The organism is Chitinophaga sp. XS-30, from assembly GCF_008086345.1.
Lineage (GTDB): Bacteria > Bacteroidota > Bacteroidia > Chitinophagales > Chitinophagaceae > Chitinophaga.
Window position 1 is genome coordinate 1,845,490 of the sequence record NZ_CP043006.1, and the last position, 115,343, is coordinate 1,960,832.

Sequence of the window (115,343 nt, forward strand, 5' to 3'; positions counted from 1 at the left end):
AGGATTGCCTTTCGGTATGCTGCAGCTGACGCCGCAAACGCGTACTACGGAAAAGAAATGCCAGGCGCCCTACTACTATAAAGATGCCACCACTACCGGTTACCGCCTCACGCACTGGCTTAGCGGCTCCTGCACGCAGGACTACGGCAGCGCTACCATCATGCCGCTTGCCGGCACACTGAAAACATCGGGTTATGCTACGCCGTATGATCACAAACAGGAGATCAGCGCTCCGCATTATTATAAGAACGAACTGGATGGCGTGATGGGGGAAATGACCGCCACACTGCGCTGTGGTATGCTGCAGTTCACCATGCTGCGGGATGACAGCCTCTACATACTGGTGACGCCCAACAGCGATAAACACAAAGGGTTCATACAGGTAGATCCCGAAAAAAGAGAGATCACAGGTTACAATCCCGCGTACCGCATTTATCAGGGCAGCGGCCGGCCCGCCGGCTTCAGCGGCTGGTTCGTGATACAGTACGATCTGCCTGCGGAAAAGGCCGGAACATATAGCGGAAGCAAGGTCTCCGCGGCATTAAGCAGAAAGGAGCAACCGGATTGTGGCGCGTACATCGGCCTTTATCTGAAGAAAGGCGCGCAATTGCGCCTGCGTATCGGCACTTCTTTTACCAGCCTGGAAGGTGCGCGGCGGAACCTGGCGGCAGAAATGGAGGGCAAACCCTTCGCAGCCATCCGCAAACAGGCGGAGCGTGTATGGAACAAGGCATTGGGACAAATACAGGTAACATCGGACAACGAAAAGGATAAACGTATTTTCTATACCGCGCTTTATCATTCCATGCAGCACCCGCGCCTGATGAATGATGCAGACGGCCGCTATCCGCGCTTTGCGGGTGATTACCAGGAAGAGCAGCTGAAGCAGGGCAATTATTATGACGACTTCTCCATGTGGGACACCTACCGCGCACAGCTCCCCTTGTTCAGCATCCTTCGTCCGGACCTGATCAGCGACTGCGTCAATTCCATGGTACTGAAAGGCGAGCAGGGCGGATGGCTGCCCATTTTCCCCTGCTGGAATAATTATACCGCTGCCATGATCGGAGATCATGTGACCGCATTCATCGCATCAGCATACAACAAGGGTATCCGCGGATATGATATCGCTAAAGCCTACACGCTGATGCGGCGGAACGCGTTTGATAATGCAGGGGAGAAGGATTATAAGGATGGAAAAGGCCGGAGGGCGCTGGATACCTATCTGCAATACGGGTATATTCCGCTGGAAGACGGTGTGCCGGAAGCTTTTCACAAGAATGAACAGGTATCCCGCACGCTTGAATATGCGTATGACGACTATGCGCTGTCTACCGTTGCCAAAGCATTGGGCCGGAGTGAAGATCACGCCCTGCTGGCCAAACGGGCATTGAACTACAAGTTCATTTTTGACGGAAAGGTGGGATTGATGAACGGAAGGTATGCAGATGGGCGTTTTTACAAAGACTTTCATCCGGATAAAAAGCTGTCGTTCATCACGGAAGGCACGCCCCGGCAATATACCTTTTATGTGCCGCACGACATCAGCGGACTGGGGGCGTTAATGCCGCTGGAAGCGCAGCTGGATAGTCTTTTTACGAAAAATGAGTACTGGCATGGCAATGAACCGGGGCATCATATTCCTTTTCTTTACAACTATACCGCGTCTCCCTGGAAAACACAGGAGAAAGTAGCGGCGATACTGAAAGAAGAGTACAGTGATGATATTGGCGGTTTGAGCGGGAATGATGATGCCGGGCAGATGAGCGCCTGGTATGTATTTGCCGCAACCGGACTTTACCCGGTTGATCCCGTGGGCGGGCAATACCTGCTGACCACACCGGTTTTCAGATCGGTGGCGATACAATTGCCCGGTGGCAAACGCCTGGCGGTACAGGTAAAGCCTGGCGGAAAATACATCCGTTCAGTCTTGCTTAACGGGAAACCATATACGAAAAATTATATCACGCATGATATGCTGCTGAAAGGCGGGGAAATGGTGATGGAAACATCGCCTCATCCTGCTGTTTCATGGGGAACGGGTAGTGGGGATCAACCCTGAGGGCAACCGCTCCCGGGCCGTTTTTCAGATAGCAGCGTCCTGCTGCACAGAGTAGTATTTCAGTTCGATGAGATTATTAGGCATGCTTTTCCGGTTCCATTTGTGATGGATAGCCAGCGCCGCGCCCATTGCGGTGGCCTGTGCCATAGAGGCGGCATACACTTCGATATCAGGGAACAGCATAGCCAGCATGTTCATGTAGATCGCATTTTTCCCGAATCCTCCATCCACAAAGATCCTCTTCACGGTCACACCTTTCAGCACCAGGCCGGTAGCATGCTGCTGCTTTACGGCAAGGTCATACACGAGTTGATGGTAAGCAGCGGTATCGGAGGTAAAACCGGTCAGGTCACGGTCCGCGAAATTCCCGGCTGGCAGAAGAGGTATGGAGGCATCGTAATCCATGCTGCGGTAGCGCATGGCCGGCTGACGGAAAAATTCCGATATCCTTTTGACCTGCTGTTCATGCTCGTAACCGGCGAACAGGCGCGATGCCTTGACCGGTTTGCCCTGGAAGGTCATGTAGCAAAGGCAGTCCTGCTCCAGCTCCGCTGCCGTCAATGGTGTATCGTTAAACGGATTGAGGCTGATGCTCCAGGTGCCGGTGGACAGCAGCACAAACGGTTCATGAAAATTTACGAGATAGGGGATCAGCGCCGCAGAGCTGTCGTGCAGCCCGGTGCCAACGTGGTAGTTGTTCCCGGGAAACGCAGCCGGCAGCACATCAGTAGAGGCCATCACAGGCGCCAGTTTGGCGGACAGCCCTTCCTGCTCTACCCAGTCGTGATACCGGTTATTACGGAAGTCCCACAGATTGGTGTGGCAGCCGATGCTCGTGATGTCTGAGCAGGGCACGCCGGTGAGCAGATTAACTCATGTATTGCGGCAGGTGCAAAGCATACCGCATGGATGCGAAAACATCGGGGCGTTCGTGCTTCAGGCGATAGAGTTGCATGCCGGAGTTGAGGCTTTCCAGCACCGGAGATGCCGTTTGCAGGGAAAACTGCGCTTCCCCGCCATATTTTTTGTAGAACTGCTGCTTCAGCGGCGCAGGATAGGGCTTGAGATAGTTGTACAGCGGCGTGAGCGGATGCCCTTGTTCATTGATATATACCAGGCTGGCGCCGTAAGTGGAAAAGTTGATCGCTTTTACCTCGATGTCTTTCCGTTTGAAGACTTCCAGCAGGGAATCGAAGACGGAAAGCCGCAGGCTTTCCAGGTTCTCGCATGGATCGCCGTCTTCATCCCGTTGTTTCGGTGAACCGGGCGGTCCTTTCAAACACGATCCGGTACTGTTCATCGAATAAAAACAGCTTTTTGTTGGTCTTGCCAACATCAAATATCACAATGACGGGTGTTTTGCTCATTTCTGCATATTACGGACCTGCGGCGGCGGACAGTCTTGCTCTCCACCGCTGCTGGCCCTCCTTTTCTTCCTACAATCCGGTAGCCACCGTTTTTGATCCTCTTTCTTTGATGAGTTTTTCTCTTACTTTCTCTGCGCGGTAAACGCCGAGCGGGCTTAATGCGCCGCCGGAGCGCAGTCTTGATTCCGCCACCAGCGCCCGCACATCCGTGCGGAAGGCCTGTTGCAGCACTTCCTGCGCTGTTACCACATCGTTGTTCTGCTGCGCTTCCACCAGTTTTTTGCGGTCTGTCAGCAGGGCCTGTGCGTAGGTGATCATGATCGCTTCTACAGATTGCAGCAGGTCTTCCAGCGGGTCTTTTACGTTGTGGGAAGCATCTATCATCCAGCCCAGGTCGGTGGCATGGTTCATACCGCGGCTGTCCATCCCCTCCACCAGTTCGTTAAAGATCAGGAAAAGCTGATAAGGCTTGATGCTGCCAACCGTGAGGTCGTCATCACCGTATTTGGAATCATTGAAATGGAAGCCGCCGAGTTTCCCTTCCATCAGCAGCAGCGCCACGATCTGTTCTATGTTGGCATTCGGGAGATGATGCCCGAGGTCTACCAGTGTATAAGCTTTAGGACCGAGTTTGCCGGCATACAGGAGGGATTGCCCCCAATCGCCTACGGTAGTGGAATAGAAATTGGGCTCAAAGGCCTTGTATTCCACGAACATCTTCCAGTTATCCGGTAGAGCAGCGTATATCTCCTGCAGGCCATTCAGCGTATGCTGGAACGCTTTGCGGAAATTCAGCTGCCCGGGAAAGCAGGAGCCGTCTGACAGCCATACGGTCAGCGACTCGGAACCGAGCTCGATGCCATGCCGGATCACTTCAATATTATGGTCGATCGCCTGCTGGCGAACGCCTTTATCCACATGCTGGAGGGAGCCGAATTTATAGCTCAGCGCCTGGCCGGGCTGGTCCTGGAAGGTATTGGAATTCATGGCATCGAAGCGCAGGCCGTGCTGCGCCGCCAGTGCCTTGATATTGGACGGATTGGAAGGGATGTCCCAGGGGATGTGGAGCGATATTGCACCGCTGGACTGGTTCAGGCGGTGCAGCAAACCGATGTCTTCGATCTTTTCTTCCAGGTTGCGCGGTTCGCCGCCTGCGGGGAAACGTCCGAAACGTGTGCCTCCTGTGCCGAGCGCCCAGCTGGGGATCGCCACCTGAAAGGCCGCGAGCTTTTCCAGGATGCCATCCACCCCGTCCACTTCTCCTGAAATATAGGAAAATGCCCGCTGATGCGCTGCCATCCGGGTCTGGTTATGTTCTTCTATCCGGTATTTTTCCAGTTGCATAACGTGTTTTTTACTGCATATAAAATACTTCTTTTAATGGAAACGTCACAGGAGAATTATCCGGGTGACAGTCCATAAGGCCGCTCATATATTCCCACCAACGCTGCATCACCGGTTGTTTGGGCAGTTCGTCCAAAGCAGCCGGGTCATCTATCGAAAGGGAAGCGAAAAGCGACAACGTTTCTTCATCCAGGAAGATCACATAGTCCCGGATGCCGGCAGACTTAAGCAGGGCTTCCAGTTCCGGCCACAATTCATCGTGACGCTTTTTGTATTCCGCTTCAAATCCTTTCTTCAGTTTCATTTTGAATCCAACACGTTGCATGGGATGAGCTTTTATCTTACAAATGCCATGGCTACGCCGCCGTCCACATTCAGCACATTGCCGGTAGCCTTGTTGAGCAGCCCGCTTACAAAAGCAAAACAAGCGTTGGCAATATCTTCCGGCAGAATGATCTCGTTCAGCAACGTTCGTTTGGCATAGAATGCCGGCAGCTCTTCCACTTTTACGCCGTATGCTTTGGCCCTTCCTTCCGCCCATGCGCCTGCCCAGATCTTGCTGTCGGATATCACGGCATCGGGGTTCACCACGTTAACGCGTATATGATCTTTCCCCAGTTCCGCGGCGTTCAGCCTGCTGAGGTGCAACTGTGCTGCCTTGGCGGAACCGTAGCCGGCGTTATTGGGACCGGATACCAGTGCATTCTTGCTGACGATGTTCAATACATCACCGCCGGTGCCCTGCTTGCGCATGATATTCACACCAGCCTGTGTGGTCAGGAACTGCCCTTTTACCAGTACATCATACAGCAGGTCCCAGTCCTGTTCGGAATGTTCTTCCAGCGGTTTTGAAATGGAGAGGCCCGCGCAGTTCACGATGATATCCACGCCGCCAAAGGCCAGTGTTGCCGTATTGAAGGTTTTGCTGATGGTGTCCGCTGCGGTTACATCCAGCACATCCGCCGCAAACACATCTTTACCGAATTGTTTGGTAAAATCAGCGATGGCGGTTTCCAGCCTTTGCTCGTCGTTGTCATTGATGACCACCACAGCGCCTTCCTGTGCGAATTTCTGTGCGATAGCTTTGCCGATGCCTCCCGCGCTGCCGGTTACCAGCGCAATGCGGCCGGACAGTGCCTTGGGTTTGGGCATGCGTTGCAGCTTTGCTTCTTCCAGCAGCCAGTATTCGATATCAAAAGCTTCCTGCCGCGGCAGGGAAGTGTAGGAAGAGATCGCTTCCGCGCCCTTCATCACATTGATGGCATTGATATAGAATTCGGCTGCCACACGCGCCGTTTGTTTATCTTTTGCGAAGGTGAACATGCCCACACCGGGGTAGAGGATCACCACCGGGTTCGCATCGCGGATAGCCGGGCTGTTCGCATGTTTGCAGGTGTTGTAATACGCTGTGTACATCTGGCGGTAAGCCTCGAACAGCGGCGCGATCTTTTCCTTCACGGCGGCTACGTTACCGAGGTCTTCCGTGGGAGCGAGGTTCAGCACAAGCGGACTGATCTTGGTCCGAAGAAAGTGGTCGGGGCAACTGGTGCCCAGCGGCGCCAGCCTGTCCAGATCATTGGAATTGATAAATTCCAGTACCCTGTCATCATCCGTAAAATGCCCGATCATGCGGGTGTTGGAGGAGCAATATCCTCTCAGCACCGGTGCCAGTGCTGCCGCCTGGGATAACCGTTGCTCCTTTGGCAGGGCTGCGAGGCGTTCCCCGCCGAATGCTTTTTTGCCTTTGGTGTGCTCTTCCAGGTATTCCGCGCAGCGTTCGATCACTTCCAGGGTGTTGATATAGCTTTCATATGCCGTGTCACCCCAGGTGAAAAGGCCATGGGAGCCGAGCATGATGCCGCGGATGCCGGGGTTCTCATCCAGGCATTGCTTCAGTTGCAGGCCCAGGTCAAAGCCCGGCCGTTGCCAGTCCACCCACCCGATGCTACCGGAGAACAGCTCCTGTGTGATCTTTTTCCCGTCTTTCGCCGCTGCGATGGCAATCGCCGCATCAGGATGCAGGTGATCGATATGCGCAAAGGGCAGAAAACCATGCAGTGGCGTATCTATGGAAGGAGCCTTGGAATGAAGGTCATAAATACAGTGATTGAACAGCTCTACCATTTCATCTTCAAACTCGATGCCGCGGTAGATGTTCTTCAGGCTGCGGAGCCTGTCCACATACAACGCCGCCAGCCCGCTGCGTTTCAGCGTGCCGAGATCGCCGCCGGAGCCTTTTACCCACATCACTTCCGTGCTTTTTCCCGTCAACGGGTCGATAGCCTGTGCCTTGCAGGAAGTATTCCCGCCGCCATAATTCGTCAGGCGAAGGTCCGCCCCGAGAAGATTGGAGCGGTAGATCAGCAGGGCTACTTCATCACCCGCCATTTCAGCAGCTTTCGCATCATCCCACAGGTAACTGACGTGCCTGAACCGGGTCATTGTGCTGTTATTTTTCGACATAAACTTTGTTTTATATAGCGCGTATTATAATGAGTTACCGTATCCCACCAGTACTACAGACAAAATGATCGTGGCAATACCGATGAGGAAAGTGGCAAAAGTTTTCCGGCTGACGCCTTTCCATTCCTTCAGTGTCAGCCCCCACATGCTGGAAATAAGGATGATGAAGGCCATGTGCAATATCCAGGAGCTGGCGCCGTTGCCAAGCTTGCTTTCTCCCATGCCGTAGAAAAAGAACTGCAGGAACCAGGTAGTGCCGGCCAGTGCGGAGAAAAAGTAATTGCTGGCCAGCGGCGTCTTGCGGTTCGTATAGTCCCCGAAGCTTTTGTTCTTCGCGTTGAGTACCATGCACCAGATGAAATTCGTCGTCAGCCCGCCGAGCATGATGATCACAAAGATCACGTTGTTTTTGAACAGGGGATTGGCGTCGTTGGCTACTGCCGCTTGCCCCATCGGTTCGCCGGCGGAGATGGCAAAGCTCATGCAGGCGCTGAGGATACCTGAAACGATGGCTACCGTCAGCCCCTTTTTCAGGTCGAATTCCTTGATACTTTCTTTCTGCTTCTCTTTTGACAGCTCTTTTTCCTTGAACATGCCCGCTTTTCCGCTGATGGCGATGCCCACGAGGCAGACGATCACGCCCAGCAATACGAACACACCGCTGCCGGTCCGCAGCATGGCGGAAAAATTATCGGTGCTGTCCGTAAAGAACTCTTTATACAGCGGTGGGATCAGCGCTCCGAAGGCGGAGCAGAAACCCAGCGCCACGGCCATTCCGAGAGACATGCCGAGATACCGCATGGACAGGCCGAAGGTCAATCCCCCGATACCCCAGAGCACCCCCAGGAAATAGGTCCAGAATAAAGTCATGAAAGGCGTGCCGGCGATGATGTCCATAAACCCGGGCACCGTCAGCCAGGCCGCAATGAACGGAACAAACAGCCAGGAGAATATCCCGCCTGTGATCCAATAACTCTCCCAGTTCCAGCCTTTTACTTTTTTATAGGGAATGTAAAAACTACCGGAGGCGAAACCGCCAATAAAATGAAACAGAATACCGAGAATAACTTGCATTGTGGAATATTAATGGCTAATAAGCGCAATTTTTTTAAAATTAATGGAAAGCGGTACGACAACTGTCATGCACTGTCATGCCTGTTGTTACGCTTGTAATGATTAATTTTAGTATCTTGTCCGGCGAGAGACTGATACCCATGAAGCAACATCCTATCTTCAAATATCTGTTTATTGACGACTTCTCCGCCACGCCGAAATACTATCAGCTGGCCAATTCCATTATCAAGGCCATTGCGGATGGCAAGGTAGGGGAAGATGATGTGCTGCCATCGATCAATGAGGTGAGTTATGTGTTCGAGATATCCCGGGATACGGCTGAAAAGGCCTACAAATACCTGAAAGGCCTGGGTATCCTCGGGTCCGTTCCGGGAAAAGGGTACTTTGTAAAGAACACCCATCTTGGCCGTCAATATAAGATACTGCTGCTTTTCAATAAACTGAGCGAGCACAAGAAGATCATCTACGATTCTTTCGCCGCCCGGCTTGGGGAGCCGGGAAGCATTGACTTTTATATCTATAACAGTGATTTTGCCCTTTTTAAACGGCTGCTTTCCCAGAAGCTGGACGACTACACGCATGTGGTGATCCTGCCGCATTTCAGGGAACGCTGGGATAATGTGGATGAAGTGATCAACAGTATCCCGAAAGAAAAACTGATCCTGCTGGACAAAAAGCTGAAAGGCGTAACCGGCGAATACGGGGCCGTGTACGAGAACTTTCAGAAAGATATCTATGAAGCACTGGAGCAGGCAAAGGACAAATTGCAGAAGTATCAAAATATCAAGATCATCTTCCCGGAACATTCGTACTATCCTGACGAGATCCGCCAGGGATTTGAGCAATTCTGCCAGAACTATGCTTTTAACGGTCTTGTGGTAGGCAATATAGAATTGGACGATATAAAAAAAGGCGATGTATTCATCAATATCCGGGAGAACGATCTGGTCGTGCTGATCGAGAAGATCATTTCCCTGGGGCTGGTGATCGGGGAGGATGTAGGCATTATTACGTACAATGAAACACCCCTGAAAAAACTGATACTGAACGGGCTCACCACCATTTCCACAGATTTCAGGACCATGGGCGAAGTGGCTGCCCGCCTGATCCTCGAAAATTCCCGGGAGCAGATCGAAGTTCCTTTTAATATCATTATGCGTCAATCCCTCTGATCTTCATGAGAAAAATCTTTCCCTTATTGCTGGCTTTCAATTTATTAGTGTCAATTTCACACGCACAAAAATTTCTCTTCAGCAAAGAGAAAGTCCCTTCGGGTGTTGTGCGCGTTACCCCTGATTCGCGCTATAATGACAAAGCCGGGTATGGTTTTGAAGCCGGTGTTGCATTAAAGGAGACCGATGGTGGTATTGGTGCGGACGGTCCTTTTTTCTTTTCGGTAAAACTGGCGGAAGGCAATTATAATATCCGGGCGGAAGTGGCTGCTGCTGCGGTAAGGGTGGAATGCCGGCGGATGATGGTGCAGGATACGGTAACCGGCCGGGTTGCATTTACCGTACACGTCAGGGATACCATGATACGCGATGCTTCCGGCAAGGTGATCGGGACGGTGCGGATAAAACCCCGGGAGAAAAATTACCGTCATTGGGACAATTTACTCACCATTGAGTTCAACGGCCGTTCACCCGCCATCCGTTCCCTCGGGATAACACCCGCAAGGGAGGCCGTCACCGTTTTTCTGGCCGGCAATTCCACAGTGGTGGACCAGGACAGGGAGCCATGGGCCGCCTGGGGGCAGATGATACCCGCGTTCTTTATACCCGGTAAAGTAGCTGTAGCCAACTATGCGGAAAGCGGGGAAGCGCTTTCTTCCTTTATCCGTGCCCGGCGGCTGGAAAAGATCATCAGCCTGATGCAACCGGGGGATTACCTGTTCATTGAATTCGGGCATAATGACCAGAAGCAGAAGGGATCAGGGGTCGGGCCGTTTACTTCCTACAAGCGGGACCTGCTGCACTTTATCCTGGAAACCCGCAAAAAGGGCGGCATCCCGGTACTGGTCACCTCCATGCACCGCCGCAGCTTCGATACATCAGGCCGCATCATCAACACACTCGGCGATTACCCGGAAGCAGTGCGGCAGGTTGCCAGGGAACAGGATGTTGCGCTCATAGACCTGAATGCCATGAGCAGAACATTATACGAAGCCTGGGGCGAAACGGCTTCCCTGAAAGCATTTGTGCATTATCCCGCCAATACTTTCCCCGGGCAGGCGCAGGCGCTGCAGGATAACACGCACTTCAGCACATACGGCGCCTGGCAGATCGCAAAATGCATCATCAAAGGTATCCGGGATAGCGGCTCCGGGCTGGCAGGTTTCCTGCGGGATGATATACAACCCTTCGACCCCGCGCATCCGGATGATATAACAACCTGGTACTGGCCCTTAAGCCCGTTAAAGCCCGCCAGAAAGCCGGATGGGAACTGAATTTAAGTGTCAATACGACAAATTCCTTATGGGCAGGACGGTTCAGGACGGTTAATCAATTTGAAAGGAATATTTTTATTCGGTGATTGAAGATATCTGTCGGCATAAAGGCAGAGAACGAAGGGAGCAGGTTATGCTCCGGCTCAACCAGAATTTATTCAACAGTGAACAATGACAGTCTCCGCACCTGATTGTGCGGCTAATTTCCAACGTTAGATCATTTCGGAAAGGCCATCCCTTGCCGGATTTAAAACTGATTACCATGAATACTCAAAAACTGATTCCAGGACATTCGCCAGCCGTATTCCTCACCCGGAAAACACATTCCCGGCCTTAGCGTTATTATTCGTTCAACAAACATTTACGATCCACGATGAAAAATTTGTCTAACAGATTAATAGTGCTGTCATGCCTGTTGGTGGCTGCCCTTGGCTGCAAAAAAAAGGCCTGGGACGAGTACTATGGTCGCCCTGATACCCTGGAACCACCTATCTACCAGGTATTGGAAAGCAAAGGGAATTTCCGTCACATATTGGCCGCTATCGACAAGGCCGGATATGGCAAAACCCTCGGTGCTGCCGGTTACTGGACCTTCTTTGCTCCTCATGATTCTGCCTTTGATGTGTATTTCAAAGCGAACAGCATGTCCGGTATTGAAGATCTGGACAGCAATGCCTGCCGGAAGATCGTTACCTACTGCCTCGTGTACAACGCCTTTAAACGCGAGCGCCTGGGCGATTACCAGAGCTCGCTGGGATGGGTGCCAAACGTTGCCTTTAAACGACGCACCGCCAGTTATACCGGTGTGTACGACGGGCAGAACACCAGCGGCGAAAGTATAAAGGTCATCAATAGCAACCGCAACAATAATGGTGCGGTGTTCTATGTGGAAGCGGACAACAATAATAAATACCTGCCCTACTTCGTAGACAACTTCGTATCCGCAAAAGGCCTGTCCGCGGCAGATTACAACTATTTCTATCCCGCAACGCCCTATACCGGGTTCAACGTGGCGGATGCCGTTGTTACCGAACAGGACGTTCCCGCGGAAAATGGCGTGATCCATGTGATCAATAAAGTGATCACCACTCTGCCCGGGCTGGATGAATATATTTCTTCCAACCCGCAATACAGCGAGTTCAAAAAACTCTTCGATAAATTTCTGCTCCAGTACGCACTCAATCCCGCGGTTTCACAGCGATACCAGCAGACCAACGGCAGCAACGCACCGGTATATACAAAGATATTCAACGCCAGCCTCGCCTTTTCACCCAACAACGAGAATTTCCTTAAGCAGCAGGACAATGATGGGCAGCAGAATACCTACAGCATGTTCGTACCAACGAATGACGCGCTGCTGAACTATGTGAACCAGGTACTGCTGGAGCATTACAGCAGCCTGGAAGAAATGCCCATCAATATCATTTATGATTTTGTGAATGCCCATCTCTGGCAAACGGCGGTATGGCCCAGCAAATTCGCTACTACGATCAACTTTCTGGGAGAGGAAGCCCGGTTCGATCCCGCCGCCGATGTGGTGGACAAAAAGATACTCAGCAACGGCATCTTTTACGGCACCAGCAAGGTACAGGCTGCCAATGTGTTCAGCAGCGTATATGGCCGCGCTTACCTGGACCCGAAATACTCCATGATGACGAGCCTGCTGAACCAGGAGCTGAAATTCCAGATATCCAATATCCGGCTGAAGTATTCCATTTTCCTGATCAGCAATGATGTGCTGAATGACGCGGGATACTTTTCTGATCCGCTTGTAGACAATAACCCTGCCTTTCAATGGCGGTACACGCCACCAGGTGGCGGTGCGCAATTGACGGGGTCTTCTGCGCTGGTACGTCTCATGCGTGTGCTGAACCTGCATGTGATCCCGGACCTGGATGTGCAAAGTCTTTCCGGCTCCGGTGTGGTGAAGACCTATGGCGGCGAGTTTGTACGGTATGAGAATAACCAGGTATTTTCTTCCGGGAATCTGGAAGAAGGCAATTTCATCGCCCGGACGGATTCCAAAACCGCACTGAATGGAACAGCGCATTACCTCGATGGTGTGCTGACGTTTACAGAAACGGCTATCGGCAGACATATTGAAAAGCTGGGGGCACCTGCCACATCCCCGTTCAACTATTTCTGGGAATACCTGCGACGCTCCACGATCTATACGGCATCTACCGGGGACATTCTCAATGTGGCGGCGGGCTCTTTCTATACTTTCTTTATCCCGGACAATGACGCCATCCTGGCCGCTGTGAATGACGGCCTGTTGCCAGGGACCGGCACAGCTCCCAATAAAGTGCCGGACTTCAATCCTGCCGGCCTGGCTGAAAAAGCACTGGTGGAGAAGTTCATCAACTTTCACATTCTGAATAAAAAATCTGTTGCTACAGACGGGCAGGAGAGCGGTTCCTTCGAAACGCTTCTCCGGGATAACAACGGCGAGCCAACCAGCCTGTTTGTGAGTAACGCCGCACCCAATTCGATGCAGATAACGGATATGCATGCACGGGTTGTGGATGTAGTGCAATCCAGCAGCAATTACCTGAGTAACCGTTGCGTGATCCACCTGATCAGCGACTATTTAAAATATGTAGAATAACCTTTCTATGCGCAATTTTACGAAAACAGTAGTAAGCTTGTTGGTGGTCATAGCATGCTGTGCGATCCCGGCAATGGCCCAGGTGCCTGCCGAAACCACCATTGTAAAAGGGAAGGTGACGGATAAACGGACAAAGGAACCGCTCATCGGCGTTTCGGTGATGGAAATGGACGCGGACGGGCGTATCATCAAAGGCACTGCCACGGACATTGAAGGCAACTTCGTACTGAAAGTAACCAATATGAAGAACCGTATTGGCGCCTCTTTCATCGGCTACCGCACTTTTTCACTGCCGCTCAATGGCCGCACCACCGTGAACTTTTCGCTGGAATACGGCTCCACGGACCTGGAGGAGTTTACCGTAACGTCAAAAGCTACCGTGAATAACGGTATGATGAACATCAAAGAACGCAACTCCACTCTCGCCATCTCGAAGATCAATGCGAAAGAACTGGAAGAAATGCAATCCGCCAGTATCGATCAGGCTTTACAGGGCCGGTTGAGCGGGGTGGATATCACCGCATCCAGCGGAGATCCCGGCGCTGCCATGAGCATCCGCATCCGCGGCATATCTTCTATCAGCAGCACCGGAAACCCTTTGATCGTAGTGGACGGGATGCCCTTTCAGACGGAAATCCCCGGTGATTTCAACTTCGGTTCCGCGGATGAGCAGGGCTATGCACAGTTGCTGAACATATCGCCTGCCGATATCAAAGAGATATCCGTACTGAAAGATGCGGCAGCTACCGCTATATGGGGCTCCCGCGCGGCCAACGGCGTACTGGTGATCACCACAAAAAGAGGCGCAATGGGCAAACCTTCGCTCACCTACTCTTTTAAAGGCTCCGCTTCCGTATTGCCCGATCCCATCCCGATGCTGAACGGTGACCAGTATTCCACACTGATTCCCGAGGCATTTATTAACCGGAACGGCTCTACGCTAAATTCGCAGAACGTCCGGGAGTTCAACTACGATCCCAACGACCCCTACTGGTACTACAATTACAGTAATAATACCAACTGGATAGAGGAAATTTCCAGAACGGGCATTCTGCAGGACCATAATATCAGCATGAACGGCGGCGGTGAAAAGGCGCGTTACTTTGCTTCCGTGGGGTATTTCGATCAGTCCGGCACAACCATCGGTACCGGTCTCAAACGCATGAACACCCGCATCAACCTGGATTACCTCATTTCGGACAAGATCAAGATATTCACCAGCATAGCCTACACGCATACGGATCAGGACCGCAGTTATCTCAGTGCAAAGGACGGCGCTATCCGTGGAGTGGCATACATCAAAATGCCGAACATGAGCGTATTTGAATACGATGAACAAGGCAATGTATCTCCCACTTATTTCTCTCCGGCGCAGAACGTACAGGGCGCCTACAGCCGCATTTACAATCCCGTGGCCATGGCCAAGGAGGCGAAGTACAGCGTGCTGGGAGAAAGGATCGTTCCGCGTTTCCAGATGGAGTACAATATCATCCCTGAGAAACTGAGGATCGTGGGAGATGTGCAGTTCGATATCAACAATACCAAGAACAAAAGCTTCCTGCCCCAGATCGCTACCGGCCGGCCCAATACCGAAACGGTCGTGAACAGGGCGTATGACGGGGATATAGATCTGTTTGGCGTGACTACAAAGCTGAGCATCGACTACAATCCCCGTTTCAAAAATACCGATCATAACCTGATCACTTTCTTCACGGTGATGACGGATGATTACAAATCCGTGAACCAGGAGATCATGACCTCCAATACGGCTTCCTCACTGCTGCAGGACCCCTCCATTCCCTCGCGTACCCAGAACCAGGAGCTGCGCGCCGTATCCGGCATTTCGCAGACCAGGAGCATCGGCGCGGCATTGACGGGACAGTATGAGTATAAGGACAAATACTTTATAAGCGGCACCATTCGCGGCGACGGCAACTCCCGCTTCGGCCCCAACTACAAGTACGGCCTGTTCCCTTCCGTTGGCGCCCGCTGGAGAGTGTCCGGGGAGAAGTTCATGAGCGGTGTCAAAAAGCTGGATGATCTCAGCTTCCGCGCCAGCTACGGTCTCAGCGGCGAAGCACCCCGCTATGACTACACCTTTTACAACCGCTATAACACCTTTACTTGGGGCTACCAGGGAGAAAGCGGTGTGTACCCCGCTACGATGGAACTGAAAAACCTTCGCTGGCAGACGATCCATGGCGGCAACATAGGCGCCAATCTCTCCTGGATGGATGGCCGTTTCCGCCTCGATGCGGAAGTGTACCGCAACCGCACAAAGGACCTTTTCTTTGACGGCCTGCAGATCGCTTCCCATACCGGCTACAGCAATGTGAACATGAATGTGGGCGTACTGGATAATCAGGGCTGGGAGCTTGCCATCTTTACCACGCCCGTCAAAACAAAGAACTGGAGCATCGGCTTCGACTTCAATATCTCCCGCAATGAGAACATCATCCGCGAAATATCTGAATTCTATCCGAACAGTAAAGGGGATGTCACCGCGCTCGGCCAATACATGAGCCTGCTGCAGGTAGACAATCCCTTCGGTTCCTTTTACGGCTACAAATACAAAGGCGTGTACAAGAATCAGGAAGCCACCGTGGCCAAAGGTCCGGATGGCAAACCGATCATCGGACCGAACGGGCAGACGGTGTATATGCGTTTCAACTATCCCAACGTGGATTACATCTTCCAGCCGGGAGACGCCATTTATGAGGATATCAATAACGACGGCAACATCAATTATATGGACGTGGTGTACCTCGGTAACAGCAATCCGCTGTTCTCCGGGGGCTTCGGGCCGAACTTCACCTGGAAGAATAAGATCCGCGTGACCACATTCTTCAACTTCCGTTACGGTTACGAAGTGGTGAACGGCACAAAGATGAACACCACCAATATGCACGGATTCGATAACCAGAGCACCGCCGTGCTGCGCCGCTGGAGAAAAGAAGGCGATGAAACGGATATACCGCGCGCGATCATCGCTGGAGGGTATAACTGGCTCGGCAGCGATCGCTATGTGGAAGATGCCTCATTCCTCCGCTTCCGGCAAGTGACCGTGCGTTATACGTTTGACAACAAACAACTGGAAAGATTCAAAATGCGTTCGCTGAGCGTGTTCGCCACGGCGGAAAATCTTTTCACCCTGACGAAGTACACCGGTCAGGACCCCGAAGTAGGAGCGCTCGGCGCTGATCCCTTCCGCATCGCGTACGACTATTCCATGACGCCGCCGTCCAAAATATTCACTATCGGCTTGCAGGCAGGTTTTTAATTGTCTAAATGAAATTTTACATGAAGCAACTGATCACATATACAGCTTTGTTCGCAGTCATCATCAGCACCGCTGCCTGCAACAAATGGCTTGACCTGAAGCCGCAGGACGGTATCGTGCGGGACGAGTTCTGGCAGACGAAGGAACAGGTGGACGCGGCCGTTACCGGCATCTACGCATCCCTGCTGGGAAGTCCTGATAACAGCATTTCCCTCGCAGAATACTTCTTTATCTGGGGAGAGGCCCGTACAGATATGGTCAGCCCGGGATTCCGCGCCACCTCGGATGAATACGACCTGGTGAATGTCAACATCCTCCCCACCAACGTTTTCGCCAACTGGCGCGTAGTGTACCAATCCATCAACTATTGCAATACCGTTATCGATCTAGCTCCCGCTGTACGGGAGCTGGACAACACTTTCACGGAGGAACACCTGAACAGGGCAGTGGGAGAGGCGCTGGCGATCCGCAGCCTGCTCTACTTCTATCTCGTCAGAACATTCGAAGAGGTGCCGCTGAAACTCAATGCCACAACCAGTGATGAAGACCTGGAGCCGGTAGCCAAATCGCCCGCTGCGGTGATCCTGGACCAGATCGTTGCAGATCTGAAAAAGGCAGAACCTTTTCTGCCACTGACCTATAACAACAGCGCCAAAGACAAAGGCCGCGCCACCCGCTATACGGTTAACGCCATCCTGGCGGATGTATATCTCTGGATGGAGAAATACACCGAGGCCGCCGCGGAATGCGACAAGATCATCAGCTCCAACCGTTTTGGGCTTATCGGCGGGGACCTGTCCCTTTTCAATGAGATCTATTTCAAAGGCAATTCCAGCGAAAGCATTTTTGAACTGCAGTTCGATGCGCAAAAGCTGAACCCCTTTTATTTCATGCATCACACCTCCACCCGCAGATGGAGCGCCGCCGCTCATCTTATGGAAGAAGTATTCGGTGTGGATGTGATCAACCCCGAACCGGTTGTGGACAAAAGAGGGGAAGGCAATTCGCTCCGCGCTTCCGATCTCACCATATGGAAATACATCGGGGCAAATGATGCGGGCACCAGTTTCCGCGCCGCTGAACAGTCGTTTGCGCACTGGATATTTTACCGCTATGCTGATGTGCTGCTGATGAAGGCTGAAGCCATCAACCAGCTGGATCAGCCGCTGGAAGCGTCCCGCCTGGTAAAGACGGTCAGGGAGCGCGCCAATGCGCTGGACTTCTCCATTCCCATGGATTCCACCAGCGTACAGGGCATGGAAGAATTCATTCTCCTGGAAAGACAACGCGAGTTTGCCTTTGAAGGGAAACGCTGGTACGATGTGCTGCGCAATGCCAAAAGGAATAACTATCAGCAACTCATCTATCTCCTGAATATGGTAGGCGTCAGCATTCCGAAGGAAAGGCAGCAGGCAGCGTTCAACAAGCTCCGCGACAAGAACAGTCACTATATGCCGGTATACCAGTATGAGTTGCAGACCAACAAACTATTGGTGCAGAATCCTTTTTATAAATAACTCAATTGCACGTTATGACCAGGAAAGATCTTATATATCCCGTTACGCTGGCCCTTTTGCTGACCAGTGCCCTTATTACGGCGTGTAAGAAGAATGAAATAAAGATGACGACTACGGAGGATGTGAATATCGTGGGTTACCTGGACAAATACCCCGATTCATTTTCCATGTTCCGGCAGATACTTGACCTCACGGAGACCAGCGCATTCCTCAACGCGTATGGTGCCTACACCTGCTTTGCACCCACCAACAGCGGCGTGCAGGCGTGGATGGCGAAAAATAATATCGCATCACTGGAAGCCGCGGATGTTGATCTGCTGAAAAACATGGTACAGTTCCATGTGCTTACAGATACCATCACCACTGCGGCATTCAAGGACGGGAAGCTGCCTGTGCCCACCATGTTCGGACAATACCTGGTGACCGGCGTGAATTTCGAAGGCGGTGTTTCCAGTTATATCGTCAACCGCCAGGCAGAGATCACACAATCCAATATCAGGGTAGGTAACGGCATGATCCATCAGCTGAATGGTGTACTGGTACCTTCCTCTCTCACCATCGCCAAACAACTGGAAGCAAGACCGGAATATTCCATCTTCGTGCAGGCGCTGAAAACGACCGGATTTTATGAAGTGCTGAATACCGTGGATGCGGATACCAGCAAGCGCTGGATGACAGTGGTGGCCGAAAGCAACAGCGCTTTGGCAGACAGCGGGTTCAGCTCGTATGCCGACCTGGAAGCCCGGTACTCTACCCTTGGCGACCCTTCCAACGTAAATGACAGCCTGCACATGTATATCGCCTATCACATCATGAGTGGCGTGAAGTTCCTCGGAGATATTATTTCCTCGCCATCCCACGAAACCTTCCAGCCGCAGGAAGTGATCAGCATACAACTGGTTAACCAGAACGTGATCGTGAATGAGAATGAGTTCAACGGCATCATAGAAAAAGGCGTAGTGCTGAATCGTGTATCCAGCGACAATGCGGCCACCAATGGCGTCTGGCATAATGCGGAGGCCCATTACAGCGTGAAATACCGCCCGCCGACAGCGGTGTACTGGAATGTGTCCTCCTTTGAAGAAGTGATGAAGCTTCCGGCAGTCTATCAGAAATCCAGCCTCACCTGGAGACGCCAGACAGAAGCCGACAAGCTGTTCAAGGATATTGACTGGGGATGGGGTTCCAATGCCGGCACCAATATTTTCACCTACAGCTACAGCACCACATCCAGTATCACCCGTTATGCAGTGAATAACGATTGTAACCAGCTGCCCATGGGCCTTCCCGCCCGTCCGGTATGGTGGGAAATGACCACTCCCCCCATTGTAAAAGGGAGATACAAGATATGGATGTGTTATGCCCGCAGCAAGCAATCCAGCAGCTCCAACATGCTCTGCCAGGTGACCGTGAACGGAGAGCTGATGCCGCGGACGTTCAATTTCACCGACCTGCGTCCCAAAGGCAGCGATGCAGAACTGGAAGCGATCGGATGGAAGCAGTACACCGAACCCAGGCCATACCCTTCGGATTCCAACTATGCAGCCAAACTGGTAGGGATATATGAATTCAAGACCACACAAAGGCAGAAGATCCGCATCATTCCGATCAGCGGTACGCAGAACAACAACTTCCTGGACATGATCCATATCATCCCTGTGGATGAAGATCAGATACTCCCGAGGTTCAGCATAGACGGATCAAAAGTTTATAACTAACAACAGGCACAATTATGACACGTATATTTTTGATTATAACGCTGGCGATGATGTGCGGATGTAAAAAGTGGGACGACCATAATGCCGTCACCAGCGAAGACCTGAAGCATAACCTGTTCGCCTTGATCAGCCAGGATGCCTCATTAAGCCGGTTCGCTGAACTGCTGGAACAATCGGATTACGACGAAGTGATCGCTTCCTCCAAAACATTCACGGTATTCGCTCCGGATAACGATGCACTCGCTGCGCTGGACCCGGCGATCGTTAACGACCCCGAAAAGCTGAAGCTGTTTGTCGGCAATCACATCGCCAGCCAGTCCTGGTTCACAGTCGCTGCAGACACCATGCTGAATATTGAAATGCTGAACGGGAAGTATCACCGGATGCTCGGCAAAGCGGTAGCCGATGCTGTTATCACCACGGCAGACCGTTATGCAAAGAACGGTGTAGTGCAGGTGATAGACAGGATGCTGCCGGCACTGGACAATACCTGGGAAGCCATTGAGAACAATACAGCGTTGCCTGCAAAGCAAAGGGCATACATGCTGTCGCTGTTCCGGAATGTATTTGATGTGACCAATGCTGAGCAGATAGGTGTGAATCCCACCACCGGGGAACCCATTTACAAACCCGGCACAGACTCCATCCGCACGAACCTCTTCTGGCGGAATGTGCACGACCTCCGCGATGAATCAAAGCGCTTTACGCTCTTCATGCTGGAAGATGCCGCATGGGATACGGAGGTCACCAAGTTCAGCCCCTACTTTGTCACCGGTACTGCGGACAGTACAACCGATCTCTCCGCCTGGGAAGTGGTGAAAGACTTTGCAACAGACAGCGCCTACACCCTGCAAACCCTGCCGGATGTGATCACTTCCCCGTCCGGCGTACCCGTACCGGTGGAAAAAACGCAGATCAAACAAACCATACAAACCAGCAATGGCGTGATCTACATTATGGGCAGGATAGATATAACGCCGGAACAGAAGCTTCGCCCCTTTCATATCGAAGCGGAAGAATACCGTTTGCAAAGTGTGGACAAGCGCAGCGTCACCTATTTCAGGGACCGGTTCAATTCACTGACACAGCTTGGCTTCAGGGATGTGCTGGTATTCAATCATGCGGTGGCGCGGTTTAACCTGAACTATCAGCTGCGCAATGTGTACAGCATGAAATATAAAGTGTACTGGGTAGCTGTGAATGATTTCCAGGCCAACAATTTTACGCAGAAACTGGGCATCGGGGACCCCTTATCCACTTTGCTGGACTATGTAACGGTAACGCCTGAGCATTATGAAGAGGTACTCGTCGGGGAGTTCACCCTGGATGCTTTCCATCCCGTGCTGGACCTTTATTTAACCGCCGCGAATACTACCAATGCGGCCAACAGCGCATTGGTATGCGATTACATCAGGCTGGAACCCTCATTCAATTAGATATGTATCATACTACAAAATATTTTCGGATGAAAATTTTACTTGTTTCTGTGTTTGTTTTAACAGCCGGAATGGTAGCGGCACAAACTACGACCGTTAGTGAAGACACGACGCTGGGAAAGAGTGCATCCGGGAAGGGAGTTACTGTTTCAGGGAAGGTAACAGATGCCGCTACCAGGAAAGCTGCTGTGAACGTAAGGGTAGGCGTGGAGAATTTCTCTGCCGCCATCACGGACGCAGACGGGAACTTTGTGCTTAATGTCCCTTCCTATCACGCCACTGTCTTCATCAGCGGAGAAGGCTATGACACAAGGCTGGTGGCGCTGCAGGGCAGGAAAACCCTCGAAGTGTCCCTGCTGGATGCTTCTCATGAGTCTTTTGCTGAACCGGTGACCATGCCGTTCGGCATGCAAAGCAAAAGGAACATTGCGGCTTCCGTGGGGCAATACCATGTGAACGGCTGGCAACAAAGCACAGCAATGCCGGATGCTATTTTGCAGGGCAGGGTAGCGGGACTGAACGCCATTCGCCGTTCCGGTGTGCAGGGCGCCGGTGCAAATCTTTTCCTGCGCGGCTACAATTCCCTGTATGGTACCAACAAACCGCTGATCGTTGTGGACAATATGATCTTTGATGCGAACGACTATGGCCAGAGCATCATTGCCAACAATTACACCAATCCGCTTTCCCTCATAGATGTCAGGGATATCGACAATATCACCGTGCTGCGCGATGCCGCCTCCATTTACGGCGCAAAAGGCGCGAACGGGGCAATCATCATCACTACCTCCCGCGCACAGGACCAGGCGACGAAGATTGACTTCGGTGCATATGCCGGTTTTAACGCCGCACCCAAAAGGCTGCCGGTGATGAATGCCGCGGATTACCGCACCTACCTGAGCGATATGCTGGCCAGCAAAGGCCTCAGCAGCACAGAGATCGCGGCTTTGCCGTACATGAATGACGATCCCTCCGCCCCGGCTTATCACAGCTACCATTATGATACCGACTGGCAAGGCAGGGTGATGGATAACAGCATGAGCAATAACTACTACCTGAAAGTAACAGGAGGGGATAATATCGCTACTTACGGACTGAGTATGGGATATATGAAAAACGAAGGCATCATGCGCGGAACAGACCTCAGCCGTTACAGCACCCGCTTTAACGCCGTGTTCAATTTCACCCGCAAATTCACCGGCTTCGCCAACCTCTCCTTCACCTACAACGAACAGAACCTGAAAGACCAGGGCATTGCGGACAAAACCGCTCCCCTGTACCTCTCGCTTGTAAAATCTCCGTTCATGCATGACCGTGAGGTGAATAGCGAAGGTGTGGAAAGTCCTAACCTGGCCGGAGTGGATTCCCTTGGTATCAGCAATCCCACCGCAGTGATCGATAAAATGCAGGCCTACAACAAATACTACCGCTTTTACGGCACCTTCGGTTTCAAATATGATATTTCCGAACACTGGAATGCCGCCACCACTATCGGTATCGTGTACGACAAGGTGCGGGAGAACATATTCGTGCCCGGCGCGGGTCTCGCAAAAGACACATTACCGCAGGCCATCGCAGAGAACCGCCTCGGTACCCAGGTGAAAAGACTGTATTCCATTTATAACGATACCCGGCTGGAATTTGCAAAGACCTATAACAACCGTCATAACATCGCCGTTCGTGCCGGGTTGCGTTACCAGAAGAACGATGCGGAACAGGACTATGCGCTCGGCTTCAACTCCGCCACCGATGAGCTGGTCAGCGTACAGAACGGTCTCGCTGCCTTGCGGATGACAGGCGGCGGCATTGGCAAGTGGAACTGGCTGAACACCTATCTGAATACCGAATACGGTCTCATGGACAAATATTTCCTGTCCTTCAACATGGCGGTAGATGGCTCCTCGCGCTTCGGGAAACAGGCGGAAGATGGTATTAAGATCAACGGGAGCAAATTTCCTGTCATGCCCTCACTTGCGGCCGCATGGCTGATCTCGGGAGAGGACTTCATGGCCGGTTCGGGTATGGACCTGCTGAAGCTCCGCGCTTCTTACAGCATCACGGCTAATGATGATATCGGCAATTACACCAGCAGGCAGACCTACGGCTCGCAGAATCTGCTGGGTATGCAGGGACTGGTCCGCAACGGCATCGCCAACCCCGCCCTGCAATGGGAAACCAGCCGGAAACTCAATGGCGGGTTGGACCTGGCTTTCCTGAATGAACGCATCAGCATCGGGCTGGACGTATATTCCTCAAATACAGCAAATATGCTGGTGTATGAGGAGCTGCCCGCTGCCTCGGGTTTCAAAACCATGCTGACCAACGAAGGCAGCATGCAGAATACCGGGTGGGAAGCTACCGTTAACGCGCGCATCGTGAATGCGCCGAAAGTGAAATGGGATTTCGGGTTCAATATCAGCAGCTATAAGAACAAGATACTGTCCATTCCCGGTGGCCGGTTTACTACGGAGTATGCCGGCGCCACAATTCTCACCACCAACGGTCAGCCTGCCAATCAGTTTTACGGGTATGCCACCAACGGCGTTTATGCTTCCGATGCGGAAGCTGCTGCGGATGGCCTCGTAAAGAAGAATACAGACGGATCATTCAGCGCTTTCAAGGGCGGGGATGTACGTTTTCTGGATATCAATGAGGATGGAGAGATCAATGCCGACGACCGCAGGGTGATCGGCAACCCGAATCCGGACTGGATAGGCGGGATCACCAACCGCCTTATCTGGAACCGCTTTGAGTTGAATGCGCTGATCACCTTCAGCCAGGGCAATGATGTGTACAATTACCAGCGCTACCGCCTGGAATCCGCAAGCGGGGTGGAAAACCAGCTGGAAAGCGTGAATAACCGGTGGCGTGCGGACGGACAGCTGACCAATACGCCGAAAGCAGTCTGGGGCGACCCCATGGGCAACAGCCGTTTCAGCGACCGCTGGATAGAGGATGGCGCTTATCTGCGCCTGCGCACCATCTCTCTGCAGTATTACATCCCCATCAAAAATGCAGTGCTGAAGAACGCCACCATTTACGCTACCGGTTATAACCTGATCACCCTTACGAAATACAAAGGCTATGATCCGGAGTTCAGTGCGGCAGGCAGCGTATTTGCGCAAGGCATCGATACCGGTCTTGATCCGCTGTTCAAAAACCTGGCATTGGGCGTGAGAATAGGCCTGTAAATACATTTAATTCAATCAGAAATCGATACGAATATGAAGAAGCTATGCATACTATTGGCGGCCGTGGCATTGACAGGATCTTCGTGCAAAAAGATGTTCGACGTAAAACCGGAGGATGAACTGGACGTTAGCGACATGTACCGCAACGTGTATGATGCCGATGCCGCAGTGATCGGCATATATGGCCAGTTCATGGGCCTTGCCGAACGTTATGTGCTGTTGAACGAGCTGCGGGGCGACATGCTGGAGTACACGGACAATGCGGATGAATACCTGCGCCAGCTGAGCACGCACAACGTAACGCCGGACAATCCCTGGGCCAGCCCGCGCCCATTCTATGAAGTGATCCTCAACTGCAATGATGTGCTGAAGCATTTTACCATCATGCACCAGGAAAATAAGCTGCAGGATGCGGAATATATGCAGCGCTATGCCGATGTCGCCAGTCTGCGTTCTTTCCTCTACCTGCAACTGGGCATCCACTACGGAGAAGTGCCTTATGTCACCTCCCCGCTGGAAACGGTAGACGATCTCAGGGACGAAAAGAATTTTCCGCGCCTGCCTTTCAATGTGCTGCTGGACAGTTTGATCAGTTTTACCGAAGCGCTCGCATTCAAAGAGGAATACCCTGCCGGCACTACGCTGAATATTACCGTAGACGGCTATCCCACCAACAAATGGTTCATCAATAAACGCTGTTTGCTCGGCGATCTGCACCTCTGGAAAGGAAATTACACACAGGCGGCTTCCTGGTACCGGGAGGTGATGGAAACCGGCACCACCGGTACGGTCAATGGCTCCTATTTTTCCATGTACAAAGTGGGATGGGACAGTAACGGGGATATCGACCATTACATCAGCTATTCCCGCGCCGGCGACGCCAGTTCCCTCGTATGGAACACGCAATGGCGGATCATGTTCGAGCAGGCCATGAATACGGAAGGCTTCCGCAGGGAATGGGTATGGGCCATGCCATTTGACCACAAGTTCGGTCCCGTTAACCCCTTCGTGAAATTGTTCTCACCCGTAGGCGGCGAGTACCTGGTAAAACCTTCGCAATCGGCTATCGATAACTGGAACAGCCAGGAGCAACGCCCCCGCACCAGCGCGCCCCTGATACCCGGCCAGCCTTATGATGCGCGCGGCTTGCTCACCTGGACGGAGCTGGGCGGCCAGCCCGTAGTAATGAAGTATCTTTATAATTATATCAACTACGCCACCGGTATGCCTGCGAATATCCTGCAGCGTGACGGCAAGTGGTTCCTCTTCCGGCAAACACATCTCCACATGCGTTTTGCCGAAGCTGCCAACCGCACCGGGCGTCACCGTCTGGCATGGGGACTGTTCAACTCCGGTTTCGCCGGCGCCTTCCCCGCGCCCACCAGTAATGTAACAGATTATCAAAATACCCTGTATGAGCCGTATCCCTTCAATTTCGACGCCCGTAACAGCGGCAGTACCGGCATACCGTATTATCGTTCCGACTGGTACCGGAATATCGGCATCAGGGCAAGGGCTAACCTGGTGAATTATGAAGTGAGCGCTGCAGACAGTCTGTTGCAGATAGAAAATGGGCTGATCAATGAGACCGCGCTGGAAAATGGGTACGAAGGCACCCGCTGGCCGGACCTGCTGCGTATTGCCCTGCGGCGGGACGATCCGGCTTTTCTGGCGGACAAGATCTATGACAAGCTGCTGAAGGATGGCATACCGGGCGCCGCAGATGCCAGAGCGAAACTGATGAGCAGGAGCAACTGGTATCTGCCGTTCGATCTCTGATCTGTTTTCTTGCGATTCACCTCACGGTGACAGTTAGTACAAAAAAAGTTTAACTGTCACCGTGACGTTTATTAATTTGTACACATGCTGAAACGAAACCATCTTGTTTTATTGATGTTGCTGGTGTTGAGCACGGCATCCGCCCAGGTCAAATGGCCGGCTGTTACCCAGACCGCAAAGCCCTGGACCCGCTGGTGGTGGGAAGGTAGCGCAGTTAACAGGCAGGGCCTGACCGCTGCCATGGAGGCCTATGCGAAGGCCGGGCTCGGCGGCCTCGAGATCACACCGATCTATGGCGTAAAGGGATATGAACAACAATTTATTCCTTATCTCACACCTTCCTGGATGGACATGCTGCAGCATACGCTGCAGGAAGGCAAACGCCTGGGCCTGGGCATTGACATGGCTACCGGCACAGGATGGCCTTTCGGTGGCCCCTGGATAACCGAAGCGGAAGCCAGCAAATACCTGGCCCACAAAGTTTATACCCTGAAAGCAGGAGAACAGTTGGGAGGACCGGTGCAATACATGCAGGAACCCATCCTGCGGTCCGCCAACCCCCAATCCCGCATACAGATCGCTCAATTAAAAGAACCGGTGACCGCAAACGCTGATCTGCAATTGCTGGCGCTGGACCAGGTGCGTTTCGCCAAACCGCTGCCGCTGGTATGCCTCATGGCATATGACGATCAAGGGAAGGCCACGGATATTACAAACAAAGTGGGCGGCGATGGAAAACTGAGCTGGTCTTCTTCCAGGCCGCATACACTTTATGCACTCTTCCAGGGATGGCATGGCAAGATGGTGGAACGTGCCGCCCCTGGCGGTGAAGGGCTGGCCATCGATCACTTTTCACTGCCGGCTATCGAACATTATCTTGGTTATTTTGACAGATCCTTTACCGGGTACGATCTCTCCGGCCTGCGCAGTTTTTTCAACGATTCCTATGAAGTGGATGATGCGCGTGGCGAAGCGAACTGGACGCCGGGCTTCTTTGATGCTTTTCTGAAGAAACGGGGATACGATCTGCGGGAACAGTTGCCTGCATTGCTGGCAAAAGATCCGCGTGTATTGTACGATTACCGCATGGCTATTTCAGCACTGCTGCTGGAGAAATTTACAAAGCCCTGGCATGCCTGGGCAGCGGCCAAAGGCAAGCTGATCCGCAACCAGAGCCACGGCTCCCCGTCCAATATCCTTGATCTTTATGATGCCATCGATATCCCGGAAACGGAAGGCACGGACATCCTGCGTTTCAAGTTCGCCACATCCGCCGCCAATGTATCCGGCAAGCCGCTGGCCTCCGCCGAGGCGGCCACCTGGCTGAATGAGCATTTTCTGTCATCGCTGGGTGATGTGAAGATGGCGATGGACAAATATTTTGTGGGCGGCGTCAATCATATTTTTTATCACGGCACCAACTATTCCCCGCAAAATGAGCCGTGGCCGGGCTGGCTTTTTTATGCCGCTGTACATTTCACGCCGGCCAATCCTTTCTGGAAAGACTTCGGCGCACTGAATAGTTACGTAGCCCGCTGCCAGTCATTCCTGCAACAAAGCAAAAGCGATAACGACATACTGCTGTACTTCCCGTTCCACGACAGGAACAGCCAGCCGGGAAGGGCCATGCTGCATCATTTCGATGGAATGGAAGGCTTTGACGGAACGTATTTCAAGCAGGCAGGTGAAGAGCTGCTGGAAGAAGGATATACCTTCGATCTGATCTCCGATCTGCAGCTGCAGAAAACAGTTGCGGAAAAAGGGAAGGTACGTACATCCGGAGGCGCCACTTACCAGGCCGTTTTACTGGCCGATGTGAAATATCTCCCCCTGGAAACCCTTGAAAAGCTGCGTGACCTGGCCCAATCGGGCGTGACGATACTGATGTTCGAAAACATGCCGCAGGATGTACCGGGCTTTTACAGGCTGGAAGAACGCCGTGCGGCATTCAGAAAAGCCATGAAAGAACTGGCGGCCTGTAAAACGGTGCATCTGAACAATCACCTTTCTGAACTGATGCACGCCGGAAAGATCAGGCAGGAACATATTCCCGGGCTGATGTTCACCCGCAAAGCTTATGATAAAGGACATTATTATTTTCTCAGCAATCCCGGTCAAAGCCGGTTCCGCGACTATGTCACCCTGTCTTCCAAAGCCCGTGCAGCCCTTGTTTTTGACCCCATGCTGGAAAGCGCCGGTGTTGCCATCACCCAAAATGCACCCAACGGTACTTTGCAGGTGTATGTAGACCTGGAGCCGGGTGAAAGCTGCATCCTGCAAACCTCCGCCACGCCACTGAAAGGAGCGCTTTTTCCGTACACAACGCCCGCCGGTCCCGCTACGGTGCTTGATAGTGAATGGGAAGTGAAGTTCGTGGAAGGCGGTCCTTCATTACCGTCATCCACAAAGGTGAAGCAGTTGAGCTCATGGACGAAATGGCCGCTGGAAGGAACGGCGCAGTTCTCGGGAACGGCAATATATACGACGACTTTCAATAAACCCGCGACAACGGCAGATGCTTACGAACTCGATCTTGGTCAGGTGAACGAAAGCGCTTCCATTATCCTTAATGGTAAAAAAATGGCTACGCTGATCGGGCCCGTATTCAAGCTGAACATTCCCTCCACGGAACTGAAAGCAGTAAATACTTTGCAGGTGACGGTCACCAATAGTATGGCTAACCGGATCGCGGATATGGATAAAAAGGGATTGCCCTGGAAGAAATTCTATAACACCAATATGCCCGCCCGGCTGGCGGAGAACCGCGGTGCTGACGGCCTCTTTACGGCGGCAGGATGGCAGCCCCGGACCTCGGGACTGACAGGGCCGGTGACGCTTACGCCGGTGAAAGCGCTCAGCGCAGGCGCAATGAGAACGAGGCGCTAGTATATGACCGCGACAAGCCGGTTTTCATCCAGCTTAAAACAGCGAAATGAGACAACGTTTATTGACAGGATTATTGATATTACTCATCTCCGCCGCGCAGGGGCAGCACACGCTTGTGCAATACCTCTCCGGCGTGGATAACAACACCCGTGTGGAATGGGATTTCTTTTGCACCGGCGGCCGCAACAGCGGCTACTGGACGAAGATCAAAGTGCCCTCCTGCTGGGAGCAGCAGGGATTTGGCGAGTACAATTACGGCCGCGACTATAAAACTTACGGTAAGAATTTCCGCTTCGCGGACGAGCAGGGCATGTACCGGCATACGTTCAACGTACCGGCTTCCTGGAAAGGGAAAACGGTGAACATCGTATTTGAAGGATCGATGACGGACACTGAAGTGAAGATCAATGGAAAGCCCGCAGGGGCTGTGCATCAGGGGGCTTTTTACCGCTTCCGGTATGATATTACGGACAAGCTGAAGTTCGGCGCCACCAATCTGCTGGAAGTTACTGTCAGCAAAATGTCCGCCGATGCTTCCGTGAATAATGCGGAGAGGCTGGCGGACTACTGGGTGTTTGGCGGCATCTTCCGCCCGGTGTACCTGGAAGTGCTGCCACAGCAACATATTGTGCAGACGGAGATCGATGCCCGTGCGGATGGTAACTTCCGCATGAAAGTGCATACGAACGGCAGCGGCAAAGTCACGGCCCTGATCAGGGATGCCAAAGGAGAACAGGTAGCACAGGCCGGCGGTGTTGTAAAAGACGCCATGGCATTCATCGATACAAAAGTGCCAAATGCTTTGCAATGGACTGCGGAAACACCGAACTTGTACCAGGTAACCCTCATCCTGAACCAGGGGCATCAGGTAACAGAAAAGTTCGGCTTCCGCACCATTGAGATCCGCCACCGCGACGGCATCTACCTGAACGGGGTAAAGATCAAAATGAAAGGGGTGAACCGCCACTGTTTCTGGCCGGAGAGCGGCAGGACCCTGAATGATGAGATACAGCTGAAAGACGTGCAGCTCATCAAGGAAATGAATATGAATGCCGTCCGCTGCGCACACTACCCGCCGGATAAACGTTTCCTGGAACTGTGCGACAGCCTGGGGCTTTATGTGCTGGATGAACTGGCCGGATGGCAAACCGCTTACAGCACCAAAGCAGGAAAGCCGCTGGTAAAGGAAATGGTGCAGCGCGATGTGAACCATCCCTCCGTTATCTTCTGGAGCAATGGCAATGAAGGCGGGCACAACAAGGAACTGGATGATGACTACGGAAAATACGACCTGAGCAACCGCCCGGTCATTCATGCGCATCACCGCCCCGGAAACCAGTTCAACGGCATTGACTGCAATCACTACGAAGATTATTACAGCACACAGAAAATATTGGCGGATACGAATATTTACATGGTCACGGAGTTCCTGCACAGCCAGGATGACGGCGGTGGCGGGGCTGCCCTGCATGACTTCTGGGAGCTGCACTGGAACGCGGAAAGGGGAGCGGGCGGTTTTCTATGGGCCTTTATGGATGAAGGGGCCGTACGCACGGATCTGAACAATATCATCGATGTGAACGGGCTGAATGGTCCGGATGGCGTACTTGGCCCGCACCGGGAGAAAGAAGGCAGCTATTATGCGATCCGCGAAATATTTTCCCCGGTAAAGCTCAGCTTTCCGGCCGCGTTTACTGGAACAGTGGAGGTGGAGAACCGTTTTCATTTCACCAACCTGCAGCAATGCAGGTTGCAGTGGGGGCTGGTGAATTTCCGCAAACCTGGAGATGCTGTAGCAGGATATGACGTGATAAAAAAAGGCAGTGCCCAACCGGCGGATATCGCGCCGTTGGGGAAGGGCACAATTTCACTGGGACTGCCCGGCGACTGGCGGCAGTATGATGCTATTGTGCTGGCAGCTTATGATCCTTTTCAAAAGGAAATATACCGCTGGGTACACCGGCTCCGGCCCAATACCGGTTTGCTGAATGGCGTCCTTACGCTCAACGGCGCTTCAGGCTCCGCACAGGAATCAGATTCCCTTATCACCCTATCGGGCAGGCAGGTGACCGTGCAGCTGCATAAAAGGACCGGCATGATCACGAGTGTGAAACATGCCGCCGGCGATGCGCCCTCCTTCGGCAACGGCCCTTTGCTGGTCAGCGGAGCTGCTACTGTAAAGGCGGTAACAGTATCGGACGGTGAAGCGGAATTCATCTACGAAGGAAACATGAAATATGTGCGCTGGAAGATGGACAGCAGCGGCTGGCTGCGCATGGAATACGAATATGCTCTTGATGGAACATATCCCTTTGCCGGTATCACTTTCACTTACCCGGAGCACTTCGTGCTGGGTGCAAAATGGCTGGGCAAAGGCCCGTCGAGAGTATGGAAGAACCGTATGCAGGGCGTTACGGATAACGTCTGGATGAATGCGTATAACAATGCCTCCGCCGGCAGCGCACCCTGGACCTTTCCTGAATTCAAGGGATATTACGCCGACATCGCATGGATGGAAATGAATACTGTGCAGGGCAAGTTCTGCATTGCGTCGCCGGATACCGGCCTCTACGTTCGCCTGTTTGATTTTTACGGCTTGAATGATGCGCGGCCCAATCCTGCGCTACCCCCGGGAACATTGTCTTTCCTGGACGCTATTCCGCCCATCGGTACAAAGCTCGCATTCAACATCAACAACAATACCCGCTCCCTCGGGCCCGCCAGCGAACCGAATGAGATGCACGGCAGCAGAAAACGCACCCTGTATTTCTATTTCGGCCTGCCCAAACCCGGGAACGGAAAGAAAGAACAATATAACCGACCGGCAGTAAATGATCTGTTATGAGAACCTTGTGGCTGATACTATTTTTTAACCCATTGTACGCACAGCAGCGTATCGACCGCGAAGCGCTCGTGCAAAGGCATGCTGTGCATGTACAGCAGTTTGACCCGCTGTCTTCCCTCTCTGTTGGTAACGGCAATTTCGCCTTTACGGTAGATGCGACCGGCATGCAGAGTTTCCCGGATGCGTATGCTGCGGGCGTTCCCCTCGGCACCCAATCCGTCTGGGGCTGGCACAGCTTCCCCAATACGGAAGGGTTGCGGTTTGAGGAATCCATAAAGGAATATGCACTGGAAGGCAGAAAGATACCTTATTCCGTACAGCTGAAAAACAAGGCCGTTGATTACTTCCGGGCAAATCCGCACCGTTTGCAGCTCGGGAACATCGGCATGGAAATAATAAAGAAAGATGGTACGCCTGCCACGCCAAAGGATATACGAAATATTCATCAGCAGCTGGATATGTGGAGCGGCGCTATCACCAGTGAATTTACGGTGGAAGACGTACCGGTAAAGGTCATCACCGTCTGCCATTCACGGCAGGATGCGGTGGCGTTCAGGATCAGCTCCCCGCTTTTGCAGGAGCAACGGCTGATGCTGCGTATTCGCATTCCCTATCCCGGCGGCGCCTGGAAGGATGTGGGCAATCACTGGAATACCGGGCAGCCGCAGTCCACTACCTTCTCTGAAGACGGATACCTGGAATGCTCGCTGGATACCACCCGGTATTACATCGGCCTCCGCTGGTCATCCATCACCGGTATGCGGGAAGCTGCACCCCATTATTTTCTCATCACACCCGCAAAAGCGGATGATTTTGAATTGACAGCCGGATTTTCGCTGAACAAGCCTGCTGTACCGGCTTTCCATGAAACGTTGCAGGAAAGCGCGCAGGCCTGGAAAACATTCTGGCAGAGCGGCGGCGCCGTTGATCTTTCCGGCAGCACCGATCCCCGTGCGCATGAACTGGAAAGGAGGGTGATCCTTTCACAATATCTGACCCGCATCCAATGCGCAGCCGGTTATCCGCCACAGGAAACGGGGCTGACCTATAACAGCTGGTTCGGGAAACCGCACCTGGAAATGCACTGGTGGCATGCCGTGCATTTTGCATTATGGGGACGACCGGAGCTGATGGAAAAAAGCCTGGACTGGTATTTTACCGTAGCGAAAAAAGCGCGGCGCCTCGCTATAAGACAGGGCTTCGGGGGCATCCGCTGGCAAAAGATGACGGACAACAACGGCGATGAATCCCCGTCTTCCGTAGCGGCCTTTCTCATCTGGCAGCAACCTCATTTCATTTATATGGTGGAGCTGTTGTACCGCCATCATCAGGATGAAGCCGTGCTGAACAAGTATAAAGACCTCCTGTTTGCTACGGCGGACTTCATGGCATCATTCCCCACTTACGATGCGCGCACCGGACGGTATAACCTCGGCAAAGGACTGATCCCAGCGCAGGAATGCTTCGATGCGGTGACAACTTTCAATCCCACGTACGAGCTGGCTTACTGGCACTGGGCGCTCAATACCGCGCAGTTATGGCGGGAAAGACTGCAATTGCCGCGGGAAAGGAAATGGGATGAAATACTGGCTAAACTGGCGCCGCTGCCGCAGCAGAACGGGGTGTACCTCGCTACTGAAAGCACACCGGATTGTTATACGAATGAACGTTATCTCGCCGATCATCCCGCAGTGCTGGGCGCTTACAGCACCCTGCCCGCAGCGAATGGCCTGGATACAACAGTAATGAAAAATACCCTGGAACTGGTATGGCAAAAATGGAAATGGGACCATACCTGGGGATGGGACTTCCCGCTCGTAGCCATGACCGCCGCAAGGCTGCACATGCCCGAAAAGGCCCTGGATGCCTTGCTGATGCCTGTACGCACGAATACCTATCTCATCAACGGACATAACTACCAGGATGAACGGCTGACGGTCTACCTGCCCGGCAATGGCGGCCTGCTCAGCGCTGTGGCGATGATGTGTGCCGGTGTGGATGCCGGCCCCCGGGTGAATATCGGTTTCCCGGCAGACGGAAGCTGGAACGTGAAATGGGAAGGTTTGCACAAGATGTTCTGACATGATGAAACGATGGACCATAAGCATTGTAATGATCTGCCTGGCTGGAACTGCTGCGGCGCAGGATCAGCTATGGCACAATAAACAACGTCATGCGCACTATTTCCCGCAGGGAACGGACTTCGTTTGCGAGAACGGCAAGCTGCGTTTCAACCGCGCCCTTTATGGCGGCAACACGGCCTTCCGGGTGGAAGCAGGCGATCTTCCCGAGTTTGCCATGTACCTGCCGGGCATGGGCGGCAATCTGAAATTCGGACTGGTGTCCGGTGGCCGCGGCAAATGGCTGATCAATGCGGAACATATCAGGGCGGTGTACAGTCCGGGTAAAATGCATTATGAAATAAAAGATCCGCTGCTGGGAAAAGGGGTAATGCGGATAGAAGTACTGGCATTGTATGAAGCGGAAGGAATGATCGTAAAAACAACATTCCGGGACGCACCGCCGCAGGCGGAACTGGTGTGGGTGTACGGTGGTGTGAGCGGAAAGAAATTTTCCCGTAATGGTGACATCGGCGCTGATCCGGAATCATCCTTCTACCTGCATGCCTCCGCCTGTAAGGACAATGCCTGGGATATAAATGGCAATGCGTTTACGGTAACTTACGGCGGAGGGAAAAAAATATCCGGCATTTTCCCCGATGTAAAAACAGGGGATGCCTCTATGTTGCAAACCCCCGCGGATGTTTATGCATCAACCGTCGCAGCGGCGCCTGTGGTCACCGGAAAGATGGCCGCTACTGCAACAGACCGTTACTTTCTGCTACTCCATATGTCAGACTATACGAAGCAGCGTTTTACAGATATATTCAGCGATCCGGGTAAAACCGCGAAGGTGATACCGGAGATCTTCCGGCAGGCAGACCTGGACAGGGCGCGGCTGGCGAACAGGATCAGGCTGCAAACGCCCGATCCTTATCTCAATACGCTCGGCGGTGCATTGAGCATGGCCGCAGATGCCATATGGGAAGATCCTACCTTCCTGCATGGTGCCGTAGCCTGGCGGATGCGGCTGAATGCCTGGCGCGGCGCCTATGTGGCGGACCCGCTGGGCTGGCATGACCGGGCACGGACGCACTTTTCCAGTTACGCCCGGTCGCAGGTAACGGCACCTCCTGTCACCGGCGTGGTGATGGATACCGCACGCAACCTCGCCCGTCACGAGGAAAAGATAGGCACCTTTCTTTTCAGCGATGGCTACATCTGCCGGAATCCCGATGGCGATATCCGCGCGCATCATTACGACATGAACCTCGTATTTGTCGATCAACTGCTCCGGCACTTTAACTGGACGGGCGATACGGCCTATGTGCGCGAAATGTGGCCGCTCATCAAAAGGCATCTCGCCTGGGAGAAAAGGAATTTCGACAGTGATAACGATGGCCTCTATGACGCTTATGCCGCCATCTGGGCCAGTGATGCCCTGCAGTACAGCGGAGGCGGTGTTACCCACACATCGGCCTACAATTATTTCGCTAATAAAACTGCTGCTTCGCTGGCCGCGCTGATCGGAGAAGATGCACATCCATACCGGGAGGAAGCAGACAGGATATATGCCGCTATGCAACAGCACCTCTGGCTGCCGCAGTACGGATGGTTCGCGGAGTATAAAGATAAAATGGGCCGTCAGCTCGTGCATTCCTCACCCGGTGTATGGACGATCTATCATGCGATAGATTCCCGTGTGCCTGACGATTTCCAGGCCTGGCAGTCGCTGCAATACATTTCCAGCCATATCCCGCGTTTGCCGGTGCAGGCAAAAGGTTTTCCGAAAAAGGGGCTCTATCTGCACAGCACGTCCAACTGGCAACCCTATACCTGGTCCGTCAACAATGTAGCGCTGGCGGAGAACCTGCATACGGCGCTGGCCTACTGGCAGGGGAACCGCGCCGGAGATGCTTTTCAGCTCTGGCGCAGCGCCTTGCTGGAAAGTTTTTACCTCAGCGCCAGTCCGGGCGGATTTCAGCAGCTTTCTTTTTACGATGCAGTCCGTGGAGAATTGTACCGCGATTTTGCAGACCCGATCGGCATGGCGGGAAGAACCTTGGTGGAAGGGCTTTTTGGCATACAGCCGGATGCTTTGCATGATACGTTGCTCATCCGCCCCGGTTTCCCTTTGGAATGGGATCATGCCAGGCTGGAAGTGCCGGATATTACTTTCGGGTTCTCCGGGAAAGGGAATACAGACCGGTATGAGATAAAACAGTCTTTTCGAAAAAAGCTCCGGCTCAAACTGATACTCCCCGCAAAGCGGGATGAAGTGGAGATGATTACGATCAACGGCAAGCCGGTAAAATATACTGCCTTGCATGCCGTTGACGTACCGGCATTACAGCTGACCGCACCAGCTGCAGCTGTGTACCACATTGAGATACGGTGGAAAGGGAAACCGTTCGATAAATTGCAGCAGGCAATATCCGGCCAATTGCTGGAGGCCGTTATGCCGGGCGCACAAATGCTGAAGGTCTTTGATCCGCAGCAAGCACTCGGGAATGCGCGGATAGCAGGCTCGCGTACAAGCGCCAGCTCCGGCCGACGCCCGGCAGGAATAAATGGTAGCTCCGCTAACGGTACCGCCGGTGCAAAACTCACCGCTACACTCACTCCCGGCGCAGGCAGCAAAACCGTATTCCTGCAAATGAAACAGGGCGCTTTCTCCTGGTGGCAGCCACTTTCTTTTGAGATAGCAGCAGCCCCTCAACAACGTGTTCCTTCCACCGGCGGCCACTATGAAAAAGTCCGGCTGGACCGTTATTTCAACGACAAGGTGACGAATATATTCAAACAGGCATATCTTTCCCCCCGTCCCGTCATGCCCACACTGCAACTGCCGGTGCAGGGGATCGGCAACTGGTGTTATCCGTTCACCATGGCAACGGTTGATGATGCCGGGCTGAGGAAGGCCGCCGGGGCACAGAACAGCATCACTTCCACGGATGGCGTGCCTTTCAGCACACCCTCGGATACCCTGAAAAAGAACATCGTCTTTACCTCCCTTTGGGATAACTACCCGGAATCGGCCACCATAGCACTGAACGGAACGGCGGAACATCTTTACCTGCTGATGGCAGGCACCACCAATCCCATGCAAAGCAGAATGACCAACGGGTTCGTGATCGTGTCCTACACAGACGGCGAATGCGATTCCCTCCGGCTCAACAATCCGCAGAACTGGTGGCCCATAGAACAGGATTATTATACCGATGGATACGCCTTCACCACAGACGCCCCGCACCCGGAGCGCCTGTACCTGAAAACAGGGCGCTTCGCAAAGGGACTGGAGGAATATACTCCTATCAAAGGGTTTTCCCTCCGCGGCATCGATGGCGGCGCCGCAACGCGGCTGGACATGCCGTTGCGTTCCGGTAAAACATTACAGTCACTCACCGTACAGGCATATACAAACGATGTTGTCATCGGGCTGATGGCAGCAACATTATTAAGAAAATGATGAGAAAGATCCTTTTACTGCTGCTGCTTTGCAACGCAGCGCTTGCACAACAGACAGATTCCGTTCATATGTTCGCCTATTTCCGGCAGAACGGAGAAGATGGTTTGCACCTGGCCTATAGCCGGGATGGTTATACCTGGAGCGCCCTCAAAGGCGACAGTTCCTTCCTGAAACCCACCGCGGGGAAAGACAAGCTGATGCGCGATCCCTGCATTATCCGCGGCGCGGACGGCAAATTCCATATGGTCTGGACCGTCAGCTGGAATGAACAAAGCATCGGGTATGCTTCGTCTGAAGACCTCGTGCACTGGAGCCCGCAAAAGGACATTCCCGTGATGGCGCATGAACCGGGCGCCCGTAACTGCTGGGCGCCGGAAGTGACCTACGACCCGGCAAAAAAGGAATACATGATCTACTGGGCCACCACCATTCCCGGCAGATTTAAAGAAGGCGATACCGCGGGAGATGACAAGTACAACCATCGCATGTACTACGTTACCACAAAAGATTTTTCAACTTTCAGCAAAACGCGGCTGCTGTACGATCACAAGTTTAATGTGATAGATGCCAGCATTCAACGGAACGGAAAGCAATACGTGATGTTCCTGAAAGATGAGACCAAAACCCCGCCGCAGAAGAATATCCGCATCGCCACGGCCGGAAAGCTCACCGGCCCGTACACGAAGCCCTCCGTGCCCATCACCGGGAACTACTGGGCGGAAGGGCCTACAGCCCTGAAAATAAAGGATACATGGATCGTGTATTTCGATAAATATACCCAACACAAATATGGTGCTGTTACATCTGCCGATCTGGAAAACTGGACGGATGTATCCGACCGTCTCGTGATGCCGGACGGCATCCGGCATGGTACGGCATTCACCATTTCCGCTGCGGAATTTAACCGCCTGGCGGGATTGACGGGCTATACTGCCGCGCCGGACCTTAGCTGGACAAAGCGGGTAGGCGCGAAATCATTTCCTGCTGCGCAAAAAATATTTACGGCGAACGACTACGGCGCCGTCAGTGATACCACCACCATGAACACCGCTTTCATCCAGAAGGCAATAGATGATTGTGCCGCCAAAGGCGGCGGGATCGTTACGCTGAAACCCGGCACCTACGTTACCGGTTCCCTGTTCATCAAAAGCAATGTGAATTTTCGTATAGATGACGGCGTTACATTGCTCGGTTCACAGGATTTCAAAGACTACCCCGAGATAGACACCCGCATCGCCGGTATAGAAATGAAATGGCCCGCGGCTATGATCAATATGCTGAACGTGAAGAATGCAGCCCTCACGGGAACGGGTACGATCAACGGCAGAGGCCGTTTCTGCTGGGATAAATACTGGAAGATGCGCAAGGAGGATTATGAGCCGCGCGGTCTCCGCTGGATCGTGGACTATGATGCCAAGCGTGTGCGTACCGTACTGGTGCAGCATTCCGAAGATATCACGCTCAAAGGCATCACCATCAAAAACGCCGGCTTCTGGACGGTGCAGTTGTTGTATTCCACCCGCATTACCGCAGATGGCCTGGTGATCCGCAACAACGAAGACGGCAAAGGTCCAAGTACCGATGGTATAGACGTGGATTCCTCCACCTGGGTGCTGATAGAGAACTGCGATATAGATTGCAACGACGATGATTTTTGCCTGAAAGCGGGCCGGGACTGGGATGGATTGCGGGTGAACAGGCCAACGGAATACGTGGTGATCCGCAAATGCATCGCCCGCAGGGGTGGCGGCCTGCTGACCCTTGGCAGCGAGACCTCCGGCGGCATCCGCCACGTACTGGCCGGAAGACCTCATCGGAAAAGGCACGGGCAACGGCTTCCACATCAAATCAGCCATCACCCGAGGCGGTATCGTGGAAGACATTCACTTCCGCAATATCACGCTGGACAGTGTGGGCAATGCCTTCCACTTTACCATGAACTGGAACCCTTCCTACAGCTATTCCCGTTTGCCGGATAACATCCACCCGGATTCCATTCCGTCGCATTGGAAAACCATGCTGCAAAAGGTGGAACCGGCGGAGAAGGGCATCCCGCATTTCCGGAACATCTATATTTCCAACATCAGGGCAACCGGAGTGAAACGTGTCATCAGCGCGAAAGGGATGCCGGAATCACCGCTGGAGAACTTCCATTTTACAGATGTGCATATTGAGGGAAATACAAAAGGAGAGATTGAGTTTGACAAAGACTGGCAGTTCATCCGCTCTTCTTTTACCGCCAAATAATGATCACCCCATGAAAAAACAGATCACGATGTTATGCTGTTGCCTGTTCCTCTGCGGGACCGGTATGGGGCAAAGGCAAATGGAGTACCTGGACCGTGGGGTCGTGGCCATTGCCCGGCCCGGCGGCGGCAATTTCGTCAGCTGGCGATGGCTGGTAACAGATGCGGATAACACCGCTTTCAATATCTACCGTTCCGGCAGGAAGCTGAATAAAAAACCAATCACAAAAGTGACCTGGTGGGAAGATGCGGAAGCTGATACAGCAAAGCATTATCGCTATGAAGTGAAGGCTGTCGTAAACCGTAAAGAACGCGGCAGCGGCAGTTATGAAAAACCTGCGGGTGGCCAGCCCTATTTTTCCATTCCGCTGCAGACTCCCGCCGGGTATGCGCCCAACGATGCTTCCGTAGCAGACCTGGATGGTGACGGCACATACGAGATCGTGTTGCATCAGGCCGGCAGAGGCAAGGATAATTCACAGGCCGGTATGACGGACCCGCCGGTTTTTCAGGCGTATAAACTGGATGGGACCTTGTTATGGACGATCAACCTTGGCAGGAACATCCGCGAAGGCGCGCATTATACACAGTTCATGGTGTATGATCTGGATGGGGATGGCCGGGCGGAAGTGGCCATGAAAACAGCGGATGGCACTATCGATGGTAAGGGGAAAGTGATCGGCGATGCAACAAAGGACTGGCGGAATGAACGGGGATTCATCCTGTCCGGCCTCGAATACCTGACGGTGTTCGACGGTCTCACCGGCGCCGAGCTGGCAACTACGGATTACATCCCTCCCCGTCACCCTTCAACATTAACACCCTCGGTTGCCGACATGAGAGCGCTCTGGGGAGATGGCAACGGAAACCGTATGGACCGTTTCCTCGCCTGCGTAGCGTACCTGGATGGCAAAACGCCCAGTCTGGTTATGGCACGGGGGTATTACACCCGCACTGTGCTCAGTGCCTGGAACTGGCGGGAAGGCAAACTCACCCATAGCTGGACCTTCGACAGTGATGAACCCGGCGGAAGCAACCGCGCTTACCGCGGGCAGGGCAATCATAACCTTACCGTGGCTGATGTGGACGGGGACGGGAAAGACGAGATCGTGTACGGCGCCATGACCATAGACGATAACGGCAAAGGGCTGTATTCCACCGGACTGGGGCATGGCGACGCGCTGCATGTGTCGGACCTGGACCCTGAACGCCCGGGTCTGGAAGTGTTTGACATTCAGGAACGCTTCGATGATGCCGGCGCCAGCTTCCGCGATGCGGCAACAGGCGAAGTGATCTGGAAAAAAGCATCCATCAGGGCCGGAGATGACGGGGAAGGGCCGGGCCGCGGCCTGGCGCTGGATGTAGACCCGCGCTATCCCGGCTACGAATGCTGGGTGGCTGGCGCCGGTATCACCGGTATGTTCGACGCAAAGGGCAACAAAATATCCGACCGCACACCCGCCTGCAATATGGGCATCTTCTGGGATGGCGATGTTTTACGCGAAATACTCAACGGCACCCGCATCGATAAATGGGATTATGAAAATAGCAGATCGGTTCCCCTGTTCAACGCGAGGGACTACGATTGTGTACATAACAACGGCACAAAAGCCAATCCGGTATTGTCTGCCGACATACTGGGGGACTGGCGGGAGGAGGTGATCTACCGCACGCGCGACAACAACGAACTGCGGATATTCTCCACCACCATTCCCACAGAAAGAAAATTCTACACCCTGATGCAGGACCCGCAATACCGCCTTAGCATCGTATGGCAGAATGTGGCCTATAATCAGCCGCCGCATACCGGCTTCCATATGGGCGAAGGCATGAAACAACCACCGAAACCCGATATCCATATCATAAAAAAATGAACACATGAGACAATTGCTATTGCTGCTGCTCCTGGCAACCGGCACATCCTTTATCACACCCAAACCAACGCTCTACATCATTGGCGATTCTACTGTGAGAAACGGCGATGGCAGCGGAAAGAACGGGCAATGGGGATGGGGTAGCCTGATACATCAGTATTTTGATACCACAAAGATCAATATCAGCAATCAGGCCATCGGCGGCAGAAGCAGCCGCACATTTATTACGGAAGGCCGCTGGGAAAGGATACTGAATGATCTTCGTGCAGGCGACTACGTGATCATGCAGTTCGGGCATAATGACAGTGGCCCGCTGGACGATACCGCCCGTGCGCGCGGCAGTATCCGCGGCACCGGGGAAGAAAGCCGGGAGATCTACAACCCCATCCGGAAACGGCAGGAAGTGGTACACACCTACGGCTGGTACATGCGGAAGTATATTGCCGATGCAAAGGCCAAAGGCGCCATCCCCATCGTTTGCTCCCCCATTCCCCGGGACCGCTGGCAGAACGGCCGGGTCAGCCGGGCGGACAACAATTACGGAAAATGGGCGAAAGAGGCGGCCGCAGCCGGTGGCGCATATTTCATCGATCTCAACCACCTGGTGGCCGACCGTTACGAAATACTGGGCGCAGAGAAAGTAAAGACACTATTCCACGGAGATCATACCCATACCGGCAAAGCGGGTGCGGAACTGAATGCGAAGATATTGTCCGGGGCACTGAAACAGCCAATGGGCCAGTACCTTCTGCCGCCGCCGCGCCTCATAAAAAAGAAAGCAACACTCGCCGCGATGCGGCTCGCCAACAAATACTTCATGCAGCAATGGCCCGACCCGGGAAAGCCCACCTTCGTCAAAAAAGAACGCCCGAGCAATCTGTGGACAAGGGCGGTGTATTACGAAGGGCTGATGGCGCTTTACAGCATCGATAAAAAGAAAACCTGGTACAAATACGCTGTACAATGGGGCGAAAGCCACAAATGGGGCCTCTGGGGTGGTACCCAGGTGCGGAACGCGGATAACCAGTGCTGCGGACAGACCTATATCGATCTGTACCTGATCGACAGGAAAGAAGAGCGCATCCGCGATATCAAAGCCTGTATGGATAATATGACGGCTTCACAAAAGATCGATGACTGGTGGTGGATAGATGCGCTGCAGATGGCAATGCCGGTGTTCGTGAAACTGGGAGTGCTGTACAACGATACCAGCTATTTTTCCCGCATGTACGACATGTATGCTTATACGAAATACCGGCATGGGGACAATGGTCTCTATAATCCCGTGGACCACCTTTGGTGGCGGGACAAGGATTTTGATCCTCCCTATACCGAACCGAACGGGGAAGACTGCTACTGGAGCCGCGGTAACGGCTGGGTAGTGGCGGCGCTTGTGCGGACGCTGGCTGAGCTTCCGCCTTCGGACCCGCATTATGCGGAATATCTGCAGGATTACAAAGACCTGCTGGAAGCCCTGCTGCCGCTGCAACGCGCAGACGGGTTCTGGAATGCCAGCCTGCACGACCCCGGGAACTACGGCGGAAAGGAACTGACCGGCACCTCGCTGTTCGTGTACGGCATGGCCTGGGGCATCAACAACAATATTATCGACCGGGAAACCTACCTGCCCGTGGTGATCAAAGCCTGGAACGCCCTGGTGAAAGACTGTGTGCATCCTGACGGGAAACTCGGCTGGGTGCAAAGCACCGGCAAAGAACCGAAGGACGGGCAACCGGTGACTTACGACAAGATCCCGGATTTTGAGGATTACGGGCTGGGTTGCTTCCTGCTCGGGGGCAGCGAGGTCTACAAGTTGAAATAGCCGTTAAATAATGCCATAAAGAGGGGACTTAAAAGTAAAATTTAGCCCCTGAAAATCGCGTAAACGAAAATTATCTCCATCAGGAACACGAATAAAAAGAGGCATATCGATCTTTGTGGTGCCCCCCAAAAGTGTCTAACTTTTTTTGGGCATTTCATCTTTCGGGCCTCTTTTTTGTTGGCCCCATGCAACCGGGAATTCGGCCCTGCCGGTTAAGATCCGCCTCCCGGTTTACATAGATTTAACGGGAAGGTAACTTTCTGTTTACATTAAGTTTAATCACCGGTTGTACTTTGGGCTTTCAAATTTTACATAATTCGCTGTAACAATATCTCATGCTCAACAAAGGCCTGGTGTTTACCGGGCCTTTTTATTTGACCCCCGCGGCCACTCTCCGGTAAATGGCTGGTATTCATTCAACTATTCAGTACTTTTGCAGCACAACTGTTATCCAAAACAACGCTTATGGTTAAACGTTTCCTGGTTTTCCTGAGACATATTTTCAATCTGGACGAGGACCGTGCAGAAGAACAGGAGATCACCGAGAATGTGCACAAGGGAGTTGAGTTCCGGGGCACCAACCTTTGGGTATTGATCTTTGCGGTGTTCATTGCCTCCATCGGGCTGAATATGAACTCTACCGCTGTAGTGATCGGCGCGATGCTGATCTCGCCGCTGATGGGGCCGATCATCGGCGTAGGTTTTGGCGTGGGAACGCTGGACTTCGATCTCATTAAACGGGCATTGAAGAACCTGGCCATCGCTGTGGTGATATCCCTGATCACCAGTACCTTTTATTTCAGCCTTTCCCCGCTGGCAGATGCACAGTCTGAATTGCTGGCCAGAACATCCCCTACAATCTGGGATGTGCTGATAGCTTTGTTTGGCGGCCTTGCCGGGATCGTTGGCGCCACACGCACGGAAAAAAGCAACGTAGTGCCGGGTGTAGCTATCGCTACCGCCCTCATGCCGCCATTGTGCACAGCAGGCTACGGCCTCGCCAGCGGCCAATGGGTGTACTTCCTCGGCGCCTTCTACCTGTTTTTCATCAACAGCGTCTTTATCTGTTTCGCTACCTTCATTATCGTCCGCTTCCTGAAGATACCCGCCAAGCAGTGGGTGGACCAGAAGAGGGCGACCAAAGTAAGGCGATATGTGTGGATGGTGGCAGTGTTTACTGCCATCCCCAGCATATGGTTGGGATACCGTATTGTTCAGCGCAGCATTTTTACCAATAATGCCGTAAAATTCATTCAGGAAGAAGTAGTATTCGATAATACGCAGGTGATCTCCCGGCATGTAGATGCCAATGAAAAGAAGATCGAGGTACTGCTGCTGGGCGAACCTGTTGACAGTGTTTTGCTGATGGCTGTCAAGCGGAAACTGCCGGCCTACGGCCTGGCCCAGGCTACTCTGAATATCCGCCAGGGACTGAACGATCCCAGCAAAACGGACCTCACCGCCTTCCGTTCATCCATCCTGGAAGACCTTTACCGGAATAATACCCTGCTGCTGGAGAATAAAGACAAACAGATCGCCTTTCTGCAACAGGAGCTGATAAAATCCAGAAGCGCACAGTTCCCGCTGCAGGACCTGTCCCGCGAGGTACAGTCATTCCAGCCCGCTGTTACCGAGTTCGGTTTGGCTAAAATGGGGATGGTGAACGTTGCCGCAAAGAAACAGGACACCGTGGTCATGGCCGTGCTGAAAACCAAACGCAATCTATCCCGTGAGGACCAGGAGCGGCTGAAGAATTGGGTCAAGGCCAGAACGAACTTCAAGGAAGTGCGCCTGATCATCGAACGTTAAGCGCGGGAAACGCGCATTTCCCGGCTTGTTCATCGATATCCGGCGCTTCACCGGCGGGCCTCGGCGCTTAGAAGTGATCGCTCTCAGAAGTGTCCGTCAATATCTTGCGTTCCACCAGTGATTTGTGATACACGGAATGTTTCACATATTTCCGGGTGATGAAATAGGAAATAGCGGTAACTATCATCAGCGGAATGAACAGTTTATATCCTCCCGTGATCTCCGCCAGCAGGAAGATCGCGGTAAGCGGCGCATGCATCACGCCGGCCAGTACGCCTGCCATCGCCGTAATAATGAAGTTGGGCGTATTGAGCTGGAAAGCGCCGGAAAGGTTCACCAGGTAAGAGAACAGGAAACCCGCCAGGCCGCCGGTGATCATGGAAGGCGCAAAGATACCGCCATTCCCCCCGGCGCTGATAGTGAGGCAGGAGCAGACCACCTTGAAAACAAGGAGCAGCACCGTCATCAGGATAATAGCCCAGGCATGCTGGCTGTAGGATTGCAGCAGGGAATGCGCGGTGATGGAAGCATAATCCCCCTGCAGAAGGCTGGTCACCGTGGAATATCCTTCGCCGTATAGCCCCGGCAAAAAGAAGATCAGGATACAAAGCGGAAGGCCCGCGATCAGCCAACTCTTCCAGTTCATCTGCCGTTTTTCGAAATAGCCTTCGATAAAATCCACGGACCGGGTGATGTACACGGAAACCAGTCCGCATAACACCCCCAGCAAAATATAGAATGGGATGGCCTGCATGTTCCAGCTTTCACTGGCAATGAAGAAGAACTTGCCAGGGTACATGATCTGCGAAATAACCGTGGCCGTAGCGGTGGAGATCAGCAGCGGAATAAAAAAAGGTATCGAAAAATCAAGCAGGAAAATTTCCAGTACAAAGATGATCCCGGCAAAAGGGCTGTTGAATACAGCGGCGATACCGCTTGCTGTGCCGCAGGCCAGCAGGAGGATAACGTCCTTGGGCGCAAGCCGCAGGTCATGCCCCGTAGCGGAGCCGATGGCAGCGCCGGTGGCCACAATAGGCGCCTCCAGTCCCACACTGCCGCCAAATGCCACGGTGATGGCGCTGGTCAGGATATGCCCGTAAGTATGCCGTTTTTCTATCCGGCCTTTATTGGTAATTATGTTGTGAATGATAAATCCTACGCCCCGGCTGAGCCTGTTCCCGAAAAAACGGGTAAGCAGCAGAAAGGAAATGCCTGTTCCGAGCAGGGGCAGCATGGCGGAAAGCCAGTTGCTGTTCATCCAGTCATTCATGTTCTCCGCCCGGTGTTCGAAGAATTGTACCGTGAGTTTGAGTAAAACGGCTGCCAGCGCGGCAATTACGCCTACGATAAAACTGAGCAGGATAAGGAAGTTGCGGTGTGAGGTGTATTTTGACCGGTATCTTCCCATCTTCACCAGCAGTCTGTTGATCTTGTTTCCCAATAGGTCCATCCTGCGAAAATAAGCAATATGTCCTTAGCTGTTCTGCTCAAGATAGTCGCGCTTGTATTCCAGCGGCCGTTTGCCGGTGATGCTCTTGAACTGGTGATTGAAATGGGAAATGTTATTATATCCGCATTCATAGCCGATCTCCGCCACATTTTTTTCGTCTTCCACCAATAATTTGCAGGCATAACCGATGCGGACTTCCATCAGAAATTCCACATAGGTTTTTTTTGTTTTGCTTTTGAAGAACCGGCAGAAGGAAGGCCGTGTCATATTCAGCAGGGAAGCTACGGTGTCCAGCGATATCCGTTCATGGTAATGTTTCATGGTATATTCGAAAATGGTGCGCACACGTTCTTCATCGCTGCTGCCGGGAGATTGTATGAAACCTTTGGAAGAGAGCGGAACGCAGTCCCTGCTCTCTGATACATCCTGCAGCAGTTGCAGCAGATGCACGAGTTTTTGGCCGGGGCTGTCCGTCAGCATCGTCTCGATCAGTTTAGCCGCCTGCTCCTTGATGCTCCCGGTCAGTTGCAGCCCCGTACCGGCCTTGTTGAGCAGGGAACGGATGGCTTTGGTTTCGGGCAGCTGCAGGAAATGATCGCCCAGTATCTCCGGCAGAAACTTCACGCAAATAGTTTCTCCATGATGGATATGATCCGCTTCGTGCCGGAAGCAATGGGGCAGGTTGGCGCCCGTCAGCACCACATCCCCGCTCTGGAAATGCCCGATATGATCGCCTACGAGCCAGGTGCCCGCGCTGCGGCGGATGTACAGGAACTCGATCTCTGCATGGTAATGCCAGGTGTTGAGCATGTCGTCCCCAGCGTCCTTCCTTACTACAAAGGAATATTCAGGTGAATGTGTAACTTGTCGAAGTACCGGTTTCATAACGTAAAAAGCTGATGTTAATATAATGCAATTCTTTGGATGGAAAGCGCTGAATTTTGCTGTTGCATGATGATAGGTTTGTAGGGCTGCATTGTTTTTCAAGGCAGGCCGCCTGAGATCGTCCAAAGCGGTCATTGTATTATTTTGACAATTTTCCCAATGAAGACACTGATCTGTACATCCCCCGGTCACATGGCATACCGGGAAGCTGCGCCCCCTGAGCCTGAAGCCGGCAGGGCCATTCTCCGTATCCGCCGCACCGGCATCTGCGGGACGGATGTACATGCCTATGCCGGCAACCAGCCTTATTTCGAATACCCCCGCATACTGGGCCATGAGCTGGCGGCGGACCTGGTGGAAACCGGCGGGGCGGAAGGTTTTATGCCCGGCGAACGGGTAACGTTCATTCCCTATTTTCACTGTGGTGAATGCCATGCCTGCCTGCAGGGCAAAACCAATTGCTGCGTGCGGATGAAGGTCTGTGGCGTGCATGTGGATGGCGGAATGGTGGAATATTTGTCCGTGCCGGCGGCATCGCTGGTAAAAGGAGAAGCGCTGAGTTACGATGAGCTGGCGCTGGTGGAGCCTCTCGCCATTGGCGCGCATGGCATCCGCCGGGCGGCCGTTCGCCCCGGGGAAAGCGTGCTGATCACCGGTGCAGGCCCCATCGGGGTGGGCCTGGCGGAATTTGCGAAGATCGCCGGTGGCGTGGTTACTGTAACCGATGTCAATGCAGAACGGTTGGCGTTCTGCGGGCAGCATACCGGTGTGCGAACGCTCATGCCGGACCAACTGGGGAGTGCTGCTTTCGATGTGGTGATCGATGCCAGCGGCAATCTCGCTGCGATCAATAACGCCCTGCAATACCTGGCGCATGGGGGCCGTTATGTGCTGGTTGGCCTGCAGAAAGCGGATATCAGCATCAGCCACCCGGAACTGCATAAAAGGGAGGGGGCTGTGATGAGCAGCAGGAACGCCACACGGGAGGATTTCGAGCAGGTGACCAATGCCATCCGCTCAAAAAAAATAAACCCGGCGGCATGGATCACGCACCGGGTGTCTTTTGATGAATTAGCTTCCCTGATGGCGGATTTTCCCCGCCAGGCCATCAAGGTGATGACCAGTTATTGATAGGTGGTGAACACCACTTTGTCCACTACAACTCCCAGTTTCTTTACACCGGAGTTGTCCGCTTTGAATTTGGTATCGCCGGTAAATTTATCGTAGAGATCGGGATCGCCGCTGTTGATCGCTTTGAAGAGGATGTTCACCCCTTTCTTGTCCAGCGCCCCGCCTTCCCAGCTGTCCACGATCCCGCCATTGGTCCATTCAAAACCATTAACGCGGAAGGAGCGGGTATTGATCTTCACTACTTTTTCTATGGGGTCACCGGGTTTGATACCGAAGGGTGATTTCCATTTGCTGTTTTCCATGCCGAAGGTGATGGTTTTGGTGGAATCCTTGCGGAAGACCACTTCCATTTCATTATTCGTGTCCGGATACACCACCCAGGCCTTGCCGGCATCATTGCCATCCAGATCGGAAACGCCGCGTAATACGACGTTTTCCTTTCCGTACAGATTGACCAGGTCGTCCGGCCTTTGCAGGGCGAATACGGCCCGTACGTCCCAGTTCCGGGTATCTTCGGGCTCAGCGGCGGTCGCTGTGCCTGTTGCTCCCGCGGCAGCGGGAACGGCCGTTGCTGTATTGACGGTGGTCACATTCCCCGGCTGTGCTGCGGGAGGGGCTACCATTACGGAAGTGACCTTGGGTATCGCACCGATGCGGTACAATTCTGCCTTTTCTTCCTGCAGTTCCTTCGCTTCGCCTTTGAACTTGTTCACCACATAGGTAGCAATGGGATATACGTTGCCGGAAGAGATGTTCATGGCCCTGAGATTGGCGATCAGCGTTTGCCGGTTGCCATCGCTGTACTGATACAGGAATTTAAGGGCGGCATCCATGGCGGCCGGGTCTTTTTTCAGCTCCATCATCGTTTTGTCCACTTCCAGCCCGCCGGACCCTGTGCGGCTCATCTGCTCCGTTACGAACACCAGCGCAGGATCGTTGCGCAACTGGAACTGATGGGCCATCCGTTCGGAAATATTCTCAATGGCTGACTCGGAAAGCTTCTGCGCCTGCGCGGCAAAAGGAACGATCAGCATCAGCAAAACAAACAGCCTTTTCATATATGTCAGTTTCATGGTCGTTAAATTTCGGGAGAATACCCCTTACAACGAAGATACGGAGCAAATATTATGCTAGAACAGCCGTAGAAAGCCCCATTTATTTCCCGTTTGCGCAACTCATTTTCCCGATCCGATCAGGCAAACCTGGCAGTGCGGCATAACTTTGCGCCACAAACATTAAAATATGATCAGATCAATGCTCCTCATGGCAGTGATGGTACTGGCTGTTTCCCAGGCTTTCGCCCATGCCCTCTGGATAGAAACAAGCCCCTCGGGCAAAAAAGGACAAGCCCAGGAGGTGAGGATATTCTTCGGTGAGTATGCGGACAAGGATATTTCTCCGCTGGACAAATGGTTTTCCGATACCAAAGCATATACCCTGACACTCATCACGCCCGGTAAAAAGACGGTAAAGCTCAGTTCCGTACCGGGTAGCGATCACTATAAAGCATTTTTCACGCCCACGGAAGATGGCGTGTACACTGTAGTGTTGCAGCACACCGTTAAAGACGTGTACCATGGCAGCCGCCTGGATTATCACTCCAGCGCTGTAGTACAGGTCGGGACAAGTTCCGGCGGTGATGCTGCGACAACCAACCCTAACCGCATCAGCGTGTACACCAAAGCGAAGGACAGCTACCGGGCCAACGAAAGCATTGCCCTGCAGGTATTGCTGAACCAGGCGGCTGCCGGTTCAAAGGAGGTGGAAGTTTTCGCGCCTAACGGCTGGGGTAAAACCTTGTGGACCGACAGCACCGGCTCCGCCAGCTTCACGCCGATCTGGCCCGGTCGCTATATGGTGGAAGTGGCCGATACAGATAATAAAACAACCGGTGACCATCATGGCAAGCCCTTTCAGAAAGTATGGCGCTGCGCGACCTATTGTATTGAAGTTTCCGAGTAAAGCTATAGTCAAAACAATCAAACCGTCCCTGCTGGTGTTTACCGGCAGGGATTTTTGTTGTGGAAATGCTGGTATGCGTGGCCGGGGTTTCTGTCAGTTCTGTTTCCACCCCTGCGGCAAGCCGCCCTTGGGCATAAGGAGGAAGTATGGCTGTTTCCCGCCAGATAAAAAATCATAAAAAAGTATTATCTTTTCACTTCAGAAAGCTATTCAGACAATCGACTTTTTGCTGTGAGAACCAGATAAGCTTCAAACCCATTTTACTGATCCCCCTAACCCTGAGTGAATTAGTAGGAATGACTGACAGGCGAATACATATCAGGCAACTGATGCTTGAAAGGCTGACCGGCATCATCCCCGCGGAAGATGACCGCTATCTGCAGCATTTGATCGATGCCGAAGAGGATGTTCGTGAACTTTGGATGGAGTTCCAGGAAGAAGCCCGCGAAACGGAAGCCCGTTATTTCGTGGAACGGCTCGATACCAAAGAAGAGCTGGCAGTACTGCGGAAACGTGAGCCGGGCAGGGATTACCGGCTTATTGAATGGCTGGTGGCCGTTGGTATCATTGTGATGCTGGGCAGCATCTCCTTCTTTTTCCCTGCCGGTGAACAGCTGAAGCAGGATTTCCCGCCTGCTGCGGACACCCTCTCTCTCCACAAACCGCAGGAATTACGCTCCAATTAATTATTTTTAATGATGCGCTCACTGATCTTACTACTCGCAGTTGTCTGCGCCCTCTCCGCCAATGCACAAATATTCAAAAAAGGCGACAGGGTCTGCTTCGTCGGCAACAGCATCACCCATAATGGCGATTACTGGCACAACATCCAGCTGTATTACGCTACCCGTTTTCCTTCCCTGGATGTAAAATTCTTCAACTGCGGCATCTCCGGTGACGTCACTGCCGGCATCCTTCGCCGGATGAACAGCGATATCCTCGTACATCGCCCCACATGGGCTGTTATCATGATCGGGATGAATGATGTGAACCGGCCACTGTATGATGCCAGGCGGAAAAATGAACCGGGTATCAGGGAAAAGCAGCTGGCAGCGCTGACTGCATATAAAAAGAATCTGGACAGTGTTATCCGTGTCTTCCGGGACAAAGGGGTTAACGTGATCCTGCAAACCCCGTCCATCTACGATCAGACGGCGAAGATCGCTGCCAACAACCTCTTTGGCGTCAATGATGCGCTGAAGGCCTGTGCGGAATTCATCAAAGATGAAGCAGAAAAGGACAAACTGACTGTTGTGGATTACTGGACGATGCTCAGCAATCTCAATGCGGAAGTACAACGAGCCGATTCCACAGCCACCCTCATCGGGAAAGACCGTGTGCATCCCGGCGGAACAGGGCATTTGCTGATGGCCTGGGAATTTTTGCGGGCGACCAAAGCGCCGGCCATCGTGTCCACCATTGTGATTGACAGGGATGCTGCATCCAGCAGATCCAAAAGCCGGCAATGCGAAATTACCAACATGAAACGTACTGATGAACTGATCTCCTTCACCTGCAGGGAAAAGGCTTTGCCGTTCCCGCTGCGGGAAGATCAGATGGAGGTGCCGGACATCGTGGCTTTTGATAACAGTATCAACCGCGAAGTGCTGCAATTCAATTACATCAAACCCGGTAACTATATCTTGTCCATCGACGGAGAAGAGATCGGAAAGTATTTTTCGGGAGAACTGGAAAGAGGGATCAACCTGAGCCGGCTGCGTAATTTGCAGCAATACCGGCAGGCGGTGACAGTCAGGGAGCTGCTGCGGCAAAGCTGGGAGTTGGAAAGCCGATTAAGGACGCTGCGCCTGATAGAGCATCGTTATATCAACCAGCTGCCGGATAATAAAAACCTGGGAACGGTACGAAAATTCTATGATACGGCGCATGCGCACAAACCGGATACCGATTATGTGAAAAAGCTGTTTCTGCAATACCTGGAGAACAAGCCGGCAGAGGAGGATATCCGGCGGAAATGGCAGCGGTCGCTCGATTCGTTGCCGAAGTTGAACAAACCCGTGGCGCATGATTTCGTATTGCGGAAAGCTGGATAAGCGTTACGACCGGGCATCGTTCACTTCCACCCAATAGCCGTCCGGGTCTTGCAGATAGATCTGTTTGACGCCGTCTACCCGCAAAGTCATCTTGTTCTTTTCTCCCTGCCAGTTCCGGTATGGAATGCCTGCTTTTTTCAATCGTTCGATGAAAGCTTCAACGGAAGCAACGCTGAAGCAGATATGAGTGTTGATGTCGCCCTGCTGTTTGCTTTTTGCCCCCGCGATCAGGTGCAGGTGGCTTTTGGGGCCAACGGAGAACCAGGTATGTTTGCCGTCATGAAAGGGCTCGGGGATCGTATCCAGCCCAAGAAAATCCCGGTAAAAAACCGTGGCTTTCTGCAGGTCCTGCACATACAGCGCAATATGGTTCAGCGAAACGCGGGTTTCCTGCGCGGCGGCATTCAGACCGGCACCGGCGAAAAACAGTAAGAACAAAACTTTCCTCATAGCGATACAAGATACATATCTCCTCTTTTTTCTTTTGAAAAATATGAAAGAGGGACCAGCAGGAGAATGGACATGATAAAGCTTCCGCCGATCAGCAGGCTTCCGGCCAGCAGCAGGTTTCCCGCGTCCTTCCCGGCTGCCCGCAGGTCCGTCACCTCATCCGCCAGCGCCAGGAACATGAAAATGGACAGGAACATCATCAATCCCCCGGTCACCAGCCGGGCATAAAAGCGCCGGATAAAAAGCAAGGCACCAAAGATCAGCAGCAATACGATGGCGGAGTAATTGAAAGCGCCCCATAACATACCGGCGGCGCAGATAATAAAGTAGGAACAGGGGAGATAATGGAGAAGTATCCATTCTTTTTTCATATGTATCGGGATTAATCTTTACAAGATATCGTGTTGCGCCCGTTTTTCCTATAGCATTTTTGTGCCTATTTTTACCGCATCAATACAAAAACACAGCATATATGATACATATCGTTGGAATATCCGGAAGCCTGCGGGCGGGCTCTTATAATACTTCGTTGCTGAAAGCGGCAATGGAGTTGCTGCCTGAAGGCGTTACGGCGGAGATCGTTCGTTTTGATGACGTGCCGATGTATAATGCGGACCTGGATACGGGCGATCGTCCCCCTGCCGTGCGGCGTTTCCGGGAAACCCTGGCCAAAGCGGATGCTTTCCTGATCGCTTCCCCGGAGTACAATTATTCCATCCCGGGTGGCCTCAAGAACGCAATAGACTGGGCTTCCAGGGGTCAGGATGCCCCGCTGATGCACAAACCGGTAGCCCTTATGGGCGCTACGCCGGGAATGTGGGGCACGGTGCGGATGCAACTGGCCTTCAAGCAGGTTTTCCAGTTCCTGAACATGAAAGAAACCGGGAAGCCGGAAGTACTGGTGGCGCAAGCGCCCACCAAATTTGATGAGCAGGGCCGGCTGACAGACGAAAAGACCCGCGACCTCGTCTCCCGCCAGCTGACAGCCCTTCGTGACCTTACCCTGCAATTGCAGAAGAAATAGTGCCGGTAATTGGCTAATTTTACCGCTTATTACCACAGATAAATCTAGATATGTCAAACAGCTTGTACGATTTTGGAATGATCGGTCTGGGCGTGATGGGGCGAAACCTCCTGCTCAATATGGCGGATCATGGGTTTGCCGTGATCGGCTTCGATAAGGATACAGAAAAGGCCAAAGCCCTGGAAACTTCCGCCTCCGCAGGCACCCGCGTAAAAGGGGTAGTAGCCCTGGAGGAGATGATCAGCCGGTTGCAGCGCCCCCGCCGGGTAATGATGCTCGTACCGGCCGGCAAACCGGTAGATGATGTACTGGATGCATTGAAACTTCTCCTGGAACCGGGAGACATCGTAATAGACGGAGGCAACTCTCACTATACCGATACCCTCCGCCGGGTGACCTCGACCCGTGAAGCCGGCTTTCACTTCATGGGCGTAGGCGTGTCCGGCGGCGAACAGGGCGCCCGCACCGGCCCAAGTATTATGCCGGGTGGCGACCAGGAAGCATATGCCCATGTAAAGCCCATGTTGGAGGCTATCTCCGCCAAAGTGGAAGGAGAGCCCTGTGTGGCTTACCTCGGCAAAGGCGCCGCAGGGCATTATGTGAAAATGGTGCATAATGGTATCGAATACGCCATCATGCAACTGATCAGCGAAAGCTACCGCCTGCTTAAAGCAGCCGGACTGGATAACGACAGGCTGCACGAAGTGTACAAACAATGGAATGAAGGGGAAATGCAGTCATTCCTCCTGGAGATCACTGCGGACATCTTCCTGCAGCCGGATGACAAATCCGGACTGCGCCTGATAGACGTGATCTCCGATAAAGCCGGTTCCAAAGGCACCGGTAAATGGACTTCCCAGGATGCCATGGACCTCGGCGTACCGGCTACCGTGATAGACACGGCCGTTGCCATGCGCACCATTTCCGCATTCCGCGATGAACGCCTGGAAGCCGCAGCCATTTATAAAGAACCGGAAATACCTGTTCCGGCGGATCAGCAACTATTCATCTCCCAGGTGCAGGATGCCTTGCAGTTCGCCACCATTATGTGTTACGCACAGGGCATGGCCATGCTGCACAGCGCCTCCTCCGCACTGGAAATGGATATTCCGCTGCCACAGGCTCTCAAGGTATGGCGCGGCGGCTGCATCATCCGCTCCGCCCTGCTCGGTACGTTCTACAACGCCATGCAACAGGCCCCGGGCCTCCCTAACCTGCTGCTGAACGAAACCGTAGCGGAAATGATCAAAAGCAGAGAGCATAACATGCGTGCCGTGATCGTACAGGCGGCACAGGCCGGACTGCCCGCAGCAGGGTTCATGGCCGCATTGTCCTATTTCGATGCCTACCGCAGTGAAAGGCTGCCTACCAACCTGGTGCAGGCGCAGCGGGATTATTTCGGCGCACATACTTATCAGCGTATAGACATGCCCGGTAGTTTTCATACTTCCTGGCAACACCATTAATCATCTTTATTTTTTTTATGCAACACCATAAACGCCCACCAGCCTCCATACTCTTCATCTTTGGCGGCAGCGGCGACCTGAACTACCGGAAACTCACTCCGGCCCTGTACAACCTGTTCCTGGACGAATGGATGCCGGAAAATTTTTCCATCGTAGGCATCGGCCGCACCGAATATTCCGCCGAAGCCTACCGGGAGCATCTGCTCGAAGGGATACAGCATTTCTCCCGCCGCAAAGGAGAACAGAACGGCCATGTGAAGAAGTTCTTCGAACATGTGAACTATCTGCAGCTGGATGCCGGGGATATTGCGTCCTATGCCCGCATTACCGAATACGTGCAGGCAAAGGAAAAAGAATGGGACGTTCATCCCAACGTGATCTTCTACCTGGCCGTAGCGCCGCAACTCGTGCCGTCCATCGCGCAGGAGCTGGGCACGCTTAACCTCTGCAAGGATAAAGCCGCCACCCGCATCGTTATTGAAAAGCCCTTCGGGCACGACCTCGCCAGCGCGCATGAGCTGAACGCCCTGCTGACCGGTTTGTTCGCGGAAGAACAGATCTTCCGTATCGATCATTATCTCGGTAAGGAAACCGTTCAGAACATCCTGGCGCTGCGTTTCGCCAATGCCCTCTTTGAACCGGTGTGGAGCCGCCATTATATCGATCATATCCAGATCACCGCCGCAGAAAGCGTAGGGCTGGAAGACCGTGCGGGATACTACGAACACTCCGGCGCCCTGCGGGACATGGTGCAGAACCACATCCTCCAGCTCATGTGCATGGTAGCCATGGAAGCTCCGGTTTCCTTCGATGCCAACGAGATCAGGAACAAAAAAGTGGATGTGCTGAATGCCATCCGCCCCATCAGGAAAGAAGACGTACACGAACATGCCGTACGCGGCCAGTACTCCGCCGGATGGATGAAAGGTAAACAGGTAGCGGGTTACCGGGAAGAGAAGAACGTGGCGCCTGAATCCAGAACGGAAACATATGCCGCAGTAAAATTTTATGTCGATAACTGGCGCTGGCAGGGTGTACCGTTTTATGTACGCACCGGTAAGCTGATGCATCAGAAGTCCACCCATGTCACCATCCAGTTCAAGGATGCGCCGACCTTTGCCTTCCCTTCGGAAGCCGCGGAATCCTGGCGCTCCAACAGGCTCACCATCAGCATACAGCCGGAAATGGATATCCGTATCCGCTTCCAGGCCAAGCGTCCGGGGCAAACGATGACGCTCGACCCTGTGAATATGACCTTCAACTACGAAGGTTCAGACGATCACACTCCGGAAGCCTATGAAACCCTGCTGCTGGATGTTATGGAAGGTGATGCTACGCTCTTCATGCGCGCAGACCAGGTGGAAGCCGCCTGGAAAGTGATCATGCCGATCCTGGAAACATGGGAGACCCGCCAGCCGCAGGATTTCCCGAATTATAATCCGGATTCCTGGGGACCGGAAGATGCAGATGCCCTCATCGCCAAAGATGGCCATGCCTGGATCAATCTGCCACCCGAGAAAAAATAATTCAGCGGGGATGCCGCAACAGTAACATCTTATGGAGTGCGTTGCCATGCGGGCGATGCCCGGTCCGGAGAAGTTGCTTTGAGGCATCCCTTTTCATGCAATAATCCGCTTTTACATGGAACTTCATATCGCCAAAGACCCGCAGCAACTGAGTGAGAACCTCGCCGCATTCATCAGCCAGTATATCCAGGACGTATTGCAAAAGCAGGAACGGTTTACCTTCGCGCTTTCCGGCGGCAATACGCCTAAGGCACTGTACGCATTGCTGGCCAAAGAGCCTTACATCAATATGATCGACTGGCAGCGGGTGCATTTCTTCTGGGGAGATGAACGGGCCGTTCCTTTCGAAGATCCCCGGAACAATGCCCGCATGGCATACGATGTGCTGCTGGATAAAACAGGCACGCCCGCTGAAAATATCCATGTCATGCGCACCGATATTGCACCGGAAGCCGCCGCTGCCGAATACGAAAAGATACTGCACCGCTACTTCGATGGTCAGCCGAATACTTTCGATCTCGTGCTGTTGGGTATGGGAGACGATGGGCATACCCTGTCCCTTTTCCCCGGCCTGCCCATCGTACAGGAGAAAAAAGCCTGGGTAAAAGCATTTTTCCTGCAGGCGCAGGACATGTACCGTATCACGCTCACCGCACCCGTCACCAATCTCGCCGCAAGTGTGGTGTTCATGGCCACAGGCCCGGGAAAGGCGCTGACATTGAAAAGTGTGATAGATGGCGCTACAGACCCCGATAAATATCCCTCCCAACTGATCCGGCCGGAGAACGGAGCGCTGCACTGGTTCGTGGATGAAGCGGCTGCGGAGGCGTTGCAGGTGTGATGGTGCAACAAAATCCATTGGCTCGTCCGGATAGCCATCATCTGGCTACCGGAACCGCCAATAGTCGGAATTATGGGACAGACCAAAGACTTGTTTCGTATAGGGCTGGCGCCATATCGGCGGGGAAATTTGCAGGAGGTGTATCCGGCTAACTACTTATAAAACAGCCTGTCCCCGAAAAAGTTCAACCAGTTAGGTTTTTTTTGTATGGAAAATTATTTCCATGGCATCTCCTTTATAAACTTTCTGCCATGGAAACAACCAAACTTCTCAAATCAGATTTCCTTGACATCCTCTTCGATGACCGCAACAAGGACTACGGCGCATATGATCTCCGTCGCCGTTACAACAAACGTGTACGCAACGCCGTAATGGGCATGACTGCCATCGTGACGCTCGTGATCGGCGGATATACGGTCAGCACCCGGCTGATGGCCTCGGATAAAGAAGCGTACATCCCCAAAGATTATGTGGAATTGCCGCCGATGGAAACGGTGGAAATGCCGGTAGAGAAACCCGTTATTCCCCCGCCTGCGGCGCAAGCTCCGCCGCCAGCGGCCGCTCCGACGGTTGATGCGGCGATCTTCAGAATAGACCGGGATGAAAATGTGCGGCCGGAGGATGAAGTGCCGAAGAATGCTGATCTGACAGACAAGGCCATTGGTGTGGCGGATATTGATGGCGACCCGGACGGGGTGGACTTCGGGGTGCCGGAAGGTACCGGCGGAACAGGGGTAGTGGAAACTCCGCCCGTAGTGGAAAAAGAACGGCCTTTTATTACAGTAGAGATTATGCCGGAATTCCCCGGCGGAGAAGCCGCATTGAGAAAGTTCCTCCGGGACCATATCCGCTACCCGGCTATGGCCCAGGATAACGGTGTTTCCGGGATGATCTTCGTAAGGTTCGTTGTCGGGAGAGACGGCCGGATCACTGAAGTGGAAACGATTGGCGCCAGAAAGGGGGCGGGATTGGAAGAAGAGGCCATGCGCGTGGTGAGAAAAATGCCGAAATGGAAACCCGGCCGCCAGAACGGAGAGAATGTACCGGTGTACTTCAATCTCCCGGTGAATTTCAGGATGCAGGAATAGCCAAGCTGCTGCCCGCAGAGGTTGCGGGAGATAGCAAAGCATTATGGAATCCATGCATCTTTCGCATCATTCCGTTGTCATAGTTAAAAGCAGTAGAAACAAAATGAGCCGCCGCTCCGGTATCCACCGGGGCGGTGCTTTTTTCGCAAGCCGCCGTTCTGCCAGCGATGTATTATCATTGCGGCTTTAGCCATGCTTTCCCGGCAAGCGATACCATCTTCTTTGCTAGCGGCGCTTTCCCCAAAGCCGCCTTTTTCCTTATATTTAAGGATGCGCAACACATTTCTTCTCCTTTCCCTGGTACTAGCCACCAGCTTTACCCACGCCGGCAGGAACGCTGCCGGCAAAAAACGCCCTTCGCCCGTGGTGATCGCCTATGTAGGCGGATTTCGCGGCCAGGTGCTGGACCCGCAGACCATTGCCGTGGAAAAACTTACGCATATCAACTATGCCTTCGTGGATATCAAAAACGGACAAGCCTGGCTGACCAACGAAAGAACGGATACCGTAAATTTCCGTCTGCTCAATACGCTCAAACAACGTAATCCCGGCCTGAAAATAATGATCTCCATCGGCGGATGGGCCTGGAGCGAAAACTTTTCGGATGCCGTGCTTACGGAAGAAGCCCGGCGCCTCTTCGCCCATACTTCGGTAGACATTGTACGGAAACACGGTCTGGATGGCGTGGATATCGACTGGGAATATCCCGGTGTGCCGGGAGAAGAAGGGAATATCTACCGCCCGGAAGACAAGCAGCACTATACCCTCATGTTCAAAGCCCTGCGCGCTTCGCTGGACAGCCTGGAAGCCGAGACCGGCAAGCAATACCAGCTCACCACCGCTGTCGGCGGCGGCAAATATTTCATCGATCACACGGAAATGGATAAAGCGCAGCAGTACCTGGACTATGTCAACATCATGAGTTATGATTACAAGACCAATCCCAATGGCATTGCCGGGCATCATACTAACCTCTACGGTTCAACGAAAGATCCGGAGGAATCTTCTGCCGACCGCTCCGTAAAGCTCTACCTGGCCGCAGGTGTACCGCCCGAAAAGATCGTTGTAGGCATCGCATTCTATGGCCGTGCATGGGCGCTGCCGGATGGGGAGAACAGCGGGCTCAACCGCCAGGCGCTGAAAGGCGCAAGAGGCGGAGGGTTCACCCGGCTGAAAGACAGCCTGATGACGCAGGGGTATGCCCGGCATTGGGACAGAAAGGCCAAAGCGCCTTATCTTTTTCACCCGGAACAGTTTATTTTCGTGACCTACGATGATGAACGCTCCACCCGCCTGAAATGCAAATACGTGAAAAAACACAAGCTCGGCGGCGTCATGTTCTGGGAGTATTCCAGCGATCCGAAAGGATACCTGCTGTCCACCATCCACAAATCTTTTAACAAATAAACAATATGCGCCGCAGCCTGACTATTATGCTCACTCTGTTATCCGGTTATCTTTTCGCTCAATCCCCCGCTTTTCCCGCAGATGGTTTGCAACTGACCTGGGAAGTGGTGGAAAATGGCTACCAGGGTAAAGCACAGACCTTATCCACCTTTACGCTCGTGAACCAGTCGAAACAAACGTTTCCGGCTTCAGGATGGACGATCTATTACAACTTCATCCGTTTTGTGACACCGGGGGAGGTAGCGCCGGGCATCGAGGCCGGGCATATCAACGGCCATCTTTATACCTTTCGCCCGAATGCATCATTCAAAGGTATTGCACCGGGAGATTCCGTAAAGATCAGCATCGTGCATGTGGCCTGGGTCACCAATTTTACCGATGCGCCGGACGGCCCGTATATCGTATGGGACAGCCGGCCCGCCAAAGGCCATGCCCTTGCTTATACGGTCATTCCTTCCACCCGCAGCGAACAGCTCCGGCGTACGGCGGCGGACAAGCATCCGCAGACCACACCGGAAGAAGTGTATAAAAAGAACGCCCTGATCAGCGACATTCCGCTGGAAAAGCTGCCGAAGATATTTCCTACTGCCTTGTCTGTACAAGATCGGCCGGGAGAACTGGTATTACCGGCACAGGCCACCATCGGCACCCATCCTGATTTTCTGGCAGAAGCCAATTTTCTGGCGGATATCCTCGGTAGCAGACTGGGCAGGCCGGTAAAGGTTTTGCAGGATGAGAACCAGGGTACGGTGCGCCTGGTGAAACATACCCACCGGTATAATGGTCCCGGGTTTTACAGATTGGAGGTCAACGAGAGCCATGTGGAAATTGCCGGCACCTATGCCAATGGTATATTCTACGGCATCCAGTCCCTCCGCCAGCTAATACCGCCGTCAGGCAAGCCGGTACTGGCATTGACGGAAATATCGGACGTTCCCCGTTTCGGTTTCCGCTCGCTGTTGCTGGACGTGTCCCGCAACTTCCAACCCAAAAGGCAAATTATCAGGGTGCTGGACCTGATGGCGCTTTACAAGCTCAATGTATTGCATCTGCATATGAGCGATGACGAAGGATGGCGCGTTGAGATACCGGGCCTGCCGGAACTGACGGAAGTAGGCGGCAGGCGCGGGCATACGGTAGACGAGCGGACTGCGCTGCAGCCTTCCTATGGCTCCGGGCCGGATATCAATAATACCACCGGTTCAGGCTTCTACACAAAAGCAGATTATATCGACATCCTGCGGTATGCGAAGGCCCGGCACATCACGGTCATCCCGGAAATAGAGATGCCCGGTCACGCCAGGGCCGCCATCAAAGCCATGGACGCACGCTGCAAAAATCTCGCGGAAGCCGGGAAAATGGCGGAAGCGGAGGAATACCGGCTCAGCGATCCCGAAGATAAAAGTGCATACCGCTCTGTACAGGAATGGAAAGATAATGTGATGAACGTTGCGCTGCCCTCTACTTATAAATTCATTGAAAAAGTGGTGGACGAACTGGCGGCCATGCACCGGGAAGCCGGCGCTCCGCTGGATATCATCCATATGGGCGGGGACGAAACACCGGCCGGTGTGTGGGAAAAATCCCCTGTTGTGCGGGAATTGATGTTCCGGGAGGGATTGCAGTATCCGGATGACCTGTGGTATTATTTCTACGACAAAGTGGCGAAGATCGTAAACAGTCGCGGTATGCAGCTCTACGGATGGGAAGAGGCCGGCATGCGTAAAACGAAGCGTGACGGGAAGCCCGTTATGATCGCCAATCCGGATTTCGGCAACCGCAATTTTCAGCTGGATGTATGGAATAACGTGATGGGCGGCGGTATGGAGGACCTCACTTACCGGCTCGCCAATGGCGGTTATAAAGTAGTGTTGTCCGGCGTGAGCAATTATTATTTCGATATGGCCTATTCGAAGGAATACGATGAGCCGGGTTTTTACTGGGGAGGATATGTGGATGTGGATAAACCCTTCTATTTCATTCCGTTCGACCTGTATAAGAACGCCAGAGAAGATGATCAGGGCAATCCGCTGCCGCCGGATATTTTCTCCGGCAAGGACCGGCTGACGGAATATGGCCGGGATAATATCGTGGGTATTCAGGGGGCGCTCTGGGGCGAGACGGTGAAAACGCCGGAACAGCTGGAATACCTTTTGCTGCCCAAGCTGCTGGGTATGGCGGAAAGGGCCTGGGCGGCAAGTCCCGCCTGGGCGGAGGAAAAGGACGAAAAGAAGGCAACGGGGCTGTACAATGAAGCCTGGAGCGTTTTTGCCAATGTGCTGGGGAAAAAGGAGCTTCCGCGGCTGGCAGCGCTCAATGGCGGCTATCATTACCGCATTCCGCCGGCAGGGGCCGTGGTGCAGGACGGTAAAGTTCTGGCCAACGTACAACTTCCGGGCCTCCTGATCCGTTATACAATAAACGGGAAAGAACCAACGGCTAAAAGCCCCGTGTACACAACACCGGTAGCAGCAGGGACCGTGAAACTGAAGGTGTTCGACAATGCAGGACGCAGCGGCAGAACAATTACGGTACATCCTTAGCTTATCAGTATTGCCATAAAAGGGGGAGGGTACAAACGGTCGACCGTTGGCCCTCCCTTTGTTTTTATCCGTCTGCCCGGAAATTGGACAAAAAATTGTATTGTTGCCAACGTCAATGGGAACTATTGAAGCGGTCTGAAAAAATAAGTATTGCTGTTACCCTTATAAGCTGTTACCTGATTTTGTTTGGAATGCCACAACAGGTGTATGCGCAGTCGGACACGATCCCTCCGCAAGGCAAGCGGTGGTTCAAGAAGTTCAATGCGTATGTGGATTCCATGAAGAACCGTCGTTTCCGGGATTCTGTGCTTTTCAAGCTCTCCCGTCATAACGACCCGCCGCCTTCGGTGGACGATAGCAGCATGACCAGGAGCGAACAGGGTTTTTTGCCTTATACCGGCAAAGTGATCCGTCATATCTATTACCGTAAGGTAAAAGTATTCGGCCCCCGGAACATCAACGATACTACCTTCACCACCTCCATGAAGCTCATCCACCTCGCCAACCGCCTTCACTTCGATTCCGAGGAATGGGTGATCCGGCAGACCCTGTTCTTCCGGGAAAAGGATACCGTGAATGCGTATGAGCTGGCGGATAACGAACGTTACCTCCGTAACCGCCCCTTTATACAGGATGCGCGCATACGGGTGCTGGAATCGCCTTATTCGGATACGGTGGACATCCAGGTGGTGACGAAAGATATCTTTGAGTATGGCGCCGACCTCTCGGAACTTTCCCCCACAGCTGCGGCGCTGCGGGTATCCAACAACAATCTCTTCGGAGCGGGACAGGGCCTGATGGCCGGGTTCCGCTGGAATAATACCTGGAACCGCGAATGGGGAACGGAAGTCCGGTACACAAAGTATAACCTGATGGGTACCTTTATGGATATTTCTGTTGGTTATACCTCGTTGAACAACCAGCAACCCATGGACACCGGCGTGTACGAAGGGTCTTATTACCTGCAGATCAGCAGGCCGCTGTATCGCAATTCCGCTAAACTGGCCGGAGGACTCACCGTCGCCAGGAATTATTCCATCAATATCTTCGGCCCCGCAGATACCCTCTACCGCGATTATACCTACAAGCTGCTGGATATATGGGGAGGATACAGCTTTCTGAACCGTTACCGGAGAGACGGCCGTTTCGATGACCGGCCCAACCTGGCGCTGTTGTTCAGATACAACAACCTGCATTTCGACAAAAAACCGTCACAGGAGATCTATATCAAAGATCCCATTTATAACGACCGGCATTATTACCTGGGGCAGTTCCTTGTTTTCAAGCAGGACTTCTTCAAAACGCATCAGTTCTTCGGTTTCGGGCGTACGGAAGATATTCCCTACGGCTACACTGCCGGCCTGTCCGCCGGATGGGAGAACTGGACCGGCAGAAAGCGTTTTTACACGGCCATTGAAGCGGAAAAATACTGGCATACCCGGCTCAATGGCTTGCTGAGCGCGGCAGTGGGGGTGAGCAGCTTCTGGCAGCGGAAGGTATCGGAGGATGCCGTGATCCACCTGAACCTCAGCTATTACAGCAAGCTGATGCGGTTGCGCCAGTGGCACTGGCGGTTGTTCACCTCGGCGGACTATCTCGGCAATCCCAACAACTACTTTTACAAGCCGCTCAATATCAACCTGGAGAACGGCATATGGGGATACCGCGATACCCGCATCAACGGCTTTCACCGGCTCAACCTGCGGGCAGAAAGCGTATTCTATTCCAGCTGGAAAGTGTACGGCTTCAAATTCAACTGGTTCGCCTCCGTACAGGCGTCGCAGTTATCGCACCAGGAAACCTTTCTGCTGAAGAACCCTGTTTATACCGGAACCGGCCTGGGCGTGCGTATCCGGAACGAAAACCTGAGCCTGAACACCCTCAAGCTCGGCGCTTATTACTATCCCAATCCGCCCCCGGGCATGCGCAAGGTGTACTTTGAAGTGACCACTGTGGTGGACTTCCGCTTCGATATCTTCGCTATGAAAGCGCCTTCATTCCTGCGTTTTTATTAAGTCCGCTGTGAATTTTCCGGAAGGTTTCTTATTTTGATCCTTATTGTCCATCATTACATCTTCATCATCATGCCACGTTTCCTTACTACACTGGTGCTGCTATGCTGCTGCACCTGGGCTTCCGGCCAGATACGCCTTCCTTCCGTGATCTCCGACAATATGGTGCTTCAGCAGAACGCATCCGTCCGCCTGTGGGGCTGGGCCGCGCCTGCGGAGAAAATAAAAGTGCATCTTCCCTGGAGCAACACGGTCGATTCGGTAGTGACCACCAGAGACGCCACCTGGAGCATCAATATCAAAACACCTCCCGCCGCCGGTCCTTTTACCATTACCCTGCAGGGCCGCAACAGCCTGGTGAAACTGGAAAATGTACTGATCGGGGAAGTATGGGTATGCAGCGGACAGAGCAATATGGAATGGAGCGCCAATATGGGGCTGAAAGATATCATCGCGGAATTGCCGGTGAGCGCGGACAACAACATCCGGCTCTTCCAGATCCCCCGCACAACATCCCTGCATCCGCAGGATGATTGTCCGGGTACATGGAAAGCCTGTGACTCCGCCAGCCTGAGAAGCTTCAGCGCAGTAGGGTATTTCTTCGGAAAAAATCTCCGGAAGAACCTGAACGTGCCGATCGGCCTTATCAATACCAGCTGGGGCGGAACGCCCGCCGAGGTGTGGACGCCCGCTCCCGAAGTGGAGAAAGATCCCGTGCTGAAAGCCGCCGCGGAAAAGATCGGCACCAGCAACGGCAGGCCTCACCTTCCCGGCTATACGTATAATGCCATGATCGCTCCCATCACAAAATTCACTATTGCCGGCGCCATCTGGTACCAGGGGGAAACGAATGCAGGCACCAGCAGCACTTATACGCAGTTGTTTTCCCGGATGATCGGCGTGTGGCGTGAGGCCTGGGGCAGTGAATTCCCGTTCTATTTCGTGCAGATCGCCCCATACCGCTATGGCAATAACCTCAACGGCGCCCTGATCCGTGAAGCGCAGGAAGCAACGCTCGGCGTTCCGCGCACCGGGATGGTCGTGATCACGGACCTGGTGGATGATACCACCAACATCCACCCGCAGAACAAACATGATGTTGGTTTGCGGCTGGCTAACATGGCCCTGGCGGAAAACTACAAGCGGTCCGGCCTCTCCTGGCAAAGCCCGATGTACGATCACATGGAGAAAAATGGTAACAAGATCGTCATTCACTTCAAACATGCGGAAGGTGGCCTGAAGGTAGTGGGCGGCAAAAAAGCGAGCCATTTTTACATTGCCGGGGCGGACAAGGTATTTGTGCCTGCGGATGTGAAAATTGACGGGGAGACCGTCATTGTATCGGCAAAAAGTGTGAAGCAGCCGGAGGCTGTACGCTTTGCATTCACGAACACGGCCATTGGCAACCTGTTCAGTACGGCGGGTTTGCCGGTCAGTCCGTTCCGTACGGATAAGGGAGAATAAAAGCGATTTCGAATCATAAAAGAGAAGGGGCTGTATCGATCTTGTGATACAGCCCCTTCTCTTTTATCGTTGCAGCTGCCAGGCAAATGCTTGTTGGCGCGATGCACAGCCTTTGCGGTATAGGGTTCCTGCTCCGGCAGTTCCCGTTAATACAACAGCTTCCGTAACAGGTCCGGCTGCACGATCCGTATCCTTGTGCCCTGCATCTCTATGAGCTTCTCCGCTTTGAAGTCGCTCAGCGTGCGGATCAGGGATTCCGTGGCGGTGCCTACGAAACGGGCAATATCGTCGCGGGACAATTCGATGAGGGCATCAGGCTGCTGTTCCAGGTGCAGCTTGTCATGTATGGCCAGCAAGCCGTTGGCCACGCGTTTGCGCAGGGAATCATAGGCCAGTTGCAACAACCGGTCTTCCTTCTCTTTCACCTCCATGGCAATCCGTTTGATGAAAGTACGGGCTACGCTGATATCGTTGAGCAATTGCTCCAGGAATACTTCCTTGGGTATCTGCACCAGTTCAGTATGATCGAGGGCTTCCGCATTCTCTTCGTAGGGCTTGTCTTCCAGCAGGGGAACATATCCGAAGTAATCGCCCTGGCCGAAGAGGTTGGTAATGTATTCCTTTCCATCATCATTCAGGCGGTAGGCTTTTACTTTGCCGCTTTTTACATAGTAGAGGAACTGCGGATGTTTGCCTTCGCGGTACACGGATTGTTTTTTGGCGAACTGGATCACGTCATAAGAATCAAGGTCCAGCTGCAGCAAACCCGCCGCCTGCCAGTCCTGCAGCAAGGTGCCGATGGATTGGGAAGGCGCTGCCGCGAACTTCTCCTGCAGCAGCTGTTGTTTTTTCAGCCGGGTTTCCACGGCGGTCAGCAGTTCCACGTCTTCAAAGGGTTTGGTGATATAGTCGTCCGCACCCATTTCCATGCCTTTCCGGAAGTCGCTCCGGTCGGTTTTCGCGGTAAGGAAGATGAAGGGAATATGTTCCGTTTCCGGGTATTTGCGCAGCATATGCAGTACGCCGTAGCCATCCAGCTCCGGCATCATGATGTCGCAGACGATCAGGTCAGGCATATGTTCTTTCGCCAGTTCTACGGCCTGTTTGCCGTTTTCTGCTTCCAGTGCGCGGTATCCGGAGAGGGTGAGTATCTCGGCTACATTTTCCCGGATGTCCGGATGGTCGTCTATGACCAGGATCGTGGATGTCATTTGATATACATGTTTGAAAAGCTGATGAATATTTTGGTGCCTTTGCCCAGTTTACTTTCTACGCTGATAGTGCCCTGGAGCATGTCCACATACCGTTTTACAATATGGAGACCAAGCCCGGTGCCCTGTATGTTGGTCACATTCCGGCCGCGGAAGAAGCTGCTGAACAGGTAGGCTTTGTCCTCATCCGGAATGCCCATCCCTTTATCTTCCACTGTGGCCAGTATCTGCTCATCTTTCTCCCAGATCTTCCAGGTGATATCGGCATCCGCCGGGGAGAACTTGGAGGCATTGGTGAGCAGATTCACGAAGATATGTTTGAGCAGGCGTTTGTCTGATACGGCTTTGAGCGTGGGGGATATCTCATGATGAATGACCTGGCCCGGTTTCAGCAATCCCTGTACTTCATCCACGATCTCCATGGCCAGTTCATGCAACAGGATGCTGCTGTAATGCACCTGTATTTTGCCTTCCTCGATGCGGCCGAGGGAAAGGAAGTCTTCCAGCAGTTCATTCAGGTGGATAACGGAATCACGGATCTTCTGCACATGTTTCTCGCGGCGGGGCTGATCTTCCGAAGCAGGATATTTGCCGATCAGCGCGGCAGAGGAAAGAATGGCGCTGAGTGGTGTTCTGAATTCATGCGAGGCCATGGATACGAAGCGCGACTTGATCTCGCTCAGTTCCTTTTCTTTTTCCAGCGCATCCTTCAGCTCCGCCTGTGAAGAAGCCAGGTGGGAGAGGGCCAGCTCCAGGTTGGCGGTCCTTTTTTCCACTTCTTTTTCCAGCGCCTGGTTCAGCTCCTGCATGGTACGGTACAGCCGTTTGAGGAACAGCACCAGCAGGGTAGAGCTGATCACGAGGATCAGCGAAAAAAAGTGCTCGATGAAAACTTCGGCAAGATTCGGGTTTTTATGCGGCAGGCAGGCGATCACGATCACCAGGATGGTGCAGGCGATGCCCATGAAACGGGTAGCCGCATCTTTTTTGATGAAGATGGTGAGCAGGATGGCCGTGATCAATCCTCCGTCAAAGAAGTTGTAATCCGGCCGCCATACAAGCAGGCATGCTGTGATGAGCATGATGAGTATAGAGATGATCAGTGTCTGCCGCTGGCCGAAGTGGAACATGTTCAATTGTTGGGTGCAGGGGCAAAGATAGGACTGAAATCTTTATCCGCCCTCCCCTTTGGGAATGGTACTGCCGTTGCCGTCCCTTACGGCGCGGTAGTGCGGGGACATGATCTCCACGCCTGCTTCGTTGAATGCATCGAGGATATGCTGGTAGAGGCGGGAGTAGAGCAGGGCCATTTGCTCCGGGTGGTTCGTATAGGCATTCAGTTCATAACAGACATAAAAGTCATCGAGCGCGGTCTGCAGCACGAAAGGTTTGGGGTCCGCCAGCACGTTTTCCGTTTGTGCGGCGGCTTTCAGCAGCAGTTCGTGAACGGTGCGCCAGGGCACATCATAGCCGATGGATATGGAGGCATGGAGGATCAGGCCCCGTTCCCCGGCACAGGTGGAATAATTGATGGTCTTCCCGCTGAGGATCACCGCATTCGGAATAGTGATATCCTCATTCTTGATGGTGCGCAGGCGGGTAACCAGCAGTGTTTTTTCGATCACATCGCCGGATACATCGCCTACCTGTATGCGTTCCCCGATCCGGAAAGGCCGCATATAGGTGATCACCACGCCGGCCACCATATTGGCAATGGCAGAGGACGATCCCAGGGAGATCAGCAGGCCGAGGAATACGGAAACGCCCTGGAATACCCCCGAACCGGAGCCGGGCAGGTAGGGGTATATGGCCACGAACATGAAAATATACAGCAGCGATTTTACGATCTTGTAGGTCGGCTGCGCCCAGTCGGGATAAAAACCCCTGATCTGCAGCACCCCTCTTTCCACTTCCCCCGCCAGGAACCGGACACCTTTGATGATGTACCGCGTAAACACAAAAATGACCAGGATGGTCAGCATGTTGGGGATATAGTTGATGATGCCTTTCAGGATGCTTTTCAGGGGATTCAGCACATAGGCCAGCAGTTTTTCGGCCAGCCTTTCCGTCCAGGGAAAGATGCTGAAGAGCAGCGGCAGTGTCAGGTAGATGATCACTAGGACGAGGAATATCCTGGTGAGGCTGAGCGCCCGGTGCACCAGGCCTCTGACCGTTTCGCCGGTCAGCAGTGTATATCCGTTGATGATGAGGGGTTTGTATGTTCTCCGGCCGTAGCGGAAGCGGATCCTTCTGAAGAGGCGGTTGAGCAGCCATATGATGAGCGCCAGACCGGCGAGGACGGCCAGCGCCTCGGCCACGAAGATGAGCACCTGTTTAAGGCTGGTAAAGGATTGCAGGGTGCCGAGCTTGTCGCGGATCGTCAGCAGGTAATTCTGGGCCAGGGCTTTGCGGTCCAGATCGGTATGGCTGGCATCATCCGCGGTAACGGTCAGTATCACCTGCCCGCGGTACACGATGCGGGAACCGATGCTGTCGTTTTGCAGCAGCAGGGAATCCGCGTTGAAATCCGGTTGGTTGTATATCGTCTGCAGGCGGCCGGACACCAGTGCGGCGCGTTCGGAAACGCTCAGGTTATGCGGTGCGCTTTTCAGCAGCAGGAGCGTGTCTTCCCGGAAAATAACACTCGCGGAAGGCGGGAGGCTGTCCTGCGCCGCGAGCGGTAATACCGTGCAAAGCAGCAGTGTAACGAGTGGCCAGGCTTTTCTGAGAATACCCATACAAACGAATGTTTGTATTCAAGTTACTGATTTTATGCCGTTTATCCATCCTGAGGCCCCGGTTATTCGATAACATATACCCCGTTTGCCCTGGTTTCAAATTCCACCGTCCGCACTTCCGCACTGCGAGGTACCAGTAGTTCCCCGTCCGGACCTTTCACGGTTTTTTCCGCCGGCAGCAGCAGGCTGCAGGAGCCGCCTTTGGCAGCATGGATGGAGGCGTTCACGATGGCACCCTTTGCCCATTGCATATCTACCGTAAATGCGCCGCGGGCGCGCAATCCGCTGACGCTGCCTTGTTGCCATCCCGCATCTGAGGGTAATGCAGGGAGCAAACGGATCGTTTGTTCCCCGCCATGGCTCTGCAATAGCATCTCCGCAATCCCGGCCGTGCCGCCGAAATTGCCATCGATCTGAAAAGGCGGGTGCGCGCAGAACAGGTTGGGATAAGATCCGCCGCCAGCGGGTTTCTTCGGGTCAACCGGCCGCAGCAGTTTATGGATAAGGGTCAGTGCATGATCGCCATCGCCGAGGCGCGCCTGGAAGTTGATCTTCCAGGCCAGTGACCAGCCGGTGCCGTCATCCCCACGTTGGCGCAGTGTTTCGCGTGCGGCTGCGGCCAGTTTCGGAGTGCCCCAGGGTGTAATTTCATCATACGGGTGAAGGCCGTACAGGTGGTTGACATGCCGGTGATGCGGTTCTGTATCTTCCCAGTCGTGCAGCCATTCATTGAGATCACCTGCGGCCCCTACCTGGTTGGGTGCCAGCTGCGCGCGCACTGTTTCCAGCTCGTTGCGCCAGCCTTCGTCCGTCCCCAGTATCTTCGATGCTTCAATGCAGGCGCCGAACAGCTCCCGGCAGATCTGCATGTCCATGGTAGGTCCCATGCAGGTGCTGGCGGTTGTGCCATCCGGCATTTTGAAGCTGTGCTCCGGTGAATTGGAGGGAGCTGTCACCAGCCATCCATGCTCCGGTTCCCTGATCAGGATAGCGCGCAGGAACCTGGCGGACTCCTTCATGACGGGGTAGTATGCTTTGAGGAAGGCCGTATCGCGGGTGAACCGGAAATGCTCCCAGAGGTGTTCGCAGAGCCATGCGGCGCCTGTGAGCGTGGAACCCCATCCCGCGCCCTCGCCGGGGGAGGTGAAGCCCCAGGGATTGGTGATCACATGCGCTACCCATCCCGGTGCGTTGTAATAGGCTTTGGCCGTTTTCACTCCCGGAGCACTGAGTGTTTTTGTATAGCGGAAGAGCGGTTCCGCCAGTTCCGGGAGGCCCGTCAGCGGCGCCAGCCAGTAGTTCATCTGAAGGTTGATATTGATGTGGTAGTCCCCGTTCCAGGGTGTCTGGTATTCCGGCGCCCATAAGCCCTGCAGGTTGGCCGGAAGGCCGCCCGGCTGCGATGAGCCGATCAGCAGGTAACGTCCGAAATTGTAGTACAGTACCGGCAGTTGGGGATCGGGTTGCTGATCGTAGTACCGCGCCAGCCTTTCGGGTGTGCTGAGGGTATCCGGTCCGGAAGCTGTACTGTTCAGGTAAAAGCGGCTGCGGTTGAAGAGCGGTCCGTAGCTGTCAGCATGCTCCCGGTATAACTGCGCCCAGGTTTTGGCAGATGCGTTGGCAAGCGTTCGTTGTACGGCAGGGAGCGGGTCCTCCCCGCGCGTTGCAAAATCTGATATGTTATAGTCCGTTGCGGCCGTAAAAAGCAATATGCATTCATGGGCGCCGGTCACCGCGATAGTAGAATCTGTAACGCGTTGTTTCCCGCCTTTGGTCTTCACCTGCATGGCGGCAGCGAAGCGCATTCCCGGTTTTGCCGCATTGGGCAGTTGCCCGGTCATGGTGATCAGGCCGGGAGCCGCCGAAACGCGGGCATGTTCTTTCCGGGCGAGCGCGAGCGTGAAGGAGAGTTTCCCTTTGCGGGAGGCGCTGAATTTAATGGCCAGTGTATTGGAGGGGATGTTGGCCCAGGCTTCCTGGGTATAGGTAACGCCGTTGCGCTGCCAGGTGGTGGTAGCCACTGCCGTCTCCAGGTCCAGTGTGCGTTTGTAGTGATGCCAGGGGCTGAGGGTATCCTGCCAGCGGACGAATATGTCGCCGAGCGTCTGGTAAGCCCCGTATGGAGCATTGGCACCTCTTCCATGGCCCGAACCGGCGCCCTTGCAGATGAAATAACGTTGCAGCAGCTCCTGGGCTTCCCGGTTGCGGCCTTTCAGCAGATGTTCCTGTATGAGCGGAAGGATGCGGTAGGCCGTATCGCTGTCCGAATCCTGCACGCCGCCTGACCATAAAGAGATCTCGTTCAGCATGATGCGGTCGTTCCAGGGATGCCCGGTGACGAGCCCGCCGATGCGGCCATTGCCCAGCGGCAACGCTTCGAGGTAATTGTCCGCTGGTGTTTTGAAATGCAACATAACATCCTGCTGCTGGGCGTACGTGGAATGGGCAATGGCTATCAAAGCCGCCAGGATCATCTTTTTCATCTTGGTCATGTCTTTTCAGGATTCAGGGCGGAGGAAATGTTATCCTCCCTGTATTAAATGTAGTGGCTAAAAGCCTAATTGTAAAGCATCGGTTAAAGAAGGGAAACAAATTGAGAAAATCCCATTATAAAGTTGGGAAGGGGGATGATGGGCGGACAGGTATTTCCGGACAGGCTTTATCGACATCAAAACGGGAAAAAGGGGTGATAGTGAGACAAAAGCAAGCAGGTGACTGAAAAGAAACCTGCAGTGTTTATTCGCATCATAGATTGATCATCTAATCTAAACCGCGTTATGAAAAAGCATCTTTTGCGGAACGGTCCTCACGATTTTCTATGTTACGAAGCCGTTAATTCAATAGTATAAAAAAAAGGCAGGTATCTGAAAAGAAACCTGCCTGCCCCTCCGTTATGGAAGAGGAATAAGCTCACTTTCAAGTATAGTGTTACTTTTTGGGGATACCACTTTATGGATAGCTGGTAATGCTTTATATCGCTTCATGATATAGTCCGGATGTAACATAACTGTTTGCTGCCTGAGCATGTTTTACAGGCGACAAAGTAAGCCACTGTCCATCATCATGGAGTTAAAAATTTGTTAACCAGGCCGGTGGTATATCAATGCAATCGGATTCACTAACTCATGAGCGCGAAAACGGTTGTGAAAATCATTACCATGGGGGAAGATGCAACCATGCTTTTCGAAAATTTGATATTGAATCCACCTTTTTCTCCATAGTAATAAGTTTCCTTGTACCTGTCGTATTCGATAGGAGCGCCCAGATCTTTCATCATCCGGAGAAATTCATATAAAGTCCTTTCGGATATCTCCAAACGGTTCGCCAGCTGGGTAGGATTCCCGGTGCCTCTGATTCGAATAAGGTAGTCGATGGTCTGTAGTCTTTCAAAATAACGCTTTGGCATTGGATCAACGGGGGTTTAAGCTAATTGGAAATGGGTTCACTCTGTTCCTGATGACTATTGGGTTGCTGTGTTGTTGTGTCTTTTACTTCAATGTTCGCCGCCTCTATAACATAAACATATAGGTCTTATTTGTCACCGGTAAGGATAAAAAAATGGGATAGCATGCATGTAATAAGTTAGATCCTGGTAAAGTTAGGGTGCGATACTGCAACCCTGTTTCAGTGAAATTTTATTTTGCGACCTGTGCTCCCCGGGTTAAAAAACAGCAACCATTATTGCATAGAATAATAATGGTTGCCTGTTGTTCAATGGTTAACCTGTGGTGTACGTTGTCTCTACAATGTTACAATGATAAAAACAATTAAATGTTAATCGGTTGTTAAACAACTGTCATTTTTTAATGCTGCGGAAGTCTCCTGTTAACAAATCCGCCTTCGCTTCCTCCGCTTAAAATAGGCAGTCGCCATAGTGCATATGGCGACTGCCCGGATCAAAAAGCACAAATTGGAGTGTAAGCGCGGAGCTTATAAAAGCTTATGGACAAAAGACCTGACTTTCTAAACGAAAATTCATGCACAATGTTACGGGGAAATGCGATTTGTTTTTGTTAATCATTTGTTAATGACAGTTGTATAATCTCAATGTTCAGGGGTTCAAATAACAATACTCCCCGGTAAAATACTACAAGTGCTACCGCGCTTGTCTTGTTCGGCACACTAGAAAAGCGCCCTGCAGAGCATGATTAAAATCCGGCGACCTCCTGGAGAATGACCTGAACCTCAGGTTTCCTGCAGTAAAACTGGCAGGCGTCTGTAATAGTCATATCCGAGTTTCCCGAACCTTAGTCTCCCTGCAGTAAGACCCGATGTGGAAATACCCGTGATAGCCCTGATCCCTGAAGATCAGGTTGACACGACCATAAACTTTTGTATATTTAAAACACTGCACATGAAACCGTGCAGTGCCTTTTTAATCCACCTGTATGAAGAAAAGTTTCCTTGCTGCCGCACTGCTGACAGCCGTCATCCTGTCTGTCAGCTTCATTCCCGCAAAAGATACCCCGCCCAATGTGATCATCATTTTCATGGACGACATGGGATATGGCGATCCCGTATGTTACGGCGGAGGCCCCTATCGTACCCCGCATCTTGACGGGCTGGCGGCGCAGGGCATGCGCTTTACGCATTTCTACGCGGCGCAGGCCGTGTGTTCCGCATCCCGCGCAGGCTTGCTCACCGGTTGTTATCCAAACCGCATCGGCATTCACGGCGCCTTGAGCCCCCGGTCTCCCTTCGCCCTGCACAACAACGAGGAAACCATTGCGGAACTGCTGAAGGCAAGGGGATACAGCACCGCGGCGGTAGGGAAATGGCACCTGGGCAGCACGGAGCCTTTTCTGCCCTTGCAGCAGGGGTTTGATGAATATCTCGGACTGCCTTACTCCAACGATATGTGGCCGGTGCATTATGACGGGAAACCGATAAAAGACACCGCCAACCATCGCGGAAGATATCCGCCGCTGCCGCTGATAGAAGGCAATACCACAAAACGGATCATTCAAACGCTGGAAGACCAGTCGCAGCTCACTTCCCTTTACACCCAACGCGCATGCCGTTTCATCCGCGACCATAAAAAAGGCCCTTTCTTTTTATACCTGGCGCACAGCATGCCGCATGTGCCCATTGCCGTATCGGAAAAATTCCGCGGCCGAAGCGGCGCGGGACTGTTCGGGGATCTGATGGAGGAGCTGGATGCTTCCATCGGGGAAGTGATGCGCACCTTGAAGGAGCAGGGGCTGGAAGATAACACCCTGGTAATCTTTACGAGCGACAACGGCCCCTGGCTGAACTACGGCAACCATGCCGGCAATACGGCCGGATTGCGGGAAGGCAAAGGCACCAGCTGGGAAGGCGGGCAGCGCGTACCCTGCATCATGCGCTGGCCGGGGAAGATCCCGGCGGGTGCCGTGAGCAACAAAGTAGCCTCCACGATCGACATATTGCCGACCGTTGCCACCATTTGCGGCGCCAGCATGCCGGAAAAGAAAATAGACGGTCTGGATATCGGCGCACTGCTGCGCGGTGAAAAAGATGCCGTTCCGCGCGAACATTTCGCATACTACTACGGCGTCAACAACCTGGAAGCTGTGCGCAAGGGAAAATACAAACTGGTATTCCCGCATAAGGGGCGCACCTACAAGAAAAACCTGCCGGGCTATGACGGTTTCCCCGGCCCGCAGCCGAATGTAGACGTGCCTTTTGCCCTCTACGACCTCAGCTCCGATCCCGGTGAAACACTGGATATACAGGCGCAGTTCCCCGAAGTGGTGAAAGCGCTGGAAGCCCTGGCCGATCAGTATCGTCAGGCGCTGGGAGATGACCTCCGGAAGATAAAAGGCACAGAGCGCAGGGAGCCGGGAAAGGTGACCGCAAAGCGGTGAAGCTTTCCTATCTTTGAGTTTCCATGTTTGCAGTATCGATCCAGGAAGACGCCGCCCATTGGAAGGCATTTTTAACAGGAAACCAGTCGTCCTACGGGCAGTTATATGCCCGTTATGCGCCACAGCTGTATAACTACGGCTGCAAGCTGTATCCGGACCGTGTACTGGTGGAAGACTGCATCCAGAATCTTTTTCTTTACCTCCTGACCCACCGCACCCGTCTCTCTGCCGTGGAAAATGTAAAAGCATACCTTGTGAAAGCCCTGCGGCGCGACCTGCTTCGGGCTGCATCAGAAGCCCGGAAACAGCAGGGGCCGCTGCCGGAAGACAGTTGTTTTGATATTGTTGTATCCCCAGAAACCCGCCTCATCAGCGATCAGGCCACACTGGCCCGCCGCGAAAAAGTAGCCGCGGAGATCAATAAACTGCCGCCCCGCATGAAAGAGGTACTGTTCCTCCGCTTTTATGAGAACCTTTCTTTTGAAGAGATTGCCGCCATTATGAACATTCATCAAAGATCTGTGTATAAGATGATGTACAAGGCTTTTGACAAACTCCGCCACCGGCTGGTAGATTTTCCCTTGTGGCTTGCCATGGGCTGGCTGCTGTGGAAATAAAAAAATATTTCTCCTCCGGAGGGATAAAACCTGTCCTCTTCTCCTCTATACATATGGTTCAATTACCGATCCTGACATGGAATGGAAAGATTATGCGGATTACGGTCCGGAAGACTTCCTGGCGGACGATTATTTTGCGGAATGGGTGTTGCGCCCCGGCAGGGAGAACGAAGCATTCTGGACGCAGTGGCAACAGCAGTACCCGGAAAGAAAGCCGATGGTGGAAGAAGCCCGCAGGATATTGTTGTCACTCGAATATGCGCGTGATGAAATGCCTGTTGAAAGTTACGACCGTATCTGGTCCGTACTGTCGGACGAAATGATGCAGCCCGCTGCAGCAGCAGACCGGTCCGGCCGGAAGTGGCCGTACGTTCTTGCTGCCGCCGTAATCACAGGTGTGCTGGCGTTGGCTGCAGTATGGTTCTTTCGGAAAGAAGCACCGACATTCATCTACGCCAGTGAATACGGAGAAAAACGGAACCTGGTACTGCCGGATAGCTCGGAGGTAGTGCTGGCGCCGCATTCCAGCCTGCGTGTAGGCCGGTTCGGGGATAAAAGAGAAGTATGGCTGGAAGGAGAGGCTTATTTCTCCATCCGCCATCAGCCGGGGAAAGCCGTGCCATTCACTGTGCATTCCCGTTCACTGGATATTGATGTGCTGGGCACCAGTTTTAATGTGAACAATTATAACGGCAATACACAGGTGGTGCTGCACAGCGGGAAGGTTTCCCTGCGGCAGGGTGAAAAAGTAGTGGTGATGCGCCCCGGCGAGCTGGTGGAGTTTGAAGCGGAAGCGCAGGAGTACCGGCAGCGGGAGGTAAAACCGGAGCCGTACACCTCATGGGTGAAAGGCATCATGAGCTTTGAGGATACCCGGCTGGACACCGTGGCGCAACGGCTGTACTACCAGTATGGCGTGAACATTGTATTTGAAGATGCCGGCCTCGCCGGTGAACGTTTCAGCGCTACCCTGCCCGAAGCCAACCTGCAGGTGGTGATCACCGCACTGAAAGAAGCCTTCGGCCTGCAGGTGAGAAAAGAAGATAACAACACCTTTGTTTTCTCCCGGATACCGGTAGAATAAAAGGCAACAGGATATAAACGGAAACCTCGGTTACAACAAAATCTGAACTGAACACAAGATCTAAACGAACAACGGCGCCATGAACTGATACATTCCCATTTCATTACCACGTAAACACGTTCTTATGAAACTAAACCTACGCGTTTATTTCACGATCTGCCTGTTATTACCTTTGGGCCTGTCCGCGCAGGAGACGGTGTACGCTGCGGGCCGGCAGGTAAAAATGGAAACATCCGCGGAAGAACCGTCCGGGCCATCCCTGCGCAGCGCGCTGGACAGGCTTGGCAAGCAGCACAGGATCAGCTTTGCATACAACAGCCGCCTGATCGCAGGTAAATCAGTACCCTCTTCCTTCAGCGCCGGAAAACGTTCGCTGGATGCCGTGCTGGATGAAATATTGCCTCCCCTGCAACTGGAATACCGCAGGATCGATGAAGCGCTGTACGTGATCAGGCCCATGCAGCTGCATGAAATTAATATAGCCGTTCCCGTCAAGGGCAGCGTAAAAGACAGTGAAGGCAATCCGCTGCCCGGTGTGACCATACAGGTGAAGGGTACCAGCATTGGTACGGTGTCGCAGCCGGACGGGTCTTTCACCCTCAACGCCCCGGATGCCAATGTTACCCTCATCTTTTCCTTCATCGGTTACGATCCGCAGGAAATACCGCTGCAGGGGAAAACAACGGTGGATGTAGTGATGAGCGCTTCCACCAGCCAGCTTGAGCAGGTAGTGGTGGTAGGGTACGGCACACAGCGCAAACGTGATCTCACCGGTTCCATTGGCAGTGTGCGGGGCGAAGAGATCACCAAACAGCCGGTGAATACCGCTACGCAGGGTATTCAGGGCAAAGTGGCGGGTGTGCAGATCATCAGCTCGGGAGCGCCCGGCTCGCAGCCGCTGGTGCGCGTGCGGGGCACCGGCAGTATGCTGGCGGGAGCAGAACCGTTGTATGTAGTGGATGGTGTGCTGACTAACGACATCCGCAACATCAATACCGCGGATATCGTATCGATGGATATTCTGAAAGATGCATCCTCCGCTGCTATTTACGGCGTGCGGGCGGCAAACGGCGTGGTGATCATCACCACTAAAAGCGGTCGCACAGGAAAAATGGAAGTCAGCTACAATATGACCGCCGGCTTCCGGGAAGTGGCCAATCTGGTGAAGATGGCCAACTCCACACAGTACCTGGATTACCTGGAGGATGCGGCGCCCAACGTTACCATTCCGCCGTACAACGTGTCCACTAACTGGTACGATGCCATTCTGCGGAAAGGCTTTCAGCAAACGCATAACGTTTCCCTCACCGGTGGCAGCGAAAAATTCCTCTATTATTTCAACGCCGGTTTTCTTACGGATGAAGGCATCGTGAACACGAACAAATACGACCGTTTTACCATCCGCTCCAACAACGAATACCGGATTGCGGACAACCTGAAGTTCGTGGCGCAGTTCTCCTATATGACGGCCAAAACGCAGTATGTTGATCTGGCCGGTATCTATACCAACACCTATCGCGCTGCGCCGGTCATACCCGTGCAGCAGAACGGAAAATATGGCAATACGGCTGCATTCGGCAATGTGGGCAATCCCGTATTGACGATCGATAAAAATGACGACCGCCTCAAAGAGAACCGCCTGCAGGGAACGGCATACCTGGAATATTCTCCCTGGAAATCCATCAGGCTGCGCTCCAGCATGAGCGTTAACCAGAGCTTTTACAACAGGCGGAGATACGGTTACCAGTTCCTGAACAACGAATCTACTTTCCTGGTGGCCGGCGGCAATCAGCAACGGACGGAAAGCACGCTGACGCTGGTGCGGGAACAGAACCAGGACTGGATATGGGACAATACGGCCACGTTCCGGCAGCGCTTCGGCGATCACGATCTGACCGTGCTGGCCGGTTATACCGCACAACAGTTTACCGGCGAATACCTTGAAGGCACCCGGAGGAATGTGCCCATGAGCGAAGACCTCTGGTACCTTATTGCAGGAGACCCCAATTCTTCCACCAACACATCGGAAGGTGATAAATATACCCGCGCGTCCATACTGGCCCGGTTGAATTATGCTTATAAGGATAAATACCTGCTCACCGCGTCCTTCAGGAATGATGCCTCTTCCCGCTTCCCTTCGGAGAACAGGAACGGCTATTTCCCTGCAGTCGGGGTGGGCTGGGTACTGTCCCGCGAAGATTTCTTCAGCGGGCAGGAGATCTTTGACTTCCTGAAGCTGCGGGGCAGCTGGGGGCGCATTGGTAACGACAACATCGAATCCAATTTGTACATACTCACGGGCAACACCGGCCAGCTGTATTTCTTCGGCGGTCAGCCTACCCTGGGCACCAGTCTTTCCGATATCAAAGACCGCAATCTTAAATGGGAGACCACCGAAGAATACGATATCGGGCTGGAGTTCACCACCCTGAAACAGCGGCTCACGGGGGAGATCAATTATTACAACAAGCAAACCATTGATGCGCTGGTGGGTGTACGCATCCCCGGCCTGCTCGGTGACCCGGACAATGAGTATATCACCAATGCCGGTTCATTCACCAACAAAGGCTGGGAATTTACCCTGCAATGGAAAGATAAGATCAGTGACGAACTGGACTATACTTTCGGCGGCAACCTCACCTTCAACAAGAATGAAGTGACCGGTCTCAACCAGGGCCAACCGCTGTTCCGCGGCGGTGTAGGCCAGCAGGGAAATATTTCGCAAACCGCCAGTGGCCATCCTATCGGCAGTTTTTATATTTTCGACGCACAGGGCGTTTTCGTCAATCAGGCGGAGATCGATGCCTATGTGAATAAAGACGGGGAAAGAATACAGCCGGATGCCCGGCCCGGCGACCTCCGTTACCGCGATGCGGATGGCGATGGTGCGATCACCAATGCAGACAAGATATTTGCAGGGTCCTATCAGCCCAAATTCTATTACGGCATCAATGCCGGTGTGAATTATAAAAATGTAGACTTCAGCCTGGATTTTTACGGCAATGCAGGCAACCACATCTACAATGGCAAAAAGGCTTTCCGTTACGAGATCACGGATAACGTAGAGGCGGCCTATGCAGACAACCGCTGGAAAGCAGACCGGCCTTCATCCACCGACCCGAGGATACTGGCAGCCAATATGCCCGCATCCACCTATTTCATGGAATCCGGCAGCTTCTTCCGGCTGAATAACATCACGCTGGGATATGCGCTGCCGAAGGATTTGCTCGAAAGGATCAATATGCAACAGGTCCGGATCTATCTCACCTCCCAGAACCTCTTTACCGTAAAGCAGTTCAGCGGTTTCTCGCCGGAGATGATATCATCCAATCCCCGTTCCAATGGTTTCATCTCCACGCAGAACAGCGCCAGTCCGCTTGAAGCAGGTATTGAACTGAATCCTTACCCCACAACCCGCACGTATGCGGTGGGTCTTAATGTTACCTTCTAAAACCAGGTTCATCATGAAAAAGCTCATTATCATCATACCGGTTATCTTCCTGCTTGTCAGTTCCGGCTGCGGCAGGGGCTTCCTGGACGTGCCGCCGCAGGGCAGGGTCACGGAAGAGGAAATACGCACCAACCCGAATGCAGCCACAGATCTGGTGAACGGCGTGTACAATATCATGTGGCTGGGAGGGTTTGGTCCCGATGTGCACGGCCTGCAGTTTGTGGTGATCACCAGCATTGTCAGCGATGATGCGGACAAAGGCAGCACACCGCAGGATTACGGCCCGGCGCTGGAGATCGATAACTTCACATACGGGCCATCCAACCAGAATGTGCAGAACTTCTGGACGGGGTATTACCAGGCCATTGCCAGGGCCAACCAGGCGCTGGACAAGCTGCCGCTCAGTCCCCTCGAAGAAGTGGAGAAGAACAGGCTCATCGGGGAAGTCCGTTTCCTGCGCGGGTACTTTTACTTCAACCTCGTGCGCACCTTCGGTGGTGTGCCGAAGATCGATAAAGTGCCGCTGCCGGAAGATGCCAATTCAGACAGTGTGCAGACGCGCGCTTCGGCAGACGATATCTATGCGCTGATCATCAGCGATCTTCAGTTTGCGGTGGACCATGTGCCGGAAAAGGGTGCCACACCGGTAGGACGCGTCACCAAAGGTGCGGCACAGGGCATGCTGGCTAAAGTGCATATGTACCGGAAGAACTGGCAGCAGGCTTTCGATCTTTCACAGGCCGTCATCAATTCCGGGCTGTATGATACGCTGTCCAGTTATGCAAATATCTGGCGCACACAGGGCGCCAATTCCATTGAATCGATATTTGAAGTACAGACCGGCACCAATGCGGCCTGTGATGCCGCCATACAATTGTACGCCAACTCGCAGGGCATTCGCGCAAGAACAGGCTGGACGGATTTCGGCTTCGGCTTCAACAATCCCACGGCAGATCTCGCCGCGGCATATGAACCGGGAGACAAACGAAAGGATGCCACGATCATCACCATACAGCCCAACGGCACCGTGCTGTGGGACGGGTTCCGGGTGCCATCGAGGGACTCCGTGGAGAACGACCGCTATAATTACAAAGCCTATCACAGCCGTACCCAGGAGCCTTACTGCAACAATCCCGACCGCACACCGAAGAACCTGCGTGTCCTGCGGTATGGCGAGGTATTGCTGATCTACGCCGAAGCCGCGAACGAGCTGGGCAACACCGGCGAAGCCATCGCCAAACTGAATATCATCCGCAGGCGCGCCGGGCTGCCCAATACCACCGCATCCGGACAGGCCGATCTCCGCCAGGCCATCTGGAACGAACGCCGGGTGGAACTGGCTATGGAACATGACCGCTTCTGGGACCTGGTGCGCCAGGGCCGGGCGGGACAGGTCATGCGCGCGCACGGCAAGAATTTTGTGGACGGGAAACATGAGCTGTTCCCCATTCCGCAGGAACAGATACTTTTAAGCAATAATCGCCTGACGCAAAATCCCGGATATAACTGATGAAAAATTTGCTGCTGTACATATGCTTCATCGCCGCATTGCCGGTGCTGGCGCAAAAGAAGAAAAAGGTGCCCCGGCCGCAGCTGGGAGATTCCGCGCTGATCACCCTCGTGCAACAACGGACGTTCGATTACTTCTGGAAGTTCGCGCATCCCGTATCCGGACTGGCCCCCGAGCGCACCATTACGCCCGAAGTGGTGACCACCGGCGGTTCCGGCTTTGGCGTAATGGCCATACTTGCAGGCATTGAGCGCGGTTTTATCACGAGGGATGAAGGATTGGAACGGCTGCTGAAGATCGTCAACTTCCTGCAGAAGGCGGAGCATTATCACGGTATCTGGCCGCACTGGATGGATGGCGCTACCGGTAAAACGATTCCCTTCAGCCGGAAAGATGATGGCGGCGACCTGGTGGAATCAGCATTTATGTTCCAGGGCCTGCTTTGCGTGCGCCAGTATTTCGATAAGGACAATCCAAAGGAGCAGCAGCTCCGCAACAAGATCAACTGGCTGTGGAACGATGCGGAATGGAACTGGTACACCCGCGATGGGCAGGATGTGCTGTACTGGCACTGGTCGCCCAACAACGGATGGAGCATGAACCACCAGGTACGCGGCTGGAATGAATGCCTGATCACCTATGTGCTGGCCGCATCGTCCCCGAACTTTTCCATTTCCCCGCGAGTTTACCACCAGGGCTGGGCCGTGAGCAATCATTTCCTGAACGGCAAAGAATATCTCGGTATAAAACTCCCGCTGGGCTTCGATTACGGCGGGCCGCTCTTCTTTACGCACTACTCCTTCCTTGGGCTGGACCCGCGTGGCCTGAAAGACCGGTATGCGGATTACTGGGAACAGAATACGAATCACACCCTCATCAACCGGCAATATTGCATCAACAACCCCAAAGGTTTCAAGGGATATGGCGCCGATTGCTGGGGCCTCACCGCCAGTGATAACCACGAATTTTACAACGCCCATTCCCCCACAAATGACCTCGGCGTGATCACACCCACAGCGGCGCTTTCCGCTTTCCCGTACACCCCGGAATATTCCATGCAGGCGCTGAAATATTTCTACAACACGGTAGGGGACAGGCTTTGGGGCGAATACGGATTTTACGACGCGTTCAATGAAACGGAAAACTGGTTCGACTACCAGTACCTCGCTATCGACCAGGGCCCGATAGTGGTAATGATAGAAAATTACCGCTCCGGGTTGCTATGGCGGCTTTTCATGAGTTGTCCCGAAATACAGACCGGCCTGAAGCGGCTGGGATTTGAAAGTCCCGCCATCCCTGAATGATAAACGAGCATAAAAAAAAGGTAAAATAATGTACAGTTTTATGCAAACGATTGCATAATTTAGTTGTGAGCTAACACACGTTATGAGATCACTGCTGTTTCTGTTTTTTTTATGGGGTACCTGTCTGCCGGCATCAGCACAACTTGAATTGTGGTATCGCCAGCCGGCGGATAACTGGAACGAGGCCCTGCCGCTTGGCAACGGGCGTATCGGCGCCATGGTCTTCGGCAAATTGCAGGAAGAGGAGTTGCAGCTGAACGAAGCTTTTCTTTGGAGCGGCGGCCCGTGGGATGGCAATAATCCCGGCGCCAAAACGGTATTGCCGCTGGTGCGCGAAGCGCTTTGGAAAGGGGAATATATGAAAGCGGATTCGCTGAGCAGGGAGATGATGGGCCCTTATTCCGCGCGTTATCTCACCCTCGGCAGCCTGCTGCTGCGGAATACGGACCATGTACCGCCACCGCAGGCCTACAAGCGTTCGCTGGATATGAAGACGGCGGTGTCTGCCGTATCCTATACTTTGGATGGCGTGACCTTCACCCGCGAGGCCTTCATCAGTTACCCGGCGCAACTGCTGGTGATACGATGGAAGAGCAGCAAGCCCGGCGCACTCTCCTTTCACGCAGGTTTCAGCAACCCGATGCCCAACAGGATCAGCCCGCGAAATGATGTGCATACCGTGATGTACGGGCAATGCCCCGCTTATGTGCCGCATCGCAATTACGATAAAAGAAAGATCGAATATGACAGCAGCAACGGAACACGTTATGAAGTGCATGTACAGGTGCGGTTGAAAGATGGTTCCAGCCATGCGGATGATGAGGGCTTGCAGATCAGCGATGCCACGGAAGCGGTATTGCTTGTCTCCATAGGCACCAGCTTCGCGGGGCCGTTCCGGAACCCGGCCACGGAGGGTAAAGATGCCGGCAGGGAAGCGCTGCGGCATTTGAGCCGCGCGGGCAGCTACGATGCTTTGCTGCGGGCGCATATAAAAGATCATGCCGCACTTTTTGACCGGGTGCAGCTGGACCTCGGCGGAGATACTGCCGCCCGGCAGCCGACGGACGTGCGACTGAAGGAGTACACGCTGGCGGGCGGGAACCGCGATCCCCAGCTCACCACGCTCCTGTACCAGTACGGCCGCTACCTGATGATTGCGGGATCCAGGAAAGGCGGCCCTGCCATGAATTTGCAGGGACTCTGGAACGATCAGCTGCAGCCGCCATGGGGCTCCAATTACACCACGAACATCAATACGGAAATGAACTACTGGCCGGCGGAAACGGCCAACCTCGCTGAATGCGCGGAACCCTTATTCCGCTTTATTCACCAACTGGCGCAGCATGGCCGTAAAACAGCAACGGTGAATTATGGCATGAAAGGATGGGTGGCGCATCACAATTCCGATATATGGGCCAAGTCTTCACCAGCCGGGGGCTTCGACTGGCGCGACCCCCAGGGTAACCCGCGCTGGGCCGTCTGGCCGATGGCGGGAGCCTGGCTCTGCCGCCACCTCTGGGAGCATTATACCTGCACCGGCAACCGGAAGTTCCTCGCAGATACCGCCTATCCGCTGATGAAAGGGGCTGCGGAGTTTATGCTGGACTGGCTGGTGAAAGATCCGCAGGGCAGTTGGGTGACCAGCCCTTCCACCTCTCCGGAAAACAATTTCCGCGTGAACGGAAAACGCACCGGCACCGTAAGCATTGCCGCCACAATGGACCTCGCGATCATTCATGACCTGTTCAACCGCACCATACAAGCCGCACAGGTACTCCATACAGACGAAGCCTTCCGCAACCGGATGGCCGCCGTGCTGAAAGATCTTTATCCCTTCCGCACCGGCCGGTACGGCCAGCTGCAGGAATGGTCGCAGGACTGGGATGATCCGGAAGATGAACACCGGCATCTCTCTCATCTCTACGGATTATTCCCCGGCAACAGCATCACCCCGCGCAGGGAACCAGCACTATCAGCAGCGGCTAAACGAAGTTTGCTGTTGCGCGGCGATGGCGGCACCGGCTGGTCCAAAGCCTGGAAGATCAACTGGTGGGCCAGGCTGGAGGATGGGGACCATGCCTACAAAATGCTGAACCAGCAGCTTTTTCTCGCTACCATGAACACCAATGGCGGCGGAGGTTCTTACCTGAACCTTCTCGATGCGCACCCGCCTTTCCAGATAGATGGCAACTTCGGCGTTACCTCCGGCATCACGGAAATGCTGCTGCAAAGTCATGATGGCGTTATACACCTGCTGCCCGCTTTACCTTCCGCCTGGCCGGAGGGCAGCGTGAAAGGGCTTAAAGCAAAAGGCGGTTATGAAGTAGATATCGACTGGAAGGATGGCAAGCTGACCAAAGCGGTGATCCGCTCGGCATTATACAATGGCGGTGATGATGTGTTCCGCACAAATGTACCGGTACGCATAACAACGCCTGCCGGAGCAGGGAAAATTGGCAGGCCTTATCGTGATCATGGCTTCTCCGTAAACAGGGAGGTCAGCGACAGCAGCCGGTTACCGGAGCTGCCATTAAAGAAAGTGTACGATTACCCGGTTGCTGTGGCGAAGGGAGTATATGAAATCATTGCAGAATGAAAGTATGGTCTACGATAAAGCGCTTGCCCGCATGGCTGCTGCCTGTTACCGCCACGATGCTGATGGCTGCGGAACCCGCCCCTGCGACATATCCACCGCAGGCGCGCATGCATGCAACTTCCGATCTGCGGCGGAATGACGACTGGCTGCAAAAAGCGCTTACCGCCAGGAAGGCCGACATCGGCACCAAAGCAGCATGGGCCATGCAACAGGCGCCTGTTACCATCACGGCCTCCCGCTGTGAGCGCAGCGCGGGCGGATTACATGATTTTTATTCTGAAGGTGATTACTGGTGGCCTGATCCTGCGCATCCGGACAGTCCATACGTGCAGCGCGACGGGCAGACCAATCCGCAGAACTTCGTGGCGCACCGCCAGGCCATGGTGCGGTTCAGCAGGATAACCGGGGCGCTGGCCGCAGCATATGTCGCCGGAGGCGATAAAAAATATCTGCATCACGCACTGGCGCATGTTAACGCCTGGTTCGTGCATCCCGCTACCCGTATGAACCCTCACCTGCTGTACGCACAGGCGATCAAAGGAAGGGTAACGGGCCGGGGCATCGGCATCATCGATACGATACATCTGCTGGAAATTGTACAGGCATTGCGCATCATGGAGAAAGCCGGCATCGTTCCGCCGCGGGAGCTGGAAGCGATAAAAGACTGGTTCCGTGCGTATCTCGAATGGATGACAACACATCCTTACGGCCTGGCGGAAATGAATGCCGCCAACAACCACGGCACCTGCTGGGTGATGCAGGTAGCGGCTTTTGCGGCCTTCCTGCAGGATAGGGAATGGACGGATTTTTGCGCCCGCCGCTACAAGGAAGTGCTGCTGCCGAAACAGATGGCGGAGGATGGCAGCTTTCCGCTGGAGCTGCGCCGTACAAAACCATATGGCTATGCGCTTTTCAACCTGGACGCGATGGCGGCTATCTGCCAGATACTGGGTTTGTGGGACTATACAGGGGCTGAAGGGAAGTCCATACAAAAAGGCATGCAGTGGATGTATCCCTATGTGGAAGATAAAGGGAAATGGCCTTTTGCAAAAGATGTGATGTATTGGGAAGAGTGGCCGGTAGCACATCCGTTCCTGCTGTTTGGAGCGGCAGCGTATGGCAATAACGATTATTTCAGGTTATGGCAGCGGCTGGATCATGATCCGCAGGTGGAAGAAGTATTGAGGAATCTGCCGGTACGCAATCCTGAAATATGGATGATCAATTAAGGATATACTGTAGACGTGGAATATGATAAGGCCGGTCTCGTCTGAGCCGGCATCTTTTTTTACAATTCCTCCGCCAGGCGTTGGGCCCTTTCATAAGTATCCCCTGCTTCGGCCGGGATCTTGTCCAGCCAGTTGCGGCACTGATCTTTTTTATCTTCCCTGAAATAGCTCAGGGCAATGTAAAAGGCTGCGTCATATTTGAATACGGATTCGCCGTTGTAGATGATCTCCAGGTCTGCCCGGGCGTAATCATGTTTTTTGTTCTCCAGGTAAGCGAGGCCGCGGTAATAGATGGCAAAAGCATCTTCCGGATGATGTTCGATGACTTTATTCAGATCATCGATAGCCTGCTGGTAGCGGCCGCTGTTGAAATGCACGGATGCGCTTTGCAGCAGGGGATCAGATTCTCCCCCGCGTTCCGCCGGGGACACCATTTCCTGCACACCGAACTGGCGGTACACATCCTGCTGCCAGGGGCTCCAGAATAACACGACGGCAATGACGGCTGCAATGGACGCAGCGGCGATATAATAACGGCGCAATGGCACTCTTTTCGCTTCCCGGAAGTGCTGGCGTTGCTGCTGAAGGGTCTGTTGCAGCGCTTCCCGCTGCGGATCATCCTGCAGGGACTGGCGCAGGGAATCCTGTACTTCCGCGTATTGCTGTACAGCATCCCGCAACGCCGGCTCCACCAGCATCCGGGTTTCAAATGCCGTTCTGGCTTCGCCGGACATTTCTCCGGAGAGATAACGCTCTATCAGTTCATAATCGATGTCGTTCATGTCAATCCCCATTTTGAAAGGTTTTCTTTAATAGCGGCAACCAGCGAAGCCATGCATTCGGATTTCTTTTTACGCAGATACCCGTATGTTACACCCAGCGCTGCGGCGATCTCCTCCTGCGGCTTGTCTGTCAGCGACAGTGTGATGATCTCTTTGCAGCGCTCGCCCATCTGTTCCAGCATGGTCCGGAATAACCGTGCCTTTTCATTGTCGGCCCAAGTCTTTTCCGCATCCCGGAAGCTGTCTTCGCCTATATCAAATTGCTCATCGATGTCTTTTGTTACCCCCTGCCGGCCTTTTTTCTTCAGTTCATTGAGCCACTTGCGTTTGCACACCATCAGCAGGAACGGTTCGAAAGGGCAGGTCAGCTGCAGCCCCTTGTATTTCGCCTGGTTGTAAATATCAACCAGTGATTCCTGGAAAATATCTGCCGCATCATCCGCTGTACCGTTGTTTTGCAGGATGTAATATTTCACTTTGCCGGCAAAGCGCTGATATATCTCGGCCACCGTCTGCGTGTCGTTTTTCAGCAGGGCCTGAACGTAATGTTGATCTGCGTGGATATTGTGGGTGGACATACAGGTTTAAAGATATTAAAATCCGGGGTAACAAATGGAGCGCTTTGTTTATCATCTTGTTGTAAAAAGATATATATTCAGTGAATATATCCTAAATACCTTTTTATGTTGAGAAAAATATGGGCAGGTTGTTTGTGGATGATCAGCCTCCACGCTGCAGCACAACAGCGTCCGGCTCCGGATACGATTCCCGCTGTGATAAATATAGCACAAGAAGAGAACAGGGCTGCACTGAAGGCGGAATTGCGCCCCCTGCGCCAGATTGCCGGAGCGCCGGAGGCATTTTACTCCTACTACTGGGAATTTGGCGATGGTACGTTCAGCTTCGCTCCGCAACCGGAGCATCACTATAAGGATACCGGTACTTACGATATCCGCTTGTATGCCACCAATAATTATGATGATGGCAAAGCGCCCAAAAGCAAGCCCCGGCGCATCAAAGTGAAAAAGACGCTGTATGCCGCAACGGAACAGCCCTCTTCCTTTTTTGCCGCATCGGATATGCTGGCCATGAAGATCAACCGGATGCCGAAACCGGGGGAGGAGATCGTTACGATCGTCGGTTACCGCCATCCCGGCGGAGCGGGGAGCATGAGCGGATCGCTGCTGCTCTTCTATAACGAGAAACAGTTCTCCAGCAAGAATTTCGCGCTGCTGGAAGAACGCGCGCATTACAATGAAAGAAAATTCAAAGCCGATTCCGTACTGGCCATGGCGCCTTCGGATGAACTGTATCTGCCGCTGGCCGGTCCAAATGCCGATCCCTGGATAGATCCGGTGCGGAAGACCGCTGTGTCCGCATTGCTGGCGGAAAAGAAGGCCCTGTTCCGGGAACAGCATGCCTGGCGGGTGGAAAACCTCAACGCAGGCGAAGAGAAATTTCTCTTCCTCTCGCTGGAAACCACACCGGAAATGATAAAGGATACCAACGCGGTAGTGACTATCAGCGGCATGTTCATACCGGATGATCCGCTGCTGCCATTATCCCGGTACGACCTGGAAATGCAGATCGTCGCCTCCCACGATCCCAACCGGATACAGCTCAGGAACCGCAGGATGAACTATCGCTTTGTCAGCAAACAGCGGGAGCTTTCCTACAAAGTGCAGTTTCAGAACACCGGTAAAGGTCCCGCCAGCAAAGTAGCTATTGGCATTGCCGTACCCGGGATGCTGAACGGCCAGTCGCTTGAGGTTACCGACTATTCTCCGCGCTGTGTCATGTGCGATTCCGCTTATGAGCGCCAAAGCTGCCTGGATACGATCGTGCGGCAGGACAGTATCTTTTTTGTCTTCAATAACATCTATCTGAAAGGCGTAAAGCAGGAAGGCGTGGCGGACCCTGATTCCACAAAAGGATTTATCAAATACAAGGTGCGCTTCGGCGAAGAGCTGAAGAAATTGCCGTTCTCCACCCAGGCGGCTATTGTGTTTGACAGCAATGAACCGGTGATCACCAATCGCTCCAGGGGGTATTTCAAACCCGGCTTGTCCCCGGGCCTGATCATCGGGTATGGAAAAGGATTTGCCAAAACGGAGCTGCCCCTGGGCATACCGGCCGGCACCGTGGGGGTAAGCGTATCCGCCTACGCACCCTATAAGCCTTACTTTCAGGCGGAATTGTATCTCGGTGTGCCGCAACGGCGGGAATCGCTGACGGATTTTTCGCGCGATCAGCGGGATACCGCCATCGATGGAGCAAGATACATCGTACAGTCGCGGGAGTTATACGAAAAGGTCACACGGTTGAGTATGGACGTGGTGCCGCTGCAGCTGCGCTATAATGTGAAAAGCTGGCTGGGCCTGGGTGCAGGCATGATGGCGAGTGTGCTGGTGTCGGAGAAAGTGGAAGAAAGAAAGGTCATCACCGCGCAACCCATTCCGGATACTAACCCGCCGCGGCAGTTCGAGAGCCTGGAGAAAGGGCGCAGCGACAACTTCATTTCCTGGGACGGCGCTTTATTTGCCGATGTGAACCTCGGCATGGTCCGTGCAGGCCCTTCGCTGGGCTTGCGTTTGATACAATATTTCAAGGAGCCGCAGCAGCGGCTGTTCATCTATGGCATCTGGAGATTTTAGCTATCTTTAAGATGGCATGATCCATACCTGTAAAGCATTATTTATCCTGCTGTTATGCCTGCCTGCATTTGTGCATGCGGACCGTATAGCAACCAACAAGACCGCTGCACCGCAAACGGACAGCATGGCCATGCCCGCAGCGTTGCTGCAGCGGCTGGATACGCTGCGGAAGGAAGATAATTTGGAAGAATGGATCTTCGTTAATCTCGACTATGCCGCTGAAGAGCCGGTAACCCGTTTGCCTTTCCTGATGAGCCTTCAGCAGCGCGCCTGGCGTACGCCGGAAAACGGATTTGAAAGGGCTGCCTGGCTGGATATGCTCACCTATCAGGGCTATTATCAACTCTACACCGGCAATATACTGCCCTCTATCACCGCGTATGAAGCAGCGTACCGGTACTATAATGAATCACCCATAACGGAAACGGATGTGCTGGAATATATCCTCAAACCGCTCGGTAACAACTACACCCGGCTTGGGGACTATGAGCGCGCATCTTTTATCCATTCAAAGATGATCGCCATCGCGCAGGAGCGGAATGATGTGCGGCAGGTCGCCGCGGCATATGGCAACCTGGCCGTAGCGGAGCAAATGCGGGAGCAGTACGGAGAAGCGCTGCAGCACGCCTTTAAAGGACTGGTGCATGCACAGGTGCCGGGGCTTTTGCATTCCACCATCGCGGACGTATATCTGCAGATGGGAAAAACAGACAGCGCGGCGCTGCATGCTGCATCGGCAGTACGTCTGCTGAAGCGGGGAAAGGGAGAGAATGCCGGCTACTGGCTTGCGTCCGCCTTGCAGGTATCCGGTGATATTGCGTATAGTCAGCAACGTTATCGAGCCGCTGATGTGTATTTCCGGAAAGCATCGGCGGTGATGGACAAATATTATCCCGGTGCCAGAAACAGGGAGAAGGCAAGACTGCTGGTAAAGATGGGCCGTAACGACCTGCGTTACAAAACATCCACCCCGCATTTTGACAAGGCCATCGCCCTGCTTGTGCCCGGTGTTGGCGGCTGGCCGCGCGAAAACCAGCTGTACGGGGAATTCACGCTCGCTGATGCGCTGGAAGGAAAGGCGGACGCCGCCCTGCTGATGCGGGAAGACACGGCTTTGAAGAACGTAACCGTTCCCCGGCTGGAAGATGCGCTGAAAGGGTATATGCTGATCTTTTCCGTGGAACAGCGCCTGCGCCGCGAGTTTTTCAGCCGGACTACACGCCTGCTGCATCAGCGCCACAGCCGTGCTTTATCAGAGAAAGCCATGAACGTTGCCTACCGTTTGTGGGAGCGCACCGGCGACGCCAAATACACCGGCCTGATGCTGGAGATCATGGAACGCAGCAAGGCGCAGGTATTGCTGGAAGAGCTGCAATCCAACATGCAGAACAGCCGCCTGACCCTGAAGGATACTTTGCTGGACAAACAGCGCCGGCTGCAGCAGGCCATTGCGTATTACGACCGGGAACTGGCTTTGCAGGACGATGCGAATGCCCGCAAACAAAGCGCTGCACTGGCATATGAACTTTCTCTCGTACAGGAGCAATTGAAAGAAAAATACCCCGCTTATTTCGGGAAAGATGCACAGGCAAAGCCTTTCCGCCCGGAAGACCTCCCGGAAGGCCTCATCGCCAAAAGCTTTTTCTCCGGTGACGAACATCTGTATATCATCGACCTGCAACGCAGTGGTATACGCTCCGTCAGAAGGCTTGCCGGTGGTGCGGAAAAACAGGCGGCGCTGCGGTCTTTCGTCGAACGCTATTTCCATAACGGCCCGCAGGCCATGCAGAATGATCCCCGCGCATACTATCACGATGCGTACCGGATCTTCAGCTGGTTATGGAACGATACCGTCGCCGCAAAGCAGTACCTGCTGGTGCCTGACGGCAGGCTGGGATATATCCCTTTCGATGCCCTGCCGACCGATAGTATATATCGCCGGGATGTGGCGCAATGGCCCTTCCTGCTAAAAAAAGCGGCAACCGGTCTGGCATATTCACTGCAAACCTGGTGGCAGCAACAACAGCAGGTGAGCACAGCACAGGGAATTACCGGGTTCTTTATTTCCAAAGCGGCCGGAGGCACGGAGTTGCCGGCTGTTGCACAGGAATATGAAGCCGTACAACGCCGGATGAAAGGCCGGTATTTCCGCAACGAAGCGGCCACGCTGGCAGTGTTCCGGGAGCAGCTGGGCAATGGCGGCATCCTGCATCTCAGCACGCATGCCGCTTTGCTGGGTGATCAGCAGTTGCCGGCTATTCAGCTGGCGGACGGGCCATTCTTCCTGTTCGAATTGTATGCCCGGCGGTTTCACCCCGGCCTGATCATGCTGAGCGCCTGCAGAACAGGGCAGGGCATGCTTGCGGAAGGGGAAGGGATCATCAGCCTTGCCAGGGAGTTCACGGCATCAGGCGCTACAGGTATCGTAGCCGGACTATGGAATGTGCATGATGCCGCAGCAGCCAAACTTACGGGTGACTTTTACGAACAGCTGCCGGACGCAGAAAGCCCCATGATGGCGCTGCATCAGGCAAAGCTCGAATGGCTGGGAAATAAAGACACGAAGCAACAGTTAAAGCTGCCTTATTATTGGGCGGCGCTGACCTATATCGGTCATCATCATGCGGTAGCGGTGGAAAAGCCCGGCGGCGGCAGGGCCTGGTATTGGTTTGTGCTCTTGACAGTTGCAGGTCTTGTAATGCTGTATGTCCGGATCAGGCGTAAATAGTTACTTCCCGATGGACTGCGGGTGGATCTCTTCCACCAGGCGGAACAGGATATCCCGCAACACCTCCGTATCCTGCTCTCCGATGATCCCTGTATAATATTGCTGGATCTCTTCCACCCGTTCGTAGGCATCGATCAGGAGCTGCTTGCCTTTATCCGTCAGGCAGATCACCGTAGCGCGGTTATCCGTTTCATGTTTACGGGTATAGATGAAGCCCGTTGCCACAAGGTTTTTCACCACCTTGCTCATCGCCTGCTTGGTGATCCTGGCTTTTTTCGCGAGCTCGTTATTGATGGTGCCCTCGGGGGAAATATTGGCCAGCAGCACCATGTCCCCGATCTTGAAATCCTTGTAGCCCGCAAGCTGCAGTTTTTCTGTCAGGCGGGCATCGATATCCTTTTTAACAAGACTTAATAACCTGATGAGCAATCGCGGCCTGTTGCCCAGCACTTCGTGGAATTTTTTATCTAGCGCTGTATCTGTCATAATTGAATTGGTTTGTAAATATGCTGACCGCTCTAAAATAGCCCTTTTGTCATGGAAATTTATGCTTTTTTGCTTGTATGGTCAGTTTGGATGTCTGTTTTGACGGTGTTGAAAAGCCCGGCGCGGCTGCGTCGGGCTTCATGTATAGCTTTATCCGGGCCAAGGCATTACGACAGCTCCCGCCGCTACTTGCCTGTAGATTTTGCGATTCCCATTTCCAGCCCGCGCAATTCCGCCAGTCCGCGTAAACGCCCGATGGCGCTGTAGCCGGGGTTCGTTTTTTTGTGGAGGTCGTCCAGCATCTGATGGCCGTGATCGGGGCGCATGGGAATGGATATATTTCGTTTATTCATTACCGTTAGAATGCTCTTCACCACAGCAAACATATCTACATCACCTTCCAGGTGGTTGGCTTCATAGAAGTTGCCCAGGGCATCGCGTTTGGTGGCGCGGAGGTGAATGAAATGGATGTGATCGCCGAGGCGTTCCACCATACCGGGCAGGTCGTTATCTTCCCTTACACCGTAAGAGCCGGTGCAGAAGCAAAGGCCGTTTGCGGGTGAGGGGGCGGTCGCCAGCAGTTCGCGGGCATCCTGTTCGGTGCTGACCACTCTGGGCAGGCCAAGAATGGGGAAGGGGGGATCATCCGGGTGGATAGCCAGTTTTATGCCCACTTCTTCTGCTACCGGCACGATCTGCTGCAGGAAATAGAAGAGGTGCAGTTTCAGTTTGATGGCGTCGATATCCTTGTATTTGTCCAGCGCAGCCTGGAACTGTTCCAGCGTGAAGCTTTCTTCGGAGCCGGGCAAGCCGGCGATGATATTTCTTTGCAGCAGCACTTTCTCTTCATCCGTCATACTATCGAATTGCTCTTTGGCGCGGGATATCTCTGCTTCAGGATAGTCATTTTCCGCACCCGGTCTTTGCAGCATGAAGAGGTCGAATGCCATGAACTGCGCTTTGTCGAACCGCAATGCCTTTGAGCCGTCTTCCACGGTGTAGGCAAGGTCTGTACGCGTCCAGTCCAGCACCGGCATGAAGTTGTACGTTACGGTATAAATGCCGCAGGCAGCGAGGTTGCGCAGGCTTTGCTGATAATTTTTGATATAATCCTTGAACCTGCCGGTCTGCGTTTTGATATCCTCGTGTACCGGCACACTTTCCACGACAGACCAGGTAAGGCCCGCGGCTTCGATCTCCTGTTTGCGTTGCAGGATGTCCTCTTTCGTCCACACCACACCGTTAGGGACATGATGCAGTGCGGTAACGATCCCCGTTGCACCGGCCTGCCGGATGTCTGACAGGCTTACCGGGTCTTTTGGACCGAACCAGCGCCAGGTCTGCTCCATTCTCATCATACTTGGAAATTTTAAATTGTCCCCAAAAATAGAATCAAAACCCAGATATGCAAACATCTTCCCGGAAAATTATAAGTGTCAGGATATTTGCGCCGGGAGCCGCTGTGCTTCGGGAATGCGGTGGAGCGTCAGCGTATTTTATGCTGTGGGGGCCTGTATCAGCATGACCATTAAATCCATCACATTGGTGTTGGTAGGGCCGGTTTTGAGGTGCGTACCCGTTTTTTCAAAGAAATGATAGGCATCGTTACGCTCCAGGTAGGGCAAAGGATCTGGTGCGGAGGCCATGATCCCGGCATTGACGACAGCCCCTGCTGAATCTGTAGGCCCGTCGATACCATCCGTTCCGGCGGAAAGGAAAGTGATATGGGGCATATCTCTGAGCGCGATGCCTGCCGCCAGTGCGAGTTCCTGGTTGCGACCGCCCAGTCCGCTGCCTTTCACGATCACGGTGCTTTCTCCCCCGGCCAGCAGGCAGGCGGGATAAGGGCCCTGGTAATCCATGGCCTGTTGCGCGAGCGAGGCGCCCAGCGCGCGGGCATCGCCGGTAGCGGAATCGGTCAGTATCCGGGTATGGTAACCCAGTGCTGCTGCATGGTCTTTGGCGGCTTCCAGCGCCAGGGTATTGCTGGCCGCCATCGTGTAACAGGAATGCGCACACGCCGGATCACCGGGTTTGAGCGTCTCCGGAATGGCGCCCGTCAGTCCCTGTTCCAGGTGTTGCCGCAGGCCTTCAGGCAGATCGGCCGTCAACCGGTATTTTTCCAGGATACCCCAGGCTTCCGCGAAAGTGGACGGATCGGGAACGGTGGGGCCGGAACCGATCACGGCCGGATCGTTGCCGGTGACATCGGACAGGATGATAGTGAATACGCGGACGGGATAGGCATGCCGCAGCAGCTGCCCGCCCTTTACCTGTGAGAGATGTTTGCGCACGGTGTTCATCTCCCGGATGTCCGCGCCGCTTTTCAGCAGCGCGTCAAATAACTGCCGGACCTCCGCCAGGGAAGAGCCGGGCGGAACATCGGCCATCAGGGAAGAAGCGCCGCCGGATAAAAGGAAAAGGATAATGGTTTCCCCGGATGAAGTTGCGCCCTCTGCCGGAAGGCCGGCGCTGAACTTTGTTCCGGCGACCAATTCCAGCAACATGGCGGTAGCCCGGAGACTGTCATCATCCGGCACCGGATGCGAGGCCTGTATCTGCCGGACCTTTTGCAGGGGAAGCGGCGGCTGCCGGTTGGTGATCACCAGTCCGCCCATGATCTTTTCTCCCCGGATGCGCTCGGCTTCCAGCGCCATGGCCGCAGCGGCTTTTCCCGCGCCGGTCACTATAATGCGCGCATGCTCCGGGATAAGCCCGGATTCCAGGCTGTTGCGCATGAATTGCTGCGGCTGCACCGCAGCAACAGCATGCCGGAATATTGCTGCAGCGTGCTGTATCGGTAATTCCATCAGGGTTGACTGGCTTTACGGGCTTCTTTTTTATCCTGTTTGCGGTCCATTTTTTCCTCCAGTTGTGCCTTCTTCTTCATTTCCCAATCATTCCATTTTTTATACTGGGTGGGGGAGAGCACGCTTTTGAAGCGGTCGTTGCGTTCGGAATTGAGCGTCTGTTCAGCCTGCATCTGTTCGCGCGGGCTCAGTTTGGGGTTCTTGCGGGCTTCATCGCGGCGGCGGGCTATATCCTCGTTGATCTCGTATATCTTTTTGCTCTGCTCTTTCGTAAGGTCCAGTTCCCGGTAGAGCTTGTCGCTCAGCTTGTCCGCCTTTCCGGCAGCGTCCCATCGGGCTTTCTTCGGCTTTACGGCAACATCCTGCGCCTGCAGGCTGAATGCTGCGAATAGCAGGAAGAGCATCATCCATGTCTTTTTTTCCATAACAATCAGATTATTGGTTTTCCATTGGCCTCACTACCACTCACCGGGTTCGCCCGTTGCCGGGAACTTTGTCCGGCGCATCCTTTGCCGCAAGTATCATACCGCTCGTAAAATTTATACGAAAATAGTATATGATGCGATCAATGTTTTGGTAAATTTAACACTTGTTGCCGGAATGCCGGTAAACCAGATCTAAATCCAAATCTAAACCTGGTAGGGCTGAGAAAAACATTGGCCGCCAATATCTAATTCAAAAAAACCGAACATGAGATCAAAATCGTTGATGCAACGCTGTCTGTTCCGGATAACGCGTTTGCAGGCCCGGGCCTGCGGTGTTATCGGACTATTGCTGGCAGGAATGGGCGTTTCCGCCCAGGAAACCTGGCCGGTCAATGGCGTAGCGAACCCGCGCGAAGGCTGTTATGCCTTCACCCATGCCACCCTGGTAAAAGATGCACAGACCACACTTTCCAATGCCACCCTGGTGATCCGTGACGGCAGGATCACTGCAGCCGGCACAGGCGCAGCTATCCCGAAAGATGCCGTGGTGATCGATTGTACCGGCAAATATATTTATCCTTCCTTCCTGGATATTTACAGCGACTACGGGATGCCTTCCACTCCCCCGCGGACCTTCGGCGGAAGAAACAGCTCCGGCCCTCAGTTCCTTTCCGCCACCAAAGGCGCCTATAACTGGAATCAGGCCATCAAAAGCGAAGTGAATGCCGTGCAGCTTTTCGGCGCAGATGAAAATAAAGCCAAAACCCTCCGCGAACAGGGCTTCGGGACCGTGCTTACGCATCAGGCCGATGGTATCGCCCGCGGCACCGGCGCACTGGTGAGCCTGGCTGCGGAAAGAGAGAACAAAACAGTGCTGCGCGACAGGGTTTCGGCACATTATTCCTTTGACAAAGGTTCTTCCTCGCAGGACTATCCCAGTTCGCTCATGGGCACCATCGCATTACTGCGTCAGCAATACCTGGATGCGCAGTGGTACAAATCAAAACCCGCTGAGGAAGGACTGAACATCAGCCTGCAGGCCTGGAACGACAATCAGCAATACGTACAGGTCTTTGAAGCCAATGATAAATGGAACGCCCTGCGGGCGGACAAGATCGGAGATGAATTTGGCGTGCAGTATGTGATCAAGGGCAATGGCACCGAATACCAGCGCCTGGCTGAAATGGCCGCCACGAAAGCGGCCTTCATCCTGCCGCTGAACTTTCCCGCAGCGATGGATGTGGAAGACCCCAACGATGCCCGTTTCGTAGCGCTGGCCGATATGAAACACTGGGAAATGGCTCCTTCAGCCCCTGCCGCTTTTGAAAAGGCCAATATCCCTTTCTGCCTGACGGCAGCGGACCTCCGCGATACCAAACAATTCCTCACCAACCTGCGCAAAGCGCTGGAATATGGCCTGAGCGAAGAAAAAGCCCTGGAAGCGCTGACCCAAACGCCGGCCACATTGCTGAAAGTCTACAATGAAGTAGGCAGCCTCGATGCCGGCAAACTCGCCAACTTCCTCATCACCTCCGGCCCGGTATTCGAAAAACAAACCGTTTTTTACCAGAACTGGGTGCAGGGGAACCCCTATATCCTGAAAAGAGAAGGCTGGACGGACCTGAGAGGCTCGTATAATATCGTGGTCTCCGCGCCCGGCAGTTCCACTACTTATCCGGTAGAAGTAAAAGGGACGCCAACCGCACTTTCCCTTGTTAATAAAGACACGATTGCCGGTAAAATAGAAGTATCCGGACAATTGATCACACTGGTGATCAATCTGACGAAAGATAACAAGCAACAGGTACGCCTCAGCGGCGTGATCAGCCAGGCGCCGGGAACGGTGCCGTGCTGGGAAGGTTCGGGGCTGGACCGTAACGGCAAGCCTGTTAACTGGAAAGCCGCCTTCGTCAAAGCGTTTGAGCCGAAAGCGGACAGCGCCAAAAAGGAAACAACACCGGATATCGGTAACATGTATTATCCTTTCTCCGGTTACGGCTATGAAAAGTTGCCGGCACAGGAAGACCTTCTTATCCGTAATGCCACGGTATGGACCAATGAGCAGGAAGGTAAACTGGAAGGAACGGACGTACTGGTGCGCAACGGCAGGATCGCGCAGATAGGCAAAGGCCTCTCCGCCGGTAAAGCCCGGGTGATAGACGGTACGGGCAAGCACCTGACACCCGGCCTGCTGGATGAACATTCGCATATCGCCATTTCCCGCGGTGTGAATGAAGGTACCCAGTCGGTCACCTCCGAAGTACGTATTGCCGATGTGATCAATCCGGATGATGTGAATATCTACCGACAGTTGAGCGGCGGCGTTACCGCCTCCCATCTGCTGCACGGCTCTGCCAATACCATCGGCGGCCAGTCACAGCTCATCAAGTTGCGTTGGGGCGCCAATGCAGAGCAGCTGAAATTCGGGAACCAGGATGGCTTCATCAAGTTTGCACTGGGAGAGAACGTGAAGCAATCCAACTGGGGAGATCGCCAGCGGGTGCGTTTCCCGCAAACCCGCATGGGCGTTGAGCAGGTATTGGTAGATGCATTTACCCGCGCAAAGGATTACGAAAAAGCCGGCAGCAACAAGCGCCGTGACCTGGAGCTGGAGGCGCTCGTGGAAATACTGAATAAAAAACGTTTCATCACCTGTCACTCCTATGTGCAAAGCGAGATCAATATGCTCCTGAAAGTGGGGGACCGTTTCGGCTTCACCGTTAATACCTTCACCCATATCCTGGAAGGGTACAAGGTGGCGGACAAGATGAAAGCGCATGGGGCCGGAGCATCCACGTTCGCGGACTGGTGGGCCTATAAAATGGAAGTGATAGACGCCATCCCGCAGAACGCTTCCATCATGCAACGTGTAGGCCTTACCGTAGCCATCAATTCGGATGACGCGGAAATGGCGCGCCGCCTGAACCAGGAAGCGGCAAAAAGTGTAAAATATGGTGGAATGAATGAAGAAGATGCTTTGAAGATGGTGACCCTCAACCCTGCAAAACTCCTGCATGTGGCGGACCGCATCGGCAGCATCAAAACCGGCAAGGATGCAGACATCGTGCTATGGAGCGATCATCCGCTCAGCATCTATGCCAAAGCGGAAAAAACGATCGTGGACGGTATCGTATATTTCGATATGGAAAAAGATATGGAGCTGCGGACCCGCATCGCCGCGGAACGCAACCGGCTCATGGATAAAATGCTCGGGGAGAAGAAAAAAGGCGCTCCCACCCAAAAACCTGTTCCAAGCCGCGAGGAGATCTATCATTGTGAAGACCTGCAGGGCGGTCATCAGCATCATATCCTGCACGACGTAGAACAGGAAGGATAATAACCAGCAAAATCGCATCAACATGAAAAAACTCATTTTATATATACTCGGTTTCACCGCCTGCAGCATCCGTCTCTCCGCCCAGGAAACCATCTACCCGGCAAAGCCGCAGGAGGGCAGGACCTATCTGCGTAATGCCACCATTCACATCGGGAACGGTCAGGTGATCAGCAATGGGATCATCGCTTTCGAGAAAGGCAGGATCATTGCCGTGGGCAGCGATGTACCGGTGCCGCAAGGCGACGTGAAGGTCTTCGATCTGAAAGGGGAGCATGTGTACCCCGGCCTCATCGTACCGGAAAGTAACCTTGGTCTCACTGAAGTAGAAGCCGTGCGTTCCACGAACGATTACAACGAGGTGGGAGAGATCAACCCCTCCGTCCGCTCCATCATTTCCTACAATACGGATTCCAAAGTGATCGCGACACTGCGCTCCAATGGCATTCTGCTGGCGCAGGTAGTGCCGCAGGGCGGCCTGCTGAGCGGCAGTTCTTCCGTGGTGCAGCTTGATGCATGGAACTGGGAAGATGCGGCGTACAAGACCGATAACGGCATCCATTTCAATATGCCCCGTCTCATGGCCAGGGGCAATCCATTCGGTGCTTCTGCCGCCGGTCCCGCCAGCGATGCGGTAAAAGCCGCGATGGAAAGGATCGCGGAGGTAAAGGAATTTTTCCGGGAAGCCAGGGCGTACCTTGCCGAAAGCAGTCACAAGACCACCAACCTGAAATATGAGGCCGTAAAAGGATTGTTCGACAACTCGCAGAAACTTTTCATTCACTGCGACCTGGTGAAGGAAATGCTGGTGGCAGCGGATATTGCCCGGGAGTTCAGCTTTGACGTGGTGATCGTTGGCGGCACCGATGCCTGGATGATCACGGACCTGCTGAAGCAGCAGAACATCCCCGTCATCCTCAATCAGCCGCACAGCCTGCCCGTTATGCAGGATGATGATGTGGACCAACCCTACAAAACCGCAGCCATGCTGCAGAAAGCCGGCATATTGTTCTGCATCGGCAACGAGGGTTTCTGGCAGCAGCGCAACCTGCCGTTCAATGCCGGCACTGCCGGCGCTTACGGTCTGGGCAAAGAGGAAGCTTTGAGCGCCATTACACTGAATGCGGCGAAAATACTCGGCATCGCGGATAAAACGGGCTCGCTGGAAGTGGGGAAAGACGCGAACATCGTGGTAAGTACCGGCGATATACTGGATATGCGGTCCAGCGTGATCACCCGCGCGTTTATCCAGGGGCGCAGCGTTAGCCTGGAAGACAAGCACAAGCAGCTGTACGAACGATACAAATACAAATATGATCTGAACTGATAACCTGTTGTAAACGAGACCATAGCGGGGCTGTATCCAGGTACAGTCCCGTTTTTTTTACAGCAGCAGCATCTCTCCTGACATACCCTTGTCACCCGCCCGCCTCACATTTGTAGAAAAAAAGATGAAAGTGAGGATAACCACCACCCGCCTGTTCGGCCTTCCCGAGATATCCGTGGAGGAAGTGCGTAGCCGTCTGCAACAGTCAGATTTTTATACTTACGACAATACGCCCGTCTCCAGCTACCGCCGCCACCACCTTCCCGGCGCCAAACATCTGGACCCCGGAGATTATTCCGCCAGTGATCTGGCGCCCGACAAAAATGCCACCCTGGTGTTCTATTGCACCGATGCCCTTTGCGGCGCCGGGCCTTATGCCGCAAAGCGGGCCAGGAACATGGGGTTTGAGCATGTGTACGTGATGACAGCGGGGATGGCCGTCTGGCTCCGGAAGGGATACCCGGTGGAACAGGAAGACAGGCAGGGGATGAAAACCGCATAAAAAAAGGGTGCATCAAGCTATTGATACACCCCTTCAGGAGAATGCGATGGTATTTTACACGACTCTCACCAGGAAATAATTTTTCTTTCCCTTCTGGAAAAGAATGGTTTTCCCGATGATCAGCGCTTCATTGTTGATCGGCAGGTCGATTGCAGCAATTTTGTTGCCGTTCATGCTGACGCCGTTGGCCTGGATGGTTTTGCGGGCTTCGCCCTTGCTGGGGAAAATGCCCGTGTCCGCCAGGAAGCTTACCACATCTTTCCCCGCGGCAATGTCTGCAGCGCTGACCTCAAACTGGGGAACGCCGGCCATTACTTTCAGCAGTTGTTCTTCGGAAAGGGATTTCAGCGTTTCCACGGAGGCGTTGCCGAAGAGTATTTGTGATGTTTTGATGGCAAATTCATATTCGGCCTCACCGTGAATGAAGGTAGTGACCTCCTGTGCGAGGCGCTTTTGCAGCACCCGTTTGCCGGGGTCCTGCCGGTGTTCTTCGATGACAGCATTGATGACAGGCTCTTCCAGCAGGGTAAAGATGCGGATATAACTTTCCGCGTCTTCATCGCTGGCATTCAGCCAGAACTGGTAGAACTCGTATGGTGTGGTCTTCTTCGGGTCGAGCCAGATATTGCCTTTTTCCGATTTGCCGAATTTGGTACCATCCGCTTTTTTGATCAGCGGGCAGGTGAAGGCATAGGCCTCCCCTCCGGCAATGCGGCGTACCAGTTCGGTGCCGGTAACGATATTGCCCCATTGATCGGAGCCGCCCATTTGCAGCTTGCAGTCCATTGTCCGGTACAGATGCAGGAAATCATATCCCTGGATCATCTGGTAAGAGAATTCAGTGAAAGACATGCCGTTATCGCCTTCCAGCCTTTTCTTCACGGAGTCCTTTGCCATCATATAGTTTACCGTGATGTGCTTGCCCACATCGCGGATAAAATCCAGAAAGCTGATACCGGAGAACCAGTCGTAATTATTCACCATTTCCGCCGCATTCGCTTTGGCGGGGTCGAAATCCAGGAATTTTTCCAGCTGGGCCTTGATGCAGCGCTGATTGTGCTGCAGCGTCTCTTCGTCCAGCATCTTCCTTTCCTCTGCTTTGAAGGAAGGATCTCCCACCATGCCCGTAGCACCGCCCACCAGCGCCAGCGGCTTATGGCCGGCACGCTGCAGGTGCACCAGCAGCATGATCGGCACGAGGTTGCCCACATGCAGGGAATCCGCGGTGGGATCGAAGCCGATATAGCCCGTGGTCATTTCTTTTTGCAACTGTTCCTCCGTGCCGGGCTTGATATCCTGCACCATGCCACGCCAGCGCAGTTCTGTAATAAGATTCATGAAAGAATAAAAATTTGTTGCAAACCTACAATTTTTTTGAGGGATTATACCCGGGGCTTCCAGGGGACCTCTTCCACATGCATCAGGTGCCCCACGTAGCGGGATAGCACGAAGAGATAATCGCTCAGCCGGTTCAGGTATTGTAACACTAACGGCTCTACGAACATTTCCTGGTCCTGCATGGCCACGCAAAGCCTTTCTGCGCGCCGGCAGACGCAACGTGCGATATGGCAGTGAGAAACGGCTACATGACCACCCGGCAGCACGAAGAACTTCATGGCCGGCAATGTCTCGTTCATGGCATCGATGGAATCTTCCAGCAGCTGAATGTCTTTGGCATGCAGGTCGGGGATGCTCATTTTCGTCTCTTTGTCAGGATCGCAGGCGAGGGAGGAGCCGATGGTGAACAGCCGGTCCTGGATCTCCTTCAGCAGGTTCTTCACCGGTCGTTCGGTCATATGATCGTTGACGAGGCCGAGCCAGGAATTCAGCTCGTCTACCGTACCGTAAGTATCAATGCGGAGGTGGCTTTTGGAGACTTTCGTGCCTCCGATGAGGGAGGTTTTGCCTTTGTCACCGGTTTTGGTATATATCTTCATGGCCATGGGTTGCAGGTTTTTGCAAAGGTAAGCAAAAGCGGGGGTGGATAGCCATGGAAAACCGGTATGGCGGCATCATTTTTAATGCGTGGCGGCGGGGGCGGGCTCATTCAGCCTGTCGGATTCGATCACGCCATCCCTTAGCCGGATCACCCGTTTGGCATGTGCGGCAATATCTTCCTCATGCGTTACCAGCACTACCGTATTCCCCGAATCATGGATCTTTCCGAAGATCTCCATGATCTCGATGGAGGTTTTGCTGTCCAGGTTACCGGTAGGCTCGTCCGCCAGGATCAGGGAAGGGGAGTTCACCAGGGCACGGGCGATGGCCACACGCTGGCATTGCCCGCCGGAAAGCTCGTTGGGTTTGTGTTTATAACGATCACCCAGACCAACCCTCTCCAGCATTTCCCGGGCTTTTTCTTCCCTTTCCCGTTTGCCGATGCCGCCGTAGATCAGCGGAACGGCCACATTTTCCAGGGCGGAGAGGCGGGGCATCAGGTTGAACTGCTGGAATACGAATCCGATCTCCTTGTTCCGGATCCTGGCCAGGTCATTGTCTTCCATCTGGCTCACATCATGCCCGCTCAGGATGTATTTGCCCTGCGTGGGGGTATCGAGCGCGCCCAGGATATTCATCAGCGTGGATTTGCCGGAGCCGGAGGGGCCCATCAGCGCCACATATTCATTTTTGAAGATGTCGAGCGATACGCCTTTTAACACGGGCAGCTCGTTCTTGCCGATAAAATAGCTTTTGCGGATGTCTTCCAGGTGGATAACGGAATGGACCATGATCTATTTCTTGATTACTTTAGGGACTTTGAAATATTCCTCGTTATGCGAGGGGGCGTTGCGCAGGCCATCTTCCCGGCTGATCAGCGGCAGCACTTCGTCTTCCCGCATCACATTCGTATCGGTGGTCATATGCAGCAAGGGCTTTACATCGGTGGTATCCAGCTCGCCCAGCTTTTCCACGAATGTGATCATCCGCTGCAGGTCCTGCCGGATATCCGCGCTTTCACCGGCATTGATCTCCAGCCTTGCCAGCGTAGCCAGTTGCTGTATCAGTGCGTCATTCACTTCCATAAGTTCAAATTAACGAATTAAAGCTGATAAATAGTATCAATATAAATGATAAATGTGGCCAGTTGGCAAAGTTAGGGGATAAAAATTTCTTAAATTGCGGCCCGATATGGGAAAGGAAAAAGAAATTGTTGTCAGCGGCATCCGCTCTACCGGTATTTTACACCTCGGGAACTATTTTGGCGCCATCCGTAATTATATCCGGATGCAGGAGGAATTCCACTGCTACTTCTTTGTGGCGGACTGGCATTCCCTCACCACGCATCCTGATCCGAAAGACCTGCGCGGGAATGTGTACCGGGTGCTGGCGGAAAACATCGCTTCCGGGCTGGATCCGGAGAAGGTGACGCTGTATGCCCAGAGCGATGTGCCGGAGATCGCGGAGCTGTATCTGCTGCTGAACATGCTGGCCTATAAAGGCGAACTGGAAAAAGTGCCGACGTTCAAGGACAAGGTGCGCCAGAACCCGGATAACGTTAATGCCGGCCTGCTCACCTACCCGGTGCTGATGTCCGCCGATATCCTCATTCACCGGGGACTGAAAGTGCCGGTGGGTAAAGACCAGGAGCAACACCTGGAAATGAGCCGCAATTTCGCGCAGCGCTTCAATAACCGCTACGGCTATCTTTTTCCCGAGCCGGTTGCCTTCAATTATGGCGATGATCTGGTCAGGATCATGAGCCTGGACGGGAACGGCAAGATGAGCAAAAGCGAGAACGAGAATGCCACTCTTTTCCTGAGCGACACGGATGACGTGATCCGCAACAAGATCAAAAAAGCCAAAACAGACAGCGGGCCGCAGGAACCGAATGCACCTATGCCAGATTACATCGCCAACCTTTTCACGCTCATGCGGCTGGTATCTTCGCCGGATACGGTGGGGAACTTCGAGCGCGCATTCAATGACTGCAGCATCCGTTACGGAGATATGAAAAAACAGCTGGCGGAAGATATGGTGGCTTTCATCGCGCCCATCCGGGAAAAAGCGGAAGGCATCCGCCAGGACCAGGCTTACCTGAACCGGATCATGCGCGAAGGCGCCGCAAAGGCCAGGGAGTCCGCCGTCCTTACGTTGCAGGAGGCCCGTAAATTAATGGGTATTAACTATTACTGATTTTCTATAACTTGTTACATCATACTCCCCATGCATGGCAAAAAATAAGATCAAGCATATCGCTATCGCCGGCAATATCGGCGCAGGAAAGACCACGTTGACGGAAATGCTGGCCAAACATTACAGGTGGACGCCGCAGTTCGAGGATGTAGAGCACAATCCATATCTGACCGATTTTTATGACGATATGCCGCGCTGGTCCTTCAACCTGCAGGTATATTTCCTCCACAGCCGCCTCAAGCAGCTGGTGGATATCCAGCATGGGAAAGAGACGGTGATACAGGACCGTACCATTTACGAAGATGCGCACATCTTTGCTCCCAACCTTTACGAGATGGGGCTGATGACGAAGCGCGACTTCGATAACTATTTCAATTTCTTCGAGACATTGAAATCGATGGTGAAGCCGCCGGACCTGCTTATTTATCTCCAGGCATCCGTGCCAACGCTCGTTGCGCAGATACAGAAAAGAGGAAGGGAGTATGAAGAGAATATCCGGCTGGACTACCTTAAACGGCTGAACGAATTTTACAATTCCTGGATCGAGAAATATAAAGACGGGCCATTGCTGATCATTGACGTAGACAAGAATAAATTCCCCGACAAGGAGGAGGATCTGGGCGAGATCATTTCGCGCATCGACTCCGAGTTGCACGGGTTGTTCTGATTGATCGTTGCGGAGGGCTGCCTTTGCATAGGCATGGTGTTGATTTATCTTTTGGTGTATTGCCGGTATCGTACTGATTTGGATATTGGCCCATTGCATGGCCTCTTACGGCAGGTTTCTTATTCCAGTATCTCAGGATATCAGAGATTTCTTTCGGGTGTTATTTCCCTATTGCATGGCTCGTTACAATCGTTTTCTTACCGCTTCCTCCCGGAAAATCGAAGTTTAATCTCCGAAATCCGGAGATGCATTTTTTGGCGCGTTTACCGGCTTCTCCTACATTTACAGCGTAACTAATTTCTGTTTGTTCAACCACAGTTATGCATTTTATGTTGATGATTGTTTGTGCCTTTACTGTGCAGGTATTATTTGCACAGATCCCTGCAGCCCCGCTTCCGGGGGCTTACAGCAAGAGTTTCTCACAGGTGTTCGCACAGTTCGGCAATACGGCCGCACTGGCGGATGTTCGTCGTTTTTCGGCGGGACTGATGGCGGAACGCAGGTTTTTGCTGAAGGAAATTGGCGTGTATTCGATGGCGTTAGGTGTGCCTTTGCGGGGTTCTTCCGGGGTATTAGGGTTTGGTATCTGGCAACAGGGCTATGTGCTGTTCCGGGAGCAATTGATCGGCCTCGCATATGCATTGCCCCTGGGAAATCGCCTGAAGGCCGGTCTGCGTATGGATTACCGGCGGACGTTAATGCCTGGGTACGGCAGCTCTGGCCTGCTGGCGGAGATCGGTGTGATCGGGAAGCTGACAGATCAATGCAGGATCGGTCTGCAATTATTTCATCCTTCCGGGAGAGGAGGCCCGCCGGCGGTTTACCTCGCCGGTCTTGGGTATGAGCCGTCACCGCAATTTCTGCTGGAAGCGGAATGGAGAAAAGAAGCCGCCATGCCGCTGTCTTCCCGTATCAGCATCGTGTACCGGCCCGTGGCGGTTTTTTGGGCGATGGGTGGCTTTGTTACACAGCCTGCCGCTCAGTTCGCGGGGATCGGGTACAGTATTGGCGATCTGAAGGTCAGTATGAGCGGCAGTTATCACCCCCTGCTGGGAATAACACCTTCAATGATGGTAGTATGGGGAAAGGACTGATGCTGGTGATGCTGATGCTTTTAAGCGGATCGCTGCATGCCCAGGAGGAGGAGGAAAGCTCCATCCCGCTGGAACTGCTGGGAGAACAGGAAAATGAGCTTCCCGAAGAGGATGAACAGACGCAAACACTGGAGGCATACTCCCGCAGGAAACTGAACCTGAATACTGCGGATGCTCCCGCACTGCATGCGCTTGGCCTGATGGGTGCCCTGCAGGTCTCGCAGTTCCTGGTTTACCGGAAAACACTGGGCGCACTGTTGAGTATCTATGAATTGCAGGCAGTCCCGGGGTTTGATCTTCCGCTGATCAGGAGATTGCTGCCATTTATTACGGCAGGTGCGGGGCTGGAGCCTTATTACACCTGGAAAGACTACGCGCGAAGAGGGCGGCATGTCGTGTTACTGCGGTATGCCCGACCCCTGGAATTAGCCAGGGGATATCATCACCGGGACAGCCTCGGTGCGTATTACAATGGCAGTCCCGACAAGATCATGCTGCGCTACCGTTATCAGCTGACCCGTTACGCCAGTTGGGGCCTGGTTATGGAGAAAGATGCGGGAGAGCAGTTTTTCAAGGGTGCACAGCGCAAAGGGTTCGATCACTACGGTTATCACGTTTTCCTGCAACAGATCGGGAAGATCAAAGCACTGGCTATTGGTGACTTTTCGGTAAATATCGGGCAGGGCCTTGTGCAATGGCATGGCCTCGCATTCGGTAAAAGTGCCGCTGTGATGCAGGTAAAACGGCAGGGAGCAGTGCTTCGGCCCTATGCTTCGGCAGGCGAATTCTTCTTTTATCGCGGCGCGGGTATCACCATGCGGCAGGGGCGTTGGGAACTGACCGCTTTTGGCTCCCGCAGGAGCCTGGATGCACGCAGCCCGGGAGATTCAACTGCCGATGCTTACAGCGGATCGCTCGTCAGTTCGGGTTATCACAGAACAGCGTCGGAATTGGCATTGCGGGGAAACGTGCTGCAACATAGCGCCGGAAGCGTGCTGAAGTGGGAACACGAAAGCGGGCACATTGCAGTGAATGTACTGGCGCACCGTTTCTCAAAAGCACTGCGGAAAGGCGATGAGTTATACCGGGTATTCGGGTTTGAAGGGAATGATTATCTCAATGCCGGTGTGGACCATGCATTTGGCTGGCGTAACCTTCATTTCTTCGGGGAAGCGGCGGTGGATAAAAAGGGAGCATATGCGATATTGCAGGGAATGCTGGCTTCCCTGGCGCATGGAGCGGATATTGCATTGGTGTACCGTTATGAAAGCCCTGCTTATCAAACGCTCTATGGCAACGCCTTCGGTGAAAGCGCTACGGTTTCCAATGAAGCAGGCCTTTACTCGGCATTGTTGCTGAAGTGGGGAGCACGCTGGGAACTATCCGCATATGCGGACCTCTTCCGTTTTCCATGGCTGAAATACAGGATCAGCAGCCCATCTGACGGATACGATCTGCTATTGGCGCTCGCCTGGCGGCCGGATAAAACAACGGAGCTGACCGCACAGTATCGCTACGACCACAAACCGCAAAATGCTTCGGGACATTCCCTGCCGCAACATTATGTGACGATGCTGCAACGGCAGCAACTGCGCTGTCAGGCAAGCGTACAGCTAACACCCTGGCTAAGCTGGAAATGCCGGGTAGTGTCAGGCCTGTACCGGAATGAAGATCCCGGTACAGGCGCCGGTGGAACGGCAAGGGAAGCATGGCTGGTACACCAGCAATGGAAGGCAAAATTGAAACGCGCCTGGCGGTTCTCCGCGGGGCATACCTGGTTCGATACCGCGGAAGGCGATGGTCTTTTTCTTTCGGGTCAGGGCTTTCCGGGAGACAATTCGCTGTTGCGCCTCTCCGGCAGGGGCTGGTCTGTACAGGCACAGGCACAATACCGTTTCTCCCGCGCCTTTTCGCTGTGGTGCCGTTGGCAGCAGGCGGTGCATCCCGGGGCTGCGGGGATCGGCTCCGGCTGGGATGCTATTGACGGGAGCAAGCGCAGCAGCCTGCAATTCCAGCTGCAGTGGGAGCATTGAGCTGAACAGAAGCCAACGCAAGCCAGCCCAGCACAACCAACCCAACACAACGCAACCCAACCCACACGACCCAGCACAACCCAGCAAAAGCCAACCCAACACAACCCAACCCACAAGTAAACGGTATCCCCCATCTTGATAGCCGCGGCTTCTTTGCTACGCAGGCGGAGGCGCTTTGCCCCTGAAACCCTTTATGGCAGATATTCTTGCAGCAGTTTTTTTCGCATTTTGGGCAAGCAAGCTGATGGGTCGGGCGAAAAAAATATTTTACGAAGTTATCTAGTTGGAAATCACCCAAATAGCGATCGAAAGAAGTGTGTTTTTAACAAAACATTAACCAGATTTTTTTTGTGAAATAAAAAAAATGCTAACTTACATTAGACATCCAAAATCAGCGAACAAATAAAAATCCAAAATCTGAAGGAGATAAGGTCATTTGAAAAGCCCTTATTCTACTCAAGTATCAACATCTAAATCGAAGTTTAACCAGACCGCATGTATCAGATTACAACAAAGATTTAAGCAAAACAAAGGAACCCGTGGTAAAAGATCTGCCATTCTTCTACCCTGTCCATTATTTTTTCAAGACGAAGTAACCCGGAAATAAACGTTAGAAGTTAACTGTTTAAAGGGAGGACGTTTGCATTCAATTCAGCACCGAACGCTAAAACCCGTAATAACTGCATTGAACATAGTGCCGATCACGCTGCTATTCCCTTGAACATACGCGTATCAACATCTGAATCTAAACCTAAACCCGCTTTATGACTTGACAAAAGACATCTGAACCAGTTTCCGCCAATTTTACTAGTTGTTTATCATCCAAAATCTGAACTTTTTTTTATGAAAAAAGCTTTGCTGTTTTTCACCATGCTTATGGTGAGTGTCAGTCTGGTGGTTGCACAGCAACGCCAGGTGACGGGTAAGGTGGTAGGAGACGACGGGTCTCCGGTTGCATTTGCCACTATACAGGTCAAAGGCACTACTTCGGGAACCACCGCTGACCAACAAGGAAATTTCTCCCTTTCCATTTCAGGGAATGACGTAGTGCTCATTATCCGTAGCGTTGGATTTCTGCAACGGGAAATCCCTCTGAGCACACAAAATACGCTGAGTGTTACCCTCGCTTCCGATGCAAAAAGTTTGCAGGAAGTGGTCGTAACAGCCCTGGGCGTAAGCCGCGCGAAGAAATCCCTGGGTTACGCCGTGCAGGAGATCAAATCGGACAAGATCACGCAAACGAAGCAGGTGGACCTCAACACCGCCATCGCCGGCAAGGTAGCCGGCGTACAGTTGCGCGGAGGCTCCGGCGCTAAATTCGGCACCACCCAGATCCGTCTGCGGGGGGTGAACAACCTGACCGGCGGTAACCCGATTTACATCGTTGATGGCGTGATCACACCGGCTACTTCCATCAACCCGGACGATGTAGCTTCGCTCACCGTACTGAAAGGGCCTGCAGCTACCGCATTGTATGGGCAGCGCGCATCGGAAGGCGCTGTGGTGATCTCCACCAAACGTTCCGGCGGCTCGGGCATCGGGGTAACACTGAACCACACCACCACTTTCGAACGGGTGTATGTGTTGCCGGAATATCAGAATGAGTACGGCGGCGGCAGCTCCCAGGAATGGAACACCTTCACCTACAACCCCGCGCTGCACGATCCCGCATTCCAGGTGCTGGATGGCGCAAACTATTACAATTACGAAGTGGACGAAAGCTGGGGACCAAGACTGGATGGCACGATGCACGCTCCCTGGTATGCATGGGACCCCACAGTTGGCGCCGATTTCGGCAAACTGAAACCATTTGTAGCGCAGAAGAATAACGTGCGGGACTATTTTGAGACCGGCGTTGCCAACAACACCACCGTATCATTCAGCAAGAACGGCGAAGGCTATAACAACCGTTTCTCCTTCACCAATCTCACCCGTACCGGCGTTATTCCCAATTCCAAACAACAGAAGAACTGGGTCACCTATAACGGCTCCCTCGACCTGGCGCAGAACCTGCAGGTATCCACCAACGTAAACTACGTGTATGAATACGGGTTCAACATCCCGCGGGAAGGATACGGCACGCAAACTGCCGGCTCTTTCAACCAATGGTTCCACCGCAACATCGAAACGGATAAACTGAAGGAATATTACAAACGTTCTGATGGCAGTTTCCGCAGCTGGAACATCACCTCGCCGACCAATCCAACGCCGAAGTACTGGGACAATCCCTATACTGAAGCGTATGAGAACGTTCGCCATAATTACGAGCAGACCGTATTCGGCAATATGACGCTCTCCTACAGCTTCCTCAACGGATTCAAAGCTTCCGTGATCGGCCGGGGCACCTTTATAAATTCCAATAGCGACAACCGCGTTGCTTCCTTTACGCTCAGTCCCGCTTCCTTCAGTACGAATGAAGATAAACGGACCGAAACCAGCTATCTCGGCTCGCTGGAGTATGGCCGGACTTTCAGCGATTTCACTTTCCGTGCTGCGGTGTACGGCGAGGTCAACAAACGGAAACGTTACCTGGTAACAGCGGCAACGGCAGGCGGCTTCATTGTTCCCAATGTTTATAATGTCAGCAATTCGCTCAACGAAAAAGTGGCTACCAACTTCATGTCCAACCGCCAGATCAACAGCCTGTACGGCTACGTATCTGCCGGATACCGGGATATGCTGTTCCTGGACGTATCTGTCCGGAATGATATCTCTTCCACTTTGCCGGACCATAACAATTCCTATGTGTACGGCAGCGTTTCCGGTGCATTTGTTTTCACGGAGTTGTTCAGCGAGCGGAATGTGCTGAGCTTCGGCAAGCTGCGTGCTTCCGTGGCCCGCGTAGGTTCCGATGTGGACCCCTACAATGTGTATGAAACATTCCCCCTCGGCACCAACTTTCCAAAGTCCGTAGGTTCCGCTACCGTTACCTACGCCCGCCAGAATGTGCCGGATATCCGGCCCAATGATAACCTGAAGCCCGCATTGTCTACCAGCTACGAAATAGGCGCCGAACTGCAGTTTTTCAACAACCGCGCAAGGCTGGATGCCAACTATTTCTACCGCCGCAATGTGGATCAGATCGTGAATATCTCTTTGCCCAACTCTTCCGGTTACTCGGGACAGGTGATCAATGCCGGTGAAATGACCAACAAGGGATGGGAGTTTTCCATCGGCGCTACGCCAGTGAGAACAAGCGACTTTAACTGGGATATCGATATCAATTTTGCTTTTTTCAAGAACAAGGTGGTTTCTCTTTACGGAGATATCAATAACCTGCAGGTGGCGCTGGACGGCTCCGCACTGTCATTCGGTTTCGTAGGCTCTCCCCGTGTTTCTCTCAATGCCATGAAAGGGCAGTCGTACGGCCTGATCATCGGCGGCGGATTCCAGCGCGATTCTGCTACGCAGAAGATACTGGTGGATGATGACGGATATCCGCTCATGACCAATACGAAGGAGCTGGGGTATGTAACACCGGATATCACCGGCGGCGTTTCTTCCGGTATCACCTACAAGAATTTCTTCCTGAATTTTGCGATGGACTTCCAGAAAGGCGGCCGTTTCGTTTCCATTACCAAAATGTTCAACGCCGGCTCCGGTCTCAGTGCGGAAACGGTTGGTAATAACGACAAAGGTATTCCTAAACGCAATGCCATTGATGATGGCGGCGGTATCAGGCTCGATGCGATCAATGTAAATACGGGCAAGCAGAATGAAGTGTATGCGGATACGAAAGATCTGTATGAATCGTATTTATTCTCCCTCTGGGAAAACTGGACCTACGATGCCTCTTATGTAAAGCTTCGGGAGCTGTCCATCGGCTATTCACTGCCTGACCGCCTCTTCCAGCGCACACCCGTCAAAGGGCTCAGTGTTTCCGTGATCGGCCAGAACCTCTGGCTCATTTACAGCAAAGCCAAGGGCCTTGATCCTTCGGAACTGGAAACGTCATGGCTGGAAGGTGGCCAGTTGCCCGGCACCCGTTCCATCGGCTTTAACGTAAAAGTCAATTTCTAACATCAAAACCGGACTAAAGATGAAATTCATCAGCTTGAAATATACAATATCGGCGGGGATGCTGGGAATGATCATGGCATCAGCCGTTTCCTGTAAAAAGGATTTCGGGGATATGAACGTCAATCCCAATACACCGGCACAGCCGAGTACCAAATTCCTCTT

At 53.4% G+C, this 115,343-nt stretch carries 77 protein-coding genes (2 of these 77 only partly in view); 51 read left to right on the forward strand and 26 right to left on the reverse strand.

Annotated elements, in window-relative coordinates; genetic code table 11:
• Nucleotides 1-2,062: the 3' portion of a GH92 family glycosyl hydrolase gene (locus FW415_RS07730; protein ID WP_148383695.1), read on the forward strand. It extends 173 nt beyond the left edge of the window; only the last 2,062 of its 2,235 coding nucleotides appear in the window; its start codon lies off the left edge, out of view; its stop codon occupies nt 2,060-2,062.
• A 24-nt stretch (nt 2,063-2,086) separates the two neighbouring features.
• Here FW415_RS07730 and FW415_RS25325 read toward each other — a convergent pair whose 3' ends face one another.
• The 6 genes from FW415_RS25325 to rhaT all read right to left on the reverse strand — a co-directional run bounded on the left by FW415_RS25325 (nt 2,087) and on the right by rhaT (nt 8,310).
• Complete coding sequence (locus FW415_RS25325) at nt 2,087-2,917, reverse strand: FGGY-family carbohydrate kinase (protein WP_246858968.1); 831 nt, start codon at nt 2,915-2,917, stop codon at nt 2,087-2,089.
• 13 nt (nt 2,918-2,930) lie between these two features.
• Nucleotides 2,931-3,362: a hypothetical protein gene (locus tag FW415_RS25330; protein ID WP_246858969.1), complete on the reverse strand. Its 432-nt coding sequence runs from the start codon at nt 3,360-3,362 to the stop codon at nt 2,931-2,933.
• Nucleotides 3,363-3,498: 136 nt separating this feature from the next.
• Nucleotides 3,499-4,773, reverse strand: coding sequence for a sugar isomerase (locus FW415_RS07740; RefSeq protein ID WP_148383696.1), 1,275 nt, complete (start codon nt 4,771-4,773; stop codon nt 3,499-3,501).
• Between the two features lie 10 nt (nt 4,774-4,783).
• Entirely contained in the window at nt 4,784-5,098 is a 315-nt protein-coding gene (gene rhaM / locus FW415_RS07745; RefSeq protein WP_148383697.1) for an L-rhamnose mutarotase, read from the reverse strand.
• Between the two features lie 11 nt (nt 5,099-5,109).
• On the reverse strand, nt 5,110-7,236 hold the full coding sequence (locus FW415_RS07750) for a bifunctional aldolase/short-chain dehydrogenase (protein ID WP_246858970.1): 2,127 nt from the start codon (nt 7,234-7,236) through the stop codon (nt 5,110-5,112).
• Between the two features lie 24 nt (nt 7,237-7,260).
• On the reverse strand, nt 7,261-8,310 hold the full coding sequence (rhaT, locus tag FW415_RS07755) for an L-rhamnose/proton symporter RhaT (RefSeq protein WP_148383698.1): 1,050 nt from the start codon (nt 8,308-8,310) through the stop codon (nt 7,261-7,263).
• 140 nt (nt 8,311-8,450) lie between these two features.
• Between rhaT and FW415_RS07760 the strand changes: the two genes are divergently transcribed.
• The 18 genes from FW415_RS07760 (at nt 8,451) to FW415_RS07840 (ending at nt 45,296) form a co-directional block, all read left to right on the forward strand.
• Nucleotides 8,451-9,482, forward strand: coding sequence for a GntR family transcriptional regulator (locus tag FW415_RS07760; RefSeq protein ID WP_148383699.1), 1,032 nt, complete (start codon nt 8,451-8,453; stop codon nt 9,480-9,482).
• A 47-nt stretch (nt 9,483-9,529) separates the two neighbouring features.
• Nucleotides 9,530-10,756: a rhamnogalacturonan acetylesterase gene (locus FW415_RS07765; protein WP_246858971.1), complete on the forward strand. Its 1,227-nt coding sequence runs from the start codon at nt 9,530-9,532 to the stop codon at nt 10,754-10,756.
• 382 nt (nt 10,757-11,138) lie between these two features.
• Nucleotides 11,139-13,364, forward strand: coding sequence for a fasciclin domain-containing protein (locus FW415_RS07770; RefSeq protein WP_168208726.1), 2,226 nt, complete (start codon nt 11,139-11,141; stop codon nt 13,362-13,364).
• A gap of 7 nt (nt 13,365-13,371) precedes the next feature.
• Nucleotides 13,372-16,644, forward strand: a complete 3,273-nt coding sequence (locus tag FW415_RS07775) for a SusC/RagA family TonB-linked outer membrane protein (protein ID WP_148383702.1) — start codon at nt 13,372-13,374, stop codon at nt 16,642-16,644.
• 20 nt (nt 16,645-16,664) lie between these two features.
• Nucleotides 16,665-18,161, forward strand: coding sequence for a RagB/SusD family nutrient uptake outer membrane protein (locus FW415_RS07780; RefSeq protein ID WP_148383703.1), 1,497 nt, complete (start codon nt 16,665-16,667; stop codon nt 18,159-18,161).
• A 14-nt stretch (nt 18,162-18,175) separates the two neighbouring features.
• On the forward strand, nt 18,176-19,879 hold the full coding sequence (locus tag FW415_RS07785) for a fasciclin domain-containing protein (RefSeq protein WP_148383704.1): 1,704 nt from the start codon (nt 18,176-18,178) through the stop codon (nt 19,877-19,879).
• A 14-nt stretch (nt 19,880-19,893) separates the two neighbouring features.
• A complete protein-coding gene (locus tag FW415_RS07790) occupies nt 19,894-21,315 on the forward strand; it encodes a fasciclin domain-containing protein (protein WP_148383705.1) in 1,422 nt (473 codons plus the stop codon).
• A gap of 29 nt (nt 21,316-21,344) precedes the next feature.
• Complete coding sequence (locus FW415_RS07795; protein ID WP_210420841.1) at nt 21,345-24,506, forward strand: SusC/RagA family TonB-linked outer membrane protein; 3,162 nt, start codon at nt 21,345-21,347, stop codon at nt 24,504-24,506.
• Between the two features lie 33 nt (nt 24,507-24,539).
• Nucleotides 24,540-26,285, forward strand: coding sequence for a RagB/SusD family nutrient uptake outer membrane protein (locus FW415_RS07800; RefSeq protein ID WP_148383707.1), 1,746 nt, complete (start codon nt 24,540-24,542; stop codon nt 26,283-26,285).
• An 84-nt stretch (nt 26,286-26,369) separates the two neighbouring features.
• Complete coding sequence (locus tag FW415_RS07805) at nt 26,370-29,171, forward strand: glycosyl hydrolase (RefSeq protein ID WP_210420842.1); 2,802 nt, start codon at nt 26,370-26,372, stop codon at nt 29,169-29,171.
• 46 nt (nt 29,172-29,217) lie between these two features.
• Nucleotides 29,218-32,016, forward strand: a complete 2,799-nt coding sequence (locus tag FW415_RS07810) for a glycoside hydrolase family 2 protein (protein WP_148383708.1) — start codon at nt 29,218-29,220, stop codon at nt 32,014-32,016.
• Nucleotides 32,013-34,097, forward strand: a complete 2,085-nt coding sequence (locus FW415_RS07815; RefSeq protein WP_148383709.1) for a hypothetical protein — start codon at nt 32,013-32,015, stop codon at nt 34,095-34,097. The genes FW415_RS07810 and FW415_RS07815 overlap by 4 nt, the downstream gene beginning before the upstream one ends.
• A gap of 1 nt (nt 34,098) precedes the next feature.
• The gene (locus tag FW415_RS07820) at nt 34,099-37,545 is read left to right on the forward strand and encodes a DUF4450 domain-containing protein (protein WP_148383710.1); all 3,447 of its coding nucleotides are present in this window, start codon (nt 34,099-34,101) and stop codon (nt 37,543-37,545) included.
• Nucleotides 37,542-39,524, forward strand: coding sequence for a glycosyl hydrolase family 28 protein (locus tag FW415_RS25130; protein WP_210420843.1), 1,983 nt, complete (start codon nt 37,542-37,544; stop codon nt 39,522-39,524). Before FW415_RS07820 ends, FW415_RS25130 begins: the two co-directional genes overlap by 4 nt.
• The gene (locus tag FW415_RS24935; protein ID WP_168208599.1) at nt 39,418-39,792 is read left to right on the forward strand and encodes a hypothetical protein; all 375 of its coding nucleotides are present in this window, start codon (nt 39,418-39,420) and stop codon (nt 39,790-39,792) included. The genes FW415_RS25130 and FW415_RS24935 overlap by 107 nt, the downstream gene beginning before the upstream one ends.
• 10 nt (nt 39,793-39,802) lie before the next feature.
• Complete coding sequence (locus tag FW415_RS07830) at nt 39,803-41,665, forward strand: rhamnogalacturonan lyase (protein WP_305764228.1); 1,863 nt, start codon at nt 39,803-39,805, stop codon at nt 41,663-41,665.
• Between the two features lie 4 nt (nt 41,666-41,669).
• Nucleotides 41,670-43,487, forward strand: a complete 1,818-nt coding sequence (locus FW415_RS25335; RefSeq protein ID WP_148383711.1) for a glycoside hydrolase family 88 protein — start codon at nt 41,670-41,672, stop codon at nt 43,485-43,487.
• Between the two features lie 465 nt (nt 43,488-43,952).
• On the forward strand, nt 43,953-45,296 hold the full coding sequence (locus FW415_RS07840; protein ID WP_148383712.1) for a TIGR00341 family protein: 1,344 nt from the start codon (nt 43,953-43,955) through the stop codon (nt 45,294-45,296).
• A 67-nt stretch (nt 45,297-45,363) separates the two neighbouring features.
• On the opposite strand, the gene FW415_RS07845 is transcribed toward FW415_RS07840, so the two are convergent.
• Nucleotides 45,364-46,746 carry a chloride channel protein gene (locus tag FW415_RS07845; protein WP_148383713.1) on the reverse strand — a complete coding sequence of 461 codons (1,383 nt, stop codon included), beginning with the start codon at nt 46,744-46,746 and terminating at the stop codon, nt 45,364-45,366.
• 24 nt (nt 46,747-46,770) lie between these two features.
• On the reverse strand, nt 46,771-47,631 hold the full coding sequence (locus tag FW415_RS07850) for an AraC family transcriptional regulator (RefSeq protein WP_168208727.1): 861 nt from the start codon (nt 47,629-47,631) through the stop codon (nt 46,771-46,773).
• 159 nt (nt 47,632-47,790) lie between these two features.
• On the opposite strand from FW415_RS07850, the gene FW415_RS07855 reads away from it, so the two are divergent.
• The gene (locus tag FW415_RS07855) at nt 47,791-48,762 is read left to right on the forward strand and encodes a zinc-binding alcohol dehydrogenase family protein (RefSeq protein WP_148383715.1); all 972 of its coding nucleotides are present in this window, start codon (nt 47,791-47,793) and stop codon (nt 48,760-48,762) included.
• Here the strand turns inward: FW415_RS07855 and FW415_RS07860 are convergent.
• Nucleotides 48,756-49,835: a hypothetical protein gene (locus tag FW415_RS07860; RefSeq protein ID WP_148383716.1), complete on the reverse strand. Its 1,080-nt coding sequence runs from the start codon at nt 49,833-49,835 to the stop codon at nt 48,756-48,758. The two genes, FW415_RS07855 and FW415_RS07860, sit on opposite strands and share 7 nt — an antisense overlap.
• A 169-nt stretch (nt 49,836-50,004) precedes the next feature.
• On the opposite strand from FW415_RS07860, the gene FW415_RS07865 reads away from it, so the two are divergent.
• From FW415_RS07865 to FW415_RS07875, 3 genes are all read left to right on the forward strand, one after another.
• On the forward strand, nt 50,005-50,724 hold the full coding sequence (locus tag FW415_RS07865) for a DUF4198 domain-containing protein (protein WP_148383717.1): 720 nt from the start codon (nt 50,005-50,007) through the stop codon (nt 50,722-50,724).
• A gap of 296 nt (nt 50,725-51,020) precedes the next feature.
• Nucleotides 51,021-51,410, forward strand: a complete 390-nt coding sequence (locus tag FW415_RS07870) for a hypothetical protein (protein ID WP_148383718.1) — start codon at nt 51,021-51,023, stop codon at nt 51,408-51,410.
• A gap of 9 nt (nt 51,411-51,419) precedes the next feature.
• Nucleotides 51,420-52,778 carry an SGNH/GDSL hydrolase family protein gene (locus FW415_RS07875; RefSeq protein ID WP_148383719.1) on the forward strand — a complete coding sequence of 453 codons (1,359 nt, stop codon included), beginning with the start codon at nt 51,420-51,422 and terminating at the stop codon, nt 52,776-52,778.
• 3 nt (nt 52,779-52,781) lie between these two features.
• Here the strand turns inward: FW415_RS07875 and FW415_RS07880 are convergent, their stop codons facing one another.
• Both FW415_RS07880 and FW415_RS07885 read right to left on the reverse strand, forming a co-directional pair.
• Nucleotides 52,782-53,228 (reverse strand): VOC family protein, encoded by a 447-nt coding sequence (locus FW415_RS07880; RefSeq protein ID WP_148383720.1) that lies wholly within the window; start codon nt 53,226-53,228, stop codon nt 52,782-52,784.
• Complete coding sequence (locus FW415_RS07885; protein ID WP_148383721.1) at nt 53,225-53,599, reverse strand: hypothetical protein; 375 nt, start codon at nt 53,597-53,599, stop codon at nt 53,225-53,227. The genes FW415_RS07880 and FW415_RS07885 overlap by 4 nt, the downstream gene beginning before the upstream one ends.
• A 101-nt stretch (nt 53,600-53,700) precedes the next feature.
• Here FW415_RS07885 and FW415_RS07890 point away from each other — a divergent pair, with 101 nt between their 5' ends.
• The 9 genes from FW415_RS07890 (at nt 53,701) to FW415_RS07930 (ending at nt 66,599) form a co-directional block, all read left to right on the forward strand.
• On the forward strand, nt 53,701-54,252 hold the full coding sequence (locus tag FW415_RS07890; protein WP_148383722.1) for an NADPH-dependent FMN reductase: 552 nt from the start codon (nt 53,701-53,703) through the stop codon (nt 54,250-54,252).
• A 50-nt stretch (nt 54,253-54,302) separates the two neighbouring features.
• On the forward strand, nt 54,303-55,718 hold the full coding sequence (gene gndA, locus FW415_RS07895; RefSeq protein WP_148383723.1) for an NADP-dependent phosphogluconate dehydrogenase: 1,416 nt from the start codon (nt 54,303-54,305) through the stop codon (nt 55,716-55,718).
• Nucleotides 55,719-55,735: 17 nt separating this feature from the next.
• The gene (gene zwf, locus FW415_RS07900) at nt 55,736-57,244 is read left to right on the forward strand and encodes a glucose-6-phosphate dehydrogenase (RefSeq protein ID WP_148383724.1); all 1,509 of its coding nucleotides are present in this window, start codon (nt 55,736-55,738) and stop codon (nt 57,242-57,244) included.
• Between the two features lie 115 nt (nt 57,245-57,359).
• Nucleotides 57,360-58,085 (forward strand): 6-phosphogluconolactonase, encoded by a 726-nt coding sequence (pgl, locus tag FW415_RS07905; protein ID WP_148383725.1) that lies wholly within the window; start codon nt 57,360-57,362, stop codon nt 58,083-58,085.
• Between the two features lie 251 nt (nt 58,086-58,336).
• Complete coding sequence (locus FW415_RS07910) at nt 58,337-59,173, forward strand: energy transducer TonB (RefSeq protein ID WP_148383726.1); 837 nt, start codon at nt 58,337-58,339, stop codon at nt 59,171-59,173.
• 270 nt (nt 59,174-59,443) lie between these two features.
• Complete coding sequence (locus tag FW415_RS07915) at nt 59,444-60,580, forward strand: glycoside hydrolase family 18 protein (RefSeq protein WP_148383727.1); 1,137 nt, start codon at nt 59,444-59,446, stop codon at nt 60,578-60,580.
• Between the two features lie 5 nt (nt 60,581-60,585).
• Entirely contained in the window at nt 60,586-63,123 is a 2,538-nt protein-coding gene (locus FW415_RS07920) for a family 20 glycosylhydrolase (RefSeq protein ID WP_148383728.1), read from the forward strand.
• A gap of 191 nt (nt 63,124-63,314) precedes the next feature.
• Nucleotides 63,315-65,138 carry a hypothetical protein gene (locus tag FW415_RS07925; protein ID WP_148383729.1) on the forward strand — a complete coding sequence of 608 codons (1,824 nt, stop codon included), beginning with the start codon at nt 63,315-63,317 and terminating at the stop codon, nt 65,136-65,138.
• A 69-nt stretch (nt 65,139-65,207) separates the two neighbouring features.
• The gene (locus tag FW415_RS07930) at nt 65,208-66,599 is read left to right on the forward strand and encodes a sialate O-acetylesterase (protein WP_148383730.1); all 1,392 of its coding nucleotides are present in this window, start codon (nt 65,208-65,210) and stop codon (nt 66,597-66,599) included.
• Between the two features lie 146 nt (nt 66,600-66,745).
• Here the strand turns inward: FW415_RS07930 and FW415_RS07935 are convergent, their stop codons facing one another.
• The 5 genes from FW415_RS07935 to FW415_RS07955 form a co-directional block, all read right to left on the reverse strand.
• Complete coding sequence (locus FW415_RS07935; RefSeq protein ID WP_148383731.1) at nt 66,746-67,810, reverse strand: response regulator; 1,065 nt, start codon at nt 67,808-67,810, stop codon at nt 66,746-66,748.
• On the reverse strand, nt 67,807-68,940 hold the full coding sequence (locus FW415_RS07940) for a sensor histidine kinase KdpD (RefSeq protein WP_148383732.1): 1,134 nt from the start codon (nt 68,938-68,940) through the stop codon (nt 67,807-67,809). Before FW415_RS07940 ends, FW415_RS07935 begins: the two co-directional genes overlap by 4 nt.
• Before the next feature lie 42 nt (nt 68,941-68,982).
• A complete protein-coding gene (locus tag FW415_RS07945) occupies nt 68,983-70,548 on the reverse strand; it encodes a mechanosensitive ion channel family protein (protein WP_148383733.1) in 1,566 nt (521 codons plus the stop codon).
• Nucleotides 70,549-70,610: 62 nt separating this feature from the next.
• Complete coding sequence (locus FW415_RS07950; RefSeq protein WP_148383734.1) at nt 70,611-73,031, reverse strand: glycoside hydrolase N-terminal domain-containing protein; 2,421 nt, start codon at nt 73,029-73,031, stop codon at nt 70,611-70,613.
• 635 nt (nt 73,032-73,666) lie between these two features.
• The gene (locus FW415_RS07955) at nt 73,667-73,954 is read right to left on the reverse strand and encodes an HTH domain-containing protein (protein ID WP_148383735.1); all 288 of its coding nucleotides are present in this window, start codon (nt 73,952-73,954) and stop codon (nt 73,667-73,669) included.
• A gap of 982 nt (nt 73,955-74,936) precedes the next feature.
• Between FW415_RS07955 and FW415_RS07960 the strand changes: the two genes are divergently transcribed.
• From FW415_RS07960 to FW415_RS07995, 8 genes are all read left to right on the forward strand, one after another.
• A complete protein-coding gene (locus tag FW415_RS07960; RefSeq protein ID WP_148383736.1) occupies nt 74,937-76,394 on the forward strand; it encodes a sulfatase in 1,458 nt (485 codons plus the stop codon).
• Between the two features lie 23 nt (nt 76,395-76,417).
• Nucleotides 76,418-77,011 carry an RNA polymerase sigma factor gene (locus FW415_RS07965; RefSeq protein ID WP_148383737.1) on the forward strand — a complete coding sequence of 198 codons (594 nt, stop codon included), beginning with the start codon at nt 76,418-76,420 and terminating at the stop codon, nt 77,009-77,011.
• A 76-nt stretch (nt 77,012-77,087) separates the two neighbouring features.
• Entirely contained in the window at nt 77,088-78,095 is a 1,008-nt protein-coding gene (locus FW415_RS07970; RefSeq protein WP_148383738.1) for a FecR family protein, read from the forward strand.
• A gap of 124 nt (nt 78,096-78,219) precedes the next feature.
• Nucleotides 78,220-81,546: a SusC/RagA family TonB-linked outer membrane protein gene (locus FW415_RS07975; RefSeq protein WP_148383739.1), complete on the forward strand. Its 3,327-nt coding sequence runs from the start codon at nt 78,220-78,222 to the stop codon at nt 81,544-81,546.
• 13 nt (nt 81,547-81,559) lie between these two features.
• A complete protein-coding gene (locus FW415_RS07980) occupies nt 81,560-83,056 on the forward strand; it encodes a RagB/SusD family nutrient uptake outer membrane protein (protein ID WP_148383740.1) in 1,497 nt (498 codons plus the stop codon).
• Complete coding sequence (locus FW415_RS07985; protein WP_148383741.1) at nt 83,056-84,360, forward strand: glucoamylase family protein; 1,305 nt, start codon at nt 83,056-83,058, stop codon at nt 84,358-84,360. Before FW415_RS07980 ends, FW415_RS07985 begins: the two co-directional genes overlap by 1 nt.
• Before the next feature lie 82 nt (nt 84,361-84,442).
• Nucleotides 84,443-86,956 (forward strand): glycoside hydrolase N-terminal domain-containing protein, encoded by a 2,514-nt coding sequence (locus FW415_RS07990; protein WP_148383742.1) that lies wholly within the window; start codon nt 84,443-84,445, stop codon nt 86,954-86,956.
• Nucleotides 86,953-88,185: an alginate lyase family protein gene (locus tag FW415_RS07995; protein ID WP_246858972.1), complete on the forward strand. Its 1,233-nt coding sequence runs from the start codon at nt 86,953-86,955 to the stop codon at nt 88,183-88,185. The genes FW415_RS07990 and FW415_RS07995 overlap by 4 nt, the downstream gene beginning before the upstream one ends.
• 59 nt (nt 88,186-88,244) lie before the next feature.
• Here FW415_RS07995 and FW415_RS08000 read toward each other — a convergent pair whose 3' ends face one another.
• Nucleotides 88,245-88,967 (reverse strand): tetratricopeptide repeat protein, encoded by a 723-nt coding sequence (locus FW415_RS08000; RefSeq protein WP_168208728.1) that lies wholly within the window; start codon nt 88,965-88,967, stop codon nt 88,245-88,247.
• Nucleotides 88,964-89,545, reverse strand: coding sequence for an RNA polymerase sigma factor (locus FW415_RS08005; RefSeq protein ID WP_148383744.1), 582 nt, complete (start codon nt 89,543-89,545; stop codon nt 88,964-88,966). The genes FW415_RS08000 and FW415_RS08005 overlap by 4 nt, the downstream gene beginning before the upstream one ends.
• Before the next feature lie 105 nt (nt 89,546-89,650).
• On the opposite strand from FW415_RS08005, the gene FW415_RS08010 reads away from it, so the two are divergent.
• Both FW415_RS08010 and FW415_RS08015 read left to right on the forward strand, forming a co-directional pair.
• Nucleotides 89,651-91,621: a PKD domain-containing protein gene (locus tag FW415_RS08010; RefSeq protein WP_148383745.1), complete on the forward strand. Its 1,971-nt coding sequence runs from the start codon at nt 89,651-89,653 to the stop codon at nt 91,619-91,621.
• Between the two features lie 16 nt (nt 91,622-91,637).
• Nucleotides 91,638-94,349, forward strand: a complete 2,712-nt coding sequence (locus FW415_RS08015) for a CHAT domain-containing protein (protein WP_148383746.1) — start codon at nt 91,638-91,640, stop codon at nt 94,347-94,349.
• Here FW415_RS08015 and FW415_RS08020 read toward each other — a convergent pair whose 3' ends face one another.
• The 4 genes from FW415_RS08020 to FW415_RS08035 form a co-directional block, all read right to left on the reverse strand.
• Nucleotides 94,350-94,835 carry a MarR family winged helix-turn-helix transcriptional regulator gene (locus tag FW415_RS08020; protein WP_148383747.1) on the reverse strand — a complete coding sequence of 162 codons (486 nt, stop codon included), beginning with the start codon at nt 94,833-94,835 and terminating at the stop codon, nt 94,350-94,352.
• 185 nt (nt 94,836-95,020) lie between these two features.
• Complete coding sequence (gene uxuA / locus FW415_RS08025) at nt 95,021-96,193, reverse strand: mannonate dehydratase (RefSeq protein ID WP_148383748.1); 1,173 nt, start codon at nt 96,191-96,193, stop codon at nt 95,021-95,023.
• Nucleotides 96,194-96,331: 138 nt separating this feature from the next.
• Nucleotides 96,332-97,645 carry a glycerate kinase gene (locus FW415_RS08030; RefSeq protein WP_148383749.1) on the reverse strand — a complete coding sequence of 438 codons (1,314 nt, stop codon included), beginning with the start codon at nt 97,643-97,645 and terminating at the stop codon, nt 96,332-96,334.
• Entirely contained in the window at nt 97,645-98,070 is a 426-nt protein-coding gene (locus FW415_RS08035; RefSeq protein ID WP_148383750.1) for a hypothetical protein, read from the reverse strand. Before FW415_RS08035 ends, FW415_RS08030 begins: the two co-directional genes overlap by 1 nt.
• A 265-nt stretch (nt 98,071-98,335) precedes the next feature.
• Between FW415_RS08035 and FW415_RS08040 the strand changes: the two genes are divergently transcribed.
• The 3 genes from FW415_RS08040 (at nt 98,336) to FW415_RS08050 (ending at nt 103,233) form a co-directional block, all read left to right on the forward strand.
• A complete protein-coding gene (locus FW415_RS08040) occupies nt 98,336-101,407 on the forward strand; it encodes an amidohydrolase family protein (protein ID WP_246858973.1) in 3,072 nt (1,023 codons plus the stop codon).
• Between the two features lie 22 nt (nt 101,408-101,429).
• A complete protein-coding gene (locus tag FW415_RS08045) occupies nt 101,430-102,731 on the forward strand; it encodes an amidohydrolase family protein (RefSeq protein ID WP_148383751.1) in 1,302 nt (433 codons plus the stop codon).
• Between the two features lie 124 nt (nt 102,732-102,855).
• Nucleotides 102,856-103,233 carry a rhodanese-like domain-containing protein gene (locus FW415_RS08050; RefSeq protein ID WP_148383752.1) on the forward strand — a complete coding sequence of 126 codons (378 nt, stop codon included), beginning with the start codon at nt 102,856-102,858 and terminating at the stop codon, nt 103,231-103,233.
• A 54-nt stretch (nt 103,234-103,287) separates the two neighbouring features.
• Here FW415_RS08050 and tyrS read toward each other — a convergent pair whose 3' ends face one another.
• From tyrS to gatC, 4 genes are all read right to left on the reverse strand, one after another.
• Nucleotides 103,288-104,571 carry a tyrosine--tRNA ligase gene (gene tyrS / locus FW415_RS08055; RefSeq protein ID WP_148383753.1) on the reverse strand — a complete coding sequence of 428 codons (1,284 nt, stop codon included), beginning with the start codon at nt 104,569-104,571 and terminating at the stop codon, nt 103,288-103,290.
• Between the two features lie 44 nt (nt 104,572-104,615).
• A complete protein-coding gene (locus FW415_RS08060) occupies nt 104,616-105,176 on the reverse strand; it encodes a cob(I)yrinic acid a,c-diamide adenosyltransferase (RefSeq protein WP_210420844.1) in 561 nt (186 codons plus the stop codon).
• Nucleotides 105,177-105,251: 75 nt separating this feature from the next.
• Nucleotides 105,252-105,962, reverse strand: coding sequence for an ABC transporter ATP-binding protein (locus FW415_RS08065; protein WP_148383754.1), 711 nt, complete (start codon nt 105,960-105,962; stop codon nt 105,252-105,254).
• Between the two features lie 3 nt (nt 105,963-105,965).
• Nucleotides 105,966-106,256: an Asp-tRNA(Asn)/Glu-tRNA(Gln) amidotransferase subunit GatC gene (gatC, locus tag FW415_RS08070; protein ID WP_148383755.1), complete on the reverse strand. Its 291-nt coding sequence runs from the start codon at nt 106,254-106,256 to the stop codon at nt 105,966-105,968.
• Between the two features lie 106 nt (nt 106,257-106,362).
• Here gatC and trpS point away from each other — a divergent pair, with 106 nt between their 5' ends.
• From trpS to FW415_RS08100, 6 genes are all read left to right on the forward strand, one after another.
• Nucleotides 106,363-107,367 (forward strand): tryptophan--tRNA ligase, encoded by a 1,005-nt coding sequence (trpS, locus tag FW415_RS08075; protein WP_148383756.1) that lies wholly within the window; start codon nt 106,363-106,365, stop codon nt 107,365-107,367.
• Between the two features lie 34 nt (nt 107,368-107,401).
• On the forward strand, nt 107,402-108,034 hold the full coding sequence (locus FW415_RS08080) for a deoxynucleoside kinase (protein ID WP_148383757.1): 633 nt from the start codon (nt 107,402-107,404) through the stop codon (nt 108,032-108,034).
• 329 nt (nt 108,035-108,363) lie between these two features.
• Nucleotides 108,364-109,128: a hypothetical protein gene (locus FW415_RS08085; protein WP_148383758.1), complete on the forward strand. Its 765-nt coding sequence runs from the start codon at nt 108,364-108,366 to the stop codon at nt 109,126-109,128.
• Entirely contained in the window at nt 109,113-111,161 is a 2,049-nt protein-coding gene (locus tag FW415_RS08090; protein WP_148383759.1) for a helix-hairpin-helix domain-containing protein, read from the forward strand. Before FW415_RS08085 ends, FW415_RS08090 begins: the two co-directional genes overlap by 16 nt.
• 843 nt (nt 111,162-112,004) lie before the next feature.
• Entirely contained in the window at nt 112,005-115,181 is a 3,177-nt protein-coding gene (locus tag FW415_RS08095; protein ID WP_148383760.1) for a SusC/RagA family TonB-linked outer membrane protein, read from the forward strand.
• A 19-nt stretch (nt 115,182-115,200) separates the two neighbouring features.
• Nucleotides 115,201-115,343: the start of a SusD/RagB family nutrient-binding outer membrane lipoprotein gene (locus FW415_RS08100; protein WP_148383761.1), read on the forward strand. The gene runs 1,339 nt beyond the window's last position; 143 of the gene's 1,482 nt are visible here — the first part of the coding sequence; the start codon lies at nt 115,201-115,203; its stop codon lies beyond the right edge, outside the window.

Bases quoted from the DNA above. Each gene is read 5' to 3' on its own strand.
- FW415_RS07950 (WP_148383734.1), bottom strand. From the start codon at position 73,031: ATGAAAAAGATGATCCTGGCGGCTTTGATAGCCATTGCCCATTCCACG.
- FW415_RS07975 (WP_148383739.1), top strand. From the start codon at position 78,220: ATGAAACTAAACCTACGCGTTTATTTCACGATCTGCCTGTTATTACCT.
- FW415_RS07910 (WP_148383726.1), top strand. From the start codon at position 58,337: ATGGAAACAACCAAACTTCTCAAATCAGATTTCCTTGACATCCTCTTC.
- FW415_RS25335 (WP_148383711.1), top strand. From the start codon at position 41,670: ATGAGACAATTGCTATTGCTGCTGCTCCTGGCAACCGGCACATCCTTT.
- FW415_RS07870 (WP_148383718.1), top strand. From the start codon at position 51,021: ATGACTGACAGGCGAATACATATCAGGCAACTGATGCTTGAAAGGCTG.
- FW415_RS07955 (WP_148383735.1), bottom strand. From the start codon at position 73,954: ATGCCAAAGCGTTATTTTGAAAGACTACAGACCATCGACTACCTTATT.
- FW415_RS07930 (WP_148383730.1), top strand. From the start codon at position 65,208: ATGCCACGTTTCCTTACTACACTGGTGCTGCTATGCTGCTGCACCTGG.
- FW415_RS07845 (WP_148383713.1), bottom strand. From the start codon at position 46,746: ATGGACCTATTGGGAAACAAGATCAACAGACTGCTGGTGAAGATGGGA.
- FW415_RS08000 (WP_168208728.1), bottom strand. From the start codon at position 88,967: ATGAACGACATCGATTATGAACTGATAGAGCGTTATCTCTCCGGAGAA.
- gndA (WP_148383723.1), top strand. From the start codon at position 54,303: ATGTCAAACAGCTTGTACGATTTTGGAATGATCGGTCTGGGCGTGATG.
- rhaM (WP_148383697.1), bottom strand. From the start codon at position 5,098: ATGCAACGTGTTGGATTCAAAATGAAACTGAAGAAAGGATTTGAAGCG.
- FW415_RS07940 (WP_148383732.1), bottom strand. From the start codon at position 68,940: ATGTTCCACTTCGGCCAGCGGCAGACACTGATCATCTCTATACTCATC.
- FW415_RS07875 (WP_148383719.1), top strand. From the start codon at position 51,420: ATGATGCGCTCACTGATCTTACTACTCGCAGTTGTCTGCGCCCTCTCC.
- FW415_RS07850 (WP_168208727.1), bottom strand. From the start codon at position 47,631: ATGAAACCGGTACTTCGACAAGTTACACATTCACCTGAATATTCCTTT.
- rhaT (WP_148383698.1), bottom strand. From the start codon at position 8,310: ATGCAAGTTATTCTCGGTATTCTGTTTCATTTTATTGGCGGTTTCGCC.
- FW415_RS08080 (WP_148383757.1), top strand. From the start codon at position 107,402: ATGGCAAAAAATAAGATCAAGCATATCGCTATCGCCGGCAATATCGGC.
- FW415_RS07760 (WP_148383699.1), top strand. From the start codon at position 8,451: ATGAAGCAACATCCTATCTTCAAATATCTGTTTATTGACGACTTCTCC.
- FW415_RS08020 (WP_148383747.1), bottom strand. From the start codon at position 94,835: ATGACAGATACAGCGCTAGATAAAAAATTCCACGAAGTGCTGGGCAAC.
- FW415_RS07880 (WP_148383720.1), bottom strand. From the start codon at position 53,228: ATGAGGAAAGTTTTGTTCTTACTGTTTTTCGCCGGTGCCGGTCTGAAT.
- FW415_RS08060 (WP_210420844.1), bottom strand. From the start codon at position 105,176: ATGGCCATGAAGATATATACCAAAACCGGTGACAAAGGCAAAACCTCC.
- FW415_RS07785 (WP_148383704.1), top strand. From the start codon at position 18,176: ATGACCAGGAAAGATCTTATATATCCCGTTACGCTGGCCCTTTTGCTG.
- FW415_RS07980 (WP_148383740.1), top strand. From the start codon at position 81,560: ATGAAAAAGCTCATTATCATCATACCGGTTATCTTCCTGCTTGTCAGT.
- tyrS (WP_148383753.1), bottom strand. From the start codon at position 104,571: ATGAATCTTATTACAGAACTGCGCTGGCGTGGCATGGTGCAGGATATC.
- FW415_RS07840 (WP_148383712.1), top strand. From the start codon at position 43,953: ATGGTTAAACGTTTCCTGGTTTTCCTGAGACATATTTTCAATCTGGAC.
- FW415_RS08035 (WP_148383750.1), bottom strand. From the start codon at position 98,070: ATGGAAAAAAAGACATGGATGATGCTCTTCCTGCTATTCGCAGCATTC.
- trpS (WP_148383756.1), top strand. From the start codon at position 106,363: ATGGGAAAGGAAAAAGAAATTGTTGTCAGCGGCATCCGCTCTACCGGT.
- FW415_RS07995 (WP_246858972.1), top strand. From the start codon at position 86,953: ATGAAAGTATGGTCTACGATAAAGCGCTTGCCCGCATGGCTGCTGCCT.
- gatC (WP_148383755.1), bottom strand. From the start codon at position 106,256: ATGGAAGTGAATGACGCACTGATACAGCAACTGGCTACGCTGGCAAGG.
- FW415_RS08040 (WP_246858973.1), top strand. From the start codon at position 98,336: ATGAGATCAAAATCGTTGATGCAACGCTGTCTGTTCCGGATAACGCGT.
- zwf (WP_148383724.1), top strand. From the start codon at position 55,736: ATGCAACACCATAAACGCCCACCAGCCTCCATACTCTTCATCTTTGGC.
- pgl (WP_148383725.1), top strand. From the start codon at position 57,360: ATGGAACTTCATATCGCCAAAGACCCGCAGCAACTGAGTGAGAACCTC.
- FW415_RS07945 (WP_148383733.1), bottom strand. From the start codon at position 70,548: ATGGGTATTCTCAGAAAAGCCTGGCCACTCGTTACACTGCTGCTTTGC.
- FW415_RS07800 (WP_148383707.1), top strand. From the start codon at position 24,540: ATGAAGAAGCTATGCATACTATTGGCGGCCGTGGCATTGACAGGATCT.
- FW415_RS08045 (WP_148383751.1), top strand. From the start codon at position 101,430: ATGAAAAAACTCATTTTATATATACTCGGTTTCACCGCCTGCAGCATC.
- FW415_RS08065 (WP_148383754.1), bottom strand. From the start codon at position 105,962: ATGGTCCATTCCGTTATCCACCTGGAAGACATCCGCAAAAGCTATTTT.
- FW415_RS08010 (WP_148383745.1), top strand. From the start codon at position 89,651: ATGTTGAGAAAAATATGGGCAGGTTGTTTGTGGATGATCAGCCTCCAC.
- FW415_RS07790 (WP_148383705.1), top strand. From the start codon at position 19,894: ATGACACGTATATTTTTGATTATAACGCTGGCGATGATGTGCGGATGT.
- FW415_RS08085 (WP_148383758.1), top strand. From the start codon at position 108,364: ATGTTGATGATTGTTTGTGCCTTTACTGTGCAGGTATTATTTGCACAG.
- uxuA (WP_148383748.1), bottom strand. From the start codon at position 96,193: ATGATGAGAATGGAGCAGACCTGGCGCTGGTTCGGTCCAAAAGACCCG.
- FW415_RS07855 (WP_148383715.1), top strand. From the start codon at position 47,791: ATGAAGACACTGATCTGTACATCCCCCGGTCACATGGCATACCGGGAA.
- FW415_RS08050 (WP_148383752.1), top strand. From the start codon at position 102,856: ATGAAAGTGAGGATAACCACCACCCGCCTGTTCGGCCTTCCCGAGATA.
- FW415_RS07890 (WP_148383722.1), top strand. From the start codon at position 53,701: ATGATACATATCGTTGGAATATCCGGAAGCCTGCGGGCGGGCTCTTAT.
- FW415_RS08030 (WP_148383749.1), bottom strand. From the start codon at position 97,645: ATGGAATTACCGATACAGCACGCTGCAGCAATATTCCGGCATGCTGTT.
- FW415_RS07860 (WP_148383716.1), bottom strand. From the start codon at position 49,835: ATGAAACTGACATATATGAAAAGGCTGTTTGTTTTGCTGATGCTGATC.
- FW415_RS07795 (WP_210420841.1), top strand. From the start codon at position 21,345: ATGAAAATTTTACTTGTTTCTGTGTTTGTTTTAACAGCCGGAATGGTA.
- FW415_RS08095 (WP_148383760.1), top strand. From the start codon at position 112,005: ATGAAAAAAGCTTTGCTGTTTTTCACCATGCTTATGGTGAGTGTCAGT.
- FW415_RS08015 (WP_148383746.1), top strand. From the start codon at position 91,638: ATGATCCATACCTGTAAAGCATTATTTATCCTGCTGTTATGCCTGCCT.
- FW415_RS07970 (WP_148383738.1), top strand. From the start codon at position 77,088: ATGGAATGGAAAGATTATGCGGATTACGGTCCGGAAGACTTCCTGGCG.
- FW415_RS25130 (WP_210420843.1), top strand. From the start codon at position 37,542: ATGATGAGAAAGATCCTTTTACTGCTGCTGCTTTGCAACGCAGCGCTT.
- FW415_RS07885 (WP_148383721.1), bottom strand. From the start codon at position 53,599: ATGAAAAAAGAATGGATACTTCTCCATTATCTCCCCTGTTCCTACTTT.
- FW415_RS08090 (WP_148383759.1), top strand. From the start codon at position 109,113: ATGGGGAAAGGACTGATGCTGGTGATGCTGATGCTTTTAAGCGGATCG.
- FW415_RS07990 (WP_148383742.1), top strand. From the start codon at position 84,443: ATGAGATCACTGCTGTTTCTGTTTTTTTTATGGGGTACCTGTCTGCCG.
- FW415_RS07920 (WP_148383728.1), top strand. From the start codon at position 60,586: ATGCGCCGCAGCCTGACTATTATGCTCACTCTGTTATCCGGTTATCTT.
- FW415_RS07865 (WP_148383717.1), top strand. From the start codon at position 50,005: ATGATCAGATCAATGCTCCTCATGGCAGTGATGGTACTGGCTGTTTCC.
- FW415_RS07935 (WP_148383731.1), bottom strand. From the start codon at position 67,810: ATGACATCCACGATCCTGGTCATAGACGACCATCCGGACATCCGGGAA.
- FW415_RS07805 (WP_210420842.1), top strand. From the start codon at position 26,370: ATGCTGAAACGAAACCATCTTGTTTTATTGATGTTGCTGGTGTTGAGC.
- FW415_RS07915 (WP_148383727.1), top strand. From the start codon at position 59,444: ATGCGCAACACATTTCTTCTCCTTTCCCTGGTACTAGCCACCAGCTTT.
- FW415_RS07985 (WP_148383741.1), top strand. From the start codon at position 83,056: ATGAAAAATTTGCTGCTGTACATATGCTTCATCGCCGCATTGCCGGTG.
- FW415_RS07925 (WP_148383729.1), top strand. From the start codon at position 63,315: ATGCCACAACAGGTGTATGCGCAGTCGGACACGATCCCTCCGCAAGGC.
- FW415_RS07815 (WP_148383709.1), top strand. From the start codon at position 32,013: ATGAGAACCTTGTGGCTGATACTATTTTTTAACCCATTGTACGCACAG.
- FW415_RS08005 (WP_148383744.1), bottom strand. From the start codon at position 89,545: ATGTCCACCCACAATATCCACGCAGATCAACATTACGTTCAGGCCCTG.
- FW415_RS07830 (WP_305764228.1), top strand. From the start codon at position 39,803: ATGAAAAAACAGATCACGATGTTATGCTGTTGCCTGTTCCTCTGCGGG.
- FW415_RS07780 (WP_148383703.1), top strand. From the start codon at position 16,665: ATGAAGCAACTGATCACATATACAGCTTTGTTCGCAGTCATCATCAGC.
- FW415_RS07810 (WP_148383708.1), top strand. From the start codon at position 29,218: ATGAGACAACGTTTATTGACAGGATTATTGATATTACTCATCTCCGCC.
- FW415_RS07965 (WP_148383737.1), top strand. From the start codon at position 76,418: ATGTTTGCAGTATCGATCCAGGAAGACGCCGCCCATTGGAAGGCATTT.
- FW415_RS07820 (WP_148383710.1), top strand. From the start codon at position 34,099: ATGATGAAACGATGGACCATAAGCATTGTAATGATCTGCCTGGCTGGA.
- FW415_RS07750 (WP_246858970.1), bottom strand. From the start codon at position 7,236: ATGTCGAAAAATAACAGCACAATGACCCGGTTCAGGCACGTCAGTTAC.
- FW415_RS25330 (WP_246858969.1), bottom strand. From the start codon at position 3,362: ATGAACAGTACCGGATCGTGTTTGAAAGGACCGCCCGGTTCACCGAAA.
- FW415_RS07740 (WP_148383696.1), bottom strand. From the start codon at position 4,773: ATGCAACTGGAAAAATACCGGATAGAAGAACATAACCAGACCCGGATG.
- FW415_RS07775 (WP_148383702.1), top strand. From the start codon at position 13,372: ATGCGCAATTTTACGAAAACAGTAGTAAGCTTGTTGGTGGTCATAGCA.
- FW415_RS07960 (WP_148383736.1), top strand. From the start codon at position 74,937: ATGAAGAAAAGTTTCCTTGCTGCCGCACTGCTGACAGCCGTCATCCTG.